This window comes from Paracoccus amoyensis (genome assembly GCF_014490725.1).
GTDB classification, from domain to species: domain Bacteria; phylum Pseudomonadota; class Alphaproteobacteria; order Rhodobacterales; family Rhodobacteraceae; genus Paracoccus; species Paracoccus amoyensis.
This window is the reverse complement of the sequence record NZ_JACOQL010000003.1, coordinates 1-113952: the sequence shown is the minus strand read 5'-3', so window position 1 is coordinate 113952 and position 113952 is coordinate 1. Positions and strand designations below refer to the sequence as shown.

The window sequence follows — 113952 nt, the reverse complement described above, 5'->3', positions numbered from 1 at the left end:
CTTGCCGCCGGTTTGCTGCGGCGTCCGGGCCGGTCGACGTCTTCGAGGAAACAGTATCCGCGACATTTGACGTCATTTCCGATGTCACATTTTCGGGCGGCACCGGCTTTGACCGTGACGCTGTGCACCACATGATCGACACCTACATCGCGCAGACGGCCAAGGTTTCGCTGTTGGATATCGTGGGCGTTCCTGCATGGGTGCCACGCCCCGGCAGGCTGTTTTCCGGCACCAAGATGGCCGAAATGCGGCGGATCGCGGATCAGGCCATCGCGTCGCGGGCGGCCGATGCCAAGACCCGCACGCCTCCCGACCTGCTGGACCTGCTGCTGGATGCGGCGGATCCTGAAACGGGCAGAACGATGACGCGAACCGAATTGCGCGACAATCTGCTGACATTCATTGTGGCGGGGCATGAAACGACGGCGCTGACCCTGGCCTGGGCGTTATACCTGTGCGCCTTTGATCCAACGGTTCAGGAAGCTGCGGCGTCAGAGGCGCAATCCGTTCTTGGTGACCGCATCGCGACCGCAGAGGATATGGGCAAGCTGCCCCTGGTTACGCGTGTCGTCAACGAAGCCCTGCGCCTGTATCCCCCTGCAGCCTTGCTGTCGCGAACCGCATTGGTGGCGGATCGTTTGTGCGGGCGTGAAATCCTGCCCGGCGATCTGGTGATCCTGCCGTTTTATGCGCTGCATCGGAACCGTCTGTTATGGGACCGCCCGGATGCCTTTGACCCGTCACGGTTCATGACACCGCCGGATCGCTATGCATTCCTGCCATTTGGTGCGGGTCCGCGAATCTGCATCGGTGCCAGCTTTGCTCTGCAAGAGGCGGTGATCATTCTGGCGACACTTCTGGCCCGGTTCCGCTTTGCCGCCATTCCGGGGCGCGATCCCGAACCCCGGATGATCCTGACCCTGCGGCCGCATGGCGGGGTCTGGTTGAATGTGCATCGGCGGTAAGGTCGCGCACAAAATGGGCTTTTCAGAACACACAGCTTGCGACAATTAACCACGCATCTTGTTCCCATCACGGCGCTGTTACAAACTCGCCCGACAAGGAGGTGCTGATATGAGCGCTGTCATTGATTTTCTTAACAATATCTTCTGGGGATATGTCCTGATCTACGGCCTGCTGGCCGTCGGGGTGTATTTTACCATCAGGCTGGGCTTCCTCCAGTTCCGCTACTTTGGCGAAATGTTTCGCTGCGTTCTGGCGTCTCCGTCGACGGATAAGGACGGGATTTCCCCCTTTCAGGCGCTGACCGTATCGCTGGCCAGCCGTGTCGGGACCGGCAATATTGCCGGTGTTGCGGTTGCGCTGACACTGGGCGGGCCGGGGGCGATCTTCTGGATGTGGATGGTTGCGCTGGTCGGCATGGCGACGGCCTATGCGGAATCGACGCTGGCCCAGCTCTACAAATCGCACGGGCCGGATGGAATGTATCGCGGTGGGCCGGCGGCCTATATCTCTCGTGGATTGGGGCAACCCTGGCTGGCGTCGATCTTTTCGATCGCGCTGATCCTGTCCTTCGGCCTGATCTTCAACGCGGTGCAGGCAAATTCGATCGCCGAGGCTGCTGCGAAACCGCTGGAAACTCTGCTGGTCAACTGGAACATGTTCGAAGCAGCATCCGCAGACGGTCTGGTCGCCTATGACGTGGCCAAGCTGATCGTCGGCGTGGCCGTCGCGATTCTGACCGGGGTGATCATCTTTGGCGGCATACCACAGATCGCGCGGGTGGCCGAATTCGTGGTGCCCTTCATGGCAGGCTTTTACCTGCTGGCGGCAATCATCGCGCTGATCATGAACATCGACCGGGTGCCGGGTATTCTCAGCGGGATCGTGCTGAACGCCTTTGGCTTGCAGGAGACTGTTGGCGGGGTGGCGGGCAGCGTGACTGCTGCGGCGTTGAACGGCATCAAACGCGGCCTGTTCTCGAACGAGGCGGGCATGGGCTCGGCTCCGAATATCGCAGCCGTTGCAACGCCTGCGCCGCATCACCCGTCCAGCCAGGGCTTCGTGCAGGCGCTTGGCGTGTTCATCGACACCATTCTGGTCTGCACCGCGACCGCGACGATGATCCTGCTGGCCGACGTTATCCCGTCATCCGAATTGACCGGGGTCAACCTGACGCAGGCCGCGCTTGGCGATCATTTCGGCACATTCGGGCCGATCTTCGTCGCCGTCGCGATCTTCTTCTTCGCCTTCACCTCGATCATCGGCAACTATTCCTATGCCGAAAACGCGGTGGTCTATCTGGGCGCGGGCAAGGGCGGGATCCTGGTCCTGCGACTGGCGGTCATGGGAATGGTGATCTGGGGGGCGTTGCAGGCCGTTTCGACGGTGTTCAACTTCGCCGATGCTTCGATGGGATTGATGGCGACGATCAACCTGATTGCCATCGTTCTGCTGTCGGGCACCGTGGCCATCGTGACCCGTGACTATATCCGGCAGCGCAAGGCGGGCGGGAACCCGACCTTCAAGGTTTCCGATCATCCCGACATCGCGCCGGGCGTCGAAAAGTCCATCTGGGACTGATAATCCCCGCCTTGGCCGCCGAAATCGCGGCCAAGGCTTTTCCATTCCGTCCACAAATGCTAACGGCTTGCCCAACCAGAATGCCGAGGCACGACGATGGATGATCTTTCCCCCCTCCGCCAGCAATGGCTTGACCGTATCAAGGACGCAGCCAATCCTGCCGCGATCGAGGATGTGCGCCTTGCCGCCCTTGGCAAAAAGGGTGAGATCAGCCTGAAAATGCGTGAACTGGGCAAGATGACGCCCGAGGAACGCCAGACCACCGGCAAGGCGCTGAACGCGCTTCGCGACGAATTGGACAGCGCCCTGCGTGCCCGCAAAGCCTCGCTTGACGATGCCGCATTAGAGTCGCGACTGGCCGAGGAGTGGCTGGATGTCAGCCTGCCGGGCCGCCCGCGTCGTCAGGGCACGATCCATCCTGTCAGTCAGGTCATGGATGAAGTGACCGCGATCTTTGCCGATATGGGCTTCGCCGTGGCCGAGGGGCCGCAGGTCGAAACCGATTGGTATAACTTCGACGCCCTGAACATCGCGCCCGAACATCCCGCGCGTCAGGAACATGACACCTTCTTCATGCACCACGCCCCCGGCGACAACCGCCCGCCGCATGTGCTGCGCACCCATACCAGCCCGGTGCAGATCCGCGCCATGCAGGCGCAAGGCGCACCGATCCGCGTGATCGCGCCGGGCCGCGTCTATCGCATGGACATGGACCAGACCCATACCCCGATGTTCCATCAGGTCGAGGGGCTGGCCATCGACCGCGACATTTCCATGGCGCAGTTGAAATGGACGGTCGAGGAATTCTTCAGCGCCTATTTCGGCACCCGCGTCAAAACCCGCTTCCGGGCCAGCCACTTCCCCTTCACCGAACCCTCGGCCGAGGTGGATATCCAGTGTTCCTGGGTCGACGGCAAACTGATCGTGGGCGAAGGCGACGACTGGCTAGAGGTTCTGGGCTCCGGCATGGTTCACCCGAACGTCCTGCGCGCAGGCGGCATCGACCCGACCGAATGGCAGGGCTTTGCCTTTGGCATGGGCATCGACCGCATCGCGATGCTGAAATACGGCATCCCCGATTTGAGGGCCTTCTTTGAAAGCGATCTGCGCTGGCTGCGGCATTACGGGTTCATGCCGGGGGATGTGCCGAGTGTGGCGGGCGGGTTATAACTTAACCTGCCACTCACACTTAAATTAGTTGCAGGCGTTGACACCCTCTTTGGCTACTTTTTGCCAGTTCGGACCTAGCTGTGTTTTTGCGTCGATTGCCTTATCAAATTCCGGGTCACCGGCATTGAACATAACTACGACTAAATTCGTATCGTGAGTTCCGTGAAAGATGGTTTGCTGGCCGCCGAAATGAGTCGTGGCATATCCATATGTGTTGTTACCTTGGCTATAGCTACTGCCTGAGGTCGAAGCGTAGGTAGGACCGGTTTGATATACCGAAACATTATTAGCTGAAGCTGCGCCAACGATAATATAACGCTCATAACCACGTCTAATTGTTTCAACTGCGGCCATGCGACTTGCAACTTTAGCGGACCCGCTGCTTCCGCAAGCTGCCTCTGCACTAGTGGATATCATGATTTGATTTTTAGCGACAGGCGTAACCGTTGTTTGAGCACAGGAGGCGACGACAACGAGTGCCGAAAATGCAAGTAGCTGCTTCATTTATTTTTTCCTAGTGGCGTATTCACGATTCTGTGATGATATGATCTAAGAAAATTTTTAAGCAAGCGAAAGCAGCGTGTTTATAAAATTGTTATTCGCCGTCTTGCTGCACGTCCATTCATTTTCCCCCTGAATTTCGTTGTTCTTTACGTCGAACATTCCTTACTTAAACTAAATACGCACACGAACCAAAGCGCAGCACATGACCAAGAAGCCCAAGGCAACCAAGCCCAAAACCCCGGCAAAGACCGATCCCGAAAAAGCCGAACTGCCCGCTATCGCCAATAACACCGCGATCTGCGCCGAGGCAGAGCAGGCGGCCATGCTGCATGCCGCGGAAGAGGTGTTCAACCATATCCTTGGCCGGGTGAAGCAGTTTCAGGCCGAGATGCCCGATGAACATGAATTGGGTTTGCAGCTACCTGATCTGGGCGGCGGGCATGCGCTGCATGTGCGGGGAATGGGGTTCAAGAACCCGAATATCATCGAATTTTACGGCATGCTGGACGGCGAACGTCAGGTGGCGATCATTCAGCATATCTCTCAGCTGAATTTCATGATGATCGCGGTGCCACCGCCCGCGGATCAGAAACCCTATCGGATCGGGTTCGGCGCCGAATTGTGAAAAAGGCCAATGCGTGTTTGACGCATCGGCCCTGAATTCATCCGCTGGGGATCAGCGTGCCATTTCGGCCAGCAGCCGCTGTCGCGTCACGGCGTTGTCTTCCTGAATCATGCCGGGGATCAGGAACATGTCCACGATCACCCACAGGCTGACAAGCCCCAGCAAAGGCCAGCCGATCAGGATGGGCGCGGTCAACCAGCCAAGGCCCCACATCAGTGCCATGATGATACCGCTGGCCCAGCGGCCCAGATACATACGGTGGACACCAAATCCCCACAGGACCAGAAGCAGCAGATAGGCCACAAGCGGCGATTTCGCCTCATTCGTGACGCGCTGCTCGATCAGCAATTGTTGGGTCGTGTTCATCCTTGTTGTTTTCCTCGTTTCAACAGCGGCGGACGTGCCGCCTTCAGGAAAAACATAGGCACGATATGCGGTTTCGCAAGAATGGCGGCGCGGAAATCGATTCCGCGCCGCGCGATTGGTTGCTGCGCGATTGGCTACTGGGCCTGTTCCGGCTCGACCCGGGTATAAAGGTCGAACAATACGCCGATCGGGCGCACCGCACCGCCGGTTTCGGGCGTTGCGCGGTTCAGATCGCTTACAGCCAAAGCGTAACGGCCCGGCGCCAACATGATCGGACCCAGCTTGCTGTCCGTGCCGCTTTCACTGTCGTCGTTCTCGCCCATCACGGCGCCCTGTTCTGAAAACAGTGCCAGTTTGGTATCAGCGCCCAGAAGTGAGCCATAGGCGTTCATCACCACAACGGCCGGCGCATCAAGCTGGAAGGTCAGCCATTGCGCGCCGCCATTATGCAGCAGAACCGTTTGGCGTTTGGTTTTCAGGTCAAACTGCTCAACCGGGAAGCTTCCATCCAGCGGCGGCACCAGTTCGCCACGCTGATAGGCTCCGCGCAGGAAGGTGTCACGATCCAGCTTTTCAACGGCGACCGTCATCGGGCCGGGGGTCGGCGAATAGGCCGCGATGCCGATGCAGTAATCGCCAGCGGGCAGCGGGCTTGGGTAATCCAGCCGCGCATTGGTGCCTTCGGCATCGTCGTTCTCGCCCAGCATGGCCCCGGCATTGTCAAAAATCTTGATGAAAGGGTCCAGCTGGTCGCTGCTGCCGCGCACGGTGAGGGGAGTTGGCTCGGACAGGGTAAAGCGGAAATAGCTGGTCGAAGTGCCATCCGCCGCCGCCGTCACATTGCCATTCTCCAAGGCCGCTTCCAATGCGCCTTCGGTCAGCGGCTGCGCCTCGGTTTCGGGGGTGCAGGTTGCAATGCTGCTGCTGCCACCGCTTCCCGGGCTTGCGGTTTCGTTCAACAGGGCAGGCTGATCGGGACGGCTGACCTGAACCGTCGCCTCCATCGCGTCGCCCTGAATGTTGGAAACGACGACACAATAGGTGCCAGCCGACAAGGCCTGTTCCAGGCTGGAGTTCAGCGAGGACGTGGTGTCGTCATTTTCCGCCAGGCCTTCACCCGTTGCACTGATCAGCTCGATCATCGGATCGCCTTCGGCCGATTGCGCTTCGACCCGCACGCTGCCGTCAGCAGACAGCGAGAAGGCAAAAACGCTGGGCGTATTACCTGCGACATTGGCGGCAAGCCTCAGGGGGGCCGTGCTGCCCGATGCGTCGGACTGATCCGAACTGCCCGCAAGCCAACTGACTGCACCGCGACCGCCGCAGGCCGGAAGCGAGGCATCGGCCGCCGGGGCCGGTTCTGCACCCAGTGGTTCCAGCTGCTGCGGGGCAGGGGCGGCATCCTGTGCCATCGCGGGCGCCGCCAGGGCGAGGCAACTGGTGGCGGCCGCCGTCAGCAGAGTAGAAAAACGCGAGGGTTTCATAAAATATTCCTTTGTAATCGCGCCAGTAGGGCATCGCAGATAGTTTCGGCAGAGTTTTGCATCTTGGGATTGGGGGGGCAATTCATTTTCATGCAAAGACAGCACGCCGACCATGAAATATGCGTGTAGACGCTTGACCAATTGGCGTCAGGCGGGTTGAAGGCATGCAGCAGCACCGTCCGTTCCCGCCGGTCGGCAACGTAGTGGAAAGACGTTATGAAATTCACCCTGTCCTGGCTTAAAGAGCATCTTGATACCAACGCGACGCTGGATCAGATCACCGACACATTGACCGACCTTGGTCTGGAAGTCGAAGAGGTCGTTGACCCCGCAGCCAAACTGCAAAGCTTTACGCTGGCGCGAGTGGAACATGCCGAACAGCATCCTGACGCAGATCGGCTGCGCGTCTGCCGCGTCATGACGGATGAGGGGGAAAAGCAGATCGTCTGTGGCGCACCGAATGCGCGGGCCGGGATCACGGTGGTTCTGGCCAAGCCGGGCGATTACGTTCCGGGCATCGATACCACGCTGGGCGTGGGTAAGATCCGGGGTGTCGAAAGCCACGGCATGATGGCGTCCGAGCGAGAGCTGGAACTGTCCGAGGAACATGACGGGATCATCGAATTGCCTTCGGGCGAGGTGGGCCAGAAATTCGTCGACTGGCTTGCACAGAACGCGCCGGAAAAGATCGACCCGATGATCCATATCAAGATCACGCCGAACCGGCCCGATGCGCTTGGTGTTCACGGTATCGCCCGCGATCTGGCGGCACGGGGGCTGGGCAGGCTGAAGCCTGTCAGCACCGCGCAGGTCGAAGGCAAGTTCGACAGCCCGATCAAAGTGACCATTGATCCCGGCATTGCCGACAAGGTTCCCTTCTTTTCGGGGCGTGTGGTGCGTGGCGTGAAAAACGGTCCAAGCCCGGATTGGCTGCAAAAGCGGCTGCGGGCCATTGGCCTGCGCCCGATCAATGCGCTGGTCGATATCACCAACTTCTTCACCTATGATCTGAACCGCCCGCTGCATGTCTTTGACGCCGCCAAGGTGACCGGCGACCTGAACCTGCGTGCTGCGCAAGCGGGCGAGACGATCGTGGCGCTGGATGACAAGACCTATAGCCTGCCGGAAGGCGCGGTGGTCATCACGGATGCAAACACCATCGAATCCATCGCGGGCGTGATGGGCGGGGCTGCCTCCGGCTCGCAGGACGACACCACCGATGTGTTCATCGAGGCCGCCTATTTCGACCCTATTTCCGTGGCCGCAACGGGTCGGGCGCTGAAGATCAATTCCGATGCGCGCTATCGTTTTGAACGCGGCATCGACCCGGCCTTCACCTTGCAAGGGTTGGAGCTGGCCACGCAAATGGTGATCGACCTGTGCGGTGGAGAGCCGTCGTCGGTCGTGACTGCCGGTGAAATCCCCAACACGGATCGCGCCTATCGCCTTGATCCCGCCCGGACGCAAAGCCTTGTCGGTCTGGACATTCCTGCGGACACGCAACGCGCCTCGCTGGAGGCCCTGGGCTTCCGGTTGGAGGGCGATATGGCGCATGTGCCCTCATGGCGGCCCGATGTTCTGGGGGATGCTGATCTGATCGAAGAAATCGCCCGCATCGCCAGCCTGACCAAGTTGGAGGGCAAGCCGCTGCCGCGTCCGCAGGCAGGCGTGCCAAAACCGATCCTGACACCGTTGCAGGTTCGCGAAACTGCGGCACGCCGTCAGGCCGCCGGGCTGGGCTATAATGAATGCGTCACCTATAGTTTCATCGACGAAGCCGTGGCCAGGCTATTCGGCGGGGGCAGCGATGCGGTGCGCGTCGAAAACCCGATCAGCAGCGAAATGACGCATCTGCGTCCTGACCTGTTGCCCGGTCTGCTGACGGCAGCAGCGCGCAACCAGTCGCGTGGTTTCATGGATCTGGCCCTGTTCGAGATCGGTCCCGTCTTTGTCGGCGGCGAACCGGCCGAGCAGGCAACCCAGATCACCGGTCTGCTGGTTGGCCATAATGCCCCGCGCGACCCCTTTGGCAGCCGCCGCCGCGTTGATCTGTATGACGCCAAGGCCGATGCCGAGGCTGTGCTGTCGGCCATCGGTGCGCCCACGAAATCGCAGATCAATCGCAAGCTGGAAGCCTGGTGGCATCCGGGCCGCGCGGGTAATATCGCCCTTGGCCCGAATGTGCTGGCAACCTTTGGCGAGGTTCATCCCAAGGTTTTGCGCGAACTGGACGTAAAGGGACCGGCGGTTGCCTTTACCGTGCGGATCGCAAATGTGCCGTTCCCGAAAACCAAATCGGCGTCCCGCCCCGCGTTGGATATTTCCGAACTGCAAGCGGTCGAGCGCGATTTCGCGTTTGTGGTTGATCCACGGGTCGAGGCGCTGACCATCGTTAATGCCGCACAAGGTGCCGACAAGGCGATGATCGAGACAGTTACCGTGTTCGACCAGTTTACGGGGTTGGAAGGCGGCAAAAAATCCATTGCGATTACGGCACGCCTGCAACCACGGGACAAGACCCTGACCGATGCCGAGATCGAGGCGGTCAGCCAGAAGATCATCGAAAAGGTCGAAAAGGCGACGGGTGGCAAGTTGCGCACCTGACCCGCGCCGATGTTCACGAAAGCGCGAATGCCCGGTCACCGACCGGGCATTTTCACGTCAAATCTGCCAATTGCGCACAAAATTGTGTCGTTTTGGTAACGAACCTGTCCCAATAGTCAGTCGTTATGCTGGGTAGCTTTAAGATATATTTGTCTAAGGAGCTGCAAAGGTAGACCCTTGTTTGTAACGTGTTGACGTTGGTGAAATGACATGACCAAGCCGCAACTGATCCTTATCCCCGGCCTTCTGAATGACGCCGCGCTATGGCGCGATCAGATAAGGCCGCTGTCCAGAACCTGTCGTCCTGTCGTCGCGGACATCACCAGGGGCAATACACTTGCCCGCCTCGCCCAGGATGTGCTGGCCATCGCTGACGATGAATTCGCGCTGGCGGGTTTTTCGCTTGGCGGGGTCGTCGCGCAGGAAATCATGCGTATCGCGCCGGATCGGGTCACGCATCTGGCGCTTTTGGATACGACGATGCTGCCCGACGCCGCGTCACGCGCCCAAGACCGACAGCGCCTGATCGCGATGGCGGGCAATCCCGGCAAGTTCCACGGCTTCGGTGACAAGCTGCTGGACACCTATCTTGCCCCCGCAAACCGTCATAACGCCGACATGGCGGCACGCGTTCGTGGCATGACCGAGCGTCTTGGACCAGAGGTGTTCATCCGGCAAAGTCTGATAGATCGCCCTGACGGTCGTCCGTCACTTCATGATATTTATTGCCCGACGCTGGTTTTGTGCGGCGAAAGCGATGTGGTGACACCGCCTGATCTGCATCGTGACATGGCCGTGGATATCCCGGATTCGCGGTTGGTCATCGTGCCGTCCAGTGGCCATCTGACGCCGATCGAACAGCCCGAAGCCGTCACCGAGGCGCTAAGTCATTTGCTGATGCGGGAACGCTTTGTGGCCCTGCATGGCAATAAAGACCAGATGGCCCTAAATTATTGGTAAGGTTGGAGCGGGTGATGGGAATCGAACCCACGTATTCAGCTTGGAAGGCTGCTGCTCTACCATTGAGCTACACCCGCGTCGCATACTCCTATAGGGGGCAATGCGACAGGGTTCAAGCTATCCGATACCCCTGACGGCAAGTTCACTGCGAAGTTCCGCCGCGCTGGTGAAATGGATCGCGTCCATTCCGATCTTTCGCGCACCCTGAACATTCGCCAGACTGTCGTCGATGAACAGGCAATCTTCGGGGCGCAGGTTGTTTCGCTGGCACAGGGTCAGATAGATCGCAGCCTCGGGCTTCAGCAGGGCCTCGATACCCGACACGACGATATCGGTGAACAACCCGTTCAGTCTGGGATATTGTCGCAGGGCCTGGGGCCAGGTTTCCGCCGCCCAATTGGTGATCGCATAAAGATCGTGACCAGCGGATTTCAGATTTTCCGCGATCTGCCATGTCTCGGCGACGGGTTGGAGGATCGTCAGGCCGAAGCGATCCAGATACCCCTCCAGCGGAGCTGCCAGCGCACCATGCTGTTCACGGGCCGCAGCCAACCCCGCGGCAAAACTGCGCCCGCCATCCTGCTTGCGGTTCCAACCGTTGAAATCAATCTGCTGAAACCATTCCTGCAAGGCGGCAGGGTCGTCGAACTGCTGTTGAAACGCTTCTTCGGGAAACCAGTTGATCAGCACTTGGCCAAGGTCGAATACAATGTGTTTCATCGCCTGCTCTCAAAGAAATTTCTTAGCAGGCTACGCGATTCATCGGCGCCAAGCCCATCATAAATCTGTGGGCGATGGTGACATTGGGCGTGATCGAACACCCGTGCACCATGCTCGACGCCGCCCATTCGGGGGTCGCTGGCCCCGTAATACAGGCGTTCTATGCGGGCGGCGGATATCGCTGCGGCGCACATGGGGCAGGGTTCCAGCGTCACCCACAGGCTGTAACCGGGCAAGCGTTCAGACCCGGCAGCGGCGCAGGCTTCACGAATGGCCACGATTTCGGCATGGGCTGTCGGATCAGATAATTCGCGGGTGCGGTTCCCTGCTGCGGCCGCAACACGGCCATCGGGCGCAATCAGGACGGCGCCAACAGGAACCTCGCCGCGATCTGCGGCGGCACGCGCCTGGGCCATGGCGCGATCCATATGGGTGGTGAAACCGGACATGCGCGTTTGTCGCAAGCGGATCACGCCTGTGCAAGCGGGCAAAAGAATCCTTCCACGTTTGAGGGGGGTGTCGTAAAAAGTCCCTCTTTTAACCCCCGCAGAGATGCGCAGGAGAATTCGCATGACCGAAGAAAATACCCCACAAGCCCCCGCGACCGCAGAACGCATTGCCAAAGTCATGGCACGCGCCGGTGTTGCCAGTCGCCGCGAAGCCGAACGCATGATCATCGAAGGTCGTGTCACGGTGAACGGGCAGAAAATCAACAGCCCTGCGCTGGACGTATTGCCGACCGACAAGATCGTGATCGATGGCAAGCGCATGGAAGAGCCGCAGGAAACCCGGTTATGGCTGTATTACAAGCCGCTTGGACTGGTAACGACGGAATCGGATGAGAAAGGCCGTCAGACCGTCTTTGACGCGCTGCCCCGCGAAATGCCGCGGGTGATGAGTGTGGGGCGGCTGGACCTCAACTCGGAAGGGTTGTTGTTGCTGACCAACGATGGCGAATTGAAGCGCCGGCTGGAGTTGCCGACGACCGGCTGGTTGCGTCGCTATCGTGTGCGCGTGAACGGCAATCCGTCCGATCTGACCTTTGCCCCGCTGCGCCGTGGCGTCACGATCGATGGCGAAGAATTCGCCCCGATGGAGATCAAGTTGGACAGCCAGCAAGGTGCGAATGCCTGGCTGACGGTGGGTATCCGCGAAGGCAAGAACCGCGAGATTCGTCGCGCGATGTCTCATATCGGGTTGCAGGTAAACCGCCTGATTCGCATTGGCTATGGTCCGTTCAAGCTGATCGGGCTGGAAAAAAATCAGGTGGCCGAAGTGAAGCGCCGCGTCTTGCGCGATCAATTGGGCGGTCTGTTGACCGGTGAGGTCGAGGAAAAAGAACGCGAAATGCGTCCGCGCGGAGCTGATTCGTCGCGCGGTCCGCGCCGCCATGACGGGCTGGATGATGGCCCCCGCCGCAGCTTCCGTTCGCATGGCGACCGGCCCGCGCGCGGGAACGATGCGGACGGCCAGGATCGGCCCAGAAAGTTCGGTGCCAAACCTTTTGATGCGCAGGACCGTCCAAAGCGGTTTGGCGAAGGTTCGGCCGAAGGTCAGGATCGCCCGCGACGTTTTGGCGCGAAACCTGGTGACGCTCAGGATCGCCCGAAGCGGTTTGGGAGCAAACCGGGCGAAGGTCAGGATCGTCCAAAACGCTTTGGCGGAAAGCCCGGCGACAGTCAGGATCGGCCACGGCGGTTCGGCGGCAACGCTGGTGATCGGGATGACCGCCCCAAACGTTTCGACGGCAAACCTGCGGGTGAACGCCGTTTTGGTGCCGGTGCGCGTGATGATGATGCGCGCCCATCAAAGGGTAACTGGCGTCGCGATGACGCAGCCCCGCGGCGTTCGTTTGATTCCGCTGACGGTGGCGAAGATCGCAAACCGCGCCGCTTTGGCAAGCCGGCCGGTGATCGCTCGTCATTTGGTGGCAAGCGTGACGAGCAAGGCGGTTCGAAATCCTTTGGCCCGAAATCCTTTGGCCCGAAATCCTTTGGCGGTAATCGCGGCGATCAGGGCAAGCCGGGCGGTGGCAGAGGTTTTCGCGCTAAACCCGCTGGCGGACGTCCTGACGGCGGGAAATTCGGCGGCGGGAAACCCGGTGCTGGCAAACCGGCTGGCGGCAGACCCGGTGGGCGTCCCGGTGGCGGTAAACCTCGTGGCTAATGTAAAAAACCGGGCAGGCGTAATTGCCAGCCCGGTTTCGAGGGAACCCCGGAGTTCGCAGAATTGATTGATTATTTGGTCAGGATCAGCTTGCCCGCGCGGGTAATGCGCAGCTGGTAAATCTGGTCATCAAGAATGATCAGCGCCTGATTGCCGCCACGCGTCAATTCGGTTGCGTCATGCTGCGGAAGACGTGCAAGGGCGCTGGTGCCGGGTTGCAGAAAATCGGCGGGACGTGCTGCGGTCATGGTCAGCCTCTTTGGGTTTGATCCTTCATTTATCTATGTCTGACAAATTTACTCTGAATTGTCAAAGTAAAATAGTCAGATTTGTTCCACCGCAATTTCCCGCCGCAATTTCCCGTCCCAATTTTCATCATTCAGCCGACAGACAATCTGTCAGACTATCGGCCAATCCCTGCATGACGTGGCCATACAACATGGGACCTGCTTCGATGCCGGCGCCTTCGGGGTCAAGTGCTGCCCCGGTCTTTATGCCGGTTCCTTCGGACGCGGCTACGATCAATTTCGTGTCCTGCGCAAATTCAGGGAAAGCGCAGGTTGCCCCCGATTCGGTGATTGCGGCACGCAATTCACTGATTCGCGCTGCCGAAGGGGTGCTGGCGTCACCGGGTGACACCGCCAAAGCGGGGGAAAGGCCGTAATGGTCGGTGAAATAGCCATAGGCATCGTGGAAAACGACAAAGTGCTTATCAGCGACGGGGGCAAGTTGGGCACGGATCGCGGAATCCATTTCATCCAACCTCGCAGCAACAGCCTGCGCATTGGCCGAATAGATCGCCGCATTTTCTGAATCCAAAGCGCCCAGTTGTTTCGCAATCTCTGATAGCCAGAGAGCGGTATTTTCCGGGTTCAACCACGCATGTGGATCGTTGTCCGCATGACCGTGACCATGACCGTGATCTTCATCGTGCTGATCTGCGTGACGATCATCATAACTGCGTAATGTCGTTCCCTTGATATCCAATAAACGTAACTGCACTGAGCCCTGCCCAAGTGACCTAGATGCGCGTTCCAGCCACGGTGTCAGTTCTGGTCCGGTCCAGATCAGCGCATCGGCATCTTGCAATGCACCGGCGTCCGAGGGACGCATCTGATGGTGATGAACGCTGGTCCCGGCAGGCATCAGAACATGAATGGTGCCAAGATCGCCCATGACATGTTGAACCAATGAGCCGGTGATCGGTGTGTCGACCACAATCTCTGGCGCGGCCAGAGCGGGGGTCGCGCTGAACAGCAGGGCCGCAAGTGCAAAAGAGATGCGCATCAGAATATCCTTGGCAGAGGTTGAAGCGAGGCCCTTGTTGATGTTATATGATAACAAGTCAACTGAAATGTTATAAAGTAACTTATCTTGAGCATTGCACAGCCCGATATGTCCAACGCCGCCTTTGCGCCGCATGATCACAGCCAATGCACCGCCCGTGCGCTGGACGAGGCGGAAGCGCGACTGACCAAGTCGGGCGCACGTCTGACCCCGGTCAGGCGTCGCACGTTGGAAATCCTGTTGGAGTCGCATCGTGCCATGGGGGCCTATGACATGCTTCAGCGCCTGGCCGAGGAAGGGTATGGCAACCAACCCCCCGTGGCCTATCGTGCATTGGAGTTTCTGGTCCAGAACGGTCTGGCACATCGTCTGCAACGCCTGAACGCCTTTGCCGCCTGCCTGCATCCGGGGCATGAGCATGCTCCGGCTTTTCTGATCTGTCGGGAATGCGACAAATTGGCCGAACTTCCCGCCGCCCCGGTGCGCGAAACTCTTTCGGATCTGGCCGCGGATTCCGGCTTCACCGTCGAGCGGGTGACGATCGAGGCCTTGGGCCTTTGCCCCACCTGCGCCAGGGCGGGGGCGATATGACGCCGCTGATACAGGCAAATGACCTGACGATCTTGCGGCCGGGCAGTCAGGACATTGTGCTGCAGAATGTTGATTTTCAGATTGCCCCGCAAGAGATCGTCACCGTTGTCGGGCCGAACGGGTCGGGCAAATCGTCGCTTGTGCGGGCGTTGCTGGGCCATATGGCGCTGGCAGATGGCCGCATCAGCCGCAGGCCGGATCTGCGCATCGGCTATGTGCCGCAGCGGGTTCAGATTGATACCGCGATCCCGATGACCGTGCGGCGGTTTCTGTCGCTGCCTCGCCGGGTCAGCGATGAGATGGCCTCGGCGGTTCTGGCGCGGACGGGGGTTGATGGGCTGCAAGCCCGGCAACTGACCCAACTGTCTGGCGGTCAGTTTCAGCGTGTCCTGCTGGCGCGCGCTTTGCTGCATGATCCCAACTTGTTGGTCCTGGATGAGCCGACACAGGGGCTGGACCAACCCGGCATCGTCGCCTTTTACAAACTGGTCGAGGAAGTTCGCCGTGAAACCGGTGCCGCGGTGCTGATGGTCAGCCATGATCTGCTTGTGGTGATGCGCGCGTCGGACCGTGTGATCTGTCTGAACGGGCATGTCTGCTGCGAAGGGACGCCGCAGCATGTCAGTTCCGCACCGGAATATCGCGCCCTGTTCGCGCGGGTAGCGAAGATGCGCTGGCGTTATATCAGCACCACCACGATCACGATCACGATCATGGCCATGACCACATCCACGATCATCACCACCACCACAGCTAAGGCGATGCATTTTCATGCTGGATGATTTCTTTATTCGCGCATTGCTGGCCGGTTTAGGGCTGGCGCTGGTGGCTGGTCCACTGGGCAGTTTTGTCGTGTGGCGGCGGATGGCCTATTTCGGGGATTCAACCGCACATGCCGCTATTCTGGGCGTGGCGCTTAGCCTTGCCTTCAATCTGTCGATCTATGCCGGGACATTGCTTGTGGCGCTGGTGATGGCGGTTGTGGTTACGGCGCTGGTATCGCGCGGGCAGGCGATGGATACTGTATTGGGTGTTCTTGCACATTCGGCGCTGGCCTTTGGCCTGGTCGCTATAAGTTTTGTCCCATCGGCCCGGGCGGACCTGAATTCTTATCTGTTCGGCGATATCCTGACCGTCGGAATGGCGGATCTGACGCTGATCTGGATTGGCGCTCTGCTGGTCCTTGGGGTGTTGATGTGGCGCTGGCAAAACCTGCTGACCGCAACCCTGAATGAAGAACTGGCAATGGCTGCAGGTATCAATCCACGATTCGAACGGCTTCTGCTTTCTATCGCGCTGGCCGTCGTCGTCGCATTGTCGATTCGAGTGATCGGATCGTTGCTGATTTCTGCAATGCTGATCGTTCCGGCAGCCGCAGCCCGCGCATTGGCCCCCACGCCCGAGCGGATGGCTGCCAATGCATCGCTGATCGCCGGTCTGTCGGTGATGTTGGGACTGCTGTCCAGCCTGCATCTGGACACACCGGCAGGACCGTCGATTGTCGCCGTCGCTGCAATCTTTTTCGGAATTTCTTTTGTATTTCGGCGTGGTTAGTGCAATCCTGCAACAATTCCTACCATGCGGCGGCATGATCGGAACTATCCCGCGCGGTAAGTGTTGGCGATTATGCAACAGTTGACGCAGACCCGCATGGGATTTGATTTAATGCAGCTTTTCAACCCGCCGGGTTTATGTAACTGTCTCATCGATGTTGCCGGATACGGCAGCCTTCAAACGAAACGGAGCATGATCATGACCAAATTCGCTACTTTCGCTGCCGCTCTCGGCCTGACCGCAACTTCGGCACTGGCCGGTGGCTATGTCGCCCCCGTTGTCGACGTTGAGCCGGTTGTTGTGGAAGAAAAACCCGCCTCGTCGAACGCCGGCCTGGTTGTTCCCGCCCTGCTGCTGCTGGGCGTGATCGCTGCCGTCGCTTCGGACGACGACGACAGCTAATTTCAAGTAGGATCGGTCTCACCGATCTGAACTTGAGGGGCTGGCCTTCGGGTCAGCCTTTTTCTATTTCTGCCGCCAGTTTTCAGCCAGATTATTATATCACCTCGCGAGCCGTGAACGGCGTTGATCTTCAGGCGGCGGCGTTGCTGACCATGCCTCGCTTGAACCGGGACAAGCACTTTCCGGGCCTTGCTGGCGACTTCGGGGCGGTCGGGGGCTGGTCATTTGCCATGGCTCGGGCATGGCAAGGCAGCCTCGATGTTGGGGTGTTGCTCTCCAAGCCTTCCGCGTTATTTCTAGGTCCAAGATGGGGGTGCGCCGCTCGGTTCAAGGGGGCTGTTGCCTGCAACGGTCACGTGGTTGATCAAGGCAGATGGCCGGATCCCGCCGAAGAGTTGCCCATGGGGGTATCTGTAGCCTATCCGAGCATAGCGCAGGCCATGCTCCTCCCGGTCTTCCTGCAGCGGATGATCCGCCTTTGCCGAGGCTGGCATCGCGCGCAGGATCCGATCCAAGGGCCGCCTGCGCACTGTATCGTCAACAGGGTCGGTCAGGCTGGTGATTGGGGCGGATCGGCTGGCTATGACCCTATAGCGTGACGCGGCCTGACCCGATCAACAAAAAAACCGGCCTCGGAAGGGCCGGTTTTCGTTCTCATTCTTGATGGCATTCAGGGACGCAAGGTCTGGATGGTCACATAGCCCAGATTGGGGCCGATCCATTGCCGAGAGACCGCGACCTGGCCGCCAGAAACCATGTAGCTGTTCTGGAAGCTGGTGCCATGACCCTCACAGTTTTCAACCGTAACGCCGGGTTTGGCGCCCGCGCCGACGGTGCAGGTGAACTGCAGCGGTCGCTCGATCCCGTCACCAGCAAAATAACGCATGGTGCGCGTGCCGCTGCCGGATGCGCCGGCACGGATCATGCCTTCGGTTTGCGCTTCGGCCACCGACAGATCATGCCCAAGCCCGCGCGTTCCCACCAACATGCCGCCGCGCAGGATCAGCGCTTCCTCTGCCGGGGTCATAAAGGTGCGCATGCTGCCGTTCTGGCCCGTCATGGCCATGATCTGCGTGCGGCCAAGTCCTTCGAAGCCCGCCTGAATCAGCGGGCCGGGGTTGACGCGCAGCGCCTCGGCTGCGGCTTCCTGAGGCGATTTTGCCGGTGCGGTGGCCTGCTCGCTCTGGCGACGCTGTGCCAGAATCTGGCCAGCGGTCTGCGTGGCAATGCCAAGTGCGCCCATGTCGCCATCGTCGCCCGTGGTGTTGCCGCAGGCGGCCAGCCCGGCCAGCAGGGAAGCTGCCAGCGTGATCTTGATTGCGCCGTTCATCGCCAGAACCTCCCCCAGCCTTCATAAAGTTTGACAGAATGGCTGTCACGGACGCGGTCATACAAACGACCGTTGACGTTCAGCTGCGCACCACCATCGCGCGACAGCGACCGCAGGTCGGCCGAAACACGTTCGCGCGTCGCCGTGCCGGTGGCCCAGCCCAGCGGGATCGACAGGGTAATTCCCTTGTCAAAGCTACCTTCGCCGAAGTCTTCCTCGCTCATATCGGTTTTGGTCGCATAGGCACCGATACGCCAGCCATTCGCGAATTCGCGGGTCACGGTCACGGTCGCGCCCTTGTCGCCAGCCAGATATTTGCCGACATCAAGCTGCGCGGTGAAGCCCTGAGCGAATTCGTAATAGGCCGAAACATGGCCCATCGTGACCTCGTAATCGCGGAAGTCGAACAGCTGATCAAAGTCACGCTTGCGGACGCGGTTGATTTCCGCGCCAAAGGCCAGCGGCGAATTGACCGGCTTCCACAGGACTTCGCCCGAAACACCGCCATAGGCGCGTTCCAGAAGACCGGCGGTGACGCGGGTGTAGATCGTTTCGGTCGGCTTTGCGTAATAGGCCAGCGTCAGTTCCGGGATCACCGGATCATGGTTGCCGGTATACATGCGCGTGTCTGAACGAACGCGCGGGATGCCGTCGTTGGTTTCCAGCGACGGATCGTTCTCATATTCCTCGGCCGTGTAGTGCTGTCCCCGCTGACCGGGGATGCCTGGACCGCGCTGGTCAATGTCACCAAAAGCACGTTGACGCAGCGCGCCAGTCAGGAACAGACCTGGCATCAGCTCATAGCTGGCGCGGGCCTCGGCGCCGACTTCGTTGGTCAAGCCGTCTTCGGCGCTGAAAATGCCCAGATCCCAATAGGGTTTGATGCTCCACCGGAAGCGTGGATAGACATCCGGGGTGCGAACCAGACCGGGCGCGGACGAGGGCGCATCGGTCAATGCGGCGACCGTGGCGATCTGGCTGGCCTCGGTGTTTTCCAGACGTTCCACGTCCGAGCGGCGCACCGTCACCGATGAGGTCGGAACGCCATCGGCGGTCGAGGTAATGACGAATGTTTCGACCGAAGGCGGCAGGGCGCGCGTCATCAGGCGCGCCGTGCGGCCAATCGCTTCGGCCTGGCTGATATAGCGCTGGTTGCGCAGCCGCACTTCAGCCCGGTTCGAAGTCAGGGCCATCGATTCAAGGATCTGGCCTTCGTCGGACATGGCCTTGCCAAGCGCCTGCTGGATCGCAGGTTGCGCGGTCGGATCCTGTGCCCAGACGCCCGACCAGCCATCGGGATCAGCCGCAACCGCCGGGCGCGGACGCACCGGGGCCGGGGCTTTTTCCAGCCCGGACGGGTAGGGCGCCTCGCGCGGGTTCAGCGCGATCGAGAATTGCACGCCAAAGGTTTCGCCACCGATCGAATAGAGGCCCGCTTCGTAATTGTTGCCAAAGCGGTAATAGGCGGCAAGGTTCAGATTGTTGCCCGGCTCGTCATCACCTTGCTGAAAGTGGTCGATCGTCCCGTTTCTTCGACGGTAATCCGCCTGATACTTGTCGTTCGAATATTCCGCGACAAGGCTGAGCTTGTCATTGACCTGCCAGCTGACCGAAGCAAAGGGTTTCGCCCCGCCGCTGAACCAGTCGCCCGCATCAAAGGTGCCGCCTTCATCGGCCGAGTCGATCACCCGGTTCTTGCCCGCCAGCGTGCCCCAGCCAAGACCGGCAGACACACGCACAGCCGGCGTTACGTTTTTCGTGGCGACGATATATTCACCGGAATAAACGCCCGTGCCGATAAAGTCCTGCAAGCCGACAGCAACCGCCGGACGCCAGCCCTGTTCATCCAGAACCTGCAGCCGCACATCGAATGACCGGTCCGAGATGTAGCCATCATTGCGATAGTCGTTGATCCCTTCGACCCGCGAATAGCGCAACACGGTCGTCAGGCGCGGCAGCGCCTGAAACACGACGCTGCTGCGGCGGCCATAGTCGGACCACGATACCGTGGCGCCCAAGGTGCCATCGGGCAGAGTTTCCGCCGTCGGGGTATCGATCCCGCCGGCCAGGCCATAGGTTGACATGTTGCGACCATGCATTGGATCGGCAACGGCGGTCGACGATACTGATCCGAACAGCAGCGCCGCAGGCAAGGTTGTCGCCATCAGGCGTCTTATCGTTCTGGATCGGCGCATCGCGTGGTCCTTGTAAAGCGTTTGGCGGATCATAACTTGCACCCGTGCCCTTTGCAGCCTGCGAACGCAACTTCACTTGGCAGTTGCGTCCTTTGAGCCGCAGTTATTCAGGCGCGGGCGATGATCAATCGGTGGTGTCGTCAGAATTTTCGGTGCTGGTGCTGGCCCCCGTCGAAGGCGGGGTTGATGGCAGCACCATCGTCGGTGCCGGAACGCTGGGCTTTGTCGTGGTCGTGGTCGTGGACGAGTTGCTGTTGCTTTCAGGCGCTGGCGGTGTTGACGGCGTGGTTGGCGTGGTGGTGGGCGCCGGTGTCGTCGCTGGTGCGCTGGTGCTGCTTTCCGTTGCGGCGTTGCTGGCCGGCGTTTCCACCTGTGCCGGAGCTGAAGTTTCAGCGGCGGGTGCAGGTGTTGCGGCCGGACGGGGTGCAGCAGGACGCGTGCTGCTGCGTGTCGCGGCGGCCTTTGGCGCGGCCGGGACAGGTGCGCGAATGGCTGCGACGGCTGCGGCGACCTCTGCGGTGGCGGGGCCTGCGCATCCCGTTTGCTGGCGGCCAGCCGTGGTCAGCACAGCGGTCATCGGGAAACGGTCCCCCGACATGGAATCGCGGCATTGCTTGCTGCGGATATTCAGCGCGAAAGGACGACCGCTACGGACGCCAATGAACTCGACCCCCTCGGCAAAGGTGATGCGGTCCACACGGACTGCTGATCCGCGCTGGTTTTCGGGTGTTTTATACATCGCGGTATTGCCTGCGACATCGACGGCCCAGAACGGCTCATTCCCGCGCGCACTGAAGGCGGCGGTATTATAGGTTACACGTTCTGCGGTCGAAACGGGACGCGTGCCCGCGCCAGTCTCGATCGGCTGCTCCAGCGGAGAGACGGCTGGCGGGCGCGGCCCGGTCGATGCTTCGGATTCAGAATTTTGACCCAGATTAAAGCCGGTGCCCTCGCAAGCGGCAAGCGGCAGGATCATCAGGGCAAGAAGGGCGAGACGCGAAGACATTGGCGGGCCTTTTTTGTTTTGGGTCACTGTCACGCAAGCGTTAGCAACCGCCGCCTTGCGGGGCAAGCGCGGCGGCGTGCCGGTGGCGACACATCGCCAGTCTTGCACCCGTCTTGCGATCAACAATCCTCAACAATTCGGGACGTTGACGGCCAGACCGCCCAGTGACGTTTCCTTGTATTTGTCGGACATGTCGTTGCCGGTCTGACGCATCGTTTCAATCGCGGCATCCAGTGGCACGAAATGTTTGCCGTCGCCGCGCAGGGCCAGACTGGCGGCGCTGACCGCCTTGATCGCGCCAAGGCCGTTCCGTTCGATGCAGGGCACCTGCACCAATCCCTTGACGGGATCGCAGGTCATGCCAAGATGATGTTCCAACGCAATTTCAGCCGCGTTTTCAATTTGTTCTGCGGTTCCGCCCAAAACGGCAGCAAGCCCTGCCGCGGCCATTGCACTGGCACTGCCAACCTCGGCCTGACAGCCGCATTCGGCCCCGGAAATCGAGGCGTTATGCTTGATCAGGCCGCCGACAGCAGCTGCGGTCAGCAGAAATTCGGGCAGGTCGCGTTCGGTCGCGCCCGGAACGTGGTCAAGCCAATAGCGGATGACGGCGGGGACGGTGCCCGCCGCGCCATTGGTCGGCGCGGTGACGACCTGACCTCCAGCGGCATTTTCTTCGTTCACCGCCATTGCATAGGTAGACATCCAGTCATTGATGACATGCGGAGCGGTCAGGTTCATCCCGCGCTCGGCCATCAGCTTGTCGTGGATGCCCTTGGCGCGGCGGCGCACACTAAGCCCGCCGGGCAAAATTCCGTCGGTGGCCAGGCCGCGATCCATGCAATCGCGCATGACATGCCAGATGCGCATCAACCCGTCGCGCAATTCGGCATCGCTGCGAAAGGCCAGTTCATTCTCACGCTTCATCTGGGCGATTGATTTGCCCGATTTTTCAGCCATTTCCAGCATTTCTGCGGCTGTCGCAAAGGGGAACGGCACTTTGGCTACGGCATCGCTGCGGCTTTGATCAGCCTTTTGTTCCAGTTCTTCGGCAGTCAGAACAAAACCACCGCCCACCGAATAATAAACCTGGTGATAGATCACATCCCCTTGCGCGTCGGTTGCCGACAGGGTCATCCCATTGGCGTGACCGGGCAAGGCCTGATCGAAATCAAAGCGCAGATCACGGTCGGGATCAAAGGCAAGATCGCCAATCCCTTCGACCGAAAGCAGCTTCGTGCGGCGGTTTTCCTCTAACGCAGCTTCTGCAGCTTGGGCGTCGATTGTCGCGGGAACAAACCCCGCAAGGCCAAGGATCGTTGCACGATCCGTCGCATGCCCCTTGCCGGTAAAGGCCAGACTGCCATGCAAACTGGCCTTCAGCCCATAAGGTTTGAACGGTTGCTGTCTTAGGGTGTCCAGAAACCGCGCCCCTGCCACCATCGGCCCCATCGTGTGTGACGAAGATGGCCCAACACCTATTTTGAACATGTCAAAGACAGACAAGAACATGACGACCCCTTGCAATATTCTTGCTATTTAAACAGGACGAACCCACCTGTGCCAGTGCGGAAACGACCCATGGTCAGGGGGTAAGCGACATTGCCGGGATATCCGTCTGCCGTTGATTTGAGCGTGAAGCCTAATTATTAGGCAAATATCCCGATTGCCTATCAGGTGAACATTGGCCGAGACAGCACAGCCTTGCGGCTTTGCAATGTCCGGTAAAGGAACAAGCTATGAATAACCCCGCTTCGATTATGATTGGCGATACGCAACTGGGCGCTCCGGTGTTTCTGGCACCCATGGCCGGCATCACCGATTTGCCGTTTCGGCGCGCGGTCGCCCGCTTCGGGGCAGGGCTGATGGTCAGCGAAATGGTCGCCTCGTCCGAAATGGTGACGCCCCGCCCGTCGACCCGTGCAGCGGTGCGGGCCAAGGCTTTGACCGAAGGTGCGCTGCCGGTATCGGTTCAGATCGCTGGACGCGAGGCCGGGCCGATGGCGGAAACCGCCCAGATCGTCGAAGGAATGGGCGCGCGGATCATCGACATCAACATGGGCTGCCCGGCGAAAAAGGTGACGGGCGGTCTGTCCGGTGCGGCACTGATGCGCAATCTGGATCATGCGCTGACGCTGATCGACGCGGTCGTGAGGGCGGTTTCGGTGCCGGTCACGCTGAAGATGCGGCTTGGCTGGGACGATGATTGTCTGAATGCCGCCGAACTGGCCCGCCGCGCGACGGATGCTGGCGTGCAGATGCTGACAGTTCACGGTCGCACGCGTGCACAATTTTACAAGGGAAGCGCGGATTGGTCAAAGATCCGCGATGTTGCCAATCTGCCCGGCCGCCCGCCCTTGGTTGCCAATGGCGATGTGGTGGATACGGCGTCTGCCCGCGCCGCGTTGGCTGCTTCGGGGGCTGATGCGGTGATGGTCGGGCGCGGGGCGCAGGGCGCGCCATGGCGTCTGGCCCGGATCGCGCATGAGCTGCACGGAACGCCCGCGCCGGTTGTTCCTACCGGTCCGGCGCTTGCCGATCTGGTTGAAGAACATTACGAAGACATGCTGGATTTTTATGGTCCCGAACTGGGCCTGCGCGTCGCCCGCAAGCATTTGGGCTGGTATGCCGAGGAAAACAACGCGCTGATGAGGTCCGAATTGCTGCGGGCGGATAGCGTGGCGGCGACCATTGCGCTGATCCGCGTTGCCTTCGCCGACGCGCCCGGTGAAACCACGAAAGAGCGCGCGGCATGACCCGGATCGACCCGTCGCTTTTTGCCGATGTCCAGCCCGGTCCGGGCTGGAACACGCTGCCCTTGCCGGCGCTGATCCTTGACGAAAGCGGACGGGTGGTGGCGATGAATGACGCCGCCGAAATCTGGCTGAACCTGTCGCGCAACTCGACCCTGGGCAAATCGCTTGAGGGAGAGGACATGGAAAAACGGCTGCGCATTCTGCCCTCGATCAGCCCGGTGATAAAGCGTGTTATCGCCTTGGAGGAGGCGCTGTATCAGCCGAATGTGTGCTTCGAAATCGGCGACCGGGCCGGCGGCCATCAAGAGCGTTTTGCAGTGGTTCACGCAGGACCGGCGGGGCAAAGCGGCGGTGCGGTGACGTTACTGTTGGTGCCGTTGGACGATGCAGGGTCACAGTTGCAATCGCGCGCGGTTCGCGCAGCCGCCCGCAGCGCGATCGGCATGGCCGAAATGCTGGCGCATGAGATCAAGAACCCATTGGCGGGTATCCGGGGTGCGGCGCAGTTGATGGCGATGAATGCGACACCCGAAGATCGCGAAATGGCAGAAATGATCGTCAGCGAATCGCGTCGGATCGTGGCGCTTCTGGATCAGGTTGAACGGTTCGGTGATACCTCGGCCCCGAATCTGCGACCGGTAAATGTTCATGATGTGTTAGAGCGTGTGCGCAGGTCGGCCGCCGTGGGCTTTGCCAGAAAAATTTCAGTAATAGCGGATTACGACCCGTCGCTTCCCTTGGCGCTGGCAGATGCAGATCAGTTGACGCAGGTGTGTCTGAACCTGATCAAGAACGCAGCCGAGGCCCTTGCGAAAAGCGAAAATCCGACAATCAGAATACGCAGCTATTACGACCACGCCTTGCGCAGCCTGCCCGATGATCAAGCCCCAACGGGCCGCGGACTGCCCCTTCAGATCGAACTTGAAGATAATGGCCCCGGATTGCCCGCCAATATCGCCGATCAGGTGTTTGAACCGTTCGTCTCGGGGCGCGAGAACGGCACCGGACTGGGCCTTGCACTGGTCAGCAAGATCATCACTGACCACGGTGCGCTGATCCGGGTGGACAGCAAGCCGGGGCGCACGGTTTTTCGAATTTCCTTGCCAAAAGCCTGAATAGGGATCGCTGCCATGGACGGAACAGTTCTTATCGCCGACGATGACCGCACAATCCGCACCGTGCTGACGCAGGCGCTGACGCGGGCGGGGTGCCGTGTGCATGCGACGGGTAGTCTGGCGCAGTTGTCGAAATGGGTCGAAGAAGGGCGCGGCGATCTGGTGATCACCGATGTGATGATGCCGGATGGCAATGGGATCGATCGCATTCCGGCAATCCGCGAAGTGCGGCCTGATCTGCCGGTCATTGTCATCTCGGCCCAGAACACCATCGTCACGGCGATACGTGCGAACGAGGCGGACGCGTTTGAGTATCTGCCGAAACCCTTTGATCTGCCGGATCTGATGACCAAGGCCAACCAGGCGCTGTCCCGCCGGCCGCGCAAATCGGACGTGATGCCCGACACCATTTCGATTCCGCGTGAAAGTGCCGATCCCGAAATGCCGCTGATCGGCCATGCACCCGCAATGCAGACCCTGTTCCGGATGATCGCGCGGGTGTTGAACGCAGATCTGCCGGTTCTGATCGCGGGTGAATCCGGTGTCGGCAAGACGACCATCGCCCGTTCATTCCACGAACTATCTGACCGCCGCGACCGGGGCATGGCGATTCTGACCGCTGCTGACGCCAGTGAAGAGGCTGTCAGCCGTGCCGCCAGCAAGGCGCAGGGCGGGACGATCATCATTGAAAACCCGGCAGGCTTCGATCCCGCGGCGCAGGCGCGCCTGATCAGTCTGATCGAGGCGTTGGAAAGCGGTCCGAACCGGGACGAAGCCCCGCGTATCGTCGCAACGACCGGTCCCGATCCACTGGGTGATGTCGCGGCGGGAAGCCTGCGTTCGGATCTTTATTATCGGCTGGCGGGTGTCACCGTTGTCGTGCCGCCCTTGCGGGCGCGTGTTGATGACATTCTGCCGCTGGCCACGCATTTGTTGGCGCGGGCCGTTGTGCAGGGATTGCCGGAACGGACGCTTGGTGATGATGCCGCCTCGATGCTGCGCGCCCATGCCTTTCCCGGCAACGTGCGTGAGCTTGAGAACATGATGCGCAGGCTTGCCTTGACCGCAAGTGCCACGGTAATTTCCGCCGCCGAGATGCGAGAGGCGCTGAACCAGCAGGGCGGGACGCGTCCGATACCTGCGCCCGCTGCGATGCGCAGTCCGGTGATGCTGGACAGCGGAAGCATGGCCGTCAAGCCGATTGCCGCTGGAGCCGGGCGCCTGTCGGATTCGGTCGAGGCGCATTTGCAACGTTATTTTGATCTGCACGGGGATTCGCTGCCCCCTCCGGGCCTCTACGACCGAATTTTGCATGAAATAGAACGCCCTTTGCTGCAGGTCGCGCTGGACGCGACGGGCGGAAATCAGCTGCGATGCGCCGATTTGCTGGGAATTAACCGCAATACGCTGCGCAAGAAGCTGACCGAGTTGAATATCGAGGTGACACGCAGGCGCAAACTGATGTAAAACCGCCACAGAGGCAGCGCAACAGTAACGGCGTTGCCACAGTAAAGCCGCGTCAGACGGCAGTGGTGGGAAAGATGGCAGGGTCCGCGACAGGGCTTGGTTGGGACAGGATTGCACGCGTCAGGTTGCCGAAAGCGTGGCGAGGTCTGGTGACCATCGGCCTGCTGATTATTGGCGCGTTTCTGGCCGTCGCGACGATGACCGTGTTGGGGCCGCTGGCGGAGGGGACGCAAAGCCGGATGCTGCGGCTGATCCTGCTTCTGGATCTTGTCTACCTGATCGTTCTGACCAGCTTTGTCGTGATCCGCATGGCGCGTCTGATTTCGGACAGGCGCAGGTCGGCGGCGGGGTCACGGCTGCACGCGCGGCTGGTTCTGATCTTTGCACTGGTGGCACTGATTCCCACGGTGCTGATTGCGTTGTTCGCGGGTCTTCTGGTGAATATCGGGCTTGAGGGTTGGTTTTCGAGCCGCGTGCAGCAGGTGGTCACCACCTCTCAGGCGGCGGCAGAAGCCTATCAGGAAGAGCATCGCCACGATCTTAGCCAGGATGCCCGCGCACTTGCCAGCATCCTGACGCAGGCCGGGAAGGCTAACCCGTTGATCGACGACGGGCAGATGCGGCAACTGCTGGTGCAGGGTCAGGCGCTGATTCAGCGTGGCCTGCGCGAAGCCTACATCGTCAACGGGGCTGGTGACATCCGCGCACGTGGCGAGCGGAGCTACCTGTTCTGGTACAAGGAACCGACCAGCGTGCAGCTGGATCAGGCTCAGGCAGATGGCCTGACGTTGATCGAGGATTGGCAGAACAACGAATTCCGCGCCCTGGTCGCCCTGCCGCCATTGGCGGACCGATATCTTTACATTACCCGCGTTGTCGATGGCGACCTGTTGGGATTGCTGGACGATACCCGTGCGACCGTGGGCGATTATCGCCAGTTGGAACAGACGCGCAGTCAGGTTCTGCTGGAATTTTCGCTGGTTTATCTGGGCTTTGCGCTGCTGTTGGTCGCGGGCGCGATCTGGATGGGGTTGTGGTTTGCAAGCCGCCTGTCCCGACCAATCGGCCAGCTTGCCATTGCCAGTGAGCAAGTCGGTCTTGGCAACCTGGATCTGCAAATCCCGGAAGCGCAGACCGGGGATGAAATCCAGACGCTGGGCGAAGCGTTCAACCGCATGACCCGCCAGTTGAAGGCGCAGCGGATTGAGCTGATGGACAGTTATCGCATCACCGATGAACAGCGCCGATTGTTTGATAACGTGCTAAGTTCTGTCACTTCTGGCGTGATCGGTTTGGATGCTGCGGGTGAAATCGACTTCGTCAACCGCTCGGCCAGCCGTTTGCTGGGGTTGGATGCCAAGGGGGACATAGACGTCCTTTTGTCCGAAGCCGTGCCAGAGTTTGCGCCCTTGTTTGAAAGGCTGTCCAGTTCCATCGCAGAATCCGTTCAGGACGAGGTGCGACTGACCCGTGACGGGCGGGTTGAAAGTCTGCTGGTCCGCATGGCCGTGCGCCGTGATGTCGAGGGGCAGCTGGAAGGATATGTGGTCGCCTTTGATGATGTGACCGAACTGGTCAGTGCCCAACGCATGGCCGCATGGGGCGATGTTGCCCGTCGCGTCGCGCATGAGATCAAGAATCCGCTGACGCCGATCCAGCTTTCTGCAGAGCGCCTGCGTCGGAAATTCCTGCCAATGGTTGCGAACGACCATGAAAAAGCCGCTGTGGATCAATATGTTGACGTCATTATCCGCCAAACGGGTGACCTGCGTCGCATTGTGGACGAATTCAGCCGTTTCGCACGAATGCCCGAGCCTGATCGCAAGGAAATCGACATTGCCGCATTGCTGCGCGGAGTCGTTTTTCTGCAACAGGACGCCCTGAAAGGGGCTTTGACATCGGAAATTCCAGATCAGCCTGTGATCGTGGACTGCGATGCGGGAATGATGCGGCAATCCTTCATCAATATTCTTAAGAATGCAGGGGAAGCCGTTGATGAAAAAATGGAAAACCCTCCCCCCGGATGGTCGCCACATGTATCGGTCGTGATGCTGGCCGATCATGATGCAGTGACAATTCGCGTCACCGACAACGGGCCGGGCCTGCCCGCCGACCGTTCGCGGCTGTTCGAACCTTACGTGACCATGAAGGCATCGGGCACAGGATTGGGACTGCCCATCGTCAAGAAGATCGTCGAGGAGCATGGCGGCAGCCTGATCCTGACGGACGCGCCGGATAAAACTGGTGCAATGGCAGAAATCCGTTTGCCACGGGAACGTCACCCCGTGCGCGGAACGCAACGCAAAAGCAAACAAGAAACCAACGAGGCGGCTACACCATGAGTGACATTCTGATCGTCGATGATGAAAGGGACATCCGCGAACTGATCGCCGATATTCTGAAGGATGAAGGGTTCGAAACCCGACTGGCGGCAAATTCCGATCAGGCGGTGAACGAGCTGAATGAACGCGAACCTAATCTGATGATCCTTGATATCTGGCTGAAGGATAGCCGGATGGATGGGATCGACATCCTGAAACAGGTCAAGCGCAACAACCCCGATGTGCCGGTCATCATCATTTCCGGTCATGGCAATATCGAGATTGCGGTCGCAGCGATCCGGCAGGGTGCCTATGATTTCATTGAGAAACCCTTCAACATCGACCAGCTGATGGTCGTCATCAACCGCGCGATGGAAACCAGCCGCCTGCGCCGCGAAAACAGTAACTTGCGACGCGGTGGCGAGCGTTTGGGCGAGATGCTGGGTCATTCCACGGCATTCAAACGGCTGCGTGACAATCTGGACAAAGTGTCGAAATCAAATGGTCGCGTGATGCTGGCGGGTGAGCCGGGGACGGGCAAGGAAATGGCCGCCCGCTATATCCACGCCCATAGTCCGCGCGTGAATGCGCCCTTTATCACGGTGCCCTGCGCCACGATCGAGCCAGAGCGTATGGAAGAGGTGTTGTTCGGCCGTGAAAGCCTGGAACGCGGGATCGAACAGGGCTTGTTAGAGGCTGCCCATGGGGGTGTCATCTATTTCGATGAAGTCGGTGATATGCCATTGGGAACTCAGCCAAAAATATTGCGAGTTCTGACCGAGCAGCAATTTGTCCGGGCGGGTGGCTCGGATAGGGTGAGGGTCGATCTGCGGGTCATTTCGTCAACCAACCGTGACCTTCCGACCGAGATTGCAGCGGGCCGTTTTCGGCAGGAACTTTACGATCGGCTGAACGTGGTGCCGATTGCTGTCCCTTCATTGGCCGAGCGTCGCGAGGATATCGCAATGCTTGCCACCCATTTCATCGAGCAGTTTCACGCAAATCAGGGTCTGACGCCGCGCGAATTGCCCGAAGATACAATTGCCGCGCTGCAATCAATGCGGTGGCCGGGAAATATCCGGCAATTGCGCAATGTGATTGAACGGGTGCTGATCCTTGCGGAAGGCCCGGGTCCGATCCAACCGGCCGAGCTGGAGCTGCAGGGGGCCACGCCCGACAACCGCGATGCGCTTAGCCTTGGCCCGCAGATCACCGCGATGGCCCTGCGTGAAGCGCGCGAGATGTTTGAACGTGAATACCTGCTGGCGCAGATCAATCGCTTTGGCGGCAATATCAGCCGCACGGCTCAGTTCGTAGGGATGGAGCGCAGCGCCCTGCATCGCAAACTGAAATCACTTGGCGTGGTCGGTGGTGTTCGCGCCGAAGATGAACTGATGATGGGCAAATGAAGCTGATTGTCGGTGAAGGGTGTTGAGCCCCTTGCCGATATTCGTCGGAACCATGCATGGCCGGCAGCACTTGATTTGTGCAAGAAAACCCGCGGTTGCGTGTTTCGCCCCGCAGGCTTAGGCACTAATCTGCAAGATGGTAACGGCGCAAGAGGGCCAGCATGAAGATCATCATTTGCGGCGCGGGGCAGGTGGGCTGGCAGATCGCCCGGCACTTGTCGGGTGAACGCAACGACGTCACGGTGATCGACAACAACGGCGAACTGGTCCGCCGTGCGACGGATGCGCTGGATGTGCGCGGTGTGACAGGTTTTGCCAGCCATCCTGATGTTCTTGATCAGGCGGGCGCACGCGATGCGGACCTGATTATCGCCGCAACCCATTCGGACGAGGTGAACATGGTCACCTGTCAGGTGGCACATTCGGTCTTTCAGGTGCCGCGCAAGATTGCCCGATTGCGCAGCGACGCCTATCTGGATGCGATGTATTCGGATCTTTACCGCACCGATCACCTGCCCATCGACGTGGTCATCAGCCCCGAACGAGAGGTGGCCAAGGCTGCGCTGCAACGTCTGTCCGCGCCGACGACCTTTGACGTTGAAACATTCATGAATGGCAAAATCCAGCTTCTGGGGATTTTGCTGGATGCGGACTGCCCGGCATTGAACACACCTCTGCGGCAGTTGAATGAGATTTTTTCCAGCTTGCGGGCCATTGTCGCGGGGGTTCGTCGCGATGGCCGCCTGTTCGCACCCGAGGCCAATGACCAGCTTTTCGCGGGCGATCAGGTTTACATCTTCACGCATACCGATGATGTCACTCGCACGTTGGAGATTTTCGGTAAACCGCCGCAGAAGCAAGAAAAGCTGGTGATTGTTGGCGCGGGAAATGTCGGTCTTGTCGTGGCCCAGAAGTTAGAGGCACGGCCCGATCGTATTCGCACCAAACTGATCGAACGTGACCGTCACCGTGCTGAATATGCCGCCGATCATCTGGAACGGACCATCGTTCTGAACGGCGATGGTCTTTCGGCAGAGTTGCTGGAAGAAGCTGCCGTTCCGACTGCTGATGCGGTGTTGGCCGTGACCGAGGATGACAAGACCAATATCCTTGTCTCGATCCGCGCCAAGCAGGCCGGAGCCAAGATGGCGATTGCGCTGATAAATGACCCGACATTGGTGCCGTTGATGGGTGCGCTGGATATTGATGCCTATATCAATCCGCGGGCGACGACGGTGTCGACGATCCTTCGCCATATCCGCCACGGGCGGGTCCGCGACATCTATTCTGTCGGCGATGCTGAGGCCGAGGTGATGGAGGCGCAGGTTCTGTCGACCTCACCCATGGCGGGCCGGGCAATCCGCGACATCGAATTCCCGGAAGGGGCGCTGATCGGCGCCGTGAAAAAGGGTGACAAGATCATCAAACCAATGCCGGATACCCGCATCGAAGAGGGCGATATCGTGCTGATCTTCGCGCTGACGGCTGATGTTCCCGAAGTCGAGCGCCTGTTGCAGGTCTCGATCGACTTTTTCTAGGGGCGCGGGGCGGTGTCGTTCCTGATGCGTCTGCCGATGCTGGTGCTGCTGTCCATCGTGACGGCCGTGTCCATGCTGGTTCCGGCGATCTATGCATCGATCACCAACCATCACTTCATCGCGCGCAGTTTTCTTTATTCGGCGCTGTTGATCATGGTCGTTTCCGGAATGATCGGTCTGGCGTCCATGTCAAAACGCCAGCGTCCTTCGGCATTTCAAACCCTGCTGAATATGCTGGCCGTCTATTGCATTCTGCCACTTATCATGGCGTTGCCGTTTGCGGAAAGCCTGCCGGACACGGGCCTTTTCAATGCCTGGTGGGAGATGCTGTCATCCCTGACCACAACCGGCGCGTCGCTTTATTCGGCGGATCTCCTGCCTTTGCCACTGCATCTGTGGCGCGCGCAAGTCGGGTGGATGGGTGGCTTCTTCATCCTCGTCGCAGCCGTCGCAATTCTGGAGCCGTTGCGGATCGGAGGGTTTGAAATCGTGGCGACGCCCTATGGCCGCAACGAGTATTTCGAGCGGCTTCCACAGTCAGAGCAGCCAAGATCGCTGCAACCACATCTGTCTTCGCCCGAATTCCACACCCGACTTTCTGATCCGATTTATCGGCTGATCCGCGTCAGCGTTAACGTATTCCCGCTTTATGGCGGGCTGACTCTGGCCCTGTGGGTCATTCTGCTGATGATGGGCGATGATGCATTGGTGGCGCTGTGCCGTGCGATGGGCACGCTGTCGACCAGCGGGATTTCCCCGGTCATCGGTCCTGTTGGCGCCAATACGGGATTCGTCGGCGAATTTGTCGTCTTTCTGTTCATGATATTCGCGCTTACCCGACGTTTCTGGCCGGGCGGCAACGAATTGCAGGTCACGGACCGTCTGCGGGATGATCCTGAATTGAAGCTGGCGACAGCACTGGTGCTGTCCGTTGCGATTGTGCTGTTTCTACGCCACTTCCTTGGTGCGATCGAGGCGACGGCCGGGGCAGGTGGGGCACCCCAGCTGCTGCTGGATTTGAAACACTCGCTGGCAGCATTCTGGGGCGGTCTTTTCAACGCGCTCAGCTATCTGACAACGACCGGCTGGAATTCCGCCGATTGGCAGGGGGCAAGGGCGTGGTCCGGAATCAGTTCCCCAGGGCTTATCCTGGCGGGGCTGGCAATGATGGGTGGCGGTGTTGCGACGACCGCCGGCGGTGTGAAATTGCTGCGGGTCTATGCCTTGTCCTCTCATGGGCACCACGAGATGGAAAAGATCATCCATCCGCACGGCATTGCTGGTGGAGGCCGTTTCGCCCGACGACTACGCCGCGAAGGGGCTTATCTGTCGTTCATTTTCTTCATGCTGTTTGCAGCCTCGATCGCGCTGACGATCATTCTGGTGTCGATACACCAGCTTGAAATCGAAACCGCGACGATTCTATCGATCGCGGCGCTGACGAATGCCGGTCCGCTTGCCGCCGCGATTCCGCTGACCCCGGCGTTCGAGGGAACGGCCGGCATCGCCTCGGCCCCGTGGGAGGGATGGTCGGGCTTGCCGGTCTTTACGAAATGTGTGCTTGCGGGTGCCATGGTTCTGGGCCGGTTAGAGACCTTGGCGCTTTTGGCGCTGCTCTCACCTGAATTTTGGCGCAAATAGGGCGCAACTACTCGGTTTTGTTCGATCTTATACCGGTGGCGTCACTCTCGCCGGCTGCACCTTCCACAGCTGCAGGTTGATGGGTCATCACCTTCCAGCCGATGAAAACCGACATGACTGTGGCAAATACCACAGCAGTCAGGGCGATTACCCAAAGAATTTTCCGGAGCATCTGCAAATTGGTTGCCTTCCTGTTGTAGGGTGATTCTTGTGCTTCAGTGGTCTGGTGTTGCAACTTGCAAGGCCCGCAGTGCTCGCCTAGATATCGTAAAAGAAACCAAAAAAACAGAACCGGGAACGCAACATGGCTAGCGATAAACAAAATCTTCAGGACGCTTTCCTGAACCATGTGCGTAAGGCCAAGGTGCCGGTTACGATCTTTTTGATCAACGGTGTCAAACTGCAGGGCGTCATAACGTGGTTTGACAATTTTTGCGTGCTTTTGCGCCGCGACGGACAGTCGCAGCTTGTCTACAAGCATGCGATCAGCACCATCATGCCCGGTCAGCCCATTTCGCTGTATGAAGGCGAGGATTGATTGGCCGAACTGACCTCGACCGAGGCTAAGCCTGCCCGAGCCTATGTGATTCACCCCGAACTGGCTTCGGGCCGGACGCAGCGGCGTGAGCCCGAGCATGCCTTGGCCGAAGCTGTCGCATTGGCCGAAGCCCTGCCGGGAATCGAAATCGTCGGGAATGAGGTTGCGCGCCTGCGCAAACCCGATCCGGGCAGGCTGTTCGGAAAGGGCAAACTGGCTGAAATTGGCGAACGTCTGAAAGATGCCGAGGTCGATCTGGTTTTGATCGACGGTGCAGTGACGCCTGTCCAGCAACGCAATCTTGAAAAGGATTGGGGTGTAAAACTACTGGACCGGACCGGGCTGATTCTTGAAATCTTTGCCGATCGTGCCCGCACCCGTGAAGGTGTCTTGCAGGTGGAATTGGCCGCGCTGTCCTATCAGCGTACGCGTTTGGTCCGGGCCTGGACCCACCTTGAGCGGCAGCGGGGCGGTCTTGGCTTTGTCGGCGGCCCCGGCGAAACGCAGATCGAGGCTGACCGCCGCGCCATTGATGAACAGATGACGCGTCTGCGCCGTCAGTTGGAACGTGTCGTCAAGACGCGCACCTTGCATCGGGCGGCGCGGGCAAAAGTGCCTTATCCCATCGTGGCGCTGGTCGGTTATACGAATGCGGGCAAATCGACCCTGTTCAACCGCCTGACAGGTGCCGAAGTGCTGGCCAAGGATATGTTGTTCGCGACGCTGGACCCGACCATGCGTGCGATCCGTCTGCCCGATGCGAAAGGTGGAAATTCAGGCCGCAAGATCATCCTGTCCGATACGGTGGGTTTTATCAGTGATCTGCCCACCGAACTGGTCGCGGCTTTCCGCGCCACTTTGGAAGAAGTGCTGGAAGCTGATCTGATCCTGCATGTCCGCGATATCAGCCACCCTGAAACCGAAGAGCAGGCCGAGGACGTGGCCGAGATTCTGGATTCGCTGGGCGTGGATGAGGATGTGGCCCTGATTGAGGTCTGGAATAAAATCGACGCGCTGTCGCCCGAAACACGCGCTGCGCTGCGCCGCACGGATGAGCGGACGCAGGGCGTTCAGGCCGTCAGCGCGCTCACCGGCGAGGGGCTGGACGACTTGGTTGCCGCAATCGATGCGCATCTGGCCGAGGTTCTGGATGAGCCGCGCGAGACTGCGATTGTCACCCTGCCGTTTTCGGACGGGCGCCGTCGCGCATGGCTGCATGATGCAGGCGTCGTTCAGCGTGAAGAGGCCGGCGATAGCGGCCTGACCTTTCACGTGCTTTGGACAAAGCGTCAGCAGACTGGATTCGAGGCCTTGGGGCAGGACGATTAATCGTCCTGCGGCATCTCATGCGCCCAAGGCGGATTTGCACCAGCGCGTGATACGACGATTGCGGCTGCCTGAGCCGCGGTTTTCAGGGCATTGCGGATCACCTCTGGTTGCAGATTGTCCAAGCCCTGCTTGTTCAATGCGCCCTGATGATGCAATCCGGCCAAAAAGCCCGCGTTGAATGTATCGCCCGCGCCGATCGTATCGACAACATTCGCCCGTATTGATTTCATATTCACCGGCTCACCCGCCCAATAGGCTGTGGCGCCCTGTTCGCCCGCCGTATGCAGCACCAATTTGGGTCCGCTGGACAGCAACGACCGGGCAGCCTGTTCCGGCGACAGGTCGGGGAACAGCCATTCGATATCGTCGCTGGACAGCTTGACGATATCCGCCATCGCCAGCAGCCGATCCAGCCGTGCACGAAAGGCTTCGGCGTCATTGACAAAGAACGGGCGAATATTGGGGTCCATCATCACCGGCAGGTTATGATGATTTTGGCTGACCAGATGCTCGATAGTGGCGCCGCAGGGATCGGGCACTAGGCTGATGCCGCCGACGAACAGTGCCTCGACCTCTGACGGTAAATCAGGCAAGTCTTCCTGGGCAAAAAGGCGACCGGCGGACCCTTCATCATAGAAGGCATATCGGGCGTTGCCATTGTCCAGTGTCACCAGTGCCAAGGTCGTCAGGCGGTGTGTGCGGGGACACAGGTCAGTTCTGACGCCAGCCTCTTGCAATCGATGGGACAGTTGCTCTCCGAAAGGATCGCGACTCAGGGGCCAAAGATATCCCGTTGGGCGGCCCAGCCGACCAAGGGCGACTGTCGTATTGTAAACCGCGCCGCCCAGATGCGGCGTGAATGCGCCGTCCTGCGGCACCATGTCGATCAACGATTCGCCCGCGCACAGGATCATGTGGTTTCCCCCGAAAGTATGGGCCTAATAGCCCTGAATAACGTAATCGGGCGACGGCAAGCCCGAACCAATATTGATGTAACCGTTCGCTTCAGCAAAATAGAGGAAGATTGCAAGCGCTAACAATCCAGCAATTACTGCTGCCGTTATTTTCCACACCGACCACGGGCGTTCACCCATGACCCGACCAGACTGGCCATTGACGACGAAGCGATAGCTTTTCCCGTTGTAGCGATAAGCAGCGGTCCAGACCGGCAGCATGATGTGCTTGAAGGTTTCGGCGGAATGGCGCGTGCTGATACGTTCGATCCGCTGCACGTCGCCGCCGATGTCGCGGCGCGCATCGTTCATGATCACGCCGGCCATTTCCTGTCGCGCGGTCTGATGCCCTTCGGCAAGGGGGATCGTGTAGCCCTCGGCTTCCAGACCGGCCAGATAATCGGGGCGATAGGGCCGAAGATGCGACAGATCCCAAGGGGTCAGCGCATCAATGAACCGCCGCGGCAGAGAGGCCGAGGCCAGCACCAGAACGTCGTTGAAGCGCCTGCCGACGCGGCCTGCGGCATGACGCCAGCGAACCTTCTGCACCTGCTGCGGAACGCGCCGCGTCTGACCATTGATCTGCTGTGTGACATAGACAGTTTCGTAATAGTAATCACCACGTTGGCCCGAATACTCGGATTCCGTATCAGCATCGAAGGTCCAATAAGGTGAATAGATGCCGCGCAGCTTTCGTCCCTTGCGGGCATACGCGACCAGCCCTGAGGGAGCGAACCACAAATCTCCCAGCCAATCCTCCATCGCCCGGTGTGCCTGATCTTCGGTCAGGCGAAACGGCAGCACGCCTTGCGGCTTGATCTTGCGGGTAGTTCCGGTGTCGGTGACAACAGGAGTGGCACAAAAAGGGCAAATACTTGAATGGCTTGCCCCTTCAAGTTCAAGTTGTGCCCCGCAGTTCGGGCATGACAGGGTTCGGACCTCTAACGCGATGTCAGAGTCCTTATCCAGACGCAGTCCCTTTTCCAGCGGGATTTCCACCAGTTCCGGTGATTTGTGGCCAACATCCCATTGCAACGCACGGCCGGTTTCTGGATCGGCCAGAATCGCGGCCTCGCCCTCGGCCCCGCCAGATGGCTGACGTGCAGGCGCGCGACCCGGACCGTCCCCGATCCGCTGTTCGTGCCCGCAATAGTCGCAGATCAGAACCTCCTGACCCGGCTGAAACCGCAGGCTGGCCCCGCAGTTCTCGCACGGGTAGCGGTATTCGGTCTGCGGCGTGGGCATTTACGACTGTGGCGGCAGCGGCGGTGGCATGGTGGTAAACAGTTGTGCAAGCTCGGTCACATCCTCGGCATGCTGCCAACCATCCTGACCGGGTGCCCAAACAAGGGTTTCACGGGTGAATGATCCATCAGCGACAAGTCGCCCCAGATGCGCGCGGCCATAGGGCCCTTGCGCCTGACCGTCCAGCGCCACATGCCAGACGGTCTCCGCCTGACGACCGGGCAGTGGTGGCGGTGCAACGGCAGCACTTGCCGATTGCGGTGCCGGACCCCACGGACCAGCTTGACGTGCACCGACGCCCATGCCCATTGCAGCCCCCATGGCGGCACCCATACCTGCACCTGCGCCGCCTTGATTCTGGCTGGCATTCAGCATCGCTTCGCTGGCGGCATATTGGCCGAACCGGTCCAGATCGCCGATAATGCCCATCGAGGTGCGCTTATCCAGAACCTTCTCGACCGCTTCGGGCAGGCTGATGTTCTCGATGTAAAATTCCGGAATGGTCAGGCCATATTCCGCAATGACGGGGGCAATGGCCTTGGCCACCAGCTTGCCCAGTTCGTCGGTATTTGCCGCCATGTCCAATACAGGAATGCCCGAGCCGGCAATCATGCGCGAAAATTCCTGCACGATCACGTTGCGGATTTGAAAGGTGATTTCGTCCTTGGTGAATTCGCCGTCCGTGCCAACGATTTCGCCCATGAATTTGGCCGGGTCGCTGACACGCATCGAATAGGTGCCGAATGCGCGCAGGCGCACCGGGCCAAATTCGGAATCGCGCGCCATGATCGGATTTTTTGTGCCCCATTTCAGATCGTTGAAACGGGTTGTGTTGACGAAATAAATCTCGGACTTGAAGGGCGAACGAAAACCGTGATCCCAATGCTGCAGCCGCGTCAGGATCGGCATATTGTTGGTTTCCAACAGATAAAGGCCGGGACCAAAAACATCCGCCAACTGGCCCTCATGGATGAAAACAGCCGACTGGCCTTCGCGGACGGTCAGTTTCGCGCCATATTTGATTGCCTTGCCGACCGTGGGAAAGCGATAAACCATGGTGTCACGGGTATCGTCGGTCCATTCGATGATCTCGATGAACTCACCACCCAAAATGTCAAAAATACCCATGACCGTCCCTTTTGTCTGTCACCCAGTTGCGGGCAAAATCGCTATTGGCTTCCGCGCCAGCGCAGGTCCCGTGTTTCGCCAAGCATACCGCCGACATCCTCTCCCTCGTCAAGCCGCGAAATCCCGGATGCCAAGGGTTCCGGATCAACGGTTTTTTCAGATCGCGGTTCCCAACAATTCGCGGGCAATCTGCAGAACGATGGGGCGTGCTTCGGCCTCGGTCATGCCGGGGCGCAAGCGCCGATCATACAGGATTTGCAGCAGCAATTCGTCATGACGGGTCAGCAGCGCAAATTCTTCATCATCATTGAAGATCGAGGGGCGGACGGTCGGGCTGTCGTTGGACAGGCCCAGGCCCTGGGCCAATTCCTCGTGGAAGCAGGATTTGCGCAGCATGGGCGGCAATTCAGCGCGAACCAACGCGACGGCCTTTGCATAAACCGAAGAGTTTCCACGGGAATAGGCGAAGACGGTGCAATAATTGTTGCGATCCAAGTCCCGGATCAAGGCGATATCGTCGGCGGGAATCCCCGGAACAAGCTGTTGAAGCCGTGGTCCGATCGAACGCCGCTCATCGTCGTTCAGCATCAGCACGACGAAGTTTCCGTTTACATCCACGACGTTCATGGGATGGCGTGTGACGCGCGACAGCTGTCCGGCATATTCGCTGACCTCGACCCGCACGGCCCGTCGCGTCGCAACATCCGTCGAGGCGCCATATTCAAGCTGAAAGCGAACGGGATCTTGCCAACGGCGCACAGGGGCAGCTGCGCCCCCAGCCACCATTTTGTCACCATCGCGATAATATTCATCATGCAGGGCGATTTCGATGAAATCCTGCGTCAGCCCTTCGGCGTCGATTGGGGCGTCTTGCGGAATGCGTTCCGGGCGCAGCCGTCCGTCCGACAGCAGGGCCGCCTCGGCGCGGGCATAGAAATCGCGATGCGCGGCCGTTACCGGACTTGCGCTGTTGGAAGCAGCAACGGCCGCAGCATTCGCGGCGCGGTTGCGTTCTGCCCTTTCCTTGCGAAGCTTTGCCTGTCCCGCTGCATCCGTGTCATCTTGGGAAGGAATTTCCGGCCGGGGGGCGGGACGCGAAGCTTTATCGACTGCCGGCGCATCGCTGCAAGCAGCGACCGCCAACAACGTCAGAAACGGAAAATAACGCAAAGAATCAAGGGCAGAACGATACAACATGATAGCCTTATCGAATCCGTGAATTGCCGTCCGTCTGACGCTGCGCGGTCGCCCGGGCCAGCGTATCCCGAAGGTCGGTTTCCATTTTTTGCAGGTCTTGTTCGGCTGCGGCGCGACGGGCGCGGCCTTCGTCGGCGATGCGCAAGCTGTCTTCGATCGTGGCGATCAATTGCGCGTTGGCGTTTTTCACTGACGCGATATCAAAGACACCACGTTCCGTTTCCGCCCGGATCGTGGCATTGGCCTGACGCAGATTGTCGGCATTTCTGGTCAGCAGTTCATTGGTCAGATCGCTGGCTTCCTTGACCGCACGTGCCGCTTCGCCGCTACGCTGAATGGTGACGGCCTGAGCCAGCTGCGTTTCCCACAGCGGCACGGTATTGACCAGAGTGCTGTTGATCTTGGTCACCAGCGACTTGTCATTTTCCTGCACCAAACGGATCGAGGGCAGCGACTGCATCGTTACCTGACGCGTCAGTTTCAGATCGTGGATGCGGCGTTCCAGATCGTCGCGGGCCGCGCGCAGATCGCGCAATTCCTGCGCCTGCATGACCTGATCATCCTCGGGCACGCTGCGAACCATGGCGTCCAGCGCGGGAATGGTCGTCATATCCAGTTCAGACAGCTTTTCTTCGCCTGCCGCGATATACAGCGCCAGTTCGTCATAGAATTTCAGCGTTTGTTCATAAAGCTGATCCAGCGACTTGATATCTTTCAGCAAAACGCCCTCATGGCGTTCCAGTTCGACCGTCACGCGGTCGATCTGCGTCTGGACCTGTTCGTAATTCGCGACGAATTTCGCGAAAGGGGCCGAGCGGCCCAGCAGCTTTTCCCACCAGCTGCGCGTGCGGCGCATATCCAGTTCCGATGTCGAAAAGCCGCGGATCGTGGTCACGATCTCACGCAGGCTTTCTCCGGCGGGGCCGACATCCTTGCTTTTGACATCCGACAGCATTTTCTGGCTGATTTCCTGCAAACCTGCCTGCGCGCGTGTGCCAAAGCGCACGATGGATCCGGTATCTTCCAGATTTATTTCATCCATGCGGCGGCGGACTTCGGCGGCGACCTGCGGATCTGCGTCTTTGATCGGGATGCTATCGGTTGCAGGTTCCGGCAATACGACCGAGGTCACCTCCTCGATATCTTTCAAGGCAGCTTCTGCGCGGCGGCGCGTTTCATCGGTCATCGTCAATTCCTGTGTCTGCGCCCAAAAAGGCAAAGATGTTGCAACGCAGCATATGCTGATTCACACGCGGATCAACGGAAGATCACCGGGAAAGTTTCCCGGCCTTGCATAGGTGTCACAGGGACTGTGGCTTATTTCTCACGGTGGGTCTGTAAAAACGTCGAAACCGATGCTGTGGCGACGATGGTGGCGCGAAACGAAAAACGGGGGCCAGAAGGCCCCCGTCCGATCCTGCTCGATCTGTTTTATGCTGCCTGTTTTTGCTGGCCAAAGCGGCCATAGAAGGTCTGACCCTTTTCGGCCATTTCGCGCAAAAGAGCAGGGGTCTTGAAACGCTCACCATGTGTCGCGGTCAGCTTGTCGCAGATCTCGACCGCGCGGGCGGCGCCCAACATGTCCAGCCAACTGAACGGACCGCCCGACCAGGGCGCGAAGCCCCAACCAAGGATCGCGCCGACATCGCCTTCGCGGATATCCTCCAGCACGCCTTCTTCCAGCGCACGAACGGCTTCCAGAGTCTGGGCGAACATCAAGCGGTGCTGAACCTCGGTCAGTTCCGGCTGCTCGTTCGCTTCCGGCCAATTCTGTTCCAGACCGTTCCAGAAGCCCTGGCGCTTTCCAGCCTCGTCATAGTCATAGAAACCAGCGTTGGATTTGCGGCCCAGACGGCCTTCTTCGAACAGCTTGAAGATAACCGCGTCCACCGCCCCGTCAGGATAAGCATCCCCCATTGCACTGCGTGTTGCCTTGGCGATCTTCACGCCCAGATCAATCGAGGTTTCATCGACCAGTTGCAGCGGACCCAAAGGCATCCCCATCATCTTGGCGGCATTTTCGATCAGCGTCGGGTTTACCCCTTCGCCGACCATGCGGATGCCTTCGTTGATATAGGGGATGATGCAGCGGTTGGCGTAGAAGAAGCGCGCATCATTGACCACGATGGGCGTCTTCTTGATCTGGCGCACGAAATCCAGCGCCTTGGCGACGGCGCGCGTGCCGGTCTGCTTGCCCTTGATGATCTCGACCAGCAGCATTTTGTCCACCGGGCTGAAGAAATGGATGCCGATGAACTGTTCGGGGCGCGAAGACGCCTTTGCCAGATCGCTGATCGGCAGGGTCGAGGTGTTGGTGGCGAAAATGGCATCTGCCGGGATGACGGCTTCGGCCTTTTTCGTGACCTCGGCCTTGACGCCCGGATCTTCAAAGACGGCTTCCACGATCAGGTCGCAGCCTTCAAGCGCGGCGTAATCGGTGGTGGCGGTGATGCGGCCCAGCACTTCCGACTTCTTTTCCTCGGTCGCTTTCTTGCGGCTGATCGCCTTGTCCAAGAGGCCCGCCGAATAGGCTTTGCCCTTCTCGGCCGATTCCTGTTTGGCGTCGATCAGCACCACCTGAATACCGGCCATCGCGCTGACATAGGCGATACCGGCGCCCATCATGCCCGCACCCAGGATGCCGACCTTTTTCACCGTCTGATCCGGCACATCGGGGCGGTTCGCGCCTTTTTCCAGCGCTTCCTTGTTGATGAACAGCGACCGGATCATCGCGCCCGACGACGGGTTCATCAGCACATTGGTGAACCAGCGGGCCTCGATCTTCAGCGCCTGGTCAAAGGGCACCATCGCGCCCTCATAGACCGCGCTCAGCAGCGCCTTGGCGGCCGGATAGACGCCCAGAGTCTTGCCATGGACCATGGCGGATGCGCCGACGAAGGTCATGAAGCCGGCGGCGCTGTAAGGCTCGCCCCCCGGCATCTTGTAGCCCTTGGCGTCCCAGGGCTTGACGATATCGGCGTCCTTGGCGTTCAGCACCCAGTCACGAGCGGCGGCGACGGGATCATCAACCACCTCGTCGATGATGCCGGCGGCCTTGGCCTTCTTCGGGTCGTTCAGCTTGCCTTCCAGCAGCAGGGGGGCCGCGCCCATGGCGCCCAGCTTGCGCACCAGACGGGTGGTGCCGCCGGCACCCGGAAAGATGCCGACCATGATTTCCGGCAGGCCGATCTTGGCCTTGGGATTGTCGGCGGCAAAGATGCGATGCGTCGACAAGGGCAGTTCCAGCCCGATGCCGAGCGCGGTGCCGGGCAGGGCGGCCGCGATCGGCTTGCCGCCCTTGAGCGTCTTGGGATCCATTCCCGCGCGCTCGATTTTGCGCAGCACGCCGTGCAACTGCATGACCAGGCCAAAGATCGCCTCGGCCCCGCCTTTTTCCTTCATCCCGCCCAGCACGTTCAGGTCCATGCCTGCGGCGAAATCCGGCTTGCCGCTGGTGATGACGATGCCCTTGACGGCATCATCCGCCAACGCGTCGTCGACCAGCGCGTCCAATTCGCGGATGCCGTCTTCCGACAGCACGTTCATCGACTTGCCCGGCACGTCCCAGGTGATGATGGCGACGCCGTCGGCGTCTTTCTTCATGGTGAAATCGGTCATTTTGGCACCTCCCTTACACGCGCTCGATGATGGTGGCAGCACCCATGCCGGATGCGATGCACAGGGTGGCGAGGCCCACGTTCTTGTCCTGCCGCTCCAGCTCATCCAGCAGGGTGCCGATGATGATGGCGCCGGTTGCGCCCAGCGGGTGGCCAAGCGCGATCGAGCCGCCATTGACGTTCACCAGCGCCGGATCGACCTGAAACGCCTGCATGAAGCGCAGGACGACCGACGCGAAGGCCTCGTTCACCTCGAACAGGTCGATGTCGGAAATCGACATGCCGCTGTCCGCAAGGATCTTTTCGGTCACCGGAACCGGGCCGGTCAGCATGATCGTCGGATCGGTCCCGATTTTCGCGGTGGCGCGGATGCGGGCGCGCGGTTTCAGCCCGTAAGCCTTGCCGAATTCTTCGTTGCCGATCAGCACGGCACCGGCACCGTCGACGATGCCCGAGGAGTTCCCGGCATGATGGATGTGGTTGATATGGTCGAGATGCGGGTATTTCAGCATCGCCACCTTGTCGAAGCCGGGCATGACCTCGCCCATATCCTTGAAGCTGGCTTTCAGCTTGGCCAGATCTTCGGTCGTAGTGCCGGGGCGCATGTATTCGTCGCGATCCAGAATGGTCAGACCGTTCTGGTCCAGCACCGGAACAATGGATTTCGCAAACCGGTTGTCGGCCCAGGCCGCGGCCGCGCGGCGCTGCGATTCAACGGCCAGCGCGTCGGCTTCTTCGCGGGTAAAGCCGTATTCGGTGGCGATGATGTCGGCGCTGATGCCCTGCGGGACGAAATAGGTCTTGAAGGCGATGCTGGGATCGACGGCAATCGCCGCACCATCACTGCCCATCGCCACGCGACCCATCATCTCGACGCCGCCGGCGATATAGGCCTGACCCGCGCCGCCCTTGATCTGATTGGCGGCCAGATTCACGGCTTCCATCCCGGATGCGCAGAATCGGTTGATCGACAGGCCGGGAATGGATTCATCCAGATCCGATGCCAGCACAGCCGAGCGTGCCAGACAGCCGCCCTGCTCCTTGACCTGTGTCACATTGCCCCAGATGACATCCTCGACCGCATGACCTTCCAGATTGTTCCGCTGTTTCATGGCGTTCAGCAGGCGTGCCGACAGCGTCAGCGAAGTCACTTCATGCAGACTGCCGTCCGGGCGGCCCTTGCCGCGCGGCGTGCGTGCAGCATCATAAATATAAGCTTCGGTCATGTGTCCTCCTTCACGGCCCGGTCCGATGGGTTGCCGGGCATCAAATCATAGGGATGTTTCCAGCCGGGCAGGGCAGAAATTGCCTCCAGCCAACGGTCGATATTTGGCCATTCGGCACGATCAAAGCCGAAGGGTTCGGGATAATACAGATAGCTACAGCATGCGAAGTCCGCGATGGTCGGGGCGTTGTCCGCGACCCAGTCACGGCCTTCCAGATGGCTTTCCAACGTCTTGTAGACAGGCTTCAGACGACCCAGCAGATAGTCGATGACAGATTGCGGACGCTTATCGTGTGGAACAAAATTCATCAGGAAACGCGCTGTCCCGACCTGCGCGGACAGCTTGTGATTGTCGAACATGATCCAGCGCAAGACTTCATTTCTGTCACTGCCCTGAAACCTGCCGGTCTTTTCTGCGATGTGCAGTTGGATCACCGCCGATTGCGTCAGCGTCAGATCGCCTTCGCGAAAGACCGGGATTTCGCCCATTTCATTCAACGCCCGAAATTCGGGGGTGCGGGATGCGCCATTGAAAAAATCAACATAGACTGGCGACCAGTCGTAACCGGCCAGTTCCATCGTCAATGCCGCCTTGTAGGCATTGCCGCTTTCACCAAAGCACCAGAGCTGCGCTGTCATGAATGGCTCCTCCTGTCGTAGCCGGGGGTTTCACGCCCCCGGACCCCCGTGGGGTATTTCTGCAAAGAAGAAAGGCGCGGATTAATTTAAACGCAACCTTTCATCGGTAGATATGACGCTGCGGAACAGGCTGGGGAGCCGATGACCGCCAAAGGAGAAAGCCCCGGCTTGGGCCGATATGCGGATAGCCGGGCTTGGGTCGGGGCCGTTTCTTCTTTGCCTTAAATACCCCCCGCCGGAGGCATCCGACAGATGTCAGATGCCCGATCGTCCCTGCATGGGCGCGTGTCATGGATCAGAACGCTTCGGCAGCCAGTTCCATGACCGGCGTTGCACCGGACTGAATGCGTGCCAGATGCGTCGCCGTCATCGGCAGTTGCCGCTTCATGTAATAGCGGCCTGTTGCCAGCTTTGTTTTCAGAAAATCGGCATCGCCCTGACCTGCGTCCAGACCTGCCTGGGCCGCGACCGCCATCTTGGCCCACATCAGGCCCAGCGTGACGTGACCAAACAGATGCATGAAGTCATAGGAACCCGCCAACGCATCGTTCGGATTGGTCATGCCGCGTTCCATGAAGAACATTCCTGCGGTTTGCAGATCCTTTGACGCGGCTTTCAGCGGTTCGATGAAGTCGGCCGCCAGCTTTTCATTGCTGCCATGTTCCTTGCAGAAGGACTTGACCATCTCGAAGAAGGCCATGACATGCTTGCCACCGTCCTGTGCCAGTTTGCGGCCGACCAGATCCAGCGCCTGAACGCCGTTTGCGCCTTCGTAGATCATGGTGATCCGGGCATCGCGAACGAACTGGCTCATGCCCTGTTCTTCGATATAGCCGTGGCCGCCAAAGACCTGTTGCGCCAAAACCGCCGTGTCGAAACCTTTATCGGTCAGGAAGCCCTTGATGACCGGTGTCAGCAGGGAAATCATGCCCTCGGCATCGGTATCGCCGTTATGCGCGCGGTCGATCAGATGTGCGCCCCAGACCGACAGCATACGCGCACCTTCCAGGAAGGATTTTTGGTCCATCAGACTGCGCCGGATATCGGGGTGAACAATCAGCGGATCGGCGGGGCCGGATGTGTTCACCGAGCCGGTGACCGCACGACCTTGCAGGCGATCCTTGGCGTATGCGACAGCATTCTGATAGGCGGGCACCGCAACGGCATAGCCTTGCAGGCCAACGCCCATCCGCGCTTCGTTCATCATGGTGAACATGGCACGCATGCCCTTGTGCAGATCGCCCAGCAACCAGCCCTTGGCGCCATCGTAGTTCATGACGCAGGTCGAGTTGCCGTGAATCCCCATCTTTTCTTCAAGATTGCCCACCGAAACGCCATTGCGTTCGCCCAGTGAGCCATCTTCGTTCACCAGAAACTTCGGCACGATGAAAAGCGAAATCCCCTTGGTGCTTTCGCCGCCGCCAGGGGCTTTTGCCAGCACCAGATGGATGACGTTTTCGGCCATGTCGTGATCACCGGCGGAAATGAAGATCTTCTGGCCCGTGATCAGATAGCTGCCGTCATCTTGCGGCTCTGCCTTGGTGCGCAACATGCCCAGATCGGTGCCGGCATGCGGCTCGGTCAGGTTCATGGTGCCGGTCCATTCGCAGGATACCATCTTGGGCAGGTATTTCTGCTTCTGTTCATCTGTGCCATGGGCGTGGATCGCCGAATATGCCCCGTGAGTCAGACCCTGATACATGTTGAAAGCCATGTTGGCCGACACGAACAGTTCACCCGTGGCCAGACCGATCACATAGGGCATGCCCTGACCGCCATATTCCGGGTCACAGTCCAACGACGTCCAGCCGCCTTCTTTCATGGCTTCGAATGCTGCGCCGAAACCGTCCGGGGTGCGAACAACGCCGTTTTCCAGTTTGCAGCCCTGGTGATCGCCGACCACATTCAGCGGGGCCAGCACTTCTGCGGCCAGCTTGCCTGCGGCATCCAACACGGCTTCGGTAAAATCACGGTCCAGTTCATCATGGCCCGGCAGACCCGATTCCGACAGTTTCAGAACGTCATGCAGCGCGAACTGAAGATCGCGGATCGGTGGCGTATAGATCGGCATTGCTTTACCCCGTAAGCTTATCTTTGGTCTCGGTTGTCAGACGGTTTTCTGCTTCAGAGATTTGCGCTTTGAGATCGACGATTGCCTCGCCCAGTTCAGCATATTGCCGCTCCATGTCGTCAAGCCGCTGCCGTGCGACATCGATTGTCGCTGCAATCTGGGCGTGGTTTGCGCCACCAGGCTCGTAAAGTTCAAGCAACTGGCGGATTTCCTCCAAGCTGAAGCCGAAGCGCTTGCCGCGCAAGATCAGTGTCAGCCGCGCACGATCCCGGCGGTCATACAGCCTGTGCTGACCACGCCGTTCGGGGAAAATAAGTTCACGCGCTTCATAGAAGCGAAGTGTGCGGGGGGTAACGCTGAATGCGTCGCACATTTGGCGAATCGTCATCAGTTCTTCGGACATGGATCGCGGACCTCCTCTTGACCGTCTGCCGTCCTTACCTGATCTATATGGGTAAAGTTGACGCGAACGTAAAGTAAGACGCGGCGTCACGATCTGGTCTGATCAGATCATAACGCACCGTCACTTCATTTCCGTCAGCTCGTTGGCAGCCGTTTCGCGCAACGCTTTCAGATCGGCGCGCGCAGTTTCCAATTCAGCGATTTGCTCGCCCAGTAGTTTCAATTGCCTGTCGGCCAGGTCCAGCCAAACCTGATACTGCTCCCTGGACCCTTTCTGCTCATAAATAAGCAACCATTGACGGATTTCTTCTAATGAAAAACCATAGCGCCGCCCGGCAGGATCAAGGTCATTCGCGCCACTTCGCGCGGACCATAGAATCGGGCGCGCCCTTCCTTATGGGGCTTCAACAGCTCGATATACTCGTAATAACGAAGCGTTCGCGGGGTTACGTCAAAACGTGCGCACATATCCTTGAAGCTGATAAGTTCGTCTTCCGGCATCAACATTCCCTCGCAATGGCGCAATAGGAATACGCTATCGTCTGGTTTTGCATTTCTCAACCATTGTGCGCAGCGTTTTGGCATTGCGCGCAGCGTTTCGGGCCGACAGGGCTTGAGCGATCGGGCAAGCCAAGGATAAACCTGACACGAACGTAATGCCGCGGCCGAGAGGAGCACGACGATGGATGAAAAAGGTTCTGAACTGAGTGCGAAAGATCACGCCCGTATTGCGCAGCAGTTTATCGAAGCCATCCCGCATGCCAAAGCGTTAGAGCTGCGCGTTGACGATCTGGGCAGCGGCAAGGCGCAAATCAGCATGCCCTGGGCTGAATATCTGGTCGGCGATCCGCGCACAGGCGTGATTCATGGCGGCGTCATTTCGACGTTGATGGACACCTGTTCAGGGGCGGCGGTCATGGCGCACCCGTCGGGGCCACGTTCAACGGCGACGATAGATTTGCGCATCGACTATATGCGGGCAGCGACCCCCCGGCAGCGGATCGTGGCAACGGCCGAGTGCTATCACATGACGCGGAATGTGGCATTCATCCGGGCCGTGGCCGTCGATGAGGACAGTGAAAACCCGGTTGCCACGGCAACCGGCGCATTCACGGTCGAGCGGTAAGGAGAAAAAGATGATCAATCGCAACGAACCGCTGGATCAGATTAAATCACGCCGTGATTCGGCGCTGAACGCGCTGGTGACGGGCGTGCCCTATATGAACTGGCTTGGAATCACCTTTGACCGTCGCGGCGACGAACTGACTGCGGTGATGCCCTATCATCAAAAGCTGATAGGCAACCCGTCCTTGCCCGCGTTGCACGGGGGGGTGACCGCCGCCTTTCTGGAAGTGACGGCGATTATCGAGCTGTCCTGGTCCGTGATGTGGGAGGATATGGAATCGGGTCGCATTTCGCCGGACGCGGCAGTGCCCGACAGTCTGCCACGTCTGCCAAAGACAATCGACTTCACCGTTGACTATCTGCGCAGCGGATTGCCGCGTGATTCCTATGCCCGTGCGCGGGTCGTGCGGTCCGGTCGCCGCTATGCCTCGGTTCATGTCGAGGCGTGGCAGGACAACCGCTCTCGGCTGATTGCGCAGGCGACGGGGCATTTCCTGATGCCACAGGGATAGCGGCTTGGCCACCGTTCCGCCGGGCGCACCCTTGGTCAGGCTGACCAATCGGCGCGTGCTGAATATTGCGATTCCGATCGTGTTATCAAATGCGACCATCCCTTTGTTGGGATTGGTCGATACCGGTGTGGTCGGTCAATTGGGACAGGCAGAACCAATTGGCGCGGTCGGTCTGGGCGCGATTATCCTGACCTCGATCTACTGGATCTTCGGATTTCTGCGCATGGGCACGACCGGTCTGATCGCACAAAGCCACGGGCAGGGCGATGAGGCGGAATCGGGGGCGCATCTGTTGCGTGCGCTTGCCATCGCGTTGGCTGCGGGCCTGTTCTTCATCATCTTTCAGCTTCCATTATTCTGGCTGGCCTTCAAGCTTGCTCCTGCGTCGGACATGGTCGAGGCGTTGACCCGTGAATATCTGGGTATCCGCATCTGGGGCGCACCTGCGACCATCGGGCTGTATGCCATAACCGGCTGGCTGATCGCGGTCGAGCGAACGCGGACGGTTCTGGTCATGCAGGTCTTTCAGAACGGACTGAATGTGGTGCTGAGCATTCTGCTTGGCCTGAAGCTGGGATGGGGCGTCTCTGGCGTGGCATGGGCCACGCTGATCTCTGAATGGGCCGGAGTCCTGCTGGGCCTCTGGTTTGCGCGGGATGTGCTGCGTGGGGCGGTGCGGGCCGCAAGGAATGTGGCGACGCTGTTTGCACGCGACAAGCTGAACCGTCTGATCAGTGTGAACGGCAATATCATGATCCGCTCGGTTCTGGTTCAGGCCAGCTTCACCTCATTCATGTTTCTGGGTGCGGCGCAGGGCGATGTGACGCTGGCGGCCAATCAGGTGCTGATACAGTTTCTGGCAATCACCGCCTATGCGCTGGACGGTTTTGCTTTTGCCGCCGAAAGTCTGGTCGGGCAGGCGGTCGGGGCGCATCGGCCGGATCGCGTGCGGCGGGCATCCATCCTGACATCGCAATGGGGTGTGGCGGGCGCGGTCATCCTTGGCCTTGTCTTTTGGTTTGGCGGTGGCGCAATCATCGACATGTTGACGACTGCGCCCGATGTCCGGGCCGAGGCACGGCAATATCTTATCTGGTTGGGCTTTGCGCCGCTGATCGGCATTGCCAGTTGGATGTTCGATGGCATCTTCATCGGGGCGACGCTGACCCGCGACATGCGCATTGCGATGATTCAGGCGGTGCTGATCTATCTGGTTGCCGTTTTGACCTTGCCGCAACTGTGGGGCAATCACGGGCTTTGGGCGTCGCTGATGATCTTGAACGCCGCCCGCGGGGCAACGATGGCCCTTCGCTATTCACGGGCCGAACAGGCCGCGCAACCCGTCATATGAAAGGGGCCATCATATGAAAGGGGCATGGCCGCAAAAGCCTTGCCCCCATAAAGCTGCACCAAGCGGTCTCAGCCTTCTTTTTCGTCGATGATTTGCTGGCGGGCCAGATCCCACATCTCGGCCATTTTGGTGCGGATTTCGGATTCGCCGGCCTTCCCTTCAAGATCGGCGGCCAGTTTGCGATAAACATCCTCTTCGCCCGGCTCGTGAACATCGGCCGCGACGACGCCCAAGGCAAAGCTTTTCGCTTCGTCGCCCGTCTTGTCAAGCAAGCCTGCAGCCCATTCGCCCAACAGACGGTTCCGGCGCGCCTCTGCCTTGAAACGTAACTCGGCGTCGTGGACGAACTTCGACTCGTAAGCGCGCTCTCGTTCGTCGAACGTGGTCATGGAATAACTCTCCTGTTTTCGTTTTTATATCTAGCATGCCATCACGGGCAGGTTTGTCGCAAGCCTCGTATTGCCCCCGACGGGATTTCTGGGATAAGCCGCAGGAATAAGATGTATGCGAAAGGACGGCCCTGTCATGGCACCGCGGCGCAAGAAGGTCTACGAAGGTAAAGCGAAGATCCTGTATGAAGGCACCGAGCCGGGAACCCTGGTTCAGTATTTCAAGGATGATGCGACGGCTTTCAACGCCCAGAAAAAGGCGACCATCGAAGGCAAGGGCGTGTTGAACAACCGGCTGTCGGAATTCTTCATGCAGGGCCTGACGAATATTGGCGTGCCGAACCATTTCATCCGCCGTATCAACATGCGTGAACAACTGATCCGTCAGGTGGAAATCGTGCCGCTTGAGGTGATTGTCCGCAACTTCGCTGCGGGATCGCTGTCCAAGCGTCTGGGCATCGAGGAGGGAACGCCCCTGCCGCGCCCGATCATCGAATACAGTTTCAAGAATGACGAACTGGGCGATCCACTGGTCCCCGAAGAATATGTTATCGCGTTTGGCTGGGCCTCGCAGCAGGATCTGGATGACATCGTCAGCCTTGCCTTGCGGGTGAACGATTTCCTGTCGGGCGTTTTCTATGGCGCGGGAATCAAGCTGATCGACTTCAAGATCGAAATCGGCCGTATCTGGGACAATGATTTCATGCGTCTGATCGTGGCCGATGAAATCAGCCCGGACAGCTGCCGTCTGTGGGACATCAAGACCGGTCAGAAATTGGACAAGGATGTGTTCCGCCGTGACCTGGGCAACCTGACCGATGCCTATACCGAGGTTGCGCGCCGTCTTGGCCTGATGCCCGCAAATACCACCAGCCTCAAACCGACTGCCATCAACTAAAGGAATCGCCTTATGAAAGCCCGCGTCACCATCATGCTGAAAGACGGCGTTCTGGACCCGCAGGGAGAGGCGATCCGCCACGCGCTTGGCGGCCTTGGCCATGATGGCGTCAACTCTGTGCGCCAGGGGAAACTGATCGAACTTGATCTGACATCGACCGATGTCGAAGCTGCCCGCGCCGAAGTCGCCAAGATGTGTGAAGGCTTGTTGGCCAACACGGTGATCGAAAAATATTCGATTGAAATCGCCTGATCTTGGGTCGGGCTGCGCGAAAAACGCAGCCTGACCGAAAGACCCGTTGCAAATCTGATGCGATTGTCGCCCAATGCGCGGATGATGAATACGACGACCAACACTTCTGACACCGCCCCCGTCATTGAGATCCGTGGTCTGCACAAGGCTTACGCAAATCTTGAGGTGATCAAGGGCGTTTCCATGACGGCTCCACGCGGCCATGTAATCAGCCTGATCGGGTCATCCGGGTCGGGCAAATCCACGCTTTTGCGTTGCTGCAATCTTTTGGAAAACAGCCAACAGGGTGAAATCCTGTTCAACGGAGAGGCTGTTCACTGGAAGGGCCAGGGCGCGCAGCGCGTCCCGGCCGACAGGGCCCAGGTCACCCGCATCCGCACGAATCTGTCCATGGTGTTCCAGCAGTTCAATCTGTGGTCACACATGTCGATTCTGCAAAACGTGATGGAGGCTCCGCTGACCGTGCTGGGCGAAGATCGCCAGCAGGTCGAAGAACGCGCCCATAGATTGCTGGCCAAGGTCGGCATCGGAGAGAAGGCGCATGCGTGGCCTGCCCAACTTTCGGGCGGTCAGCAGCAGCGCGCGGCAATTGCCCGTGCTTTGTGCATGCAACCGCAGGCGCTTTTGTTCGATGAACCTACCAGCGCGCTGGACCCCGAGTTGCAGCAGGAAGTCGTCAAGGTTATCAAGGATCTGGCTGCGGAACATCGCACGATGATGCTGGTGACCCATGATATGCGTCTGGCCGCTGATGTCAGCGATCATGTCGTGTTCCTGCATCAGGGCGTGATCTGCGAAGAAGGACCGCCCAGCCAGGTATTTGGCGACCCGCAAACCGAACGGTTGCGCCAATTCCTAAGCGCCAGCATGGCCGCTTGAACAAAAAAGACGACCAACAGGAGAGTAAAAAATGAAAAAACTGACCATCGCCGCTGCAATCCTTGCGCTAACCGCAGGGATGGGTGCAGCCCAGACCATCCGCATGGGGACCGAGGGGGCCTATCCTCCCTACAACCTCATCAATGACGCCGGTGAGGTTGACGGGTTCGAGCGTGAATTGGGCGATGAGCTGTGCAAACGCGCCGAACTGGAATGCACTTGGGTCAAGAATGACTGGGATTCGATCATCCCGAACCTGGTGTCGTCGAACTATGACACCATCATGGCCGGCATGAACATCAACGATGAGCGTAAGAAGGTCATTCAGTTTACCCAAGCCTATACGCCCGGCCTGCCTTCGGCCTATGCCGCGCTGGCCGCTGATACCGATGTAGAAGGTGATGTTGTCGTCGCCGCACAGACCAACACCATTCAGGCCAGCCATGTCGCCGAAACCGGCGCTACCCTGCTGGAATTTGCAACGCCGGATGAAACCGTCGCCGCTGTTCGCAACGGCGAGGCCGAAGCCGTGTTTGCCGACAAGGACTTTCTGGCACCCATCGTCGAGGAATCGAATGGTGAACTGGTCTGGGTTGATGGTTTCGACACCATCCAATTGGGCGAAGGCATCGGCATGGGCCTGCGCCAGTCGGATACGGAGTTGAAAGAGAAATTCGACGCGGCCATCACCTCGATGAAAGAGGACGGCAGCCTGAATGAATTGCTCAAGAAATGGTTTGGCGAAGACGCCATGCAGTTCGAGTGATCTGAAATACGCCGCCGCCGGTTTGTCCGGCGGCGGCTAAAAAGGCTTGCCGATGTTTGCTTCTTGCGCTGATCCTGCCTCTTTGGAAGGTCTGTCTTGGCTGATGTGTTATCTGACATCGGGTAAGCACCTTCTGTTCTATGCCAGCTTTGGCACCGTGTTGCTGCTGTTGATCATTACCGCGCCGATCGCGCTTTTGTTCGGCTTTGGTGGGGCGATGGCGTCCCGGTCCCCATTTTGGCCGCTGCGCTGGTTTGGCAAGATCTATACCTCGATGGTTCGGGGCGTGCCGGACATCGTGTTTTTCCTGTTCGTGCCGATCGCGCTGGATCAGGGCTTTGAATGGATGCGCCATCAGGTGCTGTGCGACAGTGATGCGCCTGTTCGGCAGGGCAATGATTTCGTCGTCTGCGCTGCCGCCAAGCTGCCTCTTTCCGCAAGCCCGCCTTGGGTGCATGATGTATATGCCGTTTTTCTGGCAGTGATCGCATTTGCCATCGTCTTTGGCGCGTTTGCGGCCAACGTTCTTTACGGCGCGATGCAGGCGGTTCCGCGTGCGCAGCTTGAAACTGCGGAAGCCTATGGCATGAACCGTCGTCAGGTGAACCGCCGCATCCTGATCCCGCAGATGTGGACTTATGCGCTGCCCGGCCTATCGAACTTGTGGATGATCCTGATCAAGGCGACGCCGCTGCTGTTTCTGCTGGGGGTCGAAGATATCGTCTATTGGGCGCGTGAACTGGGCGGTGCCAAGACCAGCGCGTTTTCCTATCCACATCCCGATTGGCGGCTTTATTACTTCTTGGGAATTCTGGTGTTCTATCTGCTGATGACGTGGGTTTCGGAAAAAATTCTGGGCCGCGTGACTCGCCGCCTGTCGCAAGGCCAGGCCACCTTGGCTGGTGAGGCGCAACGCAAGGCAGGTGCGCTATGAGTTGCAGTCAAACGATCCTTGACTACGGTCTGCGCTCTATCGGGATTGGTGAGCGTTTGTTGCCCAAGACCGATTTGAACCTGTGCCAACAGTTCACGCTGATCGGTTCCGGGCTGATCTGGAATGTTTATTTCGCATTCTTCGCGCTGCTGATCGGCTTCTTCGTCGCCAATGCACTGGCACTTGCAAAGGCCAGTCCTTCGCCATGGCTGCGCAAGCCCGCTGATGCCTTTATTTTCCTGTTTCGGGGAAGCCCGCTGTTCATCCAGTTTTTTGTGGCCTATCAGCTGTTTGTCATGCTGCCGCGTGCCGGGATCGAGGTTTTCGGCATGACCGTTGCAACCAACTGGCTGACCAAGGCGTGGGCCGGGGCGTTGGTGGTGTTGATCCTGAACACTGCGGCCTATTCCGCGCAGATTTTCTATGGCGCGCTGATGGCGGTGCCCAAGGGCGATATCGAGGCAGCCGATGCATATGGTCTGACGGGATGGAAACGTTACCGCCGCATCATCTGGCCCACGATGATGCGGCTGGCATGGCCATCTTATACCAACGAGGCAATCTTTCTTTTCCACGCGACAACGCTGGTTTATTTTTCGGCTTTCCCGGCCTTTCGCCAGCAGGGCGACAGTCTGTATTACGCCAGCTATTTCGCTGGACAGACCTTCAACCCCTTTGTCGCCTATCCCATCGTGGCACTGTATTTTATCATCTGCACGCTGATCCTCATCGGCCTGTTCGGGATCGTGAACCGACGCCTGAACCGGCATATGCCGGGCGCAACCAGAAAGCTGAAATACCGCCCGCAACTGATCCGGTGACGATATGGAATGGCTGAGAGAGCACCCCGAGGTGCGCACAATCCGCGTGGCTGCGTCCGACCTGAACGGCGTTGCACGCGGCAAACGCATCCCGGCCCGCTTTGCCGACAAGATCATCGTAGAGGGGACCAAGTTTCCCTATTCAGTGATGAATCTTGATATCTGGGGCGAAGATATCGAGGACAGTCCTCTGGTCTTTGAAACCGGTGATCCAGATGGCCTGTTGCTGCCCACCGAACGCGGCTTTCTGCCAATGCCTTGGCTGGATGCGCCGACCGGGCTGCTGCCGCTGTGGATGTTTCATCCCGATGGCACGCCTTATGACGGCGATCCGCGTCAGGCGCTGGCGCGTGTGGTAGATCGCTATAAGACGGTCGGCCTGACGCCGGTCGTCGCCACCGAGTTGGAGTTCTTTCTGATCGACGATTCCGGTCGGCAGTTGCGCGTGCCGCCCAGCCCCCGTTCCGGCAAGCGGCGCACCGGTGGCGAAGTGCTGAGCCTGCGGGCACTGGATGCTTTCGATCAGTTCTTTACCAGCCTGTATGAAGCCAGCGAGGCGATGGACATTCCCGCCGACACCGCGATTTCAGAAGCCGGTCCGGGTCAGTTTGAAATCAATCTTATGCATCAGGCCGATCCGCTGAAAGCCGCGGACGATACATGGCTGTTCAAGATGCTGGTCAAGGGCGTGGCGCGTCAATACGGCTTTGCCGCCAGTTTCATGGCCAAACCCTACGAGGCGTGGTCGGGGAACGGGATGCATATGCATTTTTCCATCCTTGATGAGAAGGGCATCAATATTTTCGACAATGGCGGGGAAGAAGGGACGGATGCGTTGCGTCATGCCGTCGCCGGTTGCCTGCGCGCCATGCCCGGCTCGACCCTGATTTTCGCGCCGCACGAAAATTCTTACGACCGTCTGGTGCCAAATGCCCATGCGCCGACCGGTATCGGCTGGGCGTATGAAAACCGCACTGCTGCCATTCGCATCCCCTCATCCGGGCCCAAAGCCCGCCGGATCGAACATCGCGTGGCGGGCGGTGACGTGAACCCCTATCTGACCATTTCGGCCATTCTGGGGGCGGCGCTGAACGGCATCGAAGACAAGCTGCAACCGCCCGAAGCCTTCAAGGGGAACGCCTATGACCAGCAGCTGGATCAGTTGCCGGGTGATTGGGGCGCGGCGATCGACACCTTTGATACCTGCCCCGAAATGCGTCGGATTTTCTCGGAACATCTGGTTGAAAACTTCGTCATGACCAAGCGTCAGGAACTTAAATACATGGCGGAACTGTCAGATGAGGAAACCGTCGAGCTTTATCTGGACACGGTCTAGGCGTCCCGCCACCCATGAAGCTGTCATTGGCCGGACGGCCGCGTGGGTCGCTTTCATCCTCGACCCTGCCGCGGAAGCCGTAAAACATCCTGGTCAGATCACGGTCTAAGCGATCATGTGCCGATGAGACCTGTTTGGGACGGCAAGCACTTTGGCCCCCTTTGCAACCATGGTAAAAACCCAGTCGGCGGTAAGTCGACTGTCTGGTTTTTATACTTTGTCGTTTAACGGGTGATTTTTTATGAATATTCAGGACCATGCAAGGCTGGGTCAGCTATACGAACAACATCAGCGCAGGTGCTGGTATTTGTATCCTGCCTATTTGGCGTTGACCGAACTTCGGCCAGATGTCGACATTATCCAAGAAGATCACGCGGGTTCCGTCATATTATACCGTCAACGAAACGGTGCCGAGGCAGAACTTTATACCGCGCCCATGCCCTGCACGGCCGAGACGCTGAAACATGCGATGCAGCGCGTTCAGGACATGAACGGTCGATCGCGGGTCAATATTCGATATGTCGAAGCCTCTCAGATGCCCGAGGTCGCGCGGGCCGGTTTCACGCTTCATGCCCGTGAGGAGGAATCCATCATGGATGCCGACAAGGTGCGGGCGCTTGACGGATCAGAGTTCAAGCGCGTCCGGCGCGAAATCAGCAAGGTATCGTCGCAACCGGGAACGCTTTGCCGGGATTATCAGCCCGAGGATGAGGCCGCCTGCCTTGACGTTCTTGCGCGCTGGCGCGAGCGGCTGAAGCAGGCTGGATTACCCATCGAAGGAAACCGGCTGACCAAGGATTGCCTGCGTCACGCGCCCGATTGGCCGCGCGAGGTGATCCGCGGCCGCGTCTGTGAAGTCGATGGCGAAATTCGCGGCTTCACCTTTGCCGGGCCGATTTCACCGGATTGCGGCAACCTGTTCGTCGGCATCTCGGATACGGATATTCGCGGGCTGGCCTATCTGATCCGGCACGATCAGGTCATGGAATGGCCCGGCCTTCGCTTTTTCAACCATGGCGGTGACGCTGGACGTTCGGGACTGAACGCTTTGAAGGACGCATTTCGACCGATCGACAAGGCGCCTGTGTACCGGGCCGTATTTTCCTGAGTTTTCGGAGGGAACTCCAGATGAGTTATGCTGAAGCAATTTTTGCAAGTGATGCGCTTGACGGGCTGTCGCAGATCAAGGCGTCGGATTGCGATTTTTTCCGCGATGCAGTGGCTGCGGCGGGTGTCACGGGCTGGTCATATTATTTTCCCTATCTGCATCTTTTCAGCCATTTGACGGGCGGAGATCGCATCCTGTTTGAAACCGAGGGCGGTTCGATCCTGCTTTACCGGCTGACCCAGAAGGCCGGGGAAACGCGCCTGTCGCTTCTGGTGCCGCCATTCCCGTTTGATCCGGCAGCGCTGAACCGGGCCGGCGCCCGGATGGAGGCCATGAATGCCGATCGCCGTCAGCGCATCGTTCGCGTCCCGGAAGAGGCGGCATGGCAGGTCGCGCGTGAAGGGTTCAGCTTGCGCTTCAATTCGGATGAATATGTTTACGATGCCGACGCCGTCACCATGATGGAGGGCAGCGCCTATGCCACGTTGCGGCGCAAGGTCGGGCGTTATGACACAGTCGATCTGTCGGTCCAGCCCTACAGTCAGGCTGATCGGGCAGAGTGTGAAGCCTTGTTAGAGGCATGGCGCAAGGGATTAAGCGAGCGTGGCGTGAAGATCGGCCCCTATCGCGCCTATACCAGGCGTTGTCTGGAGGGCACCGACATCAGCGCCGATATTTTGCGCGGTGAGGTCATCCGCGTCGATGGCAACGTCGCGGCCTTTACCTTTGGCGGGCCGATCACTTCCCAGATGTCCAGCATGTTCATCACTGTATCCGATCATGCCCAGCCCGGTCTGGCCTATCTTCAACGGCAACGTTTCATTGCAGGCAATATGGGCGCTACGCCGCTGTTCAATGATTTTTGCGACAGTAAGCGACCGGGGATTGCGCAGATGAAGCGCAGCTTCCGCCCCGTTTCGATGCATCCCTTATTCAACGCGGTCCGCGGCTGATGGGCTGACATGGGAATGATGGGCAGGGGCGGCTGATACAACCTTCCCGCAGCAGCATTCCAGATAGGAAATCGGCAATCCTGCCGAACGGCGCACCGAAAAGGTCAGCGCCGTTCCAGCGGCTTTTGGGGCAGGCGGATCGTCAGGTTTGTCATCAAAGGCGCACAATTGGCGCTGAATATGCTGTTCCGATTTCTGTGAAACGACACCCGAGGGGAGATAAAAAACGTCGGGTCAATTGGCTATGACCTGCCCTTTATTGCGCCCGCAGTATGATTAGGTAACTGTCATGTCGTGCAAATCGAGTGTGGTTCCACAGGATCGAATTGTGTTTTCGGGTATATGATGAGGGTGGTTCAGCCATGAAACATCGGATTGTTGTCATCGGAGCCGGGTTTGCCGGCCTGACTGCGGTTAATGACCTGAAAGGCGCTGGTTGCGACATCACCTTGATCGACCAGCGGAACCATCATCTGTTTCAACCGCTGCTGTATCAGGTGGCCACCACACTTTTATCCACATCCGAGATTGCCTGGCCCATCCGGGCCATTCTGGAAAAACGCAAGGATGTGACGACCCTTCTGGCAACGGTGGTCGGGGTTGACCGCGCCGCGAAAGAAGTGATTTTGCGCAATGGTATGCGTGTCCCCTATGACACGCTGATTATCGCCACCGGTGCGCGTCACGCCTATTTTGGCCATGATGAGTGGGAGGCCGACGCCCCCGGCCTGAAAACGCTTGAGGATGCGACCACAATCCGTCGCCGCGTTCTTCTGGCTTTCGAACGGGCAGAGCTGACGCCGTCGAAGCACGAACGCGAGGCGTTGTTGACGTTTGCTGTTATTGGTGCCGGACCGACGGGCGTCGAACTTGCCGGGATCATCGCTGAGCTGGCCCATCGTGTGCTGCCCGATGAATTTCGCCATATCGATACCAGACGCGCACGGATCCTGCTGATCGAAGCCGGGCCGACGATTTTGCCGGCCTTTAGCAAAGACTTGTCGGATTACGCGCTAAGCGCATTGTCGCGCAGCGGGGTTGAAGTTCGGACAGGCAAGCCGGTCACCGAGATCACCACCGACGGAATCAAACTGGGCGATGAATTCATTCCCGCACGAACGGTGATTTGGGCTGCGGGTGTTCAGGCGTCCCGCGCCAAGGATTGGCTGGATGCCGAAGCCGACCGCGCAGGGCGTGTTTTGGTTGGGCCAAACCTGACGATGCCAGGTGCCCCCGAAATCTTCGTGCTGGGCGATACGGCCCATGTCGAAAGTGGCGGCAAGTTGGTTCCAGGCATCGCGCCCGCTGCGAAACAACAGGGGGCATATGCCGCGCGGCTGATCCGCAAGCGGCTGAAGGGTGGTGACGTGGCAAAGGAAGCCCCCTTCAAATATCGCAACATGGGCAATCTGGCGACGATTGGCCGGAACGCTGCCGTCATCGAATATGGTCGCTTCAGATTGAAAGGCTGGCTTGCCTGGTGGGTCTGGGGCATCGCCCACATCTATTTTCTGATCGGCACACGCTCTCGGCTTTTCGTGGCGCTTAGTTGGCTGTGGATATTTCTGTCGCGCAAGAACTCTGCGCGCTTGATTACGCAGAAAGAGACACTGAAAGATCCCGACGCCATCCGCCAGAAATCTGTGGCGGATGACGTCGAAAAACTGAGTACCTAAGAAAACTCGTTACCGCATTTTCGACCTGGTCCCCATGTGGAATATAGTGTCCATCTTGGTGCGGCCGGATTGCCAGAAAACGACAGCAGGAAAGACCCGCGCGGCCAGTCCAATCATGGCATAGGGAACCAATCTACCCATATCGTTGAAGCCGCGCAGAAAACTGGCCGGTTCATAACGGTCACAAAGCTTCTTCAGGCGCAAAAGATGGGCTGCATCCAAGGGGCCGGTGCCGCCGATGGACAAACCGACCCCGTGGACCGAGATTTCATAATCTGCTCGCAGCGCCGTCAGCATTGCATGAGGGGCACCACCATCTCCCATATAGTTTTCCGCGTGAACTTCGAAAAAACCCACATCTGGACAGGTTTCGCGGATGTCAGGGAAATGTTCGTGTTTGAAGCCCAGTCCGGGCAAAGCGGGCAGTGTCATATTGATCTTGGTCCATCGGGGATCGGTTGGGCAGGTGCGACCGAATTTGGCCGCACGTGCAAGCAAGGGCGGTTCGATTACATCTCGATCGGCTCCAGGCTGCCATGATGGCCAGCAGGGGTTTCCATTTCGGGGCAAGTGCCGGCCGGGACAAGTTTCCAGGCATTCCCCTGATAGTCCTTGGTGGAGGTGCCGGCACAGGTCGTGCCCGGTCCGGCTGCGCAGTCGTTTTCACCGGCCAGTGCAACCCCGTAGCATTTTTCCATCTTGGCCTTGCTCATGCCCGACTTTGTATCATCGGCATGGGCAGCCCCGGCCAGCGAAATAGCAGCGGCAAAGGCGGTGGCGATTTTCGTGGTTGTCATCAGATATCCCTCATCTCTGAAGCAGACGGCGATTGTCGCGGTCTCGCAGGGCTATTCGTCACGGGCTGGCGCGGCGTTGCGTGCTTCACGAAAACGTGATCGTTCGGGGTGTGATCGCCCAGGGTTCTGTTCTGGCAGCATGGCTGCGTGCAGATCGTGGTCCGTCATACCCGTCCTCAGCCTGACTGAAGGTATCACAACCGCGCAAACCGTCGATGCGCCGCGCGCTGCAGAAAAAATATCCAAAGCCTGTAAGCTATCGGCGGGTTGGTGCGAATAGACAAATGAACATGTCGATCAATGACAATCCCTGGGCCGGCCTGCTCTGTGCCGCGATGGCGGGTGACAAGACCGCCTATGCGCGCTTCCTTCACGAGGTTGCGCCGGTGATACGCGGTATTGTCCGCGCCAAGGGTGCAGGGATCGATACGTCAGAGCAAGAGGATATCGTGCAGAATATTCTGCTGGCAATTCACCTGAAGCGCGGGACATGGAGGCAGGATCAGCCGCTGCGACCTTGGCTTTACGCCATCGCGCGCTACAAAATCGTCGATGCGTTTCGGGCGCGTGGCCGACGGGTTCATCTGCCCATTGAGGATGTTCAGGACGTTCTGCCCGCGCCTGAACGCGCGGATCCGTTTGAACATCGCGACGCGCTGAAAACCATTGCGCAACTGGACCCGCGATCGGCCGAAATTTTGCGCAGGGCAGCATTGCAGGGGGAAAGCCCGGCCGAGACCGGTCAATGCCTGAACATGAGCGAAGGGGCCGTACGCGTAGCTTTGCACCGGGCGCTGACCCGGCTGGCCGCGCTGCGAACGCGAGAGAGCATATGAGGACCGAAGATCTGATTATCGCAATGGCCGCCGACAATCTGTCGAGCCCGTCGATAGGCACCTTGATCATGCGCCGGTTTCTTCCATCCATCGCGTTGGTGGTCTTGGCGGTGCTGGTCGTTCTGGGACCGCGCAGCGATCTGGCGGTGGCGCTGACGGCGCCTGTAACGGCAATGAAATACCTGCTGCCACTGGCGCTTGCCCTGTTTGCGGGCATGGCTGTTTTTTGCCGGGCGCGTCCCGAGCAAAGGGCGGGACGACTGATCTGGCCCATAGCGCTGATCTGTGCCTTGGCGGCAATCTGGCTCGCAGCGACGATGGCAAAAATGCCCGCGACCGATTGGTGGCCCACAGCACGCGGGCAGTCATGGCGTTTTTGCCTGATCGCGATTCCCTTGATCGCGCTGATACCGCTGGCGGGCCTGATCGCTGCCCTGCGCAAGGGTGCCTCTACCGCGCCGATGCGCAGCGGCGCCTTGGCCGGGCTGACTGCGGGCGCGGCGGCCGCTGCCATCTATGCCCTGCACTGCACCGAAGACAGCCCGCTGTTTTTCCTGTGCTGGTATGGTCTTGGCATTCTGGTGGTCACGGTGATCGGTGCCTTGGCTGGTCGGCGTTGGCTGCGCTGGTAGATCGCGGCGCGTCGCTTTTTCAAGATGTCATAGCATCATCCCGCAACCATAGAGGTAGGGTTTTAGCAACCCGCATGTGCATATGGCGATAGGGCGCTGCTAGCGTAAGCGCGGACCCACGGTTGTGTAAGCGAAAGAAATACGATCTTCGGTAACAAGAAGTTTGGGTTTGAGCCTTGTTAGGCGGGGGAACCGATAGGGAGGCCCGCGGTTGTCACGGATGCCTCGCGACAATGAGTTATTAACTTCGTCAGATCACAAACCCTGTCACTTGGACAGATCAGGGGCGCTACCCTTTGGTAGGCGATCAGAATTGGGCCGGACTGAATTGGGCTGGACTGAATTGGGCTGGACTGAGGCAACCAGATGAATTTGTTGAATGGACATAACAGTATGCATAGTCACGGTGGCACTCGCTGACGATAGGTGCCCCTTCTAGGCGGTCGTGATGCGATAGCCCTGCTGCGCATATGCGAAATCGATGCCTGACTGCCTGTTCGGTCGCGCAATCCCGGAGATATCAACTATGGCTAGACGCCGAAAAATCAGCGCAGGCGCGCGTCGGATTCGAAAAGCCAATTCGATTCTGACCGGCGGAATGAAACTTGCGGCAAGCTTCGCCTCAACCGCGCTTCAAGCTATGGCTTCTGCCAACCCAACCACGCCGAAAAAGCAACCGGTCAAAAAGAAAGCCTATGCGGCCACCGCCTCAAAGGCCAAGAAAGCCACCGTCACATCTCGTGTGAAGCCGGCATCAAGCTTTCGTGCCGGCGTGCATGATTGCGAGCACGGCAGCAGAGCTTACAAGCTTTTTAAGCCAGGTATGGCAATGGCATTGCCGAAGCCACCGCCTTTGCTGGTCATGTTGCACGGTTGCGGTCAGACGCCCGACGACTTTGCCAAGGGCACACGAATGAACATTCTCGCCAAGAAAAATGGCATGATCGTCGTCTATCCGGCCCAGTCCCGTGATGCGCATCCAAACCGCTGCTGGAACTGGTTCCATCGTGACAATCAAAGTCGTGATTCAGGTGAACCTGCGATCCTGGCCAGTCTCACGCGCAAAATTCTTCAGTTGCATGGTGCGGATCCGGCGCGGGTGTACATTTCCGGCCTGTCGGCAGGTGCATCAATGGCCCTGATTATGGCCCGCGAATACCCTGATCTTTTCGCGGCTGTCGGGGTTCATTCGGGCCTGCCGAGTGGGTCGGCGCAGGATCAGGGTTCGGCCCTGATGGCAATGCAGCGCGGAAACCCCGGCCGACGGCTGCACCACACGATGCCGACAATCGTCTTTCACGGCAGTCACGACCGTGTCGTCAATCCGCGGAATGGCCGACTGGTCGCGATCCGGGCACGAGAGGCGTATCAATCGTTACGCGGCACTGAAAGCGCCGGTCGGGTTCCCAACGGCAGGTATTATCGCAAGGCCGTCCATCGTATCGGGGCAGGGCGACCTTTGGTCGAACATTGGAACGTTTCCGCCTTGGGGCACGCCTGGTCGGGCGGCTCGCCGACAGGTCGTTTTACCGATCAGAAGGGACCAGATGCATCGCAAGAGATGATCCGCTTTTTCCTACGTCACAGCCTGTCGTCGCGGAGGCGCGCGGCGTTGGCCCGGGTAAATGCCGCTGTATTGGCTGCAGATCAAATATGAATGCGCTGATGGCGATACCGACGCTATCTGTAACCTTTGCGCTAACCTGGAAATCTTCGTGATCATCACGAAACCGGTATGTCGTTCTTTTGCCGCAACGATTTTAGTCCGTGCGGCACGGAGGCGGTATTCAGAAGGGCTTTGCCGTCGACAGTTGGTTCTGCTTGATCGGTCGCACGAGCATATGGGGGCAATTCTCACGGTGAGATTTGGCAGGTTGCTGGCTGGCATTCTGGCTTGGAATGACAGATTCGTGCGAAGGTGACCACGTTCTTTTCCTTCGTTGAAAGCGCCTGCATCGTGATCTGATCATTCTGCCTTCGGTATGTGCTGCCAGACCGGTGATAGCCAGACAGATCCCAGTAAGGGATCGTGTTGGCGGCCAAGAGCCAGCTATGTAGCCGGTCTATGGCAAGATTGCGCGTAATCGCAGTCATCCATGGCCGTGGGCTGGCCACATGCGCCATGGATGACGGTGGCACCCATCCCGTTAAGACGATGGGAAATTGTGATCTGAATCTGACACTTGACGGGATATGGTGAAGATCAACGACACGGTCACCGCAGCCGACCTTCAGGCTGGAAACGGCGGTGTTCACGTCGTGAATGGTGTTCTGCTTCCGGCAATGTAATCCGGGGAGCGGACACCTGACGCGTCCGGGCGGATTTCACGCACTCGCCCGGACGTTTCTTGTATGCGCAGCGAATGATAACGGTCCGTGCATTGTCGCGTATCAGCGGATTAGAATAGTGTGACAACAGTGCGCACCGATCGAGTGCGGCGAGAATGCGGTGATCGCGTCATCGGCATTCATCGCGCGGATGGATCTGTCCGGCTGATGGCGTGTAACGACCAAATCGACCCGACATGAAGAGTTGCGCAATTTGTGAATCCTGGGCGCTGCCACACCGGATTTGACCAGTGTGACGTCGAGCACCGCCTTCTTCCACCAAAGTTGGCGAGGAGGGTGCCCGGAAACCCGGGGCTATTCGGTTTGTGCGCCACGAACCCTTCCGGGCAGTCGAGACCGTGGATCAGCCACTTTGGGCATTATGGGCACGAGGGCTAACCAGGTTGGGGCAGGGGCTGCATGATACAGGGCACCTCAATGCGCAGGGAAGGCCCGCTTTTTTCGTCTATGGTCTCGAACACACGGCGCAGCATGGTGGCAACATCCTGTCGGGCCATGCCGACATTCTGCGGCAATAGCGCCGCGAAAGGGTCCCAGTCAAAGCATCCCAAGCGGACGCGATCCATGTCGATCATGTTGCTTAGCCAGCGGACCACACCCTCCATGGTGATGGTTGAGTTCACGAAAATACCGAATTGTCGGGGAAACTCATGCCCGACCAACGCTGCGGCGGCTTTGTCGGCTGAATAGCCCGGCATGATGATCCGATCTTTGGGCACAGAAAGATCGATCTCGTCATGGGCGGCGCGAAAACCGCGCAGCCGTTCCATGCTGTTATGGTCATGTGGGCGACCGCCAATGAACCATAACGGCACCGTCGCGCCAAAATCCTGCGCCACCCGCGTCAGGATCAACCGTGTCAGATCGCGCGCGCCGCTAAAATTATCCGAGACAATCGACGGAGCCTTATTGCCCGGCAGATCGAGATTGACGGCATTGACCCCCGCCGCCGCACAGAAATCGGCGATCCGGTCCGGGTCGGTTGCCCCGGTGACGACCAACGCTTCGGCTTGATAGGAAATCATTTCGCGCGCCGCTTCGAGTTCCAGGTCAGGGTCGCGCTGCGTGCAGGTGATGATCGGAAACAAACCACGGGCGCGGGCCATGGCCTCGAACTGTTCGGCGATGGCGCCAAAATAGCGGTTGTCATATTTGGGCACGATCATGCCGATGATATGCGACCGCTCACGGCGTAGCATGCTGGCTTGCAGGTTCACCGCATAGCCCTGCTCGGTGGCGATCTGCGTCACGCGCTTGGCCGTTTTTGCGCTGATTCGCCGTTTCTTCCACGTGCCATTCAGAATTGCACTGACCGCGCTTGGACTGGTCCCGGCGATCTGTGCGAGATCGTAGATCGTTGGTCGTCTTGAAGAATTTTCGCTGTTTTCGGCCATCAATCCCGTTCCGAAAGGGCGGCGAAATGCGCGCCGATCGCCTTCATCTTGACAGGCTGAAACCGTTAAGACAATCTATGCTACATCGATTGAGCAAGTATGCTGCATCGGTTGCGCCAATGGGAGAGGGCGGGAGGAAGACGGATCGGCGCATGCTGCGGATTGTGCCGCGGTTGCGCCCAATGCGGCTTCTTCTCGTGACGGAACATCATGTTGGGGCATGTCGCAAAGGGAGGAGACACAAGATGAAAACCAAATATTCCACAGCTGCTGTATCCGCTGTTATGGTCGGCCTGTTCGGCGCGACCGCGATGGCGCAAGAGGCCGCAACCGTGGCATTCCTGATGCCGGACCAGGCGTCGACCCGTTACGAGGAACATGATTTCCCCGGCTTCCAGGCCGCGATGAAGGAAATGTGCGCCGATTGCACGGTGATCTATCAAAACGCCAATGCCGATGTGTCGTTGCAGCAGCAGCAGGTGAACTCGGTTATCGCGCAAGGGGCAAAGGTCATCGTGCTGGACCCGGTGGATAGCGCCGCGGCAGCCGGTCTTGTTCAGATGGCGCAAAGCCAGGGTATCAAGATCATCGCCTATGACCGTCCAATCCCCACCATGCCCGCCGATTACTATGTGTCGTTCGACAATGAGGGCATTGGCAAGGCCATCGCGCAATCGCTGGTCGATCATCTGAAAGCCGAAGGCGTCGAGGCCGGTTCGGGCGTATTGCAGATCAACGGTTCGCCCACGGATGCGGCGGCTGGCCTGATCCGTGACGGCATCGATTCTGCGCTGGACGGGTCGGAGTACAAGACCATCGCCGAGTTTGACACGCCGGATTGGGCGCCGCCCAAGGCGCAGGAATGGACCGCCGGCCAGATCACCCGTTTCGGTGATCAGATCACCGGAATCGTTGCAGCGAATGATGGCACAGCGGGTGGCGCGATTGCGGCGCTGAAGGCTGCGGGTGTCGATCCGGTGCCGCCCGTCACCGGCAATGACGCGACCATCGCGGCGCTGCAACTGATCATTGCGGGGGATCAATACAACACCATCTCGAAACCTTCGGAGATCGTGGCCCGCGCCGCCGCCGAAGTCACCGTGGCCTTCCTGAAGGGAGAAACGCCCGAGCCTAAAACGACCCTGTATGACACGCCCTCCGAACTGTTCGTGCCAGCGGTTGTGACGCGCGAAAACATCAAGGCCGAGATTTTCGACAAGGGAGTCCAGACCCCGGAGGAGGTCTGCACAGCGGATTACGTCGAGGCCTGCAAGGAACTGGGCATCACCCAATAGACCCCCACATTCCGGTGCGCGGCCCCGGTCGCGTGCCGCTTTTTTCCGGGCGAGGAGACTTCACATGGCCACCAGCCAACCCATCATGCGTGCCGCCAAGGGTGAAACGATCCTGAAGCTGCGCGGCGTATCCAAGCAATTTGGGGCCGTGTCTGCCCTGACCGATATCGACCTTGATATCAATGCGGGCGAGGTTGTGGCGCTTGTCGGCGACAATGGCGCAGGCAAATCCACGCTGGTCAAGGTGCTGGCGGGGGTGCATCAACCGACCACTGGCAGCATCGAATTCATGGGCCAGCCGGTCAGTATCGACAACCCCGGCCGGGCGCTGGAAATGGGCATCGCGACGGTGTTTCAGGACTTGGCGCTCTGCGAAAACCTGGACGTGGTCGCCAACCTGTTTCTGGGTCACGAATTGCAGCCATGGGCGCTGGATGAGGTGCAGATGGAGGTTCGCGCATGGACCCTGCTGCGCGAACTGGCGGCCCGCATCCCGTCAGTCCGCGAGCCCATCGCCTCGCTTTCCGGCGGGCAGCGGCAGACGGTGGCAATTGCGAGGTCGCTGCTTCTGGACCCCAAGATCATCATGCTGGACGAACCGACCGCCGCCCTTGGTGTGGCGCAGACCGCCGAGGTCCTGAACCTGATCGAACGGGTGCGCGATCGCGGCCATGGCGTCGTGCTGATCTCCCACAATATGGAGGATGTCCGCGCCGTCGCCGACCGCATCGTTGTGCTGCGATTGGGGCGCAATAACGGCATCTTCACTGCCGAGACCTCGAATTCCGAATTGGTCGCCGCCATTACCGGCGCGACTGAAAACGCCGTGTCGCGCCGCCGCGCCCGCAAGGAAGACCAGGAGCATTTCGCATGAGCGATCAAAATAAACCTGCCGCGCTTGACCGGTCCGACAGCCGCGTTCGCCATGACGAAGGCATCGGCGGCGCTATCCGCGCCTTTATCGACCGGGTTCGGTCGGGTGATCTGGGCATGCTGCCGGTCGCCATCGGCCTTATCCTGATCTCTGCCGTTTTTGCCTCGTTGAACCCAGTGTTTCTGGCACCCAACAACCTCGTCAACCTGCTGTTTGATGCCGCTGCGGTCGGCTGCATCTCACTTGGCATCGTCTGCGTGCTGATCCTGGGTGAAATCGATCTGTCTGTGGGGTCCATGAGCGGTCTCGCCTCGGCTTTGGTAGGCGTCATCTGGGCCAATATGGGCATGCCGGTGGTGCTGGCGATTCTGGCGGCACTGGCTGCGGGTGCGGTCATGGGGATGATCTATGCCACGCTCTTGAACAAGTTCGGGATGCCCAGTTTCGTCTCGACCCTGTCGGGTCTGCTGGCGCTGCTGGGGATGCAGCTTTACATCCTGGGGCCGACCGGCTCGATCAATCTCAGCTATAATTCGGCGCTGGTGAAATTCGGGCAGATCCTGATCATGCCGCATTGGCTCAGCTATTTGCTGGCCATTCTGCCGGGTGCTGTGATGATCGTCATGGGCCTTGGCACAATGCGCAGACGGGCCGCGGCAAACCTGTCCAGCCCCGGTCTCAGCGTGTTGCTGGCCAAGGCGGCGCTGCTGACCGCCGCGCTGCTGATCGCGGTGATCTATCTGAATCAGGGGCGCGGCGTGCCCTATATGTTCGGGCTGTTCGTGGCGCTGGTGGTGTTGATGAACTATCTGCTGACCCGCACGAAATGGGGCCGGTCGATGTTCGCCGTTGGTGGCAATCGCGAGGCCGCGCGCCGTTCGGGCATCAACGTCAATCGCATCCGCATGTCCGCCTTCATGCTGTGTTCCAGCCTTGCGGCCTTTGGCGGGGTACTGGCCTCGGCCCGGTTGGCGACATCCAGCCAGCAGGCGGGGACGGGCGACGTGAACCTGAACGCCATTGCGGCGGCGGTCATCGGCGGCACATCGTTGTTTGGTGGTCGCGGATCGGCCTGGTCGGCGCTGTTGGGGATTCTGGTCATCCAGGCGATTTCCAACGGGCTGACGCTGCTGAACCTCAGCTCGTCGCTACGCTACATGATCACCGGCGCGGTGCTGGCGATTGCGGTCATCGTCGACAGCTTGGCCCGTCAATCCCGCGCCAGCCATGGCCGCTGAAGAAGGAACGAACGAATGGCTGATTTGATGAAGGGCAAGGTCGCGGCGATCACCGGCGCGGCCTCGGGGATCGGGCTGGAATGCGCGAAAACCCTGCTGGCCGAGGGCGCGACGGTGGTGCTGATCGACCGCGCGGGCGACAAGCTGAACACGCTCTGCGCCGAGTTGGGGCCGAATGCCAAGCCGCTGGTCATCGACCTGATGGATGGCGCGCAGGTCGACGGCATGGCCGCCGCCATCGAGGCGCTGGCCGGGGCGCCGCTGGACATCCTGCACGCCAATGCCGGCGCCTATATCGGCGGCCCGGCGGCGGAAGGCGATGCCGACGCCTGGGACCGGATGCTGCATCTGAACATCAACGCCGCCTTCCGCTGCGTCCGCGCCGTCCTGCCCGGCATGATCGCCCGCAAGACCGGCGACGTGATCTTTACCTCATCCGTCGCGGGCGTCGTTCCGGTGGTGTGGGAGCCGGTCTATACCGCCTCCAAATTCGCGGTTCAGGCGTTCCTGCATGCCACGCGGCGGCAGGTCGCGCCTCATGGCATCCGCATGGGCGCGGTGCTGCCCGGCCCGGTGGTCACGGCTTTGCTGGACGACTGGCCCAAGGCCAAGCTGGAGGACGCGCTGGCCAATGGCTCTCTGATGCAGCCGAAAGAGGTTGCCGATGCGGTGCTGTTCATGCTGTCGCGCCCGCGCAATGTGGTGATCCGCGATCTGGTGATCCTGCCGAACAGCGTCGATCTGTGACGCCCCTCACGGGAAGGAAGTGACCATGACCGACGCCGTTTTTCTGGGCGTGGATGTCGGCACCGGCAGCGCCCGCGCGGGGCTCTTCGATGCCGCGGGCACGATGTTGGCCTCGGCCAAGCGCGACATTCGGATGTGGCGCGAGCCCGGCGATATCGTCGAGCAATCCAGCACCGACATCTGGTCCGCCATCGTGGCGGCCACGCGCGAGGCGGTGGACCGGGCCGGGATCGACCCGGCCCGCGTCGCCGGGATCGGCTTTGACGCCACCTGTTCGCTGGTGGTGCTGGGCGATGGCGGGGCGCCGCTGACCGTCAGCCCCTCGGGCGATCCGGCGCGCAATATCATCGTCTGGATGGATCATCGCGCCATCGAGCATGCCGAGCGGATCAACGCCACGGGCCACCCGGTCCTGCGCTATGTCGGCGGTGTCATCTCGCCCGAGATGGAGACGCCCAAGCTGCTGTGGCTTCGCGAAAACATGCCGTCCACCTATGACGCGGCATGGCAGTTCATGGATCTGGCGGATTTCCTGTCATGGCGGGCGACGGGCGATCTGGCGCGGTCCACCTGCACCGTCACCTGCAAATGGACCTATCTTGCGCATGAAGACCGGTGGGATCCGGATTATTTTCGCACCATCGGGCTGGGCGATCTGGCTGATGGCGAATTTGCCCGTATCGGGCAAAACGTGATCGCCCCGGGCACGCCGCTTGGGCAGGGGCTGTCGCAGCAGGCGGCGGCGGAACTGGGCCTGCCTGTTGGCATTCCGGTTGCCGCCGGGCTGATCGACGCCCATGCAGGCGGCATCGGCACCGTGGGGGCCGAGGGCGTGCCGCAATCCAATCTGGCCTATGTCTTTGGCACCTCGTCCTGCACCATGACTTCGACCAGCGAGCCGGTCTTCGTGCCGGGGGTCTGGGGGCCATATTATCAGGCGATGGTGCCCGGCCTGTGGCTGAACGAGGGCGGGCAATCGGCGGCGGGCGCGGCGATTGACCAGCTTCTCAGCTTCCACCCCGCTGCGTCCGAGGCTGCGGCGGCCGCCAAGGCCGCCGGTCAGCCGCTGCCGGTCTGGCTGGCTGGTCGCGTCAGCGATGCCTCGACTGCCATCGATCTGGCACGTGGGCTGCATGTGGTGCCCGAGTTCCTTGGCAACCGCGCCCCCTTTGCCGACCCCCATGCCCGCGCGATCATCGCCGGGCTGGGCATGTCGCGGGATATCGACAGCCTCGTGGCGCTCTATGTCGCAGGCCTCTGCGGAATCGGTTACGGGCTGCGCCAGATCATCGAAACGCAGGACCAGGCGGGGGCGTCGGTCGATCGCATCGTGATTTCTGGCGGGGCCGGCCAATTGCCGTTGGTCCGGCAGTTGTTGGCCGATGCTGCGGGCAAGCCGGTGGTCGCCGTCAGCGTCGAAGAGCCAGTGTTGCTGGGCTCGGCTATCATAGGCGCGGTGGCCGGCGGGGCTTTCCCCTCGGTGCCAGAGGCCATGTCCGCGATGACGCATAAAGCGTCGGTTTATCACCCTGATCCGCAGGCGGCAGCGATCCATCGGCAACGCTATGACGCGTTTTGCACGTTACAGGAAGCTGGTCGCAACCTGCGCGGCTGAACCTTTGCGGGGGGCAATACCGTTCCCGACCTGACGCCCTGCGACGGGCGCAGCCCATTTCGCTGTGATCGACGTTCATGCGCCTGATCCGCTGGATCAATGGGGCGTCGGGCGGCCAAGAAACGCGGTGCGGTTCATACCGGCGCCCTTCCTGTGGCAGCCCGTCGCGCCGATGACCTGACTGGGCAAGGAATTCCGTGCAGGCAAAGCCATCGACCTGGACAGAACCTGACAGCACCCGCCGTCAAGGCCGGTTCAGCCGACACGATTGCCCTGAACCCATACACCTCTCACCGCGCCTGTCCCGCCGATCCGGGTCACGCGGATCACGTCAGCCCGGGCGCCGATAGCCAACTGCCCGCGGTCGGGCAAGCTTGCAGCATCGGCAGGTGCTGCGGTGACAGTGGCGATGCCGCGTGCGGTGTCACCCCAGAGATCGCCCAGCATCAGCGCCGCAGACAGAAGCGACGAGGGCACATAATCGGACGATACGATGTCCAGAAGACCAGCTTCGGCCAGTTCGTGGGCTGCGACATTGCCGGAATGACTCCCCCCGCGGATCAGGTTCGGCGCGCCCATCATGACCTTGATTCCCTGGTCATGGCAGGCCCGCGCTGCGTCGACTGTCGTCGGGAATTCCGCGAAGTGGACGCCATGTTCCGCCGATTGTGTGACATGCTCGACCTCGGTGTCGTCATGGCTGGCCAGAACTGCGCCATAGCGACGGGCGGCCGCGACGGCGGCAGTTTCATGTGCCGCGCCGAGACGGGTGCGAAGCGCCTTTTGATCCTCGACATGGGTCAGCCAATCTGCTTCAGACAGGCCATATTTGCCGACATAATATTCCTTCAGTTTGCTGATGTCGCGAAACTGACGCGCGCCGGGCGTGTGATCCATCAGGCTGACGATTCCGATCCGGTCTTTGGGACCGAACTTGTCCAATTCGGTGATCAACGTCTCGGAGCAGACTTCTGCGCGCAAATGCAGGAAATGGCTGATCCGCAGCGCCCCTTCGGCACGAAGACCAAGGATTTCATCCGCCAGCGACCGGGCGTATTCGCCATAATTGATGCTGGTGTTCGAAACGACCGAGCCGACGCGCAGCGCATCAAATACCGTTGTAATGCCCACGCTGGCCAATTCGGCATCATGGGCGATGATGGCTGCGACATGCGGCCAGCCCACCTTGGGGCGCGGTTGAATGTGGCGTTCAAGGTTGTCTGTGTGCAACTCGATCAAGCCGGGCATCACCAGATCACCCGCGCAGTCGATCGCGCCTTTGGGGACTGCGGTTCCCTCGGCCAGGTCGACGATCTTGCCATCATCAAGCCGCACCTGTCCGTGCAAGGTTTCGCCCGGCAACACCAGAGTGGCATTGGCGAGAATGGTTTCGTTGCTCATCCGTTCATCTTTCCGCTTGAAGCTTCGGCAGTCTTGACGTTCCTTGCGACCGTTCCGTCACACCTTTGTAACAAACCCCGGTTAATTCGCGCCGCATGATCAAAATAAATCGATACGCTGTCTATTTCGCGCCGCGCCCCGGTCCGTTCGCCGACCGCGCGGCCGCATGGCTTGGCTGGGATGCCGCCGCCGGTCGTGCTGTCGCTCAACCCGATCTTCCGGGTCTGCCCGTGCCGCCGGCCGGCTTGACGGTCGATCCGCGCCGCTATGGTTTTCATGGCACGATCCGAGCCCCGTTCCGACCGAAAACGACCTTGGGTCAGGACGAGATTGCGGGGTGCCTGTCCGACCTTGCCGCAGGGCTGCCCGCGGTCATCTGCGATGGCCTGGCGCTGGAAAATCTGACTGGTTTCCTTGCGCTGACGCCCCGTGGCGATACCGCTGCGCTGCTGGAGCTTGCTGCGCGTGTGGTCGAAGGCACGAACGATCTGCGCGCCCCCTTGACCGAGGCAGAGATCGCCCGCCGTCGCCCCGAAACCCTGACGGTGCGGCAAAAGGGTTACCTGACCCGGTGGGGCTATCCCTTCGTGATGGACGAGCTCCGCTTTCACTTGACGCTGACCGACAGGTTGCCTGCCGATCAGGTCACGACGGTTGCGGCGGTGCTGGACCGCCATTTCACGCCTGTCTTGCCGCGTCCCTTCGCGATCCAGGATCTGTGCCTTTTCGGTGAGGATGAGACGGGCAAGTTTCATCTGTTGCATCGCTATGCCCTGACCGGCTGAAGCGCCGCCAGCAGGCGTGTCACGCCCACGGAGATCGTGCTGTCATTTATGACCACAGTCGCGGAGATACTGTCAGGCAGGGCGTAATCCGCCCGCGTCAATCGGGCGCGAATGTCGCGCTGATCTTCGCGACCGCGCTGCGCCAGTCGTTCGGCCAAGACCGCCTGCGGCGCTGTCACCAGAATGACCTGCAGATCGGGAAACGCAATCAACGCCGCCGCAAGCGCAGCGCGGCTGCCATTAAAGACCACGTCCCCCGGACCAGACAGGAGATCTGCGGGAATGCCATAGCGCAGCCCATGCGCCTGCCAATGCAGGGCAAAGTGTCCCGCCGCCAGACGCGCCTGAAATTCGCTTTCCGTCACACCTTCGAAATCTTCGCCCCCGGCCTCGGTCGGTCGGGTGATGACACGACGGATCAGCCGCAGATCGGGCCGACGCTTCATGGCGCCGGCGATCAACGTATCCTTTCCTGCCCCTGACGGACCCACGATGGCAAAGATCATGCAGCGACCCTTGGCGTGAAGCCGGTTACATCAACCAACCGATCGCAGACCCTTTCCCGTGCGGGTTCGTCGTGAAAGATGCCCAGGATGGCCGCGCCGCGTGCTTTGGCCTCTTCGATCAGGGTCAGCACGACCTCGCGATTGGCGGCATCAAGACTGGCGGTTGGTTCGTCCAGCAGCAGCGCTGGATAGGCGTGGGCAAAACCGCGTGCGATATTCACCCGCTGCTGTTCTCCGCCTGAAAACGTGGTGGGCGACAGGGGCCACAGCCGTTGCGGGATGTTCAGGCGGGTCAGTAGGTCGGCTGCACGGTCGCGGGCCTGATCGCGCGCTGCGCCAAGCACCAGCAAGGGTTCGGCCACCACATCCAACGTGGACACGCGGGGCACCACGCGCAGAAACTGGCTGACATAGCCCAGGGTTTCGCGCCGCAGTTGGATGATCGCACGGGGCGAGGCGGTGGCAACATCGACATCGCCCACGCGAAGGCTGCCCCCGGCGGACAGATAATTGCCATAGACCATGCGCATCAGCGTCGATTTGCCCGCGCCCGATTGCCCGGTCAGGCCCACGCATTCGCCCGACGCCACGGTCAGGAATGCCTCTGCCATGACCGGGATCACCGCGCCGCCCTGATTGTGCATGGTGAAGTACTTTGACAGATTTTCGATCTGGATCATGGAATTACACCTGCAAGACAGAAGAAACGAGAAGCTGGGTATAGGCGTGCTGCGGATCGTCCAGCACCTGATCGGTCAGGCCCTGTTCAACCACGCGGCCCGACTTCATAACCATCAACCGATGCGCCAGTAACCGGACGACCGCCAGATCATGGGTCACGATGATCACCGACAACCCAAGGTCGCGCACCAGTCCGCGCAGCAGGTCCAGCAGTCGTGCCTGCACGCTGACATCCAGCCCCCCGGTCGGTTCATCCATGAAGACCAGTCGCGGCGAGGTGACAAGGTTGCGCGCGATCTGCAAGCGCTGCTGCATCCCGCCCGAAAATGCACTTGGCCGGTCGTCGATCCGGTCGCTGGCGATCTCGACCCGGCCCAGCCAATCGGTCGCGGTCTCACGGATCTGGCCATAATGACGCCCGCCAATGGCCATCAGCCGCTCGCCCACATTGCCGCCCGCGCTGACGCCCATCCGCAGCCAATCGCGCGGATTCTGGTGGACATAGGCCCAATCGGTGCGCGACAGGCGCCGGCGCTCTGTCTCGGCCATGGCCAGCACGTCGCGGTCCTCATATCGGACACGCCCCAGATCGGGTGTCTGGTGGCCCGCAAGGCAGGACAGCAGCGTCGATTTCCCCGATCCGCTTTCACCAACGATGCCCAACACCTCTCCCGGCCACAGATCGAAGGATACATCCGCACAACCGATCCGGGCACCATAGCGTTTCGTCAGGCCGTCCACCTGCAACAGTGGGGTGTTCAGCGCCGAGATATTTTCCATGACCGTCATTCTGCTGCCTCCGGCTGGGATGCCCAAAGACGTCCCTGATGGCCTGCTTCGCGCCGCCCCGCACAGAAGTCGGTGTCGGAACAGACAAACATCCGCGTGCCCTGATCGTCGGTGATCACCTCGTCCAGATAGCTGTGCCCAGCCCCGCACAGATCGCAGTCATGCGCGGCCTTTGATGCCTCGAACGGGTGGTCGTCAAAATCAAGGCTGACCACTTCGGTCCAGGGTGGCAGGGCATAGATGCGCTGTTCGCGGCCGGCGCCAAACAATTGGATCGCCGGGCAACCCGACAGTTTCGGGTTGTCGAATTTCGGGATCGGTGAGGGGTCCATGACATAGCGCCCCTCGACCCTGACCGGATAGGCATAGCTGGTGGCGATTTGCCCGTGGCGGGCGATATCTTCATACAGCTTCACATGCATCAGGCCGTATTCCTCAAGCTCGTGCATCTTGCGCGTCTCGGATTCGCGCGGCTCAAGAAAGCGTAGCGGTTCAGGGATCGGCACCTGATAGACAAGGATCTGATCGGGCGTCAGCGGCGTCTCGGGGATGCGGTGGCGGGTCTGAATCACGGTCGCCTCATCGGTGCGTTCGGTTGTGGCAACACCTGCTGTGCGGGCAAAGAATTTGCGGATCGAGACTGCGTTTGTCGTGTCATCCGCGCCCTGATCGATCACTTTCAGCCGGTCCTCGGGCACCAGACAGGCGGCAGTGACCTGCACGCCGCCGGTTCCCCAGCCATAGGGCATCGGCATCTCGCGGCTGGCGAAGGGCACCTGATAGCCCGGCACCGCGATGCCTTTCAGGATTGCGCGGCGGATCATCCGCTTGGTCTGTTCATCCAGATAGGCGAAATTGTAAGACTGATCCGTCATTCTGCGGCCTCCTGTTGGGATTGCGCTTCGCTGCGCAGACGGCGCACCAACTCTAACTCGGCCTGAAAATCCACATAATGCGGCAGCTTGATATGTTCGAGGAAACCGGTCGCCTGAATATTGTCGCAATGGGACAGGACAAATTCCTCATCCTGTGCCGGAGAGCCGGTGAAATCCTCGCCCAATTCGTTCCAGCGGAGTGCCCGGTCCACCAGGCTCATCGCGATGGATTTGCGTTCGCTTTGGCCAAAGACCAGCCCATACCCTCGGGTGAATTGTGGCGGTTCGGTCCGACTGCCCTTGAATTGGTTCACCGTCTCGCATTCGGTCAGGTTGATTTCACCGATTTCGACGGCAAAGCCCAGTTCGGGAATGTCGACTGTGACGGCGACCTTGCCGATGCGCAACTCGCCGACGAAGGCGTGTGTGCGGCCATAGCCCCGCTGCGTCGAATAGGCCATCGACAGAATGAAACCTTCGTCGCCACGGGTGATCGCCTGCAGGCGCAGCGCCCGGTCGGCAGGCAGTTCCAGCGGCTCGCGCGTTAGATCGGGGGGGGGGTCGTCCGAATGGGGCGCTTCCTCGATCAAACCGTCGCGGTTCAGGAACTGGGTCACATGCGGCACAGGGATTGCGGGTTCAGGCGTTCCTTGCTCTGGCCCGGTGTCACACCCTTCGGCTTCGGCCATCAGGGTGAAATCCAGCAATCGATGGGTATAGTCAAAGGTCGGCCCCAGAACTTGCCCGCCCGGCAAGTCCTTGAACGTGGCCGAGATGCGCCGGTCCACGACCATATCCGCCGTTTCAACCGGGCGCGACGCCGCAAAGCGTGGCAGCGTCGTGCGATAGGCGCGGATCAGAAACACCGCCTCGATCAGGTCGCCCTGCGCCTGCTTGATCGCCAGCGCGGCAAGATCGGGATCATAAAGCGAGCCTTCCGCCATCACCCGGTTGACCGCCAGTTTCATCTGTTCGCGAATTTGCGCGACGGACAGTTCGGGAACGGCAGGATCGCCCCGGCGTTCCTGCGCCAGCCAGTCATGGGCGTTGTCGATGGCGCGCTCGCCACCCTTTACGGCGACATACATCAGATCACCTCCACGCGGGTGGATCGGGGCAGGCAGGCGATTTGGTTGCCAGCGGTGAAGATCGTGTCAAAGCCCAGCGGGAACAGCGCCCGATTGGCATGGAATGCCTGCACTTCGGGCAGGTTAAGATGGGTCCGCAGCTGAATGCCGGGACCGGTAAGGGCGGGACCATCATCGCTCAACACGTCCCTTTCGACGATCAGCGTGGCCGAGCGGTCGGGATAGTCCGGCTGACCGATGCGAAAGCGATTAACCGGCTGCAGATCCGCCCAATGTCCAAGGGCAAAATCGGCATCCGGGGCATCGAACAATGGCGCACCAATGTGGAATGCTATCCAATCCTTCACCGCCTGCGCGCCGCACCGGCCCGCCAGATGCAGGGGCGTGGTGGCATCGCACAATGTCAGCAGAGTCACACCGGCGGCGACAGACAAGGGGGCAGGGGGCAGGGCGCCTTCGACGCGGCGGATGGTGCCGGGGCGGGCCATGGCCTCCAGTATTTCCCGGAAGGCGCGGGCGGATTGGACCGGGGCATCGGTGAAGCCACCAGAAAGCATATCGGCGATCATTTGTCTTCTCCGCGAACCATGGTGAAGAAATCGACCTTTGTGGTCGCGGCTTTCGCGGCGCGGGTGGAACGGGCCTGCGCCGCTTCGGCTTGCAATGGCGCCAGAACGCGGGTTGCAACCTCAGCCGCTGCCGGCGTCTGCATCAATGCATCGGCAAGGGCCGCGCGGCGGGCATGGGTCTTGTCGCGCCCCTGAACCCACGCATGACCGACCGTGCCACACTCCAACCTGACCGAGCAGCGCGTCACTGTCATTTCACCCAGATTGAACGGTGCGCCCGTGCCACCGGTTCGGCCCTGCACCATCACCGCACCGATCTCGGGTGCGCGCAGCAGGGCATGTTCGGGCAGGTCGGGCATCAGCGCGGCCAGTTTTTGCGGCGGGGCTTTGGCCAGCAGGGACATCCATCCCTTTCGCGGCTCTTGCAGGTCATCCATTTTGGCATCCTCGACATCTTGGCAGGTTGTCGGATATATTATACAACTAGACAACACTTACCTTTTTGGCCCCGGCTGGCCTAGGGGAGAGTTGTGAAATTTTCATGACGAGGGATCAGATGCCGCGCGATACGATCTGGACGACCATTGCGAGCAAGCTTCGCGACGACATTGCCCAGCGGGCCTATGCCCCCGGCGATCGCCTGCCGACCGAGGCCGAGCTTTCTGCCCGCTTCGGCGTCAATCGCCATACGGTGCGGCGTGCGCTGGCCGATCTGGCTGACGCGGGGCTGGTGCAGTCACGGCGCGGTGCGGGCGTCTTCGTGATGGCCCGGCCCATGGACTATCCTCTGGGCCGCCGCGTACGCTTTCATCAGAATCTGGCCGAGAGTGGCCGCACGCCGGGGCGCAAGATCACACGGGCCGAAACCTGCCCCGCCAATGATGCCGCGACCGAAGGTTTGGGGTTGCCTGCTGGCGTGCCCGTCCATGTGATCGAGGGGGTATCGTTTGCGGATGATCAGCCAATGGCGGCGTTCCGATCGGTCTTTCCGGCGGGCCGATTTCCCGAATTGCTGGTAGCGCTTCAGACCGAAACCTCGGTCACTGCGGCGTTGGCTGCCTGTGGGTTGACCGATTACACCCGACGCGACACCCGCCTGACGGCCAAACTGGCCGATCCGGTGCTGGCGCTGGCGTTGCAGATCAGACCGGGCGCGCCGGTGCTACGTTCAGTCGCAGTCAACGTGGATGCGGAGGGGATACCGGTTGAATACGGCACCACCTGGTTCGCAGGGGACAGGGTCTCACTGACTGTGGCGGCCGATCAGGCCTGATAGGCTTCGGCCGTCAGCGTCCGGAAATCCTGCAGCGCCGCGGCCGTCGAAACGCGATTTTAATCACGTGGCGGGACAGCCCGCGATGATCAGATGGGCGGCACGTCCTTGGTCGCGACCGCGCCCGCCGCTCTGCATCCGGCCGTCATGGCTGAGCAATACAGCAAATGATGCTGGGCGGCGTGCCTTGGGCTGGCGCGTCGATCGTCTGCACATTCATCACTTTTCACCCTTGATCAGCTTGCGCCGCAGCCAACCCGACAGGCTGTCCATCAGCATGACCATCAGCACGATCAGCACCATGTAATAGGCGACCTCTTCCCAATCCTTCTGTGTCATGATCGCTTGCGCAGCAGCAGCCCGATGCCACCGCCGACGATGGCCCCGATCACCGTTGCGCTGCGAGTGTTGGATTCCAGGTAATAAAGAACCTGGCTCAACAAGATGGGCGTGATTTGCGGGATGACGCCAAAACGGGCGCGCTGCAACCCGTTGGCCCCGGTCGAGCGGATGCCCTCGACCTGCTTTTCGTCGATGTTTTCCAGCGCCTCCGAGAAGGTCTTGCCAAATGTCCCGGCATCGGTGATGGCAATCGCAATCGCCCCGGTCATTGGCCCCGGCCCGAATGCGCGGGACAGAATGATCGTCCAGATCAAGCCGTCGACGCCGCGAATGAAATCGAACAGGCGACGGGCGGCAAAGCGCAAAGGGCCAAGCGGATCGAAGTTGCGGGCGGCCAGAAAGCCCAAAGGCAGCGCGACGATGGCAGCCGTCATCGTGCCCAGAAACGCCATCAGGATCGTCTCGAAAATGGCCCATGCGACATCGCCGTGGCGCCACATCTTGTTCGTCCAGAACTCGTTGACCATGTAGCCCAGATTGCTGCGGGCCGGATCGATCCGATCGCCGCTGATTGCAAGCGACCCAAGCTGGATCATGGATTTGCCATAGAAAGGGCTGTCGAGGGTGAAGAACCAAAGTTCCCAACCCGGCTGGTATTTGAAAGTCTCGACTTTCGACCGTGAATAGCTGAAGCGACCTGCCTCGGTCGTGACGCTGACCTTGTTTGGCGCGACGCTGATCCAGTCGGGGATGGGTTCGGGCGCGGTCAGCACAGGTTTGCCGTCCTTGGGGCGAATGTCGATGATGCCATAACCCGGCACGGTATAGCGTGCGCCCGCGTCGTCATAGGTGACGATGTGGCCCTGCCCAAGGTCGATGGTCGTCACCCCGCCTGTGCTGTCCATCCAGTCCGGCAGCATCCCGTCGGGATAGGTGCCCTTTGTCTCTCCCTCGATGGCGACGGTGACCTGACCCGAGCGGTTGTCCCGTGTCACATGGGTCTTATGCGACCAGAAATCTGACAGCAGCACTGCCGCATTGTCAAAGCGGGCGCGTTGCACAAGGGACGAGATGTCAAAACTGATCGCGGCATAGACCAGATAGCCAAGGATCAGCATCGGAATGGCGAAGGCCAATCGGCGCTTGCGGTCAAAGCTGTGGATGATGCCATCGGCAAGGCCGGGGGGATATGTGTTTGCGGACATCTGTCAGATTCCCTTGACCAGTTTGTGACGAAAGCGGTCAGACACTCCGTCGATCACGACGATGGCAAGAAACAGCAGCAGGAAGATTGCCACGACCTGATCGTAACGGCCCTGACCCCATTGCATTGCCAGTTTCAGGTCATGGCCGATGCCACCTTCGCCCACAAAGCCAAGAATGGCCGAGGCCCGGACGTTGATTTCAAGCCGCAGCAGCGCATAGCTGATCCAGTTGGGGGCCACCTGTGGGATCACCCCAAGCCACATCCGTTGCGACCAGCTGGCGCCGACCGCAGTCAGCCCTTCGACCGGCTTCAGATCGGCATTCTCTGCCACTTCCGAAAACAGCTTGCCAAGCGATCCTGCGGTATGGATCGCAATGGCAATGACTGCCGGAACGGGGCCACCGCCAAGGATGTAGATCAGCACCAATGCGATGACGATTTCAGGAATGGCGCGAAGCGCGTCCATGGTGCGGCGAAACAACGGGATCAGCGCCTGCCAACGGGCCAGTCCACGCGTGGCCAGCAGCGACAACGCCATGGCGGCCAATGTGCCCAGCAGGGTTGAGACCGCGGCGATGTTAAGTGTTTCGATCAGGGCAGGGACGTGGTCCAGAAACAGACCCGGCAGATTGGCCCGTTTGGCCCATGCTTCTGCCAGGACTTCGGCGGGAAAGTCGATGACCTGTGGCAGACCGTTCCAGAAACCACCCGCATTGCGGGCGTCCGCCAACAGCCAGCCAGAGCTGAGCAGCGCCACGAACAGAACCAGAAGGATGCCGCCATACATGCGTTTGCGGCGCACCATCTCTAGATAGGTTTCGTGATCGTTGAGCCGATCCCGGCGTTTGCCCTGTTCTGACCCGAAAGCGACGTCGGCCATCCTGTTCCCCTGCATTAAAAAAGCCGGGTTCCCAAACAGGAACCCGGCAAGGCATTGCGAAAGCTTAGACGCCTTCTTCCAATTTGCGTGCAGCGATGATGCCCAGATAATCTTCGTGCTTCACGGGTACGAAGTCTTTGGCTTCACCGGCAGCCAGATTATAGCCGCACTCGGGATCGGTTTCGAAGATCGTGTCCACCAGCGCGTAGATTTTATCCTTCACATCCTGCGGCAGTTCGCGACGGACGACGACCGGACCTTCGGGGATCAGCTCCGAGCGCCAGATTTCGACCAAATCGCTCATATCGACCAGACCGGCATCGGCAGCCTTGCGAAACGCCCCCGAACCGTAACCATCCTCCCAATTGCCAAGGCCATCGGCCCAGGACACGCCGGCCTCGTAATCGCCATTCGCGACACCGACGATGGTCTGCTCGTGACCGCCCGACATTTTGACTTCGGCGAAATAGTCATCAAGCTTGCCGTATTTTTCGGTCAGTTCGGCAGCCGGCACCAGATAGCCCGAGGTAGAGTTCGGATCGGCAAAGGCAAAGACCTTGCCCTGCGCGTCCTCGATTGCGTTGATACCACTGTCGGCGCGGGCAAAACCGATGGCATAGTAGCCGGTTGTCCCGTCAATGTTCTGCTTGGTCAGCATCACATCAACTGCGTCCGGGTTGGTCAGATAAACCTTGGCATAGGCTGATGCACCCAGCCAGGCATAGTCCAGCGTGCCGCCCAACAGACCCTGCACCACACCGTCATAATCGGCGGGAGTAAAGACTTTGGTCGGAACGCCCAGCGTCTCTTCGACCTTGGACCGGAAGCACTCGGAGGATGTCATCCGGTCTTGTGCGTTCTCTCCGCCAAGGACGCCGATGTTGAAGCCCGTGATCTCTTGCGAGAAAGCGGGCGCGGAAAGTGCGGCTATCATGGCCGTCGCGACCAGCAGCTTGTTCATAGTATCTCCGTAGGTTAGCGGTTTGGGTCAGGACAACATCAGCCGGGCATAGGCGCGGTCGGCTGTTGTATCTTCGGGGATCGAGGTTGAGGTGGCTGACTCGTTGAAGCTGGTGTCGGCGCCATAGATGTCGCGGGCCACTTTGGTAGAAAGCTGTTCGGGCGTGCCATCAAAGACCATGCGCCCGTCACGCATGCCGATGACCCGGTCACAATAGCGGCGTGCGGTGTCCAGCGTGTGCAAGTTGGCAATGACCATGCGCCCGTCTTCCTCGTTGATGCGCTTCAACGTGTCCATCACGATCTGCGCATTCATGGGGTCAAGACTGGCGATCGGTTCATCGGCCAGGATGATTTTGGGGTCCTGCATCAGGGCGCGGGCAATGGCGACGCGCTGTTGCTGGCCGCCGGACAGCGCCTCGGCTCGTTTGGGGGCCTGTTCGGCAATGCCAAGGCGATCAAGGATCTCCAGCGCTTTCAGAATGTCGGCGCGGGGCCACAGATTGAACATCGTCTGAACTGTGGATCGGCGGTTCAGGATGCCGTGCAATACGTTCGACACCACATCCATGCGCGGCACCAGATTGAACTGTTGGAAAATCATGGCGCAAGATGATTGCCACTGTCGCGCCCGTGCGCCGCGCAGTGACAAGATTTCGTGGCCGTCTACCCGGATTTCTCCACGACTTGCATCGGTCAATCGGTTCATCAGCCGCAGAAACGTCGATTTTCCTGCGCCAGAGCGTCCGATGATACCGATGAAAGCGGGCCGATCCACACTGAAGCTGACGTTGTCAACTGCAGCCTTCTGACCAAACATCCGCGTTACGCCCTGAACTTCCAGCATTCATGCCTCCGGTTTCCTGGGGCGGGAAGTAGCGGGTGACTGTGACGCTTTGTGAAAGACCTAGTGAAGCTTCCGTGACAGGCAGCGTGTTGCGGGATTGGTCGGCGCTGGAATCTCAGCTTCGGTCTTGGAAACGCTTGGGTCCAAAAAAGACGCGGCCAGTCACGCAAACCCAAAACCAGTCACGCAAACCCAAAAACAAAGCCTTGGCGTGACTTTCGTTCCCTGTTTGAAACGGGGCTGAAACTCTTAACGATTGAGAGGCTGTCAGAACAAGTGCAGGGACCTGCGCATAAAAAACACGGGCAATCTGCATTGCCCGTGCCAGTGTCCAGCGGGCTGCCGCCCGCGTTTAGATCAGTTGGATGCCGACTGCAGCAGATCGGTGATCCGGCGAACCGATGCGCGCCGGTTCTCGCGGACATCGCCTTCCTGCCTTACCTTCAGGAACTGTTCGCCATAGCCTTGGACGACCATGTTTTCCGGCGGCACGGCAAAATATTCGGTCAGCGCCAGCGCCACGGATTCTGCGCGACGGTCAGACAGCGCAAGGTTTGCCGCATCCGAACCGACAGTGTCAGTATAGCCTTCGATCATGAAGACCTCTTGCGGATTTTTCGTGATGGTATCGCGGATGACATCACCAAGGGTGGCCAATTGCCTGGCCTGATCTGATTTGATCGCGGCCGAACCGGTTTCAAAGGTGATGGCGTCGATATCGACAGGTGCCACCAGTGCGCGGACCTGCGGAATGTCGCGGATCTGCGCCAGCGTAAAGCGACGATCAGCGGCGGATTCAGCCAGCAGTGCGGTGCGCAACTGATCCTCGCTCATCTCACCGGCAGAGATTGCGTTCCGGCGAACCGGTGCAGGCAGCGTGGCAAGGTCAACCGGTTGGGCAACCGTATCGTCGATCAGCTGCATGTTGGTTCCATCGGCCGATACCAGAGTCCGCCGCAGAACGCGCAGGTCGGCATCGCGAATGGTGACGACCTTGCTGCCATCGGCGCGGGTCACAATCGTGCGCGATGAACCGTCATCGAAATTCTCGGTCGTTACGGTTGATCCCGGCTGACGCAGCAGGGCGATTTCATCCTTGATGATCTGCTGGCTGCCATCGGCCCGGGTCACGACCACGCGGTCGGGCGAGCTGAGTTCAACCTGACGGTTGTTGCTGAGCATTGCCCCAACGGCGACGCCGCCCAGACCCAGCAGAAGCGCCTTGCCCAGATTGTTGTCGTCGTCGTCGTCATCCCTGTTCGAGGTAGTTTCCCGTTGTCCCCCCGAACCCGTCAGTGCGTCACGAAGGCTGGTCGCGAAATCTTCGTCCGAGGAACGACTGTTTTCTTCTGTCACCTGCTCTTCGGTGACTTTGCCATCCGTCGCATCATCGTTCAAAGCAGCGGCGGTCGGGGCTTCGGTGGCCTCGGCTGCTTCTTTCGCAGCTTCGGTTTCCTTGGCGTCCTGTTCGGGCGCCTGTTCCGTCGCCTGTTCATCCGAATTTGCTTCGGCCTCAGCGGTGGTGTCAGCTTCTGTCGCAGCGTCGCCGTTGGCTGCCGTGTCAGGTTGCTCGACATCCTCGCCGGACTGTTCAGCCAGGGCTTTTTCCAAGGCTTCCTTGTCGGTCATATCTTCTGCCGGGGCGGCTTCTGTCTCTGATTCTGCTTCGGCTGCAGCAGGCTTTTCCGACGCAGCAGTGTTTGCATCAGCTTCGGTCGTGGCGTCCGGTTGGGTTTCCGCGTCTGTGGCCGCGTCCGCTGCGGCTTCTGGCTCTGCGGGGGCTTCTGGCTCGGCTTCTTCGGCCAGTGCCTTTTCCAGAGCCTCTTTGTCGGTCGCTTCGGCGTCCGGTTCAGCGTTTGAAGCTTCAGCTGCTTCCGGCTCAGCGGGTTCTGCTGTCTGTTCTTCGACAGCCATCGGCGCGGCCTCGGTGGCCGGCTCGGCTTCCGACTGCGCGGGCGCGTCTTGTGCTTCGATCTCAGCTTCTGGTTCGGCTTCGGCGGCAGGTTCGGCGGTTTCTGCTTCTACAGCAGCCTCGGGCTCTGCAGCCGCTTCTTCGGCGGGGGCTTCGGCAGCAGGCTGTTCTTCAGCCGCTTCCGGCTGCTCTGCAGCAGGTTCCGCATCCGCCTCGGCGGCGGCTTCCGGCGCAGGCGCGGGATCGACGGCTTCTTCTGCTTCAGCCTCGGCCGGTGCTTCAGCCTCGGGCGGTGCTTCAGCCTCGGGCGGGGCTTCGGCCTCAGCTTCGGGCAGAGGCAGAGTTTCTGCCGCTTGCTCTTCCGCGCCCGCCTCGGGTGCGGCTGTCTGGGCCATCGTGGCATGTGGCGCCAACAGCGACAGGCAGGCCGCGATTGCGGTCGTGTTGTGGATAATTCGGCGCATCGTTGCTTCTCCAATTTACCATTTCGGCGAACCGATTGGTAAAAGAACCACGTCAGGCAGACACGGTTTCCCAACAAGCGCGTGAACAGCGCGAACCTGCCGAAATAAACAGCTCGGCTATTCCATGACCTGCTGTGGCCAAGGCCGACTGCGTCAAATGCGGTTGGACAGCAAAAATACCGGCACCATACCGATCAGCACGATCATCAGCGCGGCGATTGAAGCATCTTCATAGGTTCCGCGCGCGGCTTCGCCATAAAGATGCGTGGCCAGCGTTTCCACGTTCAGCGGTCGCAGAAGCAATGTGGCAGGCAGTTCTTTGACGCAATCCACAAAGATCAGCAGACCGGCACTGATCATCGACGCCCGCGACAGTGGAATGTGAATGTGCCGGAAAACCCCGGTCGGGCTTTGGCCCAGACTGCGTGCCGCGTGATCCATGGATTGCGGCACGCGGGTCATCCCTGCCTCGATCCCACCGGCCGCTATCGCCAGGAACCGCGCGACATAGGCATAGATCAACGCGGCCCCTGACCCCAGCAGGATAAGCTGCGGCGCGTTTGTCATGAACAGGCCCAGAGCTGCGGTGATCTGGCGGTCGGCAAAGATGATGACCGGCAGCAGGCCGATGGCAAGGATCGTTCCGGGCACGGCATATCCCAAGGTCGAAATACGCACGGCAAAATGCGTTACCTTGCTTGGGCGCAACCGGGTGGCCGCCGCGATCAGCAGCCCCAATCCGACCGCAATCATCGTCGCGATCAAGGCTAGCGTCGCGGTCTGCAATGCCTCGGACCAGATCCGTGTCGGGATACCGTTATAGGAATAACGCCGCCATGCCTGATGGATCAGATAGCTGGCCGGGGCGATGAAGCCGACCAGGACGGGGAGGGTGCATAACATCGTTGCCGTGATCGCCGCGACGCCGCGCAACCTGACGCGCGCCAGCGGCAGATGGCGCCGGGCTGTGCCAGCATATGTCTGCCCCTTGCGCGCCCAGCGTTCAAACAGCACCAACGAGACGACAATCATCAGCATCACGATGGCGATCTGCGCCGCGCCGGGCAGGTCGGTGCGGTTCAGCCAGGTGGAATAGACAGAGACGGTCAGCGTGCGGACGCCCAGAAATTCGGCGGCGCCGATGTCATTCAGCGTTTCCATCAACGCCAGGGCCATGCCAGCCGCAATGGCTGGTCGCGCCAGTGGCAGGACGATCTGCCGAAAAACGCGCATCGGGCCTGCGCCAAGGGTGCGCGATGCCTCTAGCAGATTGGCGGCCTGTGTGGCGAACAGCGCGCGCACCGGCAGATAGACATAGGGATAAAGCACAAAGCCCAGCAGCAGGATGCAGCCAGTCATCGAGCGGATGTCGGGCAGGCGGAAATCACGGGGGCTATCATAGCCCAGCAGATCGCGCAGCAGGGATTGCACCGGGCCAATGGGGTGCAGAATGTCCAGATAGGCATAAGCGATGATATAGGTCGGAACCGCCAGCGGCAGCAGCAGCGCCCAGCCCAGAATGCGCCTGCCCGGAAAGTCGAAACCGGCGATCAACCATGCCGTGACCGTTCCGATACTTGCAACGATCACCCCCACACCAGACAGCAGAATGATCGTCTGGCCAAGGGCGCTGGCCAGCACATTCCGGAAAAGATGTGGCCACAGGCCGGGGCTGCCCTGCAGCGCAAACCCGATCAATGCCAGAACCGGCAGCATCACCAATAAAGCAATCAGGACGGCAATGACCTGCCATCCGCCGCCAGCTTTCGGGAACATGTATGGGTGCCTCTTCAGGGTTATGCCCCCACTTGCGCAGGCAGCGGGGGCATAACAGATCAGTTGTCGAAACCGACTTCCTCGGCCAGTTCGCTTGCGGCCTTGCGTTCACGTGCGATGGCGGTCAGATCGGTCGGATCAACCTGCAATTCGCCGAATTCGCCCACCAGCGGATCAACCGGAATACCGGCTTTGACCGGATATTCATAATTCGCCTCGGCATAGATTTTCTGGGCATCGTCCGACACCAGATATTCCAGCAGTTTGACGGCGTTGTCCTTGTTCGGGGCGTGTTTGGCAACTGCCGCGCCCGAGACGTTGACCTGCGTGCCGCCACCTTCAAAGGTTGGCAGGATCAGCTTGACGGCATTCGCCCATTCTTCCTGCTCGGGTCCGCCCGCGCCGCTGCGCATGACGCCGATATAATAGGTGTTGGCGATACCGATCTCACAAATGCCGCCCATGATGTCGCGGGCAACGTCGCGATCCCCGCCGCCGGCCGTGCGGGCCAGGTTCGCCTTGACGCCCTCGAGCCAGGTTTTCGTCTGATCAACGCCGTGATGGGTGATATAAGAGGCGGTCAGCGCCACGTTATAGGGGTGTTGGCCGGACCGGATGCAGACCTTGCCCTTCCATTCAGGGTTGGCCAGCTCTTCATAGGTGAAGCTGGTCAGGTCCAGATCCTTGGCCGCGTAAAGTGCGCGGGCACGCAGCGACAGGGCAAACCAGTTTCCGTCCTTGTCGCGCAGATTTTCGGGGATAGCGTCGTTCAGCACGGCGGAATCGACAGGCTGCGTCAGCCCGCGATCGACCAGATCGACCAGATTGCCGATGTCTACCGTCATCAGCACGTCGGCGGGCGAAGCGTCGCCCTCTTGCTCGACCCGTTCGGGCAGGCCGTCTTTCAGGAAGATCGTGTTGACCTCGACCCCGGTTTCTTCTGTGAAAGCTTCCAACAGGGGTTCGACCAGTTTCGGCTCTCGGGTGGTGTAAAGATTCAGCTCATCCGCCAGCGCGGCACCGGTAACACCTTGCAGCATGATCGTTGCTGCAACCGTCGCCAAAAGATCGTTTCGCATGTCGGTCCTCCTTGTCGTGACGGCCGGGTTATATTATCCCTAGAAAATAAGTAAACAATTATGTTCCGCTCCGCATGGACTGATCGAACCAACGCAGATGGATGATACCGACTTTGACATATTTGCGGGCGATCGCGCCGTTGCGACGGTGCAGCCGATGTTGCGGATCACCAATGTCGCCCGCCGGTTTGCAGCCACGCCAGCGGTTCAGGATGTGTCATTGACGGTTGAACCGGGGCAGGTGACCTGCCTGCTGGGGCCGTCTGGCTGCGGGAAATCCACAACCTTGCGGATGATCGCAGGGATCGAACAGCTGGATCTCGGCACGATCCATATCGACGGCAATCTGGTCGCGGATCACAAGAATAGCCTGCCACCGGAAAAGCGTTCGGTTGGCATGGTGTTTCAGGATCTGGCGCTTTTTCCGCATATGACGATTGCCGAAAATATCGCTTTCGGCATTCCGAAAGCACGCCGCAAATCTGCGGATATCGGGCAGATGCTGGATCGGGTTGGTCTTGCCGGTTATGGCGATAAATATCCCCACCAACTGTCCGGAGGAGAGCAGCAGCGTGTCGCCCTTGCCCGCGCCCTGGCGACCGGGCCAAAGGTGATGTTGCTGGATGAGCCGTTTTCCAGTCTTGATCAGCGGCTGCGATCCGAGATGCGCGAATTTGCGCTGGACCTGTTGCGAGAGGCTGGCGCCGCCGTCGTGTTGGTCACCCATGACCCGGATGAGGCGATGATGATGGCCGACCGCATCGCGATCATGGAACAGGGCAGGGTGCTGCAAGAGGGGGCGCCGCTTGATCTGTATAACCACCCCGTCAATCTGGCAGTGGCGCAGTTTTTTTCCTATCTGAATCTGTGGTCGGGACGTGTCGATGACGGGTTTGTCGAAACGCCGATTGGTCGCTTGCCGGCAATCGGCTTTGCGGACGGCGCAGCCGTTACTTGCGCAATCCGGCCAGAACATATGCGCCTTGAACCCGTTGACGGCGGGGGTGCCATCGTGCGGGTGTCCCGTGTCCAAAGCCTCGGTCGCGAAAGCGTCGTTGACGTGTCGTCACTGGATGGTGCGCAAAAGTTGCGATGCAATATCGCAGGTCCCGTCGGTTTTCAGGTCGACGAGCGGGTTTCCGTTGGTTATGCCCCTGACTCGGTAATGATTTTCCCCGATCAGGATCAACGATAATCCCTGAAATTCGCTGAATAGGCGATGGCAAAGCGCGTTTGGCGACTGTTGCCCTGATGTGACAATTATAGTTTGACCAAGATTAGTGCAGGACCTGTACATATAGGCGGTTTGCCGCCGACACATTCCCTTGTTATGCTTGTTACAGCAGCTTGACCGCGAATAAGCAGAATCAGGCAAAGCGGTCAAAAATAACTAGAAACTGTGCCGATACTGGCTCGCAGACGACCTTGTGTTGTTGCGAGATCGGGTGAGCCTGTTTTGGCAAGACCGGGGCATTTTGTGCGTGAAACGTTTAACGGGATTCTGGGGGTTATTGGCAGCGTATTGGCTGTCTGAACGGTGGCGGGAAGCTTGGTTGCTGACGGCAATCATCGTCGCGATCACCACCTTGCTGAGCAAGGCAAGTGTCTGGGTTGCGATCGCAAGCGCGGATTTCGTGGCGTCATTGGCAAATTTCCATTCTGTGGACGAAGATGTCGATCCGGGGCGGGTCGTGTTGATGGCGACATCGGTCTATCTGGCGCTGTTTCTTGCCCGAACCTCTGGAATTGCCCTGCGGCATTACCTCTCGACCACGTTGCACAGACGCGCCCGTGGTTGGCTGGTCGGCCAATTCAACAACGCCATTCTGGCGAATGAACGTATCGCCTTTGACCTGATGAGCGACCGGACCGAGGTCAACGGCGCCTCTCGTATGCCCGACGCGATTGATCAGCGGATCGACGAATGTTCCGGGGGACTGTATGGCGGCATCATCGGCCTGACGATGGGGTTGTGGGGGGCTGTCACCTCGATCTATTTCGTGACCGCAGCGCTGCTGGAACGCAGTCAGCCGGTTCCATTCCTTGATCGGTGGGGCGCACGGGCCAATGCTGATCTGGAAGCATGGCTTGGGCCACAGACGGCGTCGCATATCAACCTGATCCCCGGTGATTACGGGGCCGCCATGCTGGCCCTGATCCTTGTCGCCGTTTACGTTCCCACCATCACCTATGTGGCCTGGAAGCTTGGCAAGGTGATCGAGCGTCTTAGCATCGAACGGCAGCGCCGTGACGGCGCCTGGCGCGGAGAGTTGGGGATCATGTTCAACCGCGTCGGCGAGATGGCCGCTGCCCGTGGCGAACGCGCCCAAAACCGTATCAACGGACAGCTTTACACGGCGCTGGACCAGACATGGGGAAAACAGAACTGGCTGAATGCCGGGATGATGCTGTTCACGCGCGTCTATGGTTTTCTGTCATCGCGGTTGCTGGCTTATCTGCCTGCTCTGCCCGCCTATATGGCTGGGAACCTCAGCTTCCGTGATTTTGTTGCCAGCAGTGAGTTGACGGCCGAACTGATCAGCGACGTGTCCTGGTTCATCAATGTCATGCCCGCGATCGCGATGCTAAAGGCGAATGCCGGGCGTCTGACCGAAGTTGCACAGGCGGTGGAACGGGTGAGGGCACGACAGGAATTCTACGCCGAAACGGGCATCAGCCGGTTTGAACGTCAGCAGGAACCAACCGGGCCGTTGCTGGGCCTGAAAAACCTGCACCTGCATCATCGCGGGCACGATACCGAAGCTTTTCTAAAGGTCGCAAAGTTGAACCTGTATCCGGGCGACCGCGTCTATCTGCGTGGCCGCAACGGTTGCGGCAAAAGCAGCCTGCTAAAGGCGGTCGCAGGGCTTTGGCCCTATGGTGAAGGGCAGATTACGACAAGCGACGGCGCCACCATGTTCTTTGCCGGGCAAGAGCCTGACATTCCTGACCGCCTGACGCTGAAGGCGCTGGTGACCTATCCCGACCAGCCCGAGGATCATTCCGATATCGCCGTGGCCGCAGCATTGTCACGGGTGGATCTGGGACTGTTCATCAACTGCATGGATGACGCGCTGTATCAGGGAAAAAACTGGCGGAACGTGTTTTCAGGCGGACAAAAGCAGCGATTGGTATTGGCCCGAATCCTGCTGGCCAAGCCTGATATTCTGTTGCTGGACGAGGCGACCGCCGCCTTGGATGTGGACGCCGTTGTGGATTTCCACCTGATCCTGTCTGAATGCCTGCCTGGCACGGCGGTTCTGGCAGTTCTGCACGGCGAAATCGCGCCCCATGATCCCTATGGTGAGCCGTTCTATTCTGCGGTACTCGATATTCAGGACGGTGTTGGATATCTGCGCCCAAGTGTCCTGACGGAATACGACACCATTCGACACGCTGCGGAATGATCGGCTGACGACAGGGACGATTGCATGCAAGATCAAGATGCTGTCGAACGGTTGCTGACCCGGATGACCCTTGCCGAAAAGATCGGGCAGCTGAACTTGCTGCCTGCTGGCGAAGGATTGGTGACAGGCGCAAAGCAACCCACAAGACTATCCGAGCGATTGGCGACGGGGCAGGTCGGCGCGATATTCGGCACCAAATCGCTGGCCACTGCGCGTGCGATGCAGGAACGCGCAGTGGCGGGTTCGCGACTGGGCATCCCGTTATTCTTTGCCGAGGATGTGATTCACGGCCACCGCACGGTCTTTCCGTTGAATATCGCGATGGCGTGCAGTTGGGATATGGACCTGATCCGCCAGACATCGGCCTTTGCCGCGGCCGAGGCCTCGGCCGAAGGGCTGCATCAGGTCTATGCTCCGATGATCGACGTCAGCCGCGATCCCCGATGGGGGCGCGTGGCCGAAGGGCCGGGCGAAGATCCCTTGCTGGCGTCCCGGATTGCTGTGGCTGCCACGCAAGGGTTTCAGGGTTCGGCAGCAGGGCTGGACGGTCACGTTGCCGCATGCCTGAAGCATTTCGTTGCCTATGGCGCACCGCAAAGCGGTCGGGATTATGACAATGTCAGCCTTGCTTGGGAAGATTTGCTGTCAATTTACCTGCCGCCCTTCGCCGCCGGGGTTCGGGCGGGCGCGGCCAGTGTCATGGTGTCCTTTAACGCGGTCAATAAGTTGCCCATGCATGCCAATGGTCCGTTGATCGAAGGATGGCTGCGCGGTCAGACCGGCTTCGACGGGCTGGTCGTGTCGGATTATACGGGCGTTCAGGAATTGATGGCGCATGGGCTTGGGTCGGCCGCAGTCGTCGTTGCGCGGGCGCTGCATGCCGGTGTCGATATGGATATGGTCGGCGAAGAATATCTGCGTGAATTGCCAGCGCTGGCCAGCGACGGACTGAATGCGCCAGAGGCGGATTTTACGCTTTCCGCTGATCAGGTCGTTGGTCTGATTGATCGCGCCTGCCGCCGGGTGCTGAAATTCAAGCTGCAGCTTGGCCTGCTGGACAATCCGTTTCGCGGGATGGAGGGCATCGGGGCCCCCTCGCGTGGGGCGGGTAGAAAACTGGCCCGACGGGCGGCGGCTCAGTCGGCGGTTCTGTTGAAGAACAATGGTATTCTGCCACTTCCAAAGGACATAAAGGTCGCGTTGATCGGCCCATTTTCCGCAGATCGGGCAAATATGCTGGGAACATGGGCCGTGTCCGGCAGGGCCGAAGATGTCGTTCCGCTGAACGAAGCCATCGTTGAGCTGACCGGTCAGGCGCCCATCGTCGCGTGGGGGGCGAATATCGTCGATGAACCTTGGCTGGAACATCGCCTGAATGTGCACGGCGTCACCGTCATGCGTGATCCCCGAGAGGAAGCGGATGTTCTGGCCGAGGCTGTAGAGGCAGCATTATCCGCGGATGTGATCGTCGCGACTGTCGGAGAGGCCAAGGAACATGCCGGCGAATCCTCATCACGGCTGTCGCCGGATATTCCGGCACCGCAACGCCGGCTGATCAACGCGCTTGCGGGAACGGACAAGCCGCTGGTGGTCGTGGTTTTTGCTGGGCGCCCGCTGGCGTTGGGCAGCATCGCGGCACAGGCGGACGCGCTGCTTTATGCGTGGCACGGTGGGATCGCTGGGCCGGAAGGTGTGGCGGATCTGCTGTTCGGGGTAACCAACCCATCGGGGCGGCTGGCCGCTTCGCTGCCCGCCCATCCGGGTGAGGTTCCACTGTCCTGTGCCAGCGATCCAACCGGGCGACCGTTTCCGGGCAACTTCGCCAAGTTTCGCACCGGTTGGCTTGACATGCCCGATGACGCTCCGCGTTTTCCCTTTGGTTTTGGCCTGGGTTACAGTCAGATGATCTATGACAGGCCAAGCTTGTCAACAGATGCCGCGACTGCCGGGCAAAGGGTGCAGTTGCGCGTCACCATTCGCAATTCCGGCACACATCAGGCGATTGAAACGGTGCAGCTTTACGCCAGCGACCCGGTGGCGCGCGTCACCCGTCCGGGTCGATGGCTGATTGATTTTCAACAGATATCCCTTGATCCGGGCCAGTCGCATGAGGTGTTTTTTGACATTTCGGCAGATCAGTTTGCCTATCCCGTCGCGCCGGTGCTTCATGCGGCCGAATGGGTGCGTGACCCCGGTATCATTCAACTTCATGTCGGGCCGAACAGTCGCGACACGAACACGGTGGAACTGACATGGCTGACATGATCCATGGACTTGATGATGCTGCCCTGCGTGATCGGGTGGCGCAGGCAACGGCGCTGTATTTCCTTGATTGGAGCCATCCTGTCAGCGGGATGGCGCGGGAACGCAGTGGCGGTGCTTTTGGCTATGACGTCGAGGAAACCGTCTGCACCGGCGGAACGGGTTTCGGGATTTTGGCGCAGATCGTCGCCGCAGAACGGGGGTGGCGTCCGCGCCGCGATATTCTTGATCGTGTCTTGCGGATCGTTGGATTTCTGGAAACCGCCGACAGTTTCGACGGTGTCTTTCCACATTTTCTGAATGGAACGACGGGCCGCGTGTTGCCCTTTGCAAAAGGCGACGATGGCGGCGATCTGGTTGAAACCTCGTTCCTGATGACCGGCCTGTTGGGCGCAGCCGCCTATTTCACCGAAGAGCCGTCGCTGGCCGAAAGGATCGAGGTGCTTTTTGGCGCGGTGAACTGGGCCGCGCATTTGCGCGATGATGGCGCGGTGATGTGGCACCGTCATCCTGATCGTCCATGGCTCGCGAATGCGCTGCCGATCCGTGGCTGGAATGAGGCTTTGCCAGTTTTCATTCTGGGCGCAGGATCCCCCACCCATCCGATACCGGCGGCGTCATATCACCAAAGCTGGGCCAACACGCCGACCTTTTTGAATGGGCGGGTTTACGGCGAAACCACCTTGCCCCTTGGCCCCGACTGGGGCGGCCCGTTGTTCATGTCGCAATATCCGTTTCTGGGCGTCGACCCGCGCGGGTTGCGGGATGCCTATGCCGATTATGGCCAATATGTCCGGGCGCATGCCTTGGTGAATCGCCGGCATTGCTTGATGAATCCGGGCGGTTGGGCCGGATATGGGCCAAATTGCTGGGGCCTGACCGCCAGCGACGACCCCGTCGGCTATGTTGCCCATTCCCCGACCGATGACACCGGCACCATCACGCCCACGGCCGCGCTTGGTTCTTTCGCCGTCGCACCAAACGAGGCGATGCCCGTGCTGCGGCATCTGCACGACGATCTGGGTGACCGGATCTGGGGCGAGGCCGGCTTCGTGGATGCGTTCAATGAAACCCAGGATTGGGTTGCCGGCAGCCGTCTGGCGATCGATCAGGCCCCCATCGTGATCGGGCTGGAAAATCACCGAACAGGGCTTCTATGGCGTTTGGTTTCAACGCGACCCGAGGTGCAGCGCGGGTTGCGCGCCCTTGGGTTCAGCGCACCTTACCTGAACCCCATCAGCTAGGGTCAAACCTGAAGCGCGGCAAGGGCGGCTGACAGCATCGACCCGCAAGCCTCGCCGACAGGGCAATGATGTTCACCGGGCAACGCCGCGAAGAAACGCCCGTTCGGGGCGGCGCTGAAATAGGCGCGGGCATCGTTCAGCCGCACCAGGCCGTCCTCTGCCCCCGTCACAACCGCCAATGGCGCGGTGATCCTGCCAATCGCGTCGGTTGCATCCGCGGTTTCCATCTCGGCCAGGAACAGGGGCGCCTCGCGTTCAACTTCGGCCACGGCCAGTGGTCCCATGGCCCGTCGCGCCGATAAAAGAACAAGCCCGGACTTCGGCGGTGACACCGCAAGCACGTGGTGCGGGTCGGATTCCGCTGCCAGATGCGCGATGGCATAGGCCCCGATGCTGTGGCCCGCCAAGCCGCGTTTGTCGCCCGGCCATTGTTTCACCACCCAGTCCCAAACCTCACCGGCTGATCTGGTGTGACCGGCCAATGTCAGTTTGCTGGCTGGACCTGACTCCGGCAACGCTGCCGAATTGGGCAGTTCCGGTGCGACGACCCGCCAGCCACGAAGAAGATAGCTGTTTGCGATTTCGTCGATCTGCGGCTGACCGGGGGCGCCGTTGCGGCCGTGGACCAACAGAACCGTGCCCTGGACCGGGGCGGCCGGTTCCGCAACGATCACCGGAATAGCACCGGATGCGGTCGGCGCCCGAAGGCGCTGTGCGCCAGCAGTCCAGTTTAAGCGCCGCTCGGCCATTGAAACACCTACCTGAATCGCATGAATCCTTGATGAAAGATTGCCCGATCCGTCTGCTCTGTAAACCCGGATTGACCGGTCACGGTGAACGGGCTGGCAGGATGCCTGATCCTGTTCAGGTGTCGCAAACCTATCATAATATCATGGGCCGGATTTTTCAGGACCTGTATCCTGCCCATCATGCAAGCGTGAAGGCATGGCAGTGCACAGCCATCGACAAAGCCGCGCCATTACATCAGCATGGCGTCGTTAACTTATGTGCTGCAGCAATATGTGATGGACCAGATATGACCGACCCTTCTGCGCCGGGCGACCGCGCCGGTGATCGCTACGCCCGAGAGTTGGAACGCCATCTGGACTGGCTCGACAGCTTTACATCGACCGCGCTAGGCGTGCTGGCTTCGGCATCCGGGATTTACACCTATCTTGGCGTCCGATCCCTGTTGGAAAACACCGGCGCATGGACGACCTTTGCCGCGCTGTCCTACTCCATTGCGGTGTCGGTCGGGATTTTCGTGTTTTGGTCCTACATGCTGCGCCTGCTGCCTGCTGTTCGTTCGGCCGTGTCGCGGATCGGCCTGTTGCTGGCAATGGTGCTGGGCTGTGTGGCGATTGTGGCCATGTCCTCTTGGCTGAACGCGGCCGCGCTTGCAGGCGGCGCGGCGGTCGAGACGCATATGGCAACCACGGTGCAGCATTATCAGGCATCGCTGGAACGCGCCCATTCCAACGCGGTGGCCGGACAATCGCTGGTGCGCGATGTGTCACGCGTCCGGCAAAGCTTCAATGACCTGTCTGAGCTTGAGGCAGGAGGCACGCTGTCGGGTTTTTCCGGACGCGGCGCCGTTTTTCGCGTGCTAAGCCAGAAAGGGGCGGAACTGGCCGGGTTGGAACAACAGCTGAATGATGCCGCCGAACCTATCGAAGCCACGTTTGCACAGGGGAACGCCATCCTGTCCGGGATGCGCGGTGTGGCCGTTGGATCGGGCACACTGGAAGATCGCACGGTTGAATTTTCCGAAGACGCCGTTGAACTGGCCGGCCTGATTACCCAATTGCGACAGCTTAATCCTGCGCCTCTGGTCAGCCGGGCCGCGCGCGATCTGTCCGAGGCTGTGGTGCTGCCCGAACTTGATGGCTCGACGGCGGAAATTCAGCAAGGTCAGTCGAACACCATCACGTCGGTTCTGTCGCTGGTCGAACAGCGGGCGGATACGCTTGCCACCGCCGCAGCCGAGGTCGAGGCCCTGCCGCCGCCGGATGAGGCCGTCTACGCCCCCCTGTCGGCGGCCGATGCTGTCATCGTTTATGCAGGGAATTTCGTGCCCGCATGGGCGGGGGCAATTTCGATTGATCTGCTGCCGGCGGTTCTGGTGTTCATCATCATGGTGGTGCAGGCCGCAATCCGGCACGGGCGGGGCATTCGCCACCATGATGATCGCATGACCGTGGGCGAAATGCGCGCAGCACTTGCCGCTGCCGATCTGCTGCGCGAATATGACGATGCGCCCCCGATGCCTGACACACCGCAGCATCGCGGGGCAGGGATGCCGATCAACCGAGGGCAGCCGCCAGAACAGCCGCCTTCTCCGCGTGCGGTTGACTGACGATGCGCTGGTTGTCCTCACCTCAGTCGGCGATTCAGGCGGTGTTGTTGTCGCAGATTTTGTTGGCCGGATTTATTATCGCGGCGGATCTGTGGCAAAGTTCCGGCAAGGCCGCGCCGGGCCTGTTCGCGCCACCCGCAGAGGGGCCAAGCATCCGGCCCTATCGCCCCGATCTACGACCGGCGGAACCGGGGACACCTGCAATGCGCCCCATGCCGAAGGCGCTGGAATTTAGCCTGACCGATGGAACGATCGATATCTCTGGGCAGATCGCCGAAGGGGACGCCGACCGTTTTCTGCAATGGCTTGACCAAACCCAGCCAACGGCAAGTCAGGTTTCGCTTGATAGCTCTGGCGGTTCTGTCTCGGACGCGTTGGCGATTGGCCGAACGATCCGCTCATCAGGCTATGATACGGTCGTCAAAGCTGGCGCAGTCTGCATGTCGGCCTGCCCCTATCTCTTGGCCGGGGGCGTGCAACGGCAGGCAGTCGAAGGTGCGGTCGTGGGCGTTCATCAACATTACTTCGGCCAAAACACGATCCTGCCAGCCTTCATGGCGATCCGCGATCTGCAACGAGCACAGGCCGGGGTCATGGATTACCTGACTGAAATGGGGGTCGATCTGCGTCTGATGAGCCTTGGGCTGCGCACCCCGCCCGAGGAAATCAACGTGCTGACATCAGGGCAGATGCAGGATCTGGGGTTGACGACCAGTTCGCCATCATGAGCACAGGTCGCCAATCCACCCAAACGGACCTGTAACGACGCGTCGCGGCTGCCAGATTCACATCCCGTGTGCCAACGGCCCGTAACCATCGCCCGGTCCTTGCCGCACAGTCCTTGCAGCACAGGCTTGTTTTCCGGTTCAGGCCAGCTTCCACTCCTTGCGAAAGAAACACTGGCCGGCTGCGGCAATTACGCGGTCAATCCCGCGAATTTCATCAGGATCCGAAAGATGAAGGCGATCACCGCAAGCACCGCAATGCTTCCAGCCCAAATCGCGATGAGCCATCCGATACGACGCAGCCACAGGTTGAAGGGGGCGTTGGATCCAGCCATCAATGATAACCCTCACCCGTCCTCACCTTGCCGCGGAACACATAATAGGACCACGCCGTATAAGCGAGGATGAAGGGAATGATGAATAACGCCCCGACCAACGCAAAGCCAAGACTTTGTGGCGGCGATGCAGCATCCCATATCGAGATCGCGGGCGGGATGATGTTGGGCCAAAGGCTGATCGCCAGGCCGGTATAGCCAAGAAACAACAGCACCAGAGACAGCACGAAGGGCGCGGTTTCAGCGTTTCCAGCCAATGTCTTCAAAAGCGCCCAGCCAGCCAAAAGGACCAGCAAGGGCACGGGCGCGAAGAAGAGAAGATTCGGCAAGGAAAACCATCGGTTCGCGATATTTTCGTGGGCAAGCGGCGTCCACAGGCTGACGATGGCAAGCAAGGCCAGAACGCCCAGCGTGACCGGGCGACCAAGGGCACGCATCCGCTGTTGCAACGCGCCCTCGGTCTTCATCACCAGCCATGTCGCCCCAAGCAGGGCATAGGCGCCCAGCATGCCAATCCCGGTGAACAGGCAGAACGGTGTCAGCCAGTCGAACAGACCGCCCGAATAACTGCCGTCCTTCACCTCGAAGCCGTCGATGAATGCGCCCAGTGCCAGACCCTGCGAGAAGGTCGCGATGTAGGAGCCCCAGATAAAGGCCTTGTCCCAAAACGGCTTATGGCTTTCATCCGCCTTGAAACGGAATTCGAACGCGACGCCCCGCCAGACAAGGCCCGCCAGCATCAACATCAAGGGCAGGTAAAGCGCGCTCAGGATCACGGCATAAGCCAGCGGAAATGCCGCCAGCAACGCGGCACCGCCCAGAACAAGCCATGTTTCGTTGCCGTCCCAGACCGGTGCCACGCTGTTGACCATGACATCACGGTCGTCACGATCCTTGATGAAGGGGAACAGAATGCCGATCCCCAGATCAAAACCGTCCATGATGACATACATCATCAAGCCAAAACCGATGATGATCGCCCAGAGAAGAGGAAGATCGATACCCATGGTGCGTGCTCCTCACTTCGCGGTTGGATCAATATCGTCGGGCGCAGCCGACAGGGGGCGGGCAGGCCGCAGCGATTGTCCTGGTTCGTGCGGCGCGTGCGTATCCTCGCCTTGCCCCGGCCCCTTGGCGACAAGTTTGAGCATATAGCTTACACCGGTTCCGAACACGGCGAGGTACATGACGATGAACACGATCAGCGTCGTCGACAGCGCCAGCGCCGAATGGTTTGAGACCGCATCTTTTGTGCGCATCACGCCATAAACGATCCAAGGCTGGCGGCCGATTTCGGTCGTGTACCAGCCCGCCAGAATCGCGATCAACCCCGATGGTCCCATCACGGCGGCAAAGCGCAGAAACCAGGTGTGTTCAAACAACCTGTTGCGCCAACGCAGCCACACGCTTGATAGGCCAAGCAGCAGCATCAACATCCCCAGACCGACCATGACCCGGAATGACCAGAACACAATCGTCGAATTGGGGCGATCCTCCTTGGCGAATTCGCTGAGACCCGGATACTGACCGTCCAGACTGTGCGTCAGAATCAGCCCGCCCAGCCGTGGGATCTCTATCTTGTAGCGCGTCTCCTCGGCTTCCATATCGGGCCATCCGAACAGGATCAGTGGCACGCCGGCGCCCGGTTCGTTGCGCCAGTGGCCCTCCATGGCCGCGATCTTGGCCGGCTGGTGCTTCAGCGTGTTCAGCCCGTGCATGTCGCCAATGAAGATCTGAAGCGGGGTCACCGCCAGCACCATCCACATCGCCATCGAAAACATCGTGCGAACCCGCGCATCGCGATTGCCACGCAGCAAGTGCCAGGCCCCGGATGCCCCGACGAAAAGCGCCGTCGACAGGAAAGCCGCCACGGTCATATGCGCAAGGCGATAGGGGAATGAAGGGTTGAAAATCACCTCTAGCCAACTCACCGGCACGACGACGTTGTTGACGATTTCAAACCCTTGCGGCGTCTGCATCCAGCTGTTCGAAGCCAGGATCCAGGTTGCCGAAATCAGCGTGCCAATCGCCACCATGATCGTTGCGAAAAAATGCAGCCCGGGACCGACCTTGTTCCAGCCGAACAGCATAACGCCAAGAAAACCTGCCTCCAGAAAGAACGCGGTCATCACCTCATACGCGAGCAGCGGGCCGGTAATGGATCCGGCGAATGCCGAAAAATAGCTCCAATTCGTGCCGAACTGATACGCCATGACCAGGCCGGACACGACGCCCATGGCAAAGTTCACCGCGAAAATCTTTGACCAGAAATGATAAAGATCCCGGTAGACGCGGTCCTTTTTCCACAACCATAGCCCTTCCAGAACCGCAAGATAGCTTGCCAGACCGATGGTGATCGCGGGAAAAATGATATGAAAGGAAATGGTGAAGCCGAACTGGATACGCGCCAGTTCAAGCGCAGTCAGACCGAACATGGCTATACCCTCTGCACAATTTGCGTACTCTCGTGTTCCAGAGTGGACTCGAACGAAAGGCGGGATCGAACGAGACCGCGATTCTGGTCCGCGTATCGATTGAAAGCTGAAAAAACATCAGGCCACGCATGGTGACCTGTCCAATTCAGAGCATGCATACCCTATCAATAAGGCGAAGGTCAATTTCCGCACCCCGATCTTCTCATCACTCAGGGCGATCTCGACCGGCACATTCCCAGGCGGGTCGACGATGCAAGAGGCACTGTGGATCTGGACGGTTCGGGGCCGTTGTCGGACATCCTGTGGAAATCCGCCGGGTCATCTCTGCGCGTAAGACAGGTGAAGCGACAATTCCTGTGCAAGTCGAAGCAGCCGCGCCAGTGTCGCGTCGCGCAGATCGGCACGGGTATCGTCGGGATGTTCTATATAGGCGCAGGTCAGTGCCGCTATGGCATCTCCGTTCGGCCCGAAGATTGGCGCACTGAGGTCGGTGACGCCCACAGCCTGCGCCGAAGGACCGACGCGATAGCCCAAATCCCGAACCTGAGCCAGTTCCGGTTGACGTTGCGCGATCCTTTCGGAAGCGTCGGCAACGCCCCAATTGCCCAGCGTATCGACCACTCGGTCGGGCTGCTGGAATGCCAGAAGGGTCATGCCCGAGCCAGTTGAGAAAAGATCCAGCTGCGCCCCGACACGGGCACGGAATTCCCAGTGATCGACGGGGCTCGCCTGCGCCACGATAATGCCGCAAGCATGTTCCGGCACGACCAGATGGCAGGACTGCCGCAGCTCGCGCGAGAAATCGTCCATCAATGGCTGCGCCTGTGCGATCAGCCTTCGCACCGGCGGGTGCCCCGTCGCAAGCAGGAATAGTTTCATCGTCAGGGCATAACGGTCGCCCCCGTCCAGCCGGGTCACATACCCCCGCACCACCAGCCGTTCCAGCATGCGATAGATCTGCGAGGGACTTAAGCCCAGTTCCTTGACGATCTCGGCCCGCGTCAGACCTCGTGCCTGTTTGGCAAGAACTTCAAGGATATCAAGCCCCTTGTCCAAGGCCGGGGCTCGGTAGCGGTCGGCCGAGGTTACGTTTTCGGCAGTCATGCGATGTTCCGTGTCGGCCATCTTGCCCTCCCATTTCGGGGTCTTTTGGCCCGATCTGCAATGCAGCGCAAGAAACTGCTTGCGTCAACAGGTTCATATATGGAGAGATGGTTTATATAAGAACAAGCGCAACAGATGGGAGGAGACTCTGATGCGGTTGAAGGGGAAGCGGATTCTGATCACCGCTGCCGGGCAGGGCATGGGGCGCGCCAGTGCCCTGGCCTGCGCTGCCGAGGGCGGAAAGATCATCGCCACGGATCGCGATATCGCGTTGCTGGATGATCTGGCCGGGCAGGGAATCGAGATTGCGGCCCTGGACGTGACCGACCCCCAGGCAATCACCCGCCTCGCTGACAGCGTCGGGCCGCTGGATGGCCTCTTTAATTGCGCGGGATTCGTCCATCACGGCACTATTCTTGACATCAGCGACGAAGACTGGGCCTTCAGTATGGATCTGAACGTCACCTCGATGCTGCGTCTGACGCGGGCCTGTCTGCCGGGTATGCTGACGCGAGCGGCGGATACAGGCACCGCATCAATCCTGAACATGGCGTCGATGGCGTCGTCGATCAAAGGCTTCCCGAACCGGACGGCCTACGGCACGACCAAGGCGGCGGTGATTGGGCTGACCAAAGGGATCGCCGCCGATTTCGTTCGTCAGGGCATCCGCTGTAACGCGCTTTGCCCCGGCACGGTGGATACGCCCAGTCTGCGCGGAAGAATCGCTACCGCCGCCGATCCGGTGCAGGCCGAAAAAGAGTTCATCGCCCGCCAGCCGATGGGGCGGTTGGCGACGGTCGAGGATATAACGCCGATGGTGATTTATCTGCTGTCGGATGAAAGTCGCTTGGTGACCGGGCAGGCTCTGCTGGTCGATGGAGGCGTCACTATCTGATCGCCACGGGGCGGCCGCGGTCCGGGGAGGGGCAGCGATGCAAATGATCGACGCACATTGCCACTTCTGGCAACTGGGACGAGGAGATTACGCATGGCTTGACCGTGGCGGCTACCCTCTGCAGCCGATCCGTCGCGATTTTGTCCTGTCCGATTATCCGTCCGAGGCCCGCAAGATCGTCGTGCAGGCCGCCCCGACTGTCGCCGAGACGGATTATCTGCTCTCGCTTGCAGCAGTCGATTCCCAGATCGTGGGCATTGTTGGCTGGATCGATCTGTCGGCGGCGAATGCCGTCGAACAGATCCACGCGCGTGCCGAACTTCCGGTCTTCAAGGGTGTGCGCCCGGTGCTTCAGGACATTCCGCAGACCGACTGGCTGGAGTGTCACGCCCGTGCCGATGCGCTGAACGCCTTGATCCGTTCCGGGCTACGCTTCGATGCGCTGGTGACGGCGCGCCATCTTCCTATGCTTGCGCGCTTTGCAAAACGCCATGAGGATCTGCCGTTGATCATTGACCATGCCGCAAAGCCGCAGCCGGGGGCGCGACAGGACTGGCATCAAGGCATGCAGGAACTGGCCGCCATCCCGCATGTGCATTGCAAATTTTCCGGCCTGCTGACCGAACTTTCGCCCGATGAACTGCGCGATCCGCTGCCCGCCCTGCGCGCCATCATCGATCGCCTGCTGGAATGGTTCGGAGCGGACCGTCTGATCTGGGGCAGCGACTGGCCAGTGCTGACCTTGGCCGCGTCCTATGAGCAGTGGCTCGACCTGACCACGCAACTGTTGGAAGAGCTGACCGAGGACGAGCGTGACGCGATTTTGCGGGGTAATGCCGCACAGTTCTATGGGGTGAAGCCATGATCGAACTGGTGCAGATGGAGGTGATCGATAAGCGCTTCCCGGGCGTCCATGCGTTGAAGGGGGTGGATTTCAGCCTGCGCGCCGGCGAGGTGCATGCCCTGATGGGCGAAAACGGTGCCGGGAAATCGACGCTGATGAAATGCCTCTCGGGCGTCTATCAGCCTGACGGCGGGCGCATCCTCGTTGACGGGTCCGAGGTCGCGCTGCCGTCGCCCCGCGCGGCGCAAGATCTGGGCATCGGCATCATCCATCAGGAACTGGCGCTGATGCGCGATCTGACCGTGGCGCAGAACATCTGGATCGGGCGCGAGCCGCGCCTGTCCTTTGGTCGGATCGACGAGCGCCGCCAGAATGCCGATGCCGCCGCGATCTTTGCCGGGATGAACGTGGCGATGGATCCACGCGCGCCGGTCGGCAGCCTGACGATTGCCCGCCAGCAGATGGTCGAGATCGCAAAGGCGCTGTCATATCGATCGCGCGTGCTGATCATGGATGAACCGACGGCGGCACTGAACGACAGCGAGATTGCGGAACTGTTCACGATCATCCGCAAGTTGCGCGCGGAAGGTGTCGGGATCGTCTATATCAGCCACAAGATGGACGAAATCCGCGAAATTTCGGATCGGGTGACGGTGATGCGCGATGGCGAGCATGTCGGCACCGTCGAGGCGGCGGATACGCCGATCTCGAAGATCATCACGATGATGGTGGGGCGCGAGCTGACAGACGAGGCGGTTACCGTGCCAGACCTGACGATCGCGGAAACGGCGTTAGAGGTCCGGAACCTGGGCCGAGGTCGCGACCTGCAGAAGATCGGATTCAGCCTGAAGAAGGGTGAAATTCTGGGCTTTGCCGGCCTGATGGGGGCGGGGCGAACGGAACTTGCCCGCGCTATCTTTGGTGCCGAGCCGCCGGATCAGGGCGAGATTATCGTTCACGGCAAGCCGGCGAAGATCTGCACGCCCGCCGACGCAGTTCGGCTGGGAATCGGCTATCTTTCCGAGGATCGCAAGCATTACGGGCTGGCGCTTGGCATGGATGTGCGCGCAAATATCGCGCTTGCAAGTTTGCCACGCTATGCCGACAGGCTGGGCCGCATCGACGAGAAGCAACTGGCAGTGATCGCCCGCGACTATATCGGCCGATTGGCGATCCGCACACCCCATGACCGACAAGAAGTGCGGCTTCTGTCCGGCGGCAACCAGCAAAAGGTGGTCATCGCCAAATGGCTGCTGCGTGACTGCGATATCCTGATCTTTGACGAACCGACGCGCGGCATCGATGTGGGTGCCAAGGCCGAGATCTATCGGCTGCTGAATGATCTCGCTGCGCAGGGCAAGGCGATCATCGTCATCTCCAGCGAATTGCCCGAGGTGCTGCGCCTGTCGCACCGCATCGCCGTCATGTGCGAGGGACGGCTGACCGGCATTTTGCCGGGCGGCGCAAGTCAGGAACAGATCATGGCGCTGGCGACGCAGCGCGAGGACATAGCCGTCTCACAAACGGCAGGGGAAATAAAATGGACCTGAAACAGGCCCGCCGGGGCGCCGCGCAGCAGAAGCTTCTGGCTTTCGCCAGTCTGATCGTGCTGATCGTTGGTTTCTCGCTTGCCAGTCCGAACTTCTTTCAGGTGTCGAACATCATGGCGATCCTGCAGGCCACCTCGGTCAACGGAGTGCTGGCGATCGGGGTGACGCTGATTATCATCACCGGCGGGATAGACCTGTCGATCGGCACGCTGATGACCTTCTGCGCGGTGATGACCGGGGTCGTGCTGACATGGGCTGGAATGCCCTTGCCCGTGGGGGTGCTGACAGCGATTGCGACCGGGGCGATTTGCGGTCTGATCTCGGGCACTTTCGTCGCCAAGATGAAGATTCCGCCCTTCATTGCGACCTTGGGGATGATGCTGATGCTGAAAGGCCTGTCGCTGATCGTGACCGGCACCCGCCCCATCTATTTCAATGACACGCCGGGTTTTACCACCATCGCCCAAGGCTCGCTGATCGGCAGGCTGGTCCCGGCCTTTCCAGTGCCGAACGGGGTGCTGATACTGTTCATCGTCGCCGGTCTGGTGGCGTGGATCCTGGGTCGAACGGTGCTTGGCCGCTATACCTTCGCGCTCGGCTCCAACGAAGAGGCGGTGCGGCTGTCAGGTGTGAACACCGATGCGTGGAAGATGGCGATCTATGCCCTGGCAGGCGGCATCTGCGGCATCGCTGGGCTGCTGATCGCCAGCCGCCTGAACTCGGCCCAGCCGGCGCTTGGGCTGGGCTATGAACTCGAGGCGATTGCAGCAGTGGTCATCGGCGGAACCAGCCTTGCGGGTGGGCGGGGCACCGTCCTTGGCACGCTGATCGGTGCGCTGATCATGTCAGTGTTGACGAACGGACTTCGGGTCATGTCGGTCGCGCCGGAATGGCAGACCGTGGTGACAGGCGCGATCATCGTGATCGCCGTCTACGCCGACCAGCTGCGTCGGGGCAAGGTGGGCTGACGCCAAAAGAAGACGTGAACATCAAGGGAGGAAATCATGTTCACCAGAAGAACCCTGTTAGGCGCGGTTGCCGCGCTGTCGCTTGCGATCCCGGCCACGGGCGCAATGGCCCAGGACAAGATGCTTGTGCCACTGATTTCGAAAGGTTTTCAACACCAGTTCTGGCAGGCTGTGAAGGCCGGGGCCGACAAGGCGGGTGAAGAGCTGGGCGTGACCGTCACCTTCGAAGGGCCGGATAACGAGTCGCAGGTCGACAAGCAGATGGACATGCTGTCCGCGGCCCTTGCCAACAAGCCCGCCGCCATTGGCTTTGCCGCGTTGGACAGTCAGGCTGCGATCCCGCTTTTGCGTCAGGCGCAAGAGGCGAATATCCCGGTCATCGCCTTCGATTCGGGCGTGGACAGCGACATTCCGGTTGCGACCGCCGCGACCGACAACGTCGCCGCCGCCGCATTGGCTGCCGACAAGATGGCCGAATTGATCGGGGATGAGGGCAAGGTTGCCGTAGTCGCCCATGACCAGACCTCTCGCACCGGTGTCGATCGTAGTGAAGGCTTCGTCAACCGCATGAAGGAAGCACACCCGAAGGTCGAAATCGTGGCGATCGAATATGGCGGCGGCGATCACCTGAAATCGACCGAAATCACCAAAGCGCTGCTGGCCGCTCACCCGGATATGAAGGGTATCTTCGGCACGAACGAAGGGTCTGCCATCGGCGTGGTGAACGGGGTGCGTGAACTGGGGGCGCAGGGCATCACCATCGTCGGCTACGATTCAGGCAAGGCCCAGACCGACGCCATCCGCGAGGGTTTGATGGCAGGTGCGATCACCCAGAACCCCGTCGGCATCGGTTATGAGACCGTCAGGGCCGCGGTCGCCGCAGCCAAGGGCGAAACGGTCGAGCCAGTGATCGATACCGGCTTCTATTGGTATGATCAGTCGAACATCGACGATCCCGAAATCGCGGCGGTCCTTTACGACTGACCGCACCATCCCTGCCGGGGACGGCATGTCGTTCCCGGCTGACCGACGAACCAGATGAGGACAAGATGAAACTGCTGCGTCACGGCCCGAAGGGGCAGGAAAAACCGGGCATACTGGACGGCGACGGCCAGATCCGCGATCTGTCGGACCATGTCGATGATATTGCGGGTGACGTGCTGAGCCATGAAGGTCTTGCCCGTCTGGCGACGCTGGACCTGTCGGCGCTGCCGCTGGTCGAAGGCAGCCCGCGGATCGGGGCCTGTGTCGGTGGTGTTGGCAAGTTCATCTGCATCGGCCTCAATTATGCTGACCATGCGGCCGAAACCGGTGCGGCGATCCCGAAAGAGCCAGTCGTCTTCAATAAATGGACCAGCGCGATCTGTGGTCCGGGCGATGATGTCGAGATCCCCCGCAACTCAACGAAAACCGATTGGGAGGTCGAACTTGGCGTGGTCATCGGCAAGGGCGGCAAATATATCGACGAAGCAGACGCCCTGTCGCATGTCGCAGGTTATTGCGTCGTCAACGATGTTTCGGAACGCGAATGGCAGATCGAGCGTGGCGGCACCTGGGACAAGGGCAAGGGGTGCGACACGTTCGGTCCCGTCGGACCGTGGCTGGTGACGCCTGATGAGGCGGGCGACATCGCCAATCTGCGGATGTGGCTGGAGGTGGATGGGCACCGCTATCAGGATGGCACGACCGCGACGATGATCTTCGGCATTGCCACGATCATCAGCTATCTGTCGCAATTCCTGTCGTTGCAGCCGGGCGATATCATCTCGACCGGCACGCCGCCTGGGGTCGGGCTTGGCCAGAAGCCGCCCGTCTATCTGAAGGGGGGCGAGGTGATGCGGCTTGGCATCGAGGGTCTGGGCGAGCAGAAGCAGAAGGTGGTTCGCGCATGAAGATTACCGGCCTTCGCACCGTCGATGTCCGCTTTCCGACCAGCCAGCATCTGGACGGGTCGGACGCAATGAATCCCGATCCCGACTATTCTGCAGCCTATGTGGTCCTTGAAACCGACGGGCCGATCGAGGGGCACGGCCTGACCTTCACCATCGGACGCGGCAATGAGATCTGTGTGGCTGCGCTTGAGGCGCTGCGGCCGCTTGTGGTCGGACTGGAACTCGACTGGATCGCCGCCGATATGGGCCGCTTCTGGCGGCATGTCACCAGCGACAGCCAGTTGCGCTGGATCGGTCCGGACAAGGGCGCGATCCATCTGGCGACCGGGGCCCTGGTCAATGCGGCGTGGGATCTTTGGGCCAAGGCCGAGGGTAAGCCGGTCTGGCAGTTGGTGGCCGATATGCCGCCCGAAGAACTGGTCCGCTGCATTGATTTTCGCTATCTGACCGACTGCATCACCCCGGAATGGGCGCTGGATTTCCTGAAGAAGCAGGCCGCAGGCAAACCCTCTCGCGTCGAGGTCCTGAAGCGCGAGGGATATCCCTGCTATACGACCAGTGCCGGCTGGCTTGGCTATGACGATGCCAAGCTGCGCAGACTTTGTCGCGAGGCGGTCGATGCGGGTTTCCGCCATGTGAAAATGAAGGTCGGTCGCGATCTTGATGACGATATCCGCCGCCTGACCATCGCGCGGGACGAGGTCGGCCCGGACGTTCGGCTGATGATCGACGCCAATCAGGTGTGGGAGGTCGACGAGGCGATTGACTGGGTCAAGAAACTGGCCTTCGTGAACCCGTGGTTCATCGAGGAGCCGACCAGTCCTGACGACATTGCCGGGCACCGCCGTATCCGCAAGGGCGTGGCGCCTGTCGAGGTCGCTACGGGTGAGATGTGCCAGAACCGGATCATGTTCAAGCAGTTCATCATGGAAGGTGCCATCGACGTGGTGCAGATTGATGGCTGCCGGATGGGTGGACTGAACGAGGTGCTGGCAGTGATGCTGATGGCCGCGAAATACGGTCTGAAGGTCTGCCCGCATGCTGGGGGGGTGGGCCTTTGCGAATATGTTCAGCACATGTCGATGATCGACTATCTCTGTATTTCGGGGACGCGCGACGGTCGGGTGATCGAATATGTCGATCACCTGCACGAGCACTTTCTGGAACCCTGCCTGATCCGCGACGCCGCCTATATGCCCCCGGAGGCGCCGGGGTTCTCGATCGAGATGAAGCCCGAAAGCCTTGAAACCTACCGCTTCAGGGTCGCCTGATGGATCTGCATCTGCGGGACAAAGTGGTTGTGGTGACAGGCGGCGGCTCGGGCATTGGCGCGGGCATTGCCGAAATCCTGGCTGAAGAGGGTGCCCGCCCGGTGATCGTCGCCCGCCGCGTGCCGGATGTCGACTGGCTGGCCAGCCACGGCACGGATTTCTTTGCGGCAGAACTGTCGGATGACGATGCCTGTCGGACGGCGGTCGAACAGATCAGGGCGCGCCATGGTGCGATTCACGGGCTGGTCAATAATGCGGGTGCGAATGACGGGATCGGCCTGGACAAGGGGCCGGACGCCTTTCGCGCCAGCCTGAACCAGAACCTTGTTCATTATTATACCATGGTTCACCTGCTGCGCGACGATCTGCGGGCATCTGGAGGGTCCATCGTCAATATCAGCTCCAAGACCGCGCTGACCGGGCAGGGCGGCACCTCGGCCTATGTCGCGGCCAAGGCGGCGCAGCTTGGCCTTACCCGTGAATGGGCGGTTGAGTTCCTGCCGGACGGTATCCGCGTCAATGCGATTGTCGTGGCCGAAGTGATGACGCCGCTTTACCGCCGCTGGCTGGACACCATGGACGACCCCGAGGCTGCGCTGTCCTCGATCACTGCACGGATCCCCTTGGGCCAGCGGATGACCACAATCCGCGAGGTCGCAGATTGCTGCGCATTCCTGCTGTCGGATCGCGCCAGCCACATGACAGGACAATGGATTTTCCCCGATGGGGGCTATACCCATCTGGATCGCGCCATCGGTCTTGCCAACTGAGGAGAAGCCATGCTGAAAGGAATAGATCCCCTGATTGGCCCCGATCTTCTGCGCGTGTTGGCGCAGATGGGTCATGGAGACGAAATCGTCATCTCGGACGCGAATTTTCCATCGGTCTCGGTCGCCAGCCGGACGGTGCATGGCAAGGCTTTGCGGATGGATTGCGACGTAGCATGCGCTTTGCGTGCGGTCCTGTCTCTGCTGCCGATCGACACGTTCCAGCCAGAGCCGGTGACAACAATGCAGGTTGTAGATGACCCGCAGGCAGTGCCCGACGTATTGAGAGAATGTGCGCCGATCCTGACCTCTGCGGGAATAGCTTTCACCGCGATCGAACGCTTTGCCTTCTATGAGCGAGCCAGCAGGGCTTTTGCGGTTCTACGGACGGCGGAGATAAGACCGTATGGCAATTTCATCCTTCGAAAAGGCATCATAGTATAACCTGAAATCCAGATCATGCCGACAAAGCGGTTCACTGGGTGGTATTGACGTGATCAGCACTGGTATCTGCAACGGAGACCAGTTTTGTCGCGAGGCCTGATGTCGGACGAGGATTGGGCGTTCCATGAACGCTTCATCTTATCGAGCCACCCGCCGAGTAAGCGCAAATCTTTGAACTACTGTCTGGTTCTGGACCGGATTTTCCGGATTGCACGCACCGGCTCGCCTTGGCGCGGCATCGCCGGGGGCAAGTGGCTGTCCGTCAACGTTCGTTCAGGCGCAGGAGGTTGGATACCCTTTCTCAGTCGGGTAGCATCCAGAAGGAGAAAAAGATGACCCTTACCGTCAAACAAGTCGAAGCCGCCAAGTTCGGCCTCAGCCAGGAACGCCTCAGCGATGGCAATGACCTCTATCTGAGGCTCTATCCGTTGGGAAAGAAGGGCTTCCAGGTCCAGATCGCGGTTACCGAAGGTCAGCGTCGGCGTGTCTGGATCAATCTGAGTGATTTTCCGAAAGTCAGCCTCAGGCAGGCGCGCGACACCGCGGTCTGGGTTCGCATGCAGGCATCGCGCGGCTGAATGAGTTCAGGATCGTTTTGCTGGCGCAGTCGGCATTGGCCGCCATCCCTCTCATGGTATCGTGGTTCATCCAATCAGCTCGAGAGACCAGAAGGGCAGCAATGTTGATGCTGATCATGTTAGTGCCCTCGATTTTCCTGACTGTTACGCCTGATATGTATTACGGGGCGATTTCCGGATCCAAGATGCGCTTAATCCCAACTTGGTTGCAAATGATGTTTTTGGCCTTCTGGCCAATGATCGCCCTGATCCTCTCCGCATTCATCATTTTCGATCCACAGAATATCCGCAAGCCGGGACTAGGATTGCCATCTAGGCGCAGATGGAACTTAAATCATTAACGGTTTATATTTATTGTAAAGGTTACTCTACGATGGTAACCTGATTATCATAAGCCACTGTTTATAATGCGAGTTTGTGTTATGAAATCGTGCCTGTTAGCTACCATTGCATTGCTTCAAATTGTGGCATTATCGGTTAGTGCGCAGCAAGCCAGCGATAGCCCTATGTTGCCGGAAGTCGCCTGGGGTCTGCAAATCTTGAGGCCGATTGCCTCGACCTTTTC

At 59.9% G+C, this 113952-nt stretch carries 104 protein-coding genes, 1 tRNA gene and 3 pseudogenes (1 of these 108 only partly in view); 60 read left to right on the top strand and 48 right to left on the bottom strand.

The features are described 5' to 3' along the window. From H4P12_RS09610 to pheS, 3 genes are all read left to right on the top strand, one after another. Nucleotides 1–965: the 3' portion of a cytochrome P450 gene (locus H4P12_RS09610; RefSeq protein ID WP_246449222.1), read on the top strand. It extends 313 nt beyond the left edge of the window; the window shows 965 of its 1278 coding nt (coding positions 314–1278); its start codon lies beyond the left edge, outside the window; its stop codon occupies nucleotides 963–965. A gap of 109 nt (nucleotides 966–1074) precedes the next feature. Next, nucleotides 1075–2544, top strand: coding sequence for an alanine/glycine:cation symporter family protein (locus H4P12_RS09605; protein WP_187793474.1), 1470 nt, complete (start codon nucleotides 1075–1077; stop codon nucleotides 2542–2544). Nucleotides 2545–2640: 96 nt separating this feature from the next. Further along, a complete protein-coding gene (gene pheS / locus H4P12_RS09600; RefSeq protein WP_187793473.1) occupies nucleotides 2641–3714 on the top strand; it encodes a phenylalanine--tRNA ligase subunit alpha in 1074 nt (357 codons plus the stop codon). A gap of 24 nt (nucleotides 3715–3738) precedes the next feature. On the opposite strand, the gene H4P12_RS09595 is transcribed toward pheS, so the two are convergent. Then, nucleotides 3739–4218: a hypothetical protein gene (locus tag H4P12_RS09595; RefSeq protein ID WP_187793472.1), complete on the bottom strand. Its 480-nt coding sequence runs from the start codon at nucleotides 4216–4218 to the stop codon at nucleotides 3739–3741. Nucleotides 4219–4420: 202 nt separating this feature from the next. Here H4P12_RS09595 and H4P12_RS09590 point away from each other — a divergent pair, with 202 nt between their 5' ends. Continuing rightward, a complete protein-coding gene (locus tag H4P12_RS09590) occupies nucleotides 4421–4843 on the top strand; it encodes a DUF6173 family protein (RefSeq protein WP_187793471.1) in 423 nt (140 codons plus the stop codon). 51 nt (nucleotides 4844–4894) lie between these two features. On the opposite strand, the gene H4P12_RS09585 is transcribed toward H4P12_RS09590, so the two are convergent. Further along, nucleotides 4895–5209 (bottom strand): NINE protein, encoded by a 315-nt coding sequence (locus H4P12_RS09585; RefSeq protein ID WP_187793470.1) that lies wholly within the window; start codon nucleotides 5207–5209, stop codon nucleotides 4895–4897. A gap of 134 nt (nucleotides 5210–5343) precedes the next feature. Beyond that, a complete protein-coding gene (locus H4P12_RS09580) occupies nucleotides 5344–6693 on the bottom strand; it encodes a DVUA0089 family protein (protein WP_187793469.1) in 1350 nt (449 codons plus the stop codon). Between the two features lie 216 nt (nucleotides 6694–6909). On the opposite strand from H4P12_RS09580, the gene pheT reads away from it, so the two are divergent. Further along, entirely contained in the window at nucleotides 6910–9297 is a 2388-nt protein-coding gene (gene pheT, locus H4P12_RS09575; RefSeq protein ID WP_187793468.1) for a phenylalanine--tRNA ligase subunit beta, read from the top strand. Nucleotides 9298–9507: 210 nt separating this feature from the next. Then, nucleotides 9508–10257, top strand: coding sequence for an alpha/beta fold hydrolase (locus H4P12_RS09570; protein ID WP_187793467.1), 750 nt, complete (start codon nucleotides 9508–9510; stop codon nucleotides 10255–10257). A gap of 3 nt (nucleotides 10258–10260) precedes the next feature. Here H4P12_RS09570 and H4P12_RS09565 read toward each other — a convergent pair. From H4P12_RS09565 to H4P12_RS09555, 3 genes are all read right to left on the bottom strand, one after another. Continuing rightward, nucleotides 10261–10334 (bottom strand) — tRNA-Gly (locus H4P12_RS09565). A 40-nt stretch (nucleotides 10335–10374) separates the two neighbouring features. Beyond that, nucleotides 10375–10977, bottom strand: a complete 603-nt coding sequence (locus tag H4P12_RS09560) for an HAD family hydrolase (RefSeq protein WP_187793466.1) — start codon at nucleotides 10975–10977, stop codon at nucleotides 10375–10377. Next, nucleotides 10974–11426: a nucleoside deaminase gene (locus H4P12_RS09555; RefSeq protein WP_187793465.1), complete on the bottom strand. Its 453-nt coding sequence runs from the start codon at nucleotides 11424–11426 to the stop codon at nucleotides 10974–10976. The genes H4P12_RS09560 and H4P12_RS09555 overlap by 4 nt, the downstream gene beginning before the upstream one ends. A 121-nt stretch (nucleotides 11427–11547) precedes the next feature. Here H4P12_RS09555 and H4P12_RS09550 point away from each other — a divergent pair, with 121 nt between their 5' ends. Continuing rightward, on the top strand, nucleotides 11548–13143 hold the full coding sequence (locus tag H4P12_RS09550; protein ID WP_187793464.1) for a pseudouridine synthase: 1596 nt from the start codon (nucleotides 11548–11550) through the stop codon (nucleotides 13141–13143). A 71-nt stretch (nucleotides 13144–13214) separates the two neighbouring features. On the opposite strand, the gene hemP is transcribed toward H4P12_RS09550, so the two are convergent. Both hemP and H4P12_RS09540 read right to left on the bottom strand, forming a co-directional pair. Further along, nucleotides 13215–13391 (bottom strand): hemin uptake protein HemP, encoded by a 177-nt coding sequence (hemP, locus tag H4P12_RS09545; RefSeq protein ID WP_187793463.1) that lies wholly within the window; start codon nucleotides 13389–13391, stop codon nucleotides 13215–13217. Nucleotides 13392–13518: 127 nt separating this feature from the next. After that, nucleotides 13519–14430: a zinc ABC transporter substrate-binding protein gene (locus H4P12_RS09540; protein WP_187793462.1), complete on the bottom strand. Its 912-nt coding sequence runs from the start codon at nucleotides 14428–14430 to the stop codon at nucleotides 13519–13521. Nucleotides 14431–14538: 108 nt separating this feature from the next. Here H4P12_RS09540 and H4P12_RS09535 point away from each other — a divergent pair, with 108 nt between their 5' ends. The 4 genes and pseudogenes from H4P12_RS09535 to H4P12_RS09520 all read left to right on the top strand — a co-directional run bounded on the left by H4P12_RS09535 (nucleotide 14539) and on the right by H4P12_RS09520 (nucleotide 16977). Further along, nucleotides 14539–15021: a Fur family transcriptional regulator gene (locus H4P12_RS09535; RefSeq protein WP_187793461.1), complete on the top strand. Its 483-nt coding sequence runs from the start codon at nucleotides 14539–14541 to the stop codon at nucleotides 15019–15021. Beyond that, nucleotides 15018–15778, top strand: a pseudogene (locus H4P12_RS09530) (metal ABC transporter ATP-binding protein). Before H4P12_RS09535 ends, H4P12_RS09530 begins: the two are co-directional and overlap by 4 nt. 14 nt (nucleotides 15779–15792) lie before the next feature. Then, nucleotides 15793–16575 (top strand): iron chelate uptake ABC transporter family permease subunit, encoded by a 783-nt coding sequence (locus H4P12_RS09525; protein WP_187793460.1) that lies wholly within the window; start codon nucleotides 15793–15795, stop codon nucleotides 16573–16575. 81 nt (nucleotides 16576–16656) lie between these two features. Next, nucleotides 16657–16977 (top strand): hypothetical protein, encoded by a 321-nt coding sequence (locus tag H4P12_RS09520; RefSeq protein ID WP_425498212.1) that lies wholly within the window; start codon nucleotides 16657–16659, stop codon nucleotides 16975–16977. Between the two features lie 670 nt (nucleotides 16978–17647). Here H4P12_RS09520 and H4P12_RS09515 read toward each other — a convergent pair. The 4 genes from H4P12_RS09515 to H4P12_RS09500 form a co-directional block, all read right to left on the bottom strand. After that, a complete protein-coding gene (locus H4P12_RS09515; RefSeq protein ID WP_187793459.1) occupies nucleotides 17648–18307 on the bottom strand; it encodes a YjbF family lipoprotein in 660 nt (219 codons plus the stop codon). Continuing rightward, nucleotides 18304–20502 (bottom strand): YjbH domain-containing protein, encoded by a 2199-nt coding sequence (locus H4P12_RS09510; protein ID WP_187793458.1) that lies wholly within the window; start codon nucleotides 20500–20502, stop codon nucleotides 18304–18306. The genes H4P12_RS09515 and H4P12_RS09510 overlap by 4 nt, the downstream gene beginning before the upstream one ends. A 124-nt stretch (nucleotides 20503–20626) precedes the next feature. Beyond that, a complete protein-coding gene (locus tag H4P12_RS09505; protein ID WP_187793457.1) occupies nucleotides 20627–21508 on the bottom strand; it encodes a COG3650 family protein in 882 nt (293 codons plus the stop codon). A 129-nt stretch (nucleotides 21509–21637) separates the two neighbouring features. Next, on the bottom strand, nucleotides 21638–23020 hold the full coding sequence (locus tag H4P12_RS09500) for an L-serine ammonia-lyase (protein ID WP_187793456.1): 1383 nt from the start codon (nucleotides 23018–23020) through the stop codon (nucleotides 21638–21640). A 227-nt stretch (nucleotides 23021–23247) separates the two neighbouring features. Here H4P12_RS09500 and dusB point away from each other — a divergent pair, with 227 nt between their 5' ends. The 7 genes from dusB to H4P12_RS09465 all read left to right on the top strand — a co-directional run bounded on the left by dusB (nucleotide 23248) and on the right by H4P12_RS09465 (nucleotide 33755). Further along, on the top strand, nucleotides 23248–24264 hold the full coding sequence (dusB, locus tag H4P12_RS09495; RefSeq protein ID WP_187793455.1) for a tRNA dihydrouridine synthase DusB: 1017 nt from the start codon (nucleotides 23248–23250) through the stop codon (nucleotides 24262–24264). After that, nucleotides 24261–25379, top strand: coding sequence for a two-component system sensor histidine kinase NtrB (locus H4P12_RS09490; protein ID WP_187793454.1), 1119 nt, complete (start codon nucleotides 24261–24263; stop codon nucleotides 25377–25379). Before dusB ends, H4P12_RS09490 begins: the two co-directional genes overlap by 4 nt. Before the next feature lie 15 nt (nucleotides 25380–25394). Further along, complete coding sequence (locus tag H4P12_RS09485) at nucleotides 25395–26846, top strand: response regulator (protein WP_187793453.1); 1452 nt, start codon at nucleotides 25395–25397, stop codon at nucleotides 26844–26846. A gap of 74 nt (nucleotides 26847–26920) precedes the next feature. Then, nucleotides 26921–29188 (top strand): sensor histidine kinase NtrY-like, encoded by a 2268-nt coding sequence (locus H4P12_RS09480; RefSeq protein ID WP_187793452.1) that lies wholly within the window; start codon nucleotides 26921–26923, stop codon nucleotides 29186–29188. Further along, nucleotides 29185–30576 carry a nitrogen assimilation response regulator NtrX gene (gene ntrX, locus H4P12_RS09475; protein ID WP_187793451.1) on the top strand — a complete coding sequence of 464 codons (1392 nt, stop codon included), beginning with the start codon at nucleotides 29185–29187 and terminating at the stop codon, nucleotides 30574–30576. The genes H4P12_RS09480 and ntrX overlap by 4 nt, the downstream gene beginning before the upstream one ends. A 161-nt stretch (nucleotides 30577–30737) precedes the next feature. Then, the gene (trkA, locus tag H4P12_RS09470) at nucleotides 30738–32114 is read left to right on the top strand and encodes a Trk system potassium transporter TrkA (protein ID WP_187793450.1); all 1377 of its coding nucleotides are present in this window, start codon (nucleotides 30738–30740) and stop codon (nucleotides 32112–32114) included. Nucleotides 32115–32126: 12 nt separating this feature from the next. Beyond that, nucleotides 32127–33755 carry a potassium transporter TrkG gene (locus H4P12_RS09465; RefSeq protein ID WP_343069800.1) on the top strand — a complete coding sequence of 543 codons (1629 nt, stop codon included), beginning with the start codon at nucleotides 32127–32129 and terminating at the stop codon, nucleotides 33753–33755. Between the two features lie 7 nt (nucleotides 33756–33762). On the opposite strand, the gene H4P12_RS09460 is transcribed toward H4P12_RS09465, so the two are convergent. After that, nucleotides 33763–33927: a hypothetical protein gene (locus H4P12_RS09460; protein ID WP_187793449.1), complete on the bottom strand. Its 165-nt coding sequence runs from the start codon at nucleotides 33925–33927 to the stop codon at nucleotides 33763–33765. Between the two features lie 132 nt (nucleotides 33928–34059). On the opposite strand from H4P12_RS09460, the gene hfq reads away from it, so the two are divergent. Continuing rightward, on the top strand, nucleotides 34060–34293 hold the full coding sequence (gene hfq, locus H4P12_RS09455; RefSeq protein ID WP_090734139.1) for an RNA chaperone Hfq: 234 nt from the start codon (nucleotides 34060–34062) through the stop codon (nucleotides 34291–34293). Beyond that, on the top strand, nucleotides 34294–35622 hold the full coding sequence (hflX, locus tag H4P12_RS09450) for a GTPase HflX (protein WP_187793448.1): 1329 nt from the start codon (nucleotides 34294–34296) through the stop codon (nucleotides 35620–35622). On the opposite strand, the gene H4P12_RS09445 is transcribed toward hflX, so the two are convergent. The 11 genes and pseudogenes from H4P12_RS09445 to H4P12_RS09395 form a co-directional block, all read right to left on the bottom strand. After that, on the bottom strand, nucleotides 35619–36536 hold the full coding sequence (locus tag H4P12_RS09445) for a carbohydrate kinase family protein (RefSeq protein ID WP_187793447.1): 918 nt from the start codon (nucleotides 36534–36536) through the stop codon (nucleotides 35619–35621). The two genes, hflX and H4P12_RS09445, sit on opposite strands and share 4 nt — an antisense overlap. A gap of 24 nt (nucleotides 36537–36560) precedes the next feature. Then, nucleotides 36561–37820, bottom strand: a complete 1260-nt coding sequence (locus tag H4P12_RS09440) for a TFIIB-type zinc ribbon-containing protein (RefSeq protein ID WP_187793446.1) — start codon at nucleotides 37818–37820, stop codon at nucleotides 36561–36563. After that, nucleotides 37821–38948, bottom strand: a complete 1128-nt coding sequence (locus H4P12_RS09435) for an SPFH domain-containing protein (protein ID WP_187793445.1) — start codon at nucleotides 38946–38948, stop codon at nucleotides 37821–37823. Between the two features lie 156 nt (nucleotides 38949–39104). Further along, on the bottom strand, nucleotides 39105–40118 hold the full coding sequence (locus H4P12_RS09430; RefSeq protein WP_246449220.1) for a DUF2927 domain-containing protein: 1014 nt from the start codon (nucleotides 40116–40118) through the stop codon (nucleotides 39105–39107). Nucleotides 40119–40152: 34 nt separating this feature from the next. Further along, nucleotides 40153–41331, bottom strand: a complete 1179-nt coding sequence (locus tag H4P12_RS09425) for a toxic anion resistance protein (protein ID WP_187793443.1) — start codon at nucleotides 41329–41331, stop codon at nucleotides 40153–40155. A 245-nt stretch (nucleotides 41332–41576) separates the two neighbouring features. Beyond that, entirely contained in the window at nucleotides 41577–43763 is a 2187-nt protein-coding gene (locus H4P12_RS09420) for a 3-hydroxyacyl-CoA dehydrogenase NAD-binding domain-containing protein (protein WP_187793442.1), read from the bottom strand. Between the two features lie 13 nt (nucleotides 43764–43776). Continuing rightward, the gene (locus tag H4P12_RS09415; protein WP_187793441.1) at nucleotides 43777–44988 is read right to left on the bottom strand and encodes an acetyl-CoA C-acetyltransferase; all 1212 of its coding nucleotides are present in this window, start codon (nucleotides 44986–44988) and stop codon (nucleotides 43777–43779) included. Beyond that, on the bottom strand, nucleotides 44985–45626 hold the full coding sequence (locus tag H4P12_RS09410; protein ID WP_187793440.1) for a glutathione S-transferase family protein: 642 nt from the start codon (nucleotides 45624–45626) through the stop codon (nucleotides 44985–44987). Before H4P12_RS09410 ends, H4P12_RS09415 begins: the two co-directional genes overlap by 4 nt. A 295-nt stretch (nucleotides 45627–45921) precedes the next feature. Further along, complete coding sequence (locus H4P12_RS09405; protein WP_187793439.1) at nucleotides 45922–47697, bottom strand: acyl-CoA dehydrogenase C-terminal domain-containing protein; 1776 nt, start codon at nucleotides 47695–47697, stop codon at nucleotides 45922–45924. Nucleotides 47698–47701: 4 nt separating this feature from the next. Continuing rightward, on the bottom strand, nucleotides 47702–48100 hold the full coding sequence (locus tag H4P12_RS09400; RefSeq protein ID WP_187793438.1) for a MerR family transcriptional regulator: 399 nt from the start codon (nucleotides 48098–48100) through the stop codon (nucleotides 47702–47704). A 120-nt stretch (nucleotides 48101–48220) separates the two neighbouring features. After that, nucleotides 48221–48600: pseudogene (locus H4P12_RS09395) on the bottom strand (MerR family transcriptional regulator). A gap of 181 nt (nucleotides 48601–48781) precedes the next feature. On the opposite strand from H4P12_RS09395, the gene H4P12_RS09390 reads away from it, so the two are divergent. Genes H4P12_RS09390 through H4P12_RS09380 form a run of 3 tightly spaced genes read left to right on the top strand, consistent with a single transcriptional unit; the run spans nucleotide 48782 to nucleotide 51087 of the window. Next, nucleotides 48782–49225, top strand: a complete 444-nt coding sequence (locus H4P12_RS09390; RefSeq protein ID WP_187793437.1) for a PaaI family thioesterase — start codon at nucleotides 48782–48784, stop codon at nucleotides 49223–49225. A gap of 10 nt (nucleotides 49226–49235) precedes the next feature. Beyond that, nucleotides 49236–49736, top strand: a complete 501-nt coding sequence (locus H4P12_RS09385; protein WP_187793436.1) for a PaaI family thioesterase — start codon at nucleotides 49236–49238, stop codon at nucleotides 49734–49736. 4 nt (nucleotides 49737–49740) lie between these two features. Next, nucleotides 49741–51087, top strand: a complete 1347-nt coding sequence (locus H4P12_RS09380) for an MATE family efflux transporter (RefSeq protein WP_246449219.1) — start codon at nucleotides 49741–49743, stop codon at nucleotides 51085–51087. Between the two features lie 68 nt (nucleotides 51088–51155). Here H4P12_RS09380 and H4P12_RS09375 read toward each other — a convergent pair whose 3' ends face one another. Next, nucleotides 51156–51476 (bottom strand): DUF1476 domain-containing protein, encoded by a 321-nt coding sequence (locus H4P12_RS09375; RefSeq protein WP_187793435.1) that lies wholly within the window; start codon nucleotides 51474–51476, stop codon nucleotides 51156–51158. 136 nt (nucleotides 51477–51612) lie between these two features. On the opposite strand from H4P12_RS09375, the gene purC reads away from it, so the two are divergent. The 10 genes from purC (at nucleotide 51613) to H4P12_RS09325 (ending at nucleotide 61099) form a co-directional block, all read left to right on the top strand. Further along, a complete protein-coding gene (gene purC / locus H4P12_RS09370; protein WP_187793434.1) occupies nucleotides 51613–52374 on the top strand; it encodes a phosphoribosylaminoimidazolesuccinocarboxamide synthase in 762 nt (253 codons plus the stop codon). A 12-nt stretch (nucleotides 52375–52386) separates the two neighbouring features. Continuing rightward, nucleotides 52387–52626 carry a phosphoribosylformylglycinamidine synthase subunit PurS gene (gene purS, locus H4P12_RS09365; RefSeq protein WP_187793433.1) on the top strand — a complete coding sequence of 80 codons (240 nt, stop codon included), beginning with the start codon at nucleotides 52387–52389 and terminating at the stop codon, nucleotides 52624–52626. Between the two features lie 57 nt (nucleotides 52627–52683). Further along, on the top strand, nucleotides 52684–53505 hold the full coding sequence (locus H4P12_RS09360; protein ID WP_281390431.1) for an ABC transporter ATP-binding protein: 822 nt from the start codon (nucleotides 52684–52686) through the stop codon (nucleotides 53503–53505). 31 nt (nucleotides 53506–53536) lie between these two features. Beyond that, nucleotides 53537–54271 carry a transporter substrate-binding domain-containing protein gene (locus H4P12_RS09355; protein ID WP_187793432.1) on the top strand — a complete coding sequence of 245 codons (735 nt, stop codon included), beginning with the start codon at nucleotides 53537–53539 and terminating at the stop codon, nucleotides 54269–54271. 52 nt (nucleotides 54272–54323) lie between these two features. After that, complete coding sequence (locus H4P12_RS09350; protein WP_187793431.1) at nucleotides 54324–55205, top strand: ABC transporter permease; 882 nt, start codon at nucleotides 54324–54326, stop codon at nucleotides 55203–55205. Then, a complete protein-coding gene (locus H4P12_RS09345) occupies nucleotides 55202–56026 on the top strand; it encodes an ABC transporter permease (RefSeq protein ID WP_187793430.1) in 825 nt (274 codons plus the stop codon). Before H4P12_RS09350 ends, H4P12_RS09345 begins: the two co-directional genes overlap by 4 nt. Before the next feature lie 4 nt (nucleotides 56027–56030). Then, complete coding sequence (locus H4P12_RS09340) at nucleotides 56031–57362, top strand: glutamine synthetase family protein (protein ID WP_187793429.1); 1332 nt, start codon at nucleotides 56031–56033, stop codon at nucleotides 57360–57362. Between the two features lie 328 nt (nucleotides 57363–57690). Further along, the gene (locus H4P12_RS09335) at nucleotides 57691–58470 is read left to right on the top strand and encodes a phosphatidylglycerol lysyltransferase domain-containing protein (RefSeq protein ID WP_187793428.1); all 780 of its coding nucleotides are present in this window, start codon (nucleotides 57691–57693) and stop codon (nucleotides 58468–58470) included. 20 nt (nucleotides 58471–58490) lie between these two features. Continuing rightward, on the top strand, nucleotides 58491–59423 hold the full coding sequence (locus H4P12_RS09330) for a phosphatidylglycerol lysyltransferase domain-containing protein (RefSeq protein ID WP_187793427.1): 933 nt from the start codon (nucleotides 58491–58493) through the stop codon (nucleotides 59421–59423). Nucleotides 59424–59785: 362 nt separating this feature from the next. Then, nucleotides 59786–61099, top strand: a complete 1314-nt coding sequence (locus H4P12_RS09325) for an NAD(P)/FAD-dependent oxidoreductase (protein ID WP_187793426.1) — start codon at nucleotides 59786–59788, stop codon at nucleotides 61097–61099. A gap of 9 nt (nucleotides 61100–61108) precedes the next feature. On the opposite strand, the gene H4P12_RS19170 is transcribed toward H4P12_RS09325, so the two are convergent. Both H4P12_RS19170 and H4P12_RS09315 read right to left on the bottom strand, forming a co-directional pair. Beyond that, nucleotides 61109–61531 (bottom strand): multinuclear nonheme iron-dependent oxidase, encoded by a 423-nt coding sequence (locus H4P12_RS19170; protein ID WP_187793425.1) that lies wholly within the window; start codon nucleotides 61529–61531, stop codon nucleotides 61109–61111. 77 nt (nucleotides 61532–61608) lie between these two features. Beyond that, on the bottom strand, nucleotides 61609–61896 hold the full coding sequence (locus H4P12_RS09315) for a BufA1 family periplasmic bufferin-type metallophore (protein ID WP_187793424.1): 288 nt from the start codon (nucleotides 61894–61896) through the stop codon (nucleotides 61609–61611). A gap of 290 nt (nucleotides 61897–62186) precedes the next feature. Here H4P12_RS09315 and H4P12_RS09310 point away from each other — a divergent pair, with 290 nt between their 5' ends. From H4P12_RS09310 to H4P12_RS09300, 3 genes are all read left to right on the top strand, one after another. Continuing rightward, complete coding sequence (locus H4P12_RS09310; protein ID WP_187793423.1) at nucleotides 62187–62732, top strand: sigma-70 family RNA polymerase sigma factor; 546 nt, start codon at nucleotides 62187–62189, stop codon at nucleotides 62730–62732. Then, the gene (locus H4P12_RS09305) at nucleotides 62729–63364 is read left to right on the top strand and encodes an NrsF family protein (RefSeq protein ID WP_187793422.1); all 636 of its coding nucleotides are present in this window, start codon (nucleotides 62729–62731) and stop codon (nucleotides 63362–63364) included. The genes H4P12_RS09310 and H4P12_RS09305 overlap by 4 nt, the downstream gene beginning before the upstream one ends. A 481-nt stretch (nucleotides 63365–63845) precedes the next feature. Further along, entirely contained in the window at nucleotides 63846–65021 is a 1176-nt protein-coding gene (locus H4P12_RS09300) for an extracellular catalytic domain type 1 short-chain-length polyhydroxyalkanoate depolymerase (RefSeq protein ID WP_187793421.1), read from the top strand. 1066 nt (nucleotides 65022–66087) lie between these two features. Here H4P12_RS09300 and H4P12_RS09295 read toward each other — a convergent pair. Next, nucleotides 66088–67107, bottom strand: a complete 1020-nt coding sequence (locus H4P12_RS09295) for a LacI family DNA-binding transcriptional regulator (RefSeq protein WP_187793420.1) — start codon at nucleotides 67105–67107, stop codon at nucleotides 66088–66090. Between the two features lie 245 nt (nucleotides 67108–67352). Here H4P12_RS09295 and H4P12_RS09290 point away from each other — a divergent pair, with 245 nt between their 5' ends. The 5 genes from H4P12_RS09290 to H4P12_RS09270 all read left to right on the top strand — a co-directional run bounded on the left by H4P12_RS09290 (nucleotide 67353) and on the right by H4P12_RS09270 (nucleotide 72876). Continuing rightward, nucleotides 67353–68402, top strand: a complete 1050-nt coding sequence (locus H4P12_RS09290; protein WP_187793419.1) for an ABC transporter substrate-binding protein — start codon at nucleotides 67353–67355, stop codon at nucleotides 68400–68402. Nucleotides 68403–68466: 64 nt separating this feature from the next. Beyond that, nucleotides 68467–69276: an ATP-binding cassette domain-containing protein gene (locus tag H4P12_RS09285; protein WP_246449217.1), complete on the top strand. Its 810-nt coding sequence runs from the start codon at nucleotides 68467–68469 to the stop codon at nucleotides 69274–69276. Continuing rightward, the gene (locus H4P12_RS09280; RefSeq protein WP_187793418.1) at nucleotides 69273–70514 is read left to right on the top strand and encodes a sugar ABC transporter permease; all 1242 of its coding nucleotides are present in this window, start codon (nucleotides 69273–69275) and stop codon (nucleotides 70512–70514) included. Before H4P12_RS09285 ends, H4P12_RS09280 begins: the two co-directional genes overlap by 4 nt. A gap of 15 nt (nucleotides 70515–70529) precedes the next feature. Next, nucleotides 70530–71261 (top strand): SDR family oxidoreductase, encoded by a 732-nt coding sequence (locus H4P12_RS09275; RefSeq protein WP_187793417.1) that lies wholly within the window; start codon nucleotides 70530–70532, stop codon nucleotides 71259–71261. 25 nt (nucleotides 71262–71286) lie between these two features. Continuing rightward, a complete protein-coding gene (locus H4P12_RS09270; protein ID WP_187793416.1) occupies nucleotides 71287–72876 on the top strand; it encodes an FGGY-family carbohydrate kinase in 1590 nt (529 codons plus the stop codon). A 255-nt stretch (nucleotides 72877–73131) separates the two neighbouring features. On the opposite strand, the gene H4P12_RS09265 is transcribed toward H4P12_RS09270, so the two are convergent. Further along, nucleotides 73132–74277 (bottom strand): alpha-D-ribose 1-methylphosphonate 5-triphosphate diphosphatase, encoded by a 1146-nt coding sequence (locus tag H4P12_RS09265; RefSeq protein ID WP_187793415.1) that lies wholly within the window; start codon nucleotides 74275–74277, stop codon nucleotides 73132–73134. Between the two features lie 95 nt (nucleotides 74278–74372). Here H4P12_RS09265 and H4P12_RS09260 point away from each other — a divergent pair, with 95 nt between their 5' ends. Continuing rightward, nucleotides 74373–75062: a DUF1045 domain-containing protein gene (locus H4P12_RS09260; RefSeq protein ID WP_187793414.1), complete on the top strand. Its 690-nt coding sequence runs from the start codon at nucleotides 74373–74375 to the stop codon at nucleotides 75060–75062. Here the strand turns inward: H4P12_RS09260 and phnN are convergent. The 7 genes from phnN to phnG are packed head-to-tail and all read right to left on the bottom strand — an operon-like array spanning nucleotide 75044 to nucleotide 80007. Continuing rightward, nucleotides 75044–75568, bottom strand: coding sequence for a phosphonate metabolism protein/1,5-bisphosphokinase (PRPP-forming) PhnN (gene phnN, locus H4P12_RS09255; RefSeq protein WP_187793413.1), 525 nt, complete (start codon nucleotides 75566–75568; stop codon nucleotides 75044–75046). The two genes, H4P12_RS09260 and phnN, sit on opposite strands and share 19 nt — an antisense overlap. Continuing rightward, nucleotides 75565–76248, bottom strand: coding sequence for a phosphonate C-P lyase system protein PhnL (gene phnL, locus H4P12_RS09250; protein ID WP_187793412.1), 684 nt, complete (start codon nucleotides 76246–76248; stop codon nucleotides 75565–75567). Before phnL ends, phnN begins: the two co-directional genes overlap by 4 nt. 4 nt (nucleotides 76249–76252) lie before the next feature. Beyond that, complete coding sequence (gene phnK / locus H4P12_RS09245; protein WP_425498218.1) at nucleotides 76253–77029, bottom strand: phosphonate C-P lyase system protein PhnK; 777 nt, start codon at nucleotides 77027–77029, stop codon at nucleotides 76253–76255. A 5-nt stretch (nucleotides 77030–77034) separates the two neighbouring features. Continuing rightward, nucleotides 77035–77913: an alpha-D-ribose 1-methylphosphonate 5-phosphate C-P-lyase PhnJ gene (locus tag H4P12_RS09240; protein WP_187793410.1), complete on the bottom strand. Its 879-nt coding sequence runs from the start codon at nucleotides 77911–77913 to the stop codon at nucleotides 77035–77037. Further along, nucleotides 77910–79001, bottom strand: coding sequence for a carbon-phosphorus lyase complex subunit (locus H4P12_RS09235; protein WP_187793409.1), 1092 nt, complete (start codon nucleotides 78999–79001; stop codon nucleotides 77910–77912). Before H4P12_RS09235 ends, H4P12_RS09240 begins: the two co-directional genes overlap by 4 nt. Further along, nucleotides 79001–79570, bottom strand: coding sequence for a phosphonate C-P lyase system protein PhnH (phnH, locus tag H4P12_RS09230; protein WP_187793408.1), 570 nt, complete (start codon nucleotides 79568–79570; stop codon nucleotides 79001–79003). Before phnH ends, H4P12_RS09235 begins: the two co-directional genes overlap by 1 nt. Further along, nucleotides 79567–80007: a phosphonate C-P lyase system protein PhnG gene (phnG, locus tag H4P12_RS09225; RefSeq protein ID WP_187793407.1), complete on the bottom strand. Its 441-nt coding sequence runs from the start codon at nucleotides 80005–80007 to the stop codon at nucleotides 79567–79569. Before phnG ends, phnH begins: the two co-directional genes overlap by 4 nt. Nucleotides 80008–80126: 119 nt before the next feature. On the opposite strand from phnG, the gene phnF reads away from it, so the two are divergent. After that, nucleotides 80127–80843: a phosphonate metabolism transcriptional regulator PhnF gene (phnF, locus tag H4P12_RS09220; RefSeq protein ID WP_187793967.1), complete on the top strand. Its 717-nt coding sequence runs from the start codon at nucleotides 80127–80129 to the stop codon at nucleotides 80841–80843. Between the two features lie 219 nt (nucleotides 80844–81062). Here the strand turns inward: phnF and phnE (H4P12_RS09215) are convergent. From phnE (H4P12_RS09215) to H4P12_RS09185, 7 genes and pseudogenes are all read right to left on the bottom strand, one after another. After that, a pseudogene (gene phnE, locus H4P12_RS09215) lies at nucleotides 81063–82390 on the bottom strand (phosphonate ABC transporter, permease protein PhnE). Nucleotides 82391–82393: 3 nt separating this feature from the next. After that, nucleotides 82394–83197, bottom strand: coding sequence for a phosphonate ABC transporter, permease protein PhnE (gene phnE, locus H4P12_RS09210; protein WP_246449273.1), 804 nt, complete (start codon nucleotides 83195–83197; stop codon nucleotides 82394–82396). A 139-nt stretch (nucleotides 83198–83336) separates the two neighbouring features. Continuing rightward, a complete protein-coding gene (gene phnD, locus H4P12_RS09205; RefSeq protein ID WP_187793405.1) occupies nucleotides 83337–84233 on the bottom strand; it encodes a phosphonate ABC transporter substrate-binding protein in 897 nt (298 codons plus the stop codon). 27 nt (nucleotides 84234–84260) lie between these two features. After that, nucleotides 84261–85079: a phosphonate ABC transporter ATP-binding protein gene (gene phnC / locus H4P12_RS09200; protein ID WP_187793404.1), complete on the bottom strand. Its 819-nt coding sequence runs from the start codon at nucleotides 85077–85079 to the stop codon at nucleotides 84261–84263. Between the two features lie 357 nt (nucleotides 85080–85436). Next, nucleotides 85437–87455 carry an OmpA family protein gene (locus H4P12_RS09195; RefSeq protein WP_187793403.1) on the bottom strand — a complete coding sequence of 673 codons (2019 nt, stop codon included), beginning with the start codon at nucleotides 87453–87455 and terminating at the stop codon, nucleotides 85437–85439. A gap of 153 nt (nucleotides 87456–87608) precedes the next feature. Beyond that, a complete protein-coding gene (locus tag H4P12_RS09190) occupies nucleotides 87609–89231 on the bottom strand; it encodes an ABC transporter permease (RefSeq protein WP_223115781.1) in 1623 nt (540 codons plus the stop codon). A gap of 59 nt (nucleotides 89232–89290) precedes the next feature. Then, entirely contained in the window at nucleotides 89291–90310 is a 1020-nt protein-coding gene (locus tag H4P12_RS09185; RefSeq protein ID WP_187793402.1) for a Fe(3+) ABC transporter substrate-binding protein, read from the bottom strand. A 97-nt stretch (nucleotides 90311–90407) separates the two neighbouring features. Between H4P12_RS09185 and H4P12_RS09180 the strand changes: the two genes are divergently transcribed. From H4P12_RS09180 to H4P12_RS09165, 4 genes are all read left to right on the top strand, one after another. Beyond that, nucleotides 90408–91505 (top strand): ABC transporter ATP-binding protein, encoded by a 1098-nt coding sequence (locus H4P12_RS09180; protein WP_187793401.1) that lies wholly within the window; start codon nucleotides 90408–90410, stop codon nucleotides 91503–91505. Nucleotides 91506–91737: 232 nt separating this feature from the next. Next, on the top strand, nucleotides 91738–93717 hold the full coding sequence (locus H4P12_RS09175; protein WP_343069799.1) for an ATP-binding cassette domain-containing protein: 1980 nt from the start codon (nucleotides 91738–91740) through the stop codon (nucleotides 93715–93717). Nucleotides 93718–93741: 24 nt separating this feature from the next. Beyond that, nucleotides 93742–95982 (top strand): glycoside hydrolase family 3 N-terminal domain-containing protein, encoded by a 2241-nt coding sequence (locus H4P12_RS09170; RefSeq protein ID WP_187793399.1) that lies wholly within the window; start codon nucleotides 93742–93744, stop codon nucleotides 95980–95982. Further along, entirely contained in the window at nucleotides 95979–97223 is a 1245-nt protein-coding gene (locus H4P12_RS09165) for a glucoamylase family protein (protein ID WP_223115780.1), read from the top strand. Before H4P12_RS09170 ends, H4P12_RS09165 begins: the two co-directional genes overlap by 4 nt. Nucleotides 97224–97225: 2 nt before the next feature. Here the strand turns inward: H4P12_RS09165 and H4P12_RS09160 are convergent, their stop codons facing one another. Further along, nucleotides 97226–97972, bottom strand: coding sequence for an alpha/beta hydrolase (locus H4P12_RS09160; RefSeq protein WP_187793397.1), 747 nt, complete (start codon nucleotides 97970–97972; stop codon nucleotides 97226–97228). A 287-nt stretch (nucleotides 97973–98259) separates the two neighbouring features. Between H4P12_RS09160 and H4P12_RS09155 the strand changes: the two genes are divergently transcribed. Together H4P12_RS09155 and H4P12_RS09150 are read left to right on the top strand one after the other, a co-directional pair. Further along, nucleotides 98260–99579 (top strand): hypothetical protein, encoded by a 1320-nt coding sequence (locus tag H4P12_RS09155; RefSeq protein WP_187793396.1) that lies wholly within the window; start codon nucleotides 98260–98262, stop codon nucleotides 99577–99579. 41 nt (nucleotides 99580–99620) lie between these two features. After that, nucleotides 99621–100307: a COG3904 family protein gene (locus tag H4P12_RS09150; protein ID WP_343069821.1), complete on the top strand. Its 687-nt coding sequence runs from the start codon at nucleotides 99621–99623 to the stop codon at nucleotides 100305–100307. Between the two features lie 188 nt (nucleotides 100308–100495). On the opposite strand, the gene H4P12_RS09145 is transcribed toward H4P12_RS09150, so the two are convergent. The 4 genes from H4P12_RS09145 to H4P12_RS09130 all read right to left on the bottom strand — a co-directional run bounded on the left by H4P12_RS09145 (nucleotide 100496) and on the right by H4P12_RS09130 (nucleotide 104199). Beyond that, nucleotides 100496–100639, bottom strand: coding sequence for a DUF2474 domain-containing protein (locus tag H4P12_RS09145; protein WP_187793394.1), 144 nt, complete (start codon nucleotides 100637–100639; stop codon nucleotides 100496–100498). After that, nucleotides 100639–101646, bottom strand: a complete 1008-nt coding sequence (gene cydB, locus H4P12_RS09140) for a cytochrome d ubiquinol oxidase subunit II (protein ID WP_187793393.1) — start codon at nucleotides 101644–101646, stop codon at nucleotides 100639–100641. The genes H4P12_RS09145 and cydB overlap by 1 nt, the downstream gene beginning before the upstream one ends. 12 nt (nucleotides 101647–101658) lie before the next feature. Then, nucleotides 101659–103074, bottom strand: coding sequence for a cytochrome ubiquinol oxidase subunit I (locus H4P12_RS09135; protein ID WP_187793392.1), 1416 nt, complete (start codon nucleotides 103072–103074; stop codon nucleotides 101659–101661). 318 nt (nucleotides 103075–103392) lie between these two features. Further along, nucleotides 103393–104199: an IclR family transcriptional regulator gene (locus H4P12_RS09130; RefSeq protein WP_223115779.1), complete on the bottom strand. Its 807-nt coding sequence runs from the start codon at nucleotides 104197–104199 to the stop codon at nucleotides 103393–103395. 130 nt (nucleotides 104200–104329) lie between these two features. Here H4P12_RS09130 and H4P12_RS09125 point away from each other — a divergent pair, with 130 nt between their 5' ends. From H4P12_RS09125 to H4P12_RS09075, 11 genes are all read left to right on the top strand, one after another. After that, the gene (locus H4P12_RS09125) at nucleotides 104330–105073 is read left to right on the top strand and encodes an SDR family oxidoreductase (protein WP_187793391.1); all 744 of its coding nucleotides are present in this window, start codon (nucleotides 104330–104332) and stop codon (nucleotides 105071–105073) included. 37 nt (nucleotides 105074–105110) lie between these two features. Further along, the gene (locus H4P12_RS09120; RefSeq protein ID WP_187793390.1) at nucleotides 105111–105938 is read left to right on the top strand and encodes an amidohydrolase family protein; all 828 of its coding nucleotides are present in this window, start codon (nucleotides 105111–105113) and stop codon (nucleotides 105936–105938) included. After that, entirely contained in the window at nucleotides 105935–107467 is a 1533-nt protein-coding gene (locus H4P12_RS09115; protein WP_187793389.1) for a sugar ABC transporter ATP-binding protein, read from the top strand. The genes H4P12_RS09120 and H4P12_RS09115 overlap by 4 nt, the downstream gene beginning before the upstream one ends. After that, nucleotides 107458–108435 (top strand): ABC transporter permease, encoded by a 978-nt coding sequence (locus H4P12_RS09110; RefSeq protein ID WP_187793388.1) that lies wholly within the window; start codon nucleotides 107458–107460, stop codon nucleotides 108433–108435. Before H4P12_RS09115 ends, H4P12_RS09110 begins: the two co-directional genes overlap by 10 nt. A gap of 36 nt (nucleotides 108436–108471) precedes the next feature. Next, nucleotides 108472–109419 carry an ABC transporter substrate-binding protein gene (locus H4P12_RS09105; RefSeq protein ID WP_187793387.1) on the top strand — a complete coding sequence of 316 codons (948 nt, stop codon included), beginning with the start codon at nucleotides 108472–108474 and terminating at the stop codon, nucleotides 109417–109419. A gap of 65 nt (nucleotides 109420–109484) precedes the next feature. Further along, nucleotides 109485–110327, top strand: coding sequence for an ureidoglycolate lyase (locus H4P12_RS09100; protein ID WP_187793386.1), 843 nt, complete (start codon nucleotides 109485–109487; stop codon nucleotides 110325–110327). Then, nucleotides 110324–111598 carry an L-fuconate dehydratase gene (locus H4P12_RS09095; RefSeq protein ID WP_187793385.1) on the top strand — a complete coding sequence of 425 codons (1275 nt, stop codon included), beginning with the start codon at nucleotides 110324–110326 and terminating at the stop codon, nucleotides 111596–111598. The genes H4P12_RS09100 and H4P12_RS09095 overlap by 4 nt, the downstream gene beginning before the upstream one ends. Further along, on the top strand, nucleotides 111598–112368 hold the full coding sequence (locus tag H4P12_RS09090; protein ID WP_187793384.1) for an L-fucose dehydrogenase: 771 nt from the start codon (nucleotides 111598–111600) through the stop codon (nucleotides 112366–112368). The genes H4P12_RS09095 and H4P12_RS09090 overlap by 1 nt, the downstream gene beginning before the upstream one ends. Nucleotides 112369–112377: 9 nt before the next feature. Further along, on the top strand, nucleotides 112378–112809 hold the full coding sequence (locus H4P12_RS09085) for an RbsD/FucU family protein (RefSeq protein ID WP_187793383.1): 432 nt from the start codon (nucleotides 112378–112380) through the stop codon (nucleotides 112807–112809). 332 nt (nucleotides 112810–113141) lie between these two features. Continuing rightward, nucleotides 113142–113387, top strand: a complete 246-nt coding sequence (locus tag H4P12_RS09080; RefSeq protein WP_187793382.1) for an Arm DNA-binding domain-containing protein — start codon at nucleotides 113142–113144, stop codon at nucleotides 113385–113387. A gap of 101 nt (nucleotides 113388–113488) precedes the next feature. Continuing rightward, nucleotides 113489–113728 (top strand): hypothetical protein, encoded by a 240-nt coding sequence (locus tag H4P12_RS09075; protein ID WP_187793381.1) that lies wholly within the window; start codon nucleotides 113489–113491, stop codon nucleotides 113726–113728. The last annotated feature ends 224 nt before the right edge of the window (nucleotides 113729–113952 follow it).

What these genes read in the sequence shown, in the direction of transcription:
- H4P12_RS09605 (WP_187793474.1), top strand. Translation starts at nt 1,075, where the DNA reads ATGAGCGCTGTCATTGATTTTCTTAACAATATCTTCTGGGGATATGTC.
- pheS (WP_187793473.1), top strand. Translation starts at nt 2,641, where the DNA reads ATGGATGATCTTTCCCCCCTCCGCCAGCAATGGCTTGACCGTATCAAG.
- H4P12_RS09595 (WP_187793472.1), bottom strand. Translation starts at nt 4,218, where the DNA reads ATGAAGCAGCTACTTGCATTTTCGGCACTCGTTGTCGTCGCCTCCTGT.
- H4P12_RS09590 (WP_187793471.1), top strand. Translation starts at nt 4,421, where the DNA reads ATGACCAAGAAGCCCAAGGCAACCAAGCCCAAAACCCCGGCAAAGACC.
- H4P12_RS09585 (WP_187793470.1), bottom strand. Translation starts at nt 5,209, where the DNA reads ATGAACACGACCCAACAATTGCTGATCGAGCAGCGCGTCACGAATGAG.
- H4P12_RS09580 (WP_187793469.1), bottom strand. Translation starts at nt 6,693, where the DNA reads ATGAAACCCTCGCGTTTTTCTACTCTGCTGACGGCGGCCGCCACCAGT.
- pheT (WP_187793468.1), top strand. Translation starts at nt 6,910, where the DNA reads ATGAAATTCACCCTGTCCTGGCTTAAAGAGCATCTTGATACCAACGCG.
- H4P12_RS09570 (WP_187793467.1), top strand. Translation starts at nt 9,508, where the DNA reads ATGACCAAGCCGCAACTGATCCTTATCCCCGGCCTTCTGAATGACGCC.
- H4P12_RS09560 (WP_187793466.1), bottom strand. Translation starts at nt 10,977, where the DNA reads ATGAAACACATTGTATTCGACCTTGGCCAAGTGCTGATCAACTGGTTT.
- H4P12_RS09555 (WP_187793465.1), bottom strand. Translation starts at nt 11,426, where the DNA reads ATGTCCGGTTTCACCACCCATATGGATCGCGCCATGGCCCAGGCGCGT.
- H4P12_RS09550 (WP_187793464.1), top strand. Translation starts at nt 11,548, where the DNA reads ATGACCGAAGAAAATACCCCACAAGCCCCCGCGACCGCAGAACGCATT.
- hemP (WP_187793463.1), bottom strand. Translation starts at nt 13,391, where the DNA reads ATGACCGCAGCACGTCCCGCCGATTTTCTGCAACCCGGCACCAGCGCC.
- H4P12_RS09540 (WP_187793462.1), bottom strand. Translation starts at nt 14,430, where the DNA reads ATGCGCATCTCTTTTGCACTTGCGGCCCTGCTGTTCAGCGCGACCCCC.
- H4P12_RS09535 (WP_187793461.1), top strand. Translation starts at nt 14,539, where the DNA reads ATGTCCAACGCCGCCTTTGCGCCGCATGATCACAGCCAATGCACCGCC.
- H4P12_RS09525 (WP_187793460.1), top strand. Translation starts at nt 15,793, where the DNA reads ATGCTGGATGATTTCTTTATTCGCGCATTGCTGGCCGGTTTAGGGCTG.
- H4P12_RS09515 (WP_187793459.1), bottom strand. Translation starts at nt 18,307, where the DNA reads ATGAACGGCGCAATCAAGATCACGCTGGCAGCTTCCCTGCTGGCCGGG.
- H4P12_RS09510 (WP_187793458.1), bottom strand. Translation starts at nt 20,502, where the DNA reads ATGCGCCGATCCAGAACGATAAGACGCCTGATGGCGACAACCTTGCCT.
- H4P12_RS09505 (WP_187793457.1), bottom strand. Translation starts at nt 21,508, where the DNA reads ATGTCTTCGCGTCTCGCCCTTCTTGCCCTGATGATCCTGCCGCTTGCC.
- H4P12_RS09500 (WP_187793456.1), bottom strand. Translation starts at nt 23,020, where the DNA reads ATGTTCTTGTCTGTCTTTGACATGTTCAAAATAGGTGTTGGGCCATCT.
- dusB (WP_187793455.1), top strand. Translation starts at nt 23,248, where the DNA reads ATGAATAACCCCGCTTCGATTATGATTGGCGATACGCAACTGGGCGCT.
- H4P12_RS09490 (WP_187793454.1), top strand. Translation starts at nt 24,261, where the DNA reads ATGACCCGGATCGACCCGTCGCTTTTTGCCGATGTCCAGCCCGGTCCG.
- H4P12_RS09485 (WP_187793453.1), top strand. Translation starts at nt 25,395, where the DNA reads ATGGACGGAACAGTTCTTATCGCCGACGATGACCGCACAATCCGCACC.
- H4P12_RS09480 (WP_187793452.1), top strand. Translation starts at nt 26,921, where the DNA reads ATGGCAGGGTCCGCGACAGGGCTTGGTTGGGACAGGATTGCACGCGTC.
- ntrX (WP_187793451.1), top strand. Translation starts at nt 29,185, where the DNA reads ATGAGTGACATTCTGATCGTCGATGATGAAAGGGACATCCGCGAACTG.
- trkA (WP_187793450.1), top strand. Translation starts at nt 30,738, where the DNA reads ATGAAGATCATCATTTGCGGCGCGGGGCAGGTGGGCTGGCAGATCGCC.
- H4P12_RS09460 (WP_187793449.1), bottom strand. Translation starts at nt 33,927, where the DNA reads ATGCTCCGGAAAATTCTTTGGGTAATCGCCCTGACTGCTGTGGTATTT.
- hfq (WP_090734139.1), top strand. Translation starts at nt 34,060, where the DNA reads ATGGCTAGCGATAAACAAAATCTTCAGGACGCTTTCCTGAACCATGTG.
- H4P12_RS09445 (WP_187793447.1), bottom strand. Translation starts at nt 36,536, where the DNA reads ATGATCCTGTGCGCGGGCGAATCGTTGATCGACATGGTGCCGCAGGAC.
- H4P12_RS09440 (WP_187793446.1), bottom strand. Translation starts at nt 37,820, where the DNA reads ATGCCCACGCCGCAGACCGAATACCGCTACCCGTGCGAGAACTGCGGG.
- H4P12_RS09435 (WP_187793445.1), bottom strand. Translation starts at nt 38,948, where the DNA reads ATGGGTATTTTTGACATTTTGGGTGGTGAGTTCATCGAGATCATCGAA.
- H4P12_RS09425 (WP_187793443.1), bottom strand. Translation starts at nt 41,331, where the DNA reads ATGACCGATGAAACGCGCCGCCGCGCAGAAGCTGCCTTGAAAGATATC.
- H4P12_RS09420 (WP_187793442.1), bottom strand. Translation starts at nt 43,763, where the DNA reads ATGACCGATTTCACCATGAAGAAAGACGCCGACGGCGTCGCCATCATC.
- H4P12_RS09415 (WP_187793441.1), bottom strand. Translation starts at nt 44,988, where the DNA reads ATGACCGAAGCTTATATTTATGATGCTGCACGCACGCCGCGCGGCAAG.
- H4P12_RS09410 (WP_187793440.1), bottom strand. Translation starts at nt 45,626, where the DNA reads ATGACAGCGCAGCTCTGGTGCTTTGGTGAAAGCGGCAATGCCTACAAG.
- H4P12_RS09405 (WP_187793439.1), bottom strand. Translation starts at nt 47,697, where the DNA reads ATGCCGATCTATACGCCACCGATCCGCGATCTTCAGTTCGCGCTGCAT.
- H4P12_RS09400 (WP_187793438.1), bottom strand. Translation starts at nt 48,100, where the DNA reads ATGTCCGAAGAACTGATGACGATTCGCCAAATGTGCGACGCATTCAGC.
- H4P12_RS09390 (WP_187793437.1), top strand. Translation starts at nt 48,782, where the DNA reads ATGGATGAAAAAGGTTCTGAACTGAGTGCGAAAGATCACGCCCGTATT.
- H4P12_RS09385 (WP_187793436.1), top strand. Translation starts at nt 49,236, where the DNA reads ATGATCAATCGCAACGAACCGCTGGATCAGATTAAATCACGCCGTGAT.
- H4P12_RS09375 (WP_187793435.1), bottom strand. Translation starts at nt 51,476, where the DNA reads ATGACCACGTTCGACGAACGAGAGCGCGCTTACGAGTCGAAGTTCGTC.
- purC (WP_187793434.1), top strand. Translation starts at nt 51,613, where the DNA reads ATGGCACCGCGGCGCAAGAAGGTCTACGAAGGTAAAGCGAAGATCCTG.
- purS (WP_187793433.1), top strand. Translation starts at nt 52,387, where the DNA reads ATGAAAGCCCGCGTCACCATCATGCTGAAAGACGGCGTTCTGGACCCG.
- H4P12_RS09360 (WP_281390431.1), top strand. Translation starts at nt 52,684, where the DNA reads ATGCGATTGTCGCCCAATGCGCGGATGATGAATACGACGACCAACACT.
- H4P12_RS09355 (WP_187793432.1), top strand. Translation starts at nt 53,537, where the DNA reads ATGAAAAAACTGACCATCGCCGCTGCAATCCTTGCGCTAACCGCAGGG.
- H4P12_RS09350 (WP_187793431.1), top strand. Translation starts at nt 54,324, where the DNA reads ATGTTTGCTTCTTGCGCTGATCCTGCCTCTTTGGAAGGTCTGTCTTGG.
- H4P12_RS09345 (WP_187793430.1), top strand. Translation starts at nt 55,202, where the DNA reads ATGAGTTGCAGTCAAACGATCCTTGACTACGGTCTGCGCTCTATCGGG.
- H4P12_RS09340 (WP_187793429.1), top strand. Translation starts at nt 56,031, where the DNA reads ATGGAATGGCTGAGAGAGCACCCCGAGGTGCGCACAATCCGCGTGGCT.
- H4P12_RS09330 (WP_187793427.1), top strand. Translation starts at nt 58,491, where the DNA reads ATGAGTTATGCTGAAGCAATTTTTGCAAGTGATGCGCTTGACGGGCTG.
- H4P12_RS09325 (WP_187793426.1), top strand. Translation starts at nt 59,786, where the DNA reads ATGAAACATCGGATTGTTGTCATCGGAGCCGGGTTTGCCGGCCTGACT.
- H4P12_RS19170 (WP_187793425.1), bottom strand. Translation starts at nt 61,531, where the DNA reads ATGACACTGCCCGCTTTGCCCGGACTGGGCTTCAAACACGAACATTTC.
- H4P12_RS09315 (WP_187793424.1), bottom strand. Translation starts at nt 61,896, where the DNA reads ATGACAACCACGAAAATCGCCACCGCCTTTGCCGCTGCTATTTCGCTG.
- H4P12_RS09310 (WP_187793423.1), top strand. Translation starts at nt 62,187, where the DNA reads ATGTCGATCAATGACAATCCCTGGGCCGGCCTGCTCTGTGCCGCGATG.
- H4P12_RS09305 (WP_187793422.1), top strand. Translation starts at nt 62,729, where the DNA reads ATGAGGACCGAAGATCTGATTATCGCAATGGCCGCCGACAATCTGTCG.
- H4P12_RS09300 (WP_187793421.1), top strand. Translation starts at nt 63,846, where the DNA reads ATGCCTGACTGCCTGTTCGGTCGCGCAATCCCGGAGATATCAACTATG.
- H4P12_RS09295 (WP_187793420.1), bottom strand. Translation starts at nt 67,107, where the DNA reads ATGGCCGAAAACAGCGAAAATTCTTCAAGACGACCAACGATCTACGAT.
- H4P12_RS09290 (WP_187793419.1), top strand. Translation starts at nt 67,353, where the DNA reads ATGAAAACCAAATATTCCACAGCTGCTGTATCCGCTGTTATGGTCGGC.
- H4P12_RS09285 (WP_246449217.1), top strand. Translation starts at nt 68,467, where the DNA reads ATGGCCACCAGCCAACCCATCATGCGTGCCGCCAAGGGTGAAACGATC.
- H4P12_RS09280 (WP_187793418.1), top strand. Translation starts at nt 69,273, where the DNA reads ATGAGCGATCAAAATAAACCTGCCGCGCTTGACCGGTCCGACAGCCGC.
- H4P12_RS09275 (WP_187793417.1), top strand. Translation starts at nt 70,530, where the DNA reads ATGGCTGATTTGATGAAGGGCAAGGTCGCGGCGATCACCGGCGCGGCC.
- H4P12_RS09270 (WP_187793416.1), top strand. Translation starts at nt 71,287, where the DNA reads ATGACCGACGCCGTTTTTCTGGGCGTGGATGTCGGCACCGGCAGCGCC.
- H4P12_RS09265 (WP_187793415.1), bottom strand. Translation starts at nt 74,277, where the DNA reads ATGAGCAACGAAACCATTCTCGCCAATGCCACTCTGGTGTTGCCGGGC.
- H4P12_RS09260 (WP_187793414.1), top strand. Translation starts at nt 74,373, where the DNA reads ATGATCAAAATAAATCGATACGCTGTCTATTTCGCGCCGCGCCCCGGT.
- phnN (WP_187793413.1), bottom strand. Translation starts at nt 75,568, where the DNA reads ATGATCTTTGCCATCGTGGGTCCGTCAGGGGCAGGAAAGGATACGTTG.
- phnL (WP_187793412.1), bottom strand. Translation starts at nt 76,248, where the DNA reads ATGATCCAGATCGAAAATCTGTCAAAGTACTTCACCATGCACAATCAG.
- phnK (WP_425498218.1), bottom strand. Translation starts at nt 77,029, where the DNA reads ATGGAAAATATCTCGGCGCTGAACACCCCACTGTTGCAGGTGGACGGC.
- H4P12_RS09240 (WP_187793410.1), bottom strand. Translation starts at nt 77,913, where the DNA reads ATGACGGATCAGTCTTACAATTTCGCCTATCTGGATGAACAGACCAAG.
- H4P12_RS09235 (WP_187793409.1), bottom strand. Translation starts at nt 79,001, where the DNA reads ATGTATGTCGCCGTAAAGGGTGGCGAGCGCGCCATCGACAACGCCCAT.
- phnH (WP_187793408.1), bottom strand. Translation starts at nt 79,570, where the DNA reads ATGATCGCCGATATGCTTTCTGGTGGCTTCACCGATGCCCCGGTCCAA.
- phnG (WP_187793407.1), bottom strand. Translation starts at nt 80,007, where the DNA reads ATGGATGACCTGCAAGAGCCGCGAAAGGGATGGATGTCCCTGCTGGCC.
- phnF (WP_187793967.1), top strand. Translation starts at nt 80,127, where the DNA reads ATGCCGCGCGATACGATCTGGACGACCATTGCGAGCAAGCTTCGCGAC.
- phnE (WP_246449273.1), bottom strand. Translation starts at nt 83,197, where the DNA reads ATGGTGCGCCGCAAACGCATGTATGGCGGCATCCTTCTGGTTCTGTTC.
- phnD (WP_187793405.1), bottom strand. Translation starts at nt 84,233, where the DNA reads ATGAACAAGCTGCTGGTCGCGACGGCCATGATAGCCGCACTTTCCGCG.
- phnC (WP_187793404.1), bottom strand. Translation starts at nt 85,079, where the DNA reads ATGCTGGAAGTTCAGGGCGTAACGCGGATGTTTGGTCAGAAGGCTGCA.
- H4P12_RS09195 (WP_187793403.1), bottom strand. Translation starts at nt 87,455, where the DNA reads ATGCGCCGAATTATCCACAACACGACCGCAATCGCGGCCTGCCTGTCG.
- H4P12_RS09190 (WP_223115781.1), bottom strand. Translation starts at nt 89,231, where the DNA reads ATGTTCCCGAAAGCTGGCGGCGGATGGCAGGTCATTGCCGTCCTGATT.
- H4P12_RS09185 (WP_187793402.1), bottom strand. Translation starts at nt 90,310, where the DNA reads ATGCGAAACGATCTTTTGGCGACGGTTGCAGCAACGATCATGCTGCAA.
- H4P12_RS09180 (WP_187793401.1), top strand. Translation starts at nt 90,408, where the DNA reads ATGGATGATACCGACTTTGACATATTTGCGGGCGATCGCGCCGTTGCG.
- H4P12_RS09170 (WP_187793399.1), top strand. Translation starts at nt 93,742, where the DNA reads ATGCAAGATCAAGATGCTGTCGAACGGTTGCTGACCCGGATGACCCTT.
- H4P12_RS09165 (WP_223115780.1), top strand. Translation starts at nt 95,979, where the DNA reads ATGATCCATGGACTTGATGATGCTGCCCTGCGTGATCGGGTGGCGCAG.
- H4P12_RS09160 (WP_187793397.1), bottom strand. Translation starts at nt 97,972, where the DNA reads ATGGCCGAGCGGCGCTTAAACTGGACTGCTGGCGCACAGCGCCTTCGG.
- H4P12_RS09155 (WP_187793396.1), top strand. Translation starts at nt 98,260, where the DNA reads ATGACCGACCCTTCTGCGCCGGGCGACCGCGCCGGTGATCGCTACGCC.
- H4P12_RS09145 (WP_187793394.1), bottom strand. Translation starts at nt 100,639, where the DNA reads ATGGCTGGATCCAACGCCCCCTTCAACCTGTGGCTGCGTCGTATCGGA.
- cydB (WP_187793393.1), bottom strand. Translation starts at nt 101,646, where the DNA reads ATGGGTATCGATCTTCCTCTTCTCTGGGCGATCATCATCGGTTTTGGC.
- H4P12_RS09135 (WP_187793392.1), bottom strand. Translation starts at nt 103,074, where the DNA reads ATGTTCGGTCTGACTGCGCTTGAACTGGCGCGTATCCAGTTCGGCTTC.
- H4P12_RS09130 (WP_223115779.1), bottom strand. Translation starts at nt 104,199, where the DNA reads ATGGCCGACACGGAACATCGCATGACTGCCGAAAACGTAACCTCGGCC.
- H4P12_RS09125 (WP_187793391.1), top strand. Translation starts at nt 104,330, where the DNA reads ATGCGGTTGAAGGGGAAGCGGATTCTGATCACCGCTGCCGGGCAGGGC.
- H4P12_RS09120 (WP_187793390.1), top strand. Translation starts at nt 105,111, where the DNA reads ATGCAAATGATCGACGCACATTGCCACTTCTGGCAACTGGGACGAGGA.
- H4P12_RS09115 (WP_187793389.1), top strand. Translation starts at nt 105,935, where the DNA reads ATGATCGAACTGGTGCAGATGGAGGTGATCGATAAGCGCTTCCCGGGC.
- H4P12_RS09110 (WP_187793388.1), top strand. Translation starts at nt 107,458, where the DNA reads ATGGACCTGAAACAGGCCCGCCGGGGCGCCGCGCAGCAGAAGCTTCTG.
- H4P12_RS09105 (WP_187793387.1), top strand. Translation starts at nt 108,472, where the DNA reads ATGTTCACCAGAAGAACCCTGTTAGGCGCGGTTGCCGCGCTGTCGCTT.
- H4P12_RS09100 (WP_187793386.1), top strand. Translation starts at nt 109,485, where the DNA reads ATGAAACTGCTGCGTCACGGCCCGAAGGGGCAGGAAAAACCGGGCATA.
- H4P12_RS09095 (WP_187793385.1), top strand. Translation starts at nt 110,324, where the DNA reads ATGAAGATTACCGGCCTTCGCACCGTCGATGTCCGCTTTCCGACCAGC.
- H4P12_RS09090 (WP_187793384.1), top strand. Translation starts at nt 111,598, where the DNA reads ATGGATCTGCATCTGCGGGACAAAGTGGTTGTGGTGACAGGCGGCGGC.
- H4P12_RS09085 (WP_187793383.1), top strand. Translation starts at nt 112,378, where the DNA reads ATGCTGAAAGGAATAGATCCCCTGATTGGCCCCGATCTTCTGCGCGTG.
- H4P12_RS09080 (WP_187793382.1), top strand. Translation starts at nt 113,142, where the DNA reads ATGACCCTTACCGTCAAACAAGTCGAAGCCGCCAAGTTCGGCCTCAGC.
- H4P12_RS09075 (WP_187793381.1), top strand. Translation starts at nt 113,489, where the DNA reads ATGTTGATGCTGATCATGTTAGTGCCCTCGATTTTCCTGACTGTTACG.